The following is a 115343-nucleotide window of genomic DNA, read 5'->3' as shown; positions in this document are numbered from 1 at the left end:
CTTTTTTGTTTCACCCCTAACAATACTGCTGAAGTTTCGTGCCTTCAAGCTACCTAGTATTGGGGATTGGGGATTGGGCATTGGGCATGGGGGATTGGGCATGGGGCACTCAAACACTCACACCCTCAGCACTCAGCACTCAGGACTCAGGACTCCCCCTCAGCACTCCCCCGGCTGTGAGCGCTATGCTGAGGATAAATACCGGCAGGAGGAATTGAATAATGACAAATGAACAAGATAACAACTTTGAGCAAAACGAACCTGTAAATTCATCGGCACCGGCATCTGAGAAAGCACACGCACCGGACACCGGCAGCCACACCCCAACCAGTCAAACACAAATCAATCGATCTGAGAATCACTCGCTTTTTGACTCAATCGCTCAAGTAACCGCCGGCGTAGGCGAGGCACTTAACGCTGCAGCGCAAACCGGCCAAAACGTCATGCAGACTGCAGCGGGTGTGGGTGGGGCAATCGGCACAGTTGCCACTCAAGCCGGTCAAGCCGCCTTGACAACAGCCGCAGAGACGGCACAAACCGCAGCTAAACAAAGCCAGGAGATATTTGAGAAAGCGACACATGAAGCCGGTCGCGCCGCTAGCTTCATTGGGGATAATCCGGTGTTGCGACAAGTTTTGAAAGTGTTTCGGGCAGAATGGCTGCTGGGAATGGTGGGCCAAGTTGATACAGTGAAAGCTCAAGAAGCAGTCAGGAAGCTACAGCAAGAGCATCCCAACGAAACTCCCAACGAAATCGCTCATCGGATTATGTCAGAGAAAGCGATTCAAGCCGGCGGCGTTGGTTTAGTCAGCAGTCTTCTCCCAGGAGTCGCATTGGCGCTGCTAGCAATCGATTTGGCAGCGACGACACAACTGCAAGCGGAAATGATTTATCAGATCGCCGCCGCCTATGGCATGGATTTACAAGCACCGGCACGTCGCGGTGAAGTGATGGCGATTTTTGGGCTGTCCCTCGGTGGTAGTCAAGCGATGAAACTCGGCTTGGGTGTGCTGCGAAATGTGCCCCTAGCCGGTATGGCGATTGGTGCCGGCACGAATACGGTGATGCTTTACACCTTGGGATTCGCAGCGTGCCGGTTCTATGAAGCTAAAGTCGATCCCATGAGTTCGTCAGCAATCGCGCAAGCCATTCAGAAAGATAGCGAAGAATATCTAACAGTGGCACTGGCGCAGCAAAGCATTATGGATCAAATTTTGGCACAGACAATTTTGGCAAGTAACCCAAACAAATCCTGGGAAAATATTTTGCCAGAGTTAAAAGCATTGAATGTTAGCCCAACTTCGTTAGAAGTGATGACGGCTGAACTGAAATCGCCCCAACCTTTAGACCGGCTGGTTGAAAAGCTCAACCGAGACTTTGCTTTGCCTTTGCTGGTGAAATGTTACACCCTTTCGCAGCATGATGGCACAATAAACCCCGAAGAAGCGCGGTTGCTGGAAACCATTGCTGCCAAATTTGAGATTGATTTAAAAGCCGTTGAAGCGACTGTTAAATCCAATAACTCTAAGGCCGATTGAAGCTTAAACTTCTCGCAATTAGGCTATAAATTTGCAATGCAATCGATTAGGCTGTGCCTCACACCTTGCTGAATTCATATCAAGAGGTACAGCCTTGTTCAAAATGGAATTATAGCAATCTTAAGCTGCAACTAAAGCTTCTTGTCCATGCCGGCGTAACAGATCCATGAGTTCATCCCGGTAGTCGTGGAATATAGAATGGCGTTTAACGTTATAGCTGCGTTCAGGTAATTTGATCGTCATTTCTTTTCTGACTGTCCCAGGACGAGTTCCCAAAGCATAGATACGATTTGCAAGGAAAACCGCTTCTTCCACATCGTGGGTAATCATAAAGATTGTGATATTTGTGCGCTGCCAAAGGTCTAACATAAATTCGTGCATCGACTCTTTCGTATGAATATCCAAGGAACCAAAAGGTTCATCCATTAACAACACTTTGGGTTCCGCAACCAACGCCCGCGCAATTGCCACGCGTTGCTTCATCCCACCTGATAATTCTTTCGGTAATGTCTTGGCAAAATTAGTCAATCCTACGACATTTAAGTAATAGCTTGCTTGCTCACGCCGCATCTTCTTCGGCACACCTTGCAGCTTGAGTCCAAACTCAGCATTTTCCTGCACAGTCATCCAAGGATAAAGTGTGTAATGCTGAAATATCATACCCCGGTCAGGCCCAGGCCCAGTCACCGACTCTCCATCAATTGTGACTTCGCCAGATGTGGGCATATCAAGGCCGGCAATTTGTCGCAGCAAAGTAGACTTACCCGATCCCGACGCGCCCACAGCGCAGATAAATTCACCCCGCTTAATCGTCATGTTAATGTCCTTAAGGACAACTAACGAGCCATTTTTAGTATCAAAATGCTTGTGCAGATTTTTGATTTGCAAATACATGAGTGAAATCTCCTTAATTAGAACAAACTTTGCAATTGCTCAACAGAAAATCAAACAACCAACCACATCTCTGTAAGGCGTTAACCTTATCTGCGTTTTATCTGCGTTTATCTGCGTGCATCTGCGGTTTCTAATAAAATTCTCCCGGCAACAGAAACTATCGTTGTTGACTTGCCCACTTACAAGAAACTCTCAAAAAGTATTGAAACAACAGATCAAATGTCAACCCAATTACTCCAATTACAATCAATCCCACAAAAATTTCATCAGTTTTAAGAAATCGACCGGCCACGCTGATTCGCCGACCTAACCCTTCTGATGCGGCAATAAGTTCTGAGACAATGACTAACTGCCAAGCGGCTGCTAAGTTAATGCGACAGGCATCAAGAATTCCCGGCAATACATGGGGAAAAATCACCTGAAGCAGGGCTTGTAAACGGCTTCCTCCTAACATATAAGTAGCTTCAATTAAATCTTTGGATACGAATTTTACAGTATCCATCACCATCAGGGTGTTAAAGAAAAACACACCAATAAAAATTAGAGTAATTTTCGGTTCTTCTCCAATGCCTTGGTAGAGAATTAACAGCGGAATAAAGGCAGGTGCCGGCATATAACGCATTAACCCGAACAGCGGTTCTAGTAAGGCGCGAATACTGGCAAAGCTGCCCATCAATACCCCAATGGGGATGGAAAAAACTGCCGCAAAAATAAACCCGACACCAACGCGCCACAGACTTGCGACGGTATCCTTAAGCAGTTCGCGAGTCTTCCACAGCCGGCCAAATGCTTCAAGAACTTGAGCTGGCGAGGGTAAAAATTTAGGATCGATATTCCCAAAGGTAGTCACCAACCACCACAGCAGTAGGGGAACTCCAATCGAGGTAATCAGTAATGCCGTATTGAGCGGTTTGGGAATGTCTTCAGCGAGTTGCCAGAAAACAGTGGGATTGAGTTTTTTAGATCGGAGAAAGTCTCGAATCGATTCAGGATTTTGATTCATGACTAATTTTTACGAGGACAAGGAGAGGGATATATCGGTTTTTTTGCAAAGGTTCATTTTTTTTAACTGCAGATAAACGCAGATGTATGCAGATAATATATGTGTGGGAGGTTAAGGGTGTGATTGGATATTTTTAGGATTTTTTAAATTTCTCTGCGTAGGCTTTGACAAAGCGATCATCAAACAGCCGGCTGATATCTGGATTATTGCTTGCGAGTCCTACTTCCCTAAGAAATTTGCTCATTTCCTGGGCGGCAAATTGTAAGGAAGTCAAATCGTTACCCGGTTGAAAAGCTGTTAAATTTTCCTCAATTGTGAAAATCCGAGTGCCATCCGCATACTGTTTATATTCGTCAACAGATACTCCTGCTCGTTGCGCCATAATTTCATAAGATTTCTCTGGATTTGCCTCCATATATTCCAAGGTGGCAAACCAAGAATCAACTAATGCTTGAACGCGATCAGGATGTTCATCGACAAATTTACGGGTGAAGACGAGATGATCGGAAATTGCGCCGGTAAAATCTTTGGAACTAAATAGTTCTTTGCTACCCGAACGCTTCAATGCTTGAGTGGTAAAAGGAGCAAACACCGCTGTTGCATCGACTTGTCCTGCTACAAAGGCTGCGGCTGCTTTACCTGTTTCTAGGGGAATAAACTGAATGTCTTGAGGTGATAAACCGGCTTTCTTTAGCCCTAACAACAGCAGAAAGTGATCAACTGTGCCTTCTTCTGCGGCGACTTTTTTTCCTTTTAAGTCAGCAATTGAGTTAATGGCCTCGCTGACAATCACTTTATCATTGCCGGTGGAGTTATCGTTAACCAGCACAATCACTTGGTCTGCGCCACCGGATACAGAGTTAACCGTATCTCCCAGGGTTTGGCTATTTGCATCAATTTGGCCGGCTGTCAGCGTACTGATCGATTCCAAATACCCATCAAACCATTTCAAATCGACTGGAACGGTGTTTGCCTGAAAAATTCCTTGCTGTTGGGCGACTTGCCAAGGAAACCAACCGGGCCATGCGCTGAATCCTAAACGGACGCTGCCGGCACTTACTGAGGATGCCGTTTCGGTTTCGGTAGTTGTTTTGATGTAGATTGCCGGGTTAACGCAACCGACAACGAACGTCAGCGTGACAAGAAAAAGGATACAGAAAGATAGAGGTGATCGCACTCTCATAGCATCTCCTAGCGCAGAGATTGGTTGGGAGTTTTCAGCAGTTTGTTATTCGCTGTTAGCAAAGATAATTTTTAACAGAGCGGTTGACTATGTGTAGCAGGTAAAGCAGTCACCGCTTTGTTTCTTGTGATACAAAACATACAGATAGTTTGAAAAAGTAGAAACTTGATATCGTTCAAGCTTTTACATTTCTAGATCTTTAAGTTTTGTAAGAAATGCTGTTAGTGAGGGACTGGGTGAGCATCTTGCCCACCCCAACAACACTGGGGTTGATATTTTCTTCAGCAAACCCCTGAAAGTTCCTGTTGAGCAGTTGATGATTGAGCAAGCTGAGAGCGCACCCAATCAAACCAAGCTTCTAACCCTTCTCCAGTTTTTGCAGAAACGGGAATAATGGTGACATGAGGATTCATTTGTCGCACATTTGCCACAATCAGATCCACATCAACATCTAAATGGGGTGCTATATCCATCTTGGTGATTAATAGACAATCTGCTTCTTGAAACATTACTGGGTATTTTAGCGGTTTATCTTCCCCTTCTGTCACACTCAAAAGCGCAACTTTCAGGTGTTCGCCTACTTCAAATTCCGCAGGACAAACGAGATTCCCGACGTTTTCTACTAATACTAAATCGAATTCTGAGGGATTATATTCATGGGAGAGCCGGTGAATTCCGCCGGCAACCATTTTAGAATCTAAATGGCAAGACCGGCCCGTATTAATTGCAATCACCGGCACATTGTATTTCCGCAGGCGATCCGCATCCAATTCTGTGGTCATATCACCTTCAATGACTGCAATTTTGCACTCATTTGTCAGAACCGCAAGTGTTTTTTCCAGCAATGCAGTTTTGCCGGCACCGGGACTGCTCATAATATTTAAACAAGTAATCCCCCACTCATCGAAATGGGCGCGATTATGATCAGCCCCTTCCTGATTGGCGTGGAGCAAGTTAATTCCTAAAGCAGCGTCAAAAGTTTGGTGCATAATTCAGCTTTTGGAGTTTAGATGAATAGCGATAAATGGCAACGATATTACTCTTCGCTTTTACTGGAAGTAACAACATCAGGTTGCGAATATTCAATGCGCTCAATTTTCAGTTCTCGCCCTGAGCGAATATCATCCATTGGAGACTGACAAGTTGGGCAAGCATATTGAATACCAATTTCAGGACGATATTCCTGCCGGCATTGATGGCAGAAAGCAATCAGCGGCGTTTCTTCAATAACTAATTCTGCGCCATCTAGAAACGTATTGCGGGTTTGAACTTCAAAGGCAAATTGCAAACTCACAGGTTCAACACAAGTAAATTGACCGACTGTTAGATGAACCTGAGAAATTTTGGGGCGATCTGGTTGTTCTTTCCACCATTTTCGCACCGTTACAATCAGCGCTTTGGTCATATCAGTTTCGTGCATGGATCTACCCAAATCTAATGCAAATATTCGAGTTATAGAGACGCAATTTCTCGCGCCTCTAAACTTTTATGACCACGCAACCATTTCCGGTTGTGACTCTGGAAAAATATAGGCCGGCTTCTGCTTCCGTGGCAGTTGTCCCGACAGCACTAAATGAGCCATTGTGTCACAAATTACGCGAGTTGCCATGAGTGAAGTAATATCGCTGATGTCATAAGGTGGAGAAACTTCCACAACTTCCAACCCGCAAACCGGGGCACGCTGCACAATTTTTGCTAATAAAGCTAAGGCTTCACGAGGCAGTAATCCACCGGGTTCTGGCCAACCTGTACCGGGGACAAATCCGGCATCAATGCAATCAATATCAAAGCTGATATAAACGCAGTCAGTGCCATCTAAGGCGCGTTCTAAGGCGAAATCGACGGCGGCATCAATTCCTTTTTCTACAATGTCAGTAACGGTGAGAATATTAGTCGCGCGTTCCCGGCAAACTTTTACACCCTGACGAGGCACTTGCCAACCGCCAATTCCCAGTTGTACCAAGTTTTTCGCTGGGGCGTTTTTCATGTTGGTGGCATGAAACCAAGGACAGGTGTGCATCCGTTCGTCGAGGTCAGTTTCTTGGGTGTCGGCGTGGCGATCAAAGTGAATAATGCCAACTTTTTTATCCCCTAAATGCCGGCAAATCCCCCGTACTGTGGGGAAACCAATGGAATGATCGCCGCCTAAAATAATCGGAAATGCACCCGAACTAAAGATGTGAGCGATACCTTTAGAAATCTGATCAAATGACTTTTCATTATTAGCGGGAATCGTGAAAATATCCCCGACATCGCAAAGCGTAATTTGTTCGCGCAGATCAACACCTAACTCGAAGTTGTAGGGGGTATAGAGTGCAGAAATCCGCCGAATTCCTTGAGGGCCAAATCTTGTACCGGGACGATAAGTGGTTCCGGAGTCATGAGGAACACCGACAATTGCAACATCATATTCTCCAACCTTACGCACATCTTCTACATAAGGCGCTTTGAGAAAGGTGTTAATACCGGCATAATGAGGCAGTTCACCGCGAGAAAATGTGGGAATGCTGCGATCTTGAATACTTGATGCTGCTTCCAAGCCGTATTCCAGCCCTTTTGATACCTCTTGCTGCCAGCCGGTTAGGGGCAATCTCGCTTCCAATTCTAAAGCGCGTTGCGCTTCCGATGCAATGTGCCCGTTATTTGTCGATGGGCTTTGGAACATGGGGTTTTCTGAAGGATTTTCAGTCATGTAAATACCCTAAAAATTTTCAACACAACAAAATGAGGAATTTGCGCTCGTCAACGCCGAAAGCCCAGGAGAACAAGCTCAGTCTCAGCGACTGGTACGTTCCTCCCGGGCTTTTATCCCGCCGTGTAACTAGCGAATTCCTCACAAAAAACTATAAGTTTTGGAGAAGCCAGCTTACCTCTCTCGGACCAGCATTTGAGCAACGGCAATTTGAAATTAGATTTATATTGCGCGGCTCAAACCGGAACCCTAGAGGCCATTAAATTTTTTACTTCGTATCTATGAGTTCTCTCAAAATCGTTGAAGTTTCAACTGTATTAACTACCGTCTTGGATAACTTCTGAACGCTTTTAAGAGTCTCTCCTGTACTTTCTAGTACATAAATTAGCAATGAGTTTATTTAAAAAAAGTATCGTAATTTACCAAATATCTGTAAATACTTGATTTTGTCTTCACTCTAAAAATTTTCTGAGACATGATGCAGCATCCGCTCGTCAATTCTTTGTCAGTTTCAGATTTTTTAGGTTGAATAATTGCCGGCAACCCCAAAACCTTGCTGAAGTCAAGATAATTAACCTGAGTTCGGGTTAAGCAGAAGGGAGAAAAAAGGCATCGATATTGAAAGAAAGCTTCTTAGAATGAAGGCAATAGAGCGCACTTTCGCCTGCCTGGGTCGCAACCGGCGTCTGAGCAAAGATTATGAGGCGCTGCCGCCTAGCCCAGAAGCCTTCGTATACGTGTCCATGCTCTGCCTCATGCTCAAGCGGCTCACCAAGCCAAAGCCGGCGAAACGCCAATTTCACGCCATATGAAACACGCGCTTACAAGGATCACCGTAGAAAACCCAGAAAAAAGTGACTTATAGGTATTGCACCATTATGTAGTGCGCTATATAATAGTTGTTGACTGGATTTAAAAATGGATAACAACTCGAACATCAACCAACGGCGACAGGTGGGGAGGCAGCTTTCGTTTGCCCTCTATAGTGCGTCGAACCGCGTCATTCGGCTTCATCGGCCCTTTCTTGAGCCTTTGGGCCTGACCTATCCTCAGTTTCTGGTCATGCTCGCTCTCTACGAGGGCACCCCGCGCACTGTTGGGGAAGTAGGGCTTGAACTGGGTATGGATAACGGAACCTTGACGCCCCTCTTAAAGCGCCTTGAGAGCGCGGGGTTGGTGACGCGCACCCGTGACCAGCAGGACGAACGCCGCGTTCTTATCGATCTGACAGAAGCGGGCGAGGCACTCCGCGAGGCAGCGTGCTCGATCCCTGAAAAGATCGAGACGGCCTGCCGTCTCTCCGATGAAGACCTTGCCGAGCTTCGCGACACGTTGAACGGGCTGGCAATACCCCGTTTAGCCAAGGCTCTCGACCACGAACCACCTTCCAACTGACACCATCTTTTGAGGTTTCACGATGTCAAACGCAACACACCTTTCAAACGGTCTCATTGAATTAGAAAATGAACCATCACAAACACTCTCTTTTGAAGAGACAGTTCGAGCGCGCCGCTCATTCCGCTCATTTTTACCAACACCCGTCCCTAACGCTCAAATTTTGCAAGTCTTGGAAGATGCACAATATTCTCCATCGAATTGCAACACGCAGCCGTGGAACACACACATCGTTTCGGGCGAAAAGATCAAAGAATTGGGCCGCATTCTAACCGAGCAAAACGAAGCGGAGAATTTCACGCCGGATTTTAGCTTCGATATGGAGTGCTTTTATGGCACCTATAGTGAACGCCGAATTGAACACGGCAAAACCTTTTATGAGGCGATGGGTGTGGCGCGGGGCGACAAGATCGCGCGTCATAAAGCCGCTGCAAAAAATTACACCTTCTACGGTGCACCTCATGTCGCTCTGCTGTTCATGCCTTCCTTTGGAGATAATGTGCGCGTTGGCGGTGACATTGGAATGTATGGCCAGACGTTTTTGTTGTCTCTGACGGCGCGCGGTTTAGGAGGTATTCCGCAGACCGCCATTGGCTTTTTTGCACAGACCATCCGCGAATATTTGGGTATCTCCGATGAACTCAAGCTGATGTTTGCCATTGCGTTTGGCTATCCAGACTTCACAGCACCAGTCAACAGTGTTCGGATGGGGCGCGTTCCCGTCTCAGAGAGCGTGACCTTTCACCATTAAAAAATGTTCGGATGAGGATGATTGGTCATTTAACAACAGATGTAACCCACAGACCAGAAGTAAAAGCCGCGCTGGCGCAGGCTGACGCCTGACAGATTGCTGGCTACCGCGCCGAGGCGGACGAGGCCGGGCGCCCCTACTTCGAGAATCACTCGGGGTAAGACCGGCCCAAATGATGTACAGCAGTGGAATGAGACTCTTACCCAGTAAAAGGAAATCGTTTTATGAAGATAGGCATTCTTGGCACTGGCCATATCGGAAAGACTTTGGCACGCAAACTCAGTGCGGCTGGACATGACGTGAAGGTGGCCAACTCTCGCGGCCCCGAGACCATCGAGGCCGATGTGCTGGCTTTCGGCGCACGCGCGGTATCGACGGCTGAAGCTGTCGAGGACGTTGAAGTGGTGATCCTCTCGATCCCTCTCAACCGCATTCCCACAATCGCGCCACTGATCGCCAACCTACCAGCCGAGACAGTCGTCATCGACACGTCCAATTACTATCCCCACCGCGACGACAAGATCGATGCTATCGAGGCCGGGCAGGTTGAGAGCCTTTGGGTGGCCGAACAGCTAGGCCGGCCGATCGCCAAGGCGTGGAACGCGATCGGGTCTGGCTCCTTCGCCACTAAGGGCAAGCCTGCTGGAAGCCCTGACCGTATCGCCCTCCCTGTCGCTGCTGACCGCGAGAAGGATCGCTCCGTGGCGATGGCCCTCGTCGAAGACACCGGGCTTGATGCTTTCGACGCCGGCACGCTTGCCGATTCGTGGCGCCAGCAGCCCGGATCGCCCTGTTACTGCACAGACCTCAGCCGCGAGGAGATGCCTGCCGCGCTCGCCTCGGCGGAACGTGAGCGCTTGCCCAGGCGCCGCGAGCTTGCGATCGAGGCGATCGTGGAGCGGGTGGGTGATAGCACTACCAACCCTGATTCTGACTATGCCGTGCGCCTGACCCGCGCGCTGTTCATGTGAAGGCGGTCATGGGCTGGAGAACAACTTCCCCGCCCGTCACGCCTCTTCCCGTTCGACATCCACACAAACAACCGCAGAGCAATCATGGCGACCGACAACAGCCCACTCATCTTCCTTATGGGCGTCACCGGCCAGACCGGCCGCTTCATTTTGGAGGATTTCGACCGAAACTCGAGCGACGCACGCATCCGTATCGGGGTACGCAAGCAGGAGGATCTGGAGCGGTTGCACAATGAAGGTCGCGACGCGGTGCTGTTCGACCTCGACGATCCGCGCACATTCGGGCCCGCGCTCTGCGGTGTCGAGCGGCTCAATATCCTGACCGGCTACACGATCGCCATGACGCACCAGACCAAGACGCTGGTCGATGCCGCCAAGAAGGCAGGGGTGAAACACATCGTCAATCAGGGCGTCTTTGCCAACGACGACTGCACCGACTCGAAATTCTCCTGGTTCGCGCTGGTCGAGTGCTACATCGAGGCCAGTGGCATACCCTGGACACATCTGCACCCCAATATGTTCATGGATGGAATGTTGAACGTGTCGCCGCCGACGGGCGGTTCGTTCCCGGTGTTCTGGGGAGAGCAGCGGGTCGGCTACATCGCCGTTACAGATATTGCGGCGGTCACGGCTAAGGTCTTGCGCGACGGACCCGAGAACCACGCCTCGAAGAACTATTATCTCAGCACCGAGACGATGACGGGGCCCGAACTCGCCATCATGTTGAGCGAGGTCATGGGCCGCACGATCACCTGCGACGTGCGCCATCCAGCGGACATGGAAGCCTTGTTCAAGGCGGGCGGGTTGAAGGTCGAGGACTGGTACGCCAAGAGCTCGATAGAATTCTGCACACAACTCGCCGACGGGCGGCTGGGCTATTTCGGCACGGTGCGCGACGACATCCCATATCTGCTGGGTCGGCCCGGAACCAGTTTCCGTGCTTGGGCGACAGCACACCGGGCCGAACTGCTCGATCTGGTCGATCGGCGCGCCGACGAAACTCCCACGGAATAAGCCGGCGATTTTCGCAGGTGGGAGTGGTCGCAGAAGCGCCTTACCGTCGAAGACACCGGGCTTGATGCTTTTGACGCCGGCACGCTCGCCGATTCGTGGCGTCAGCAACCAGGCACGCCCTGCTATTGCACTGATCTCACGCGTGAACAGATGGCGGCAGCGCTGGCAATTGCCGACGCATCACGATCGCCAAAGCGCCGGGACTTGGCAGTTGCAGTGATGCAAGAGCGGCTTGGTGACGCCACGACAAATCCGGATGCCGATTTCGGGGTTCGTCTGAGCCGTGCGATTTATATGTAACCTGAGTTCGGGATAAGAAAGGGACAAGCAAGTAAGCTAAAAGTCATCACACCAAAGCTTTACAGGCTCGTCCCATGATTAATTTAGAAGAACTATTTTGCGCTGTCGATGATTTCTGCCAAGTTTTTGAACTCTTGTGGGACAAACAAGTGATGGGAAATGGACTGAAACACCGCCAACGTCATCGTCAACTGTGCCCCAGTGAAATTATGACCATCACGATTGCATTTCACCAATCCCATTACCGGAATTTTAAAAGGTTTTATCTCAATCAAGTCATGGGACACTGGCTTCAAGCCTTTCCCGGCGTTGGTAAGTTATCAACGTTTTGTCGAATGGATGCCTTCCACCTTAATACCCTTGAGCATTTATCTGCACAGTTGTTTTGGTCAGTGTACGGGGGTGTCAGTAATTGACTCCACCAAGATTGGGGTGTGTCATAACCGCCGCATCAAAATGCACAAGGTTTTCCAGAATATCGGCAAGCGAGGTAAGACTTCTGTAAACTGGTTTTTCGGCTTTAAGCTACATCTGATTTGTAATGACCTGGGACAACTGCTGAATATCGCTGTTACTTGCGGTAATTGCATTTGACCGCAAGCCTGTTCTCAATCTGCTCAAAGGTTTGTCTGGCTCTTGTGGTAACTGACCGAGGCTACATATCCCAAAAGTTATTTGAGCAACTGTTAACCCAGATGGGGATTCAACTGATTACAAAGCCAAAGCGCAATATGAAAAATAAGCTGATGCCACTGATGGATAAGCTGCTAACGCGTAAACGCTCCATCATTGAGACGATTATCGACCAACTAACAAACATCTCTGGGATTGAGCATTCTCACCCGTCGCAGTCCGGTCAATTTTTTAGTCAACTTGGTCTGTGGATTGATTGCCTATTGCCTTCATCCTAAGAAGCCTTCTGTCAATATCGATGCCTTTTTTCTCCCTTCTGCTTAACCCGAACTCAGGTTAATTAATGAATATAGTAAATAATTTTAAAATTTCAATCATTTGAGTTGAAATCATAACGAGCAAAAAAGTTAAAAACACGGTTAACCTTATCTGCAAAATCTGCGGTTAAAAAAACAACTTTAGCAATTTGTCAATAGACTTGTTGCAAAAGTTGTTAAAAGAAATTTACGACAGATGTAGCGCCGGCTTAAACTTGTTGCAGATAAGATTCAAACCGCTGCTGCAATTGTTCCACCGGCAGATTTTGAGTCCAGTATTCCACCAAAGCATGACCGAAAGCCCAAGCGTTGCGTTCTGGTGCAGCCGTGTTTTCTAGCAACACCGGCCAAAGCGATCGCAAGTCAAAATTGAGCGGGTGCGCGTCACCGGCATTCAACAGTGAGAACAGATCATAAGCCATTTGCAGCTTACCAATCACCACCGGCAATTGCTCCACAGGAATTTGCTCAGCCAGGAGATACGCTAAATTTGGAGAGCCGGTTGACATGGTGGAAATGAACTGCAGAACCGGACTTTTCAACAGTGCTGTAAGTCCCTGAGTTGTTGCCATTTGGAACGTGTAGCGGTCGATAATTTTGCCGGCAGCAACCGTGCGGGCTTCCAAATTACGCAGAAAGCGGGCAAGACGAAGTTGTTTAGCCGGCGAGATTTCTTGCACCAGCGCCTGCGATATCGCCTCTGCATTCCAAGCAGTTCGACCTGTTTTCAGATCGCCGGCAACAATGGGCAGAATTAAATTACAGAAATCACCCAAAAGTTGAGCACGATATTCCGTCGCTTCCCGAATCGCTTTTTCTTTAGGCCGGTTGCCCCATTGCCAATCGTATGGCGGTTCCCATTCGCGCACCGGGCGCAGGCGATCCACTTGGGTAACGAGTACAATGGCCGGCAAATCTTTAACTGCCGTTTTCAGGTCTTTGAGAAAGTCCACATCCATTTGCAGGGCGGGATCTAAAGCCGGTGTGACGAGTAGTAGCAGATCCGCGCCGGTGGCAAACTCCAGCACTTCATCCCGTAGATCTCCACGGTTGACTTGTTCGTAACCCGGTGTATCCCAAAGAATAAGCGTTTCACCGGCATCACTTTGCCAGCGATAATTCTGTATTTTGTCTGTACTTGGTAATACATCAACCGCTGCTTTATCTGCCCGAAACAGGGTGTTAATCAAACTGCTTTTTCCTGCGCCGGTGCGCCCTGCCAGCAGAATACTGATGGGTTTTTGCTCAACTTTCTCGACAGGTTCGGCTTGTGAGAGAATTTCTCGCAGAGTTTGGGTTTGGGCTTTCGGGAGTGCCGGTGTAGAAGTGGCAAATTCCCCAGGAAGCACCGTACCGCCGCCGTAGAGGGTGATTGCTTGCCGGCAGAGGTTCCGCAAGGCAGCTTCCCGCAGCGACTGACCCAAATTTACCAGCAATTGCTGAGTTGCCTGGTTACCGGAACGCTGACTCGCGACTTTTGCCACTGCCACCGCCGGGTTTAAAAACCACTGCGCCCAATTCCAAACTTTCATCAGTTTGCGAGCGGATGGCTCTAGTTTGCGATAGACTTCGTAAGCTTCATAAGCCTGCCCAACCGTAACTTGATTGAGGGCGGGAGATAATTTTTGCATCCATCGATCCAAGTCATCCACGGTTCCCCGAATTAAGGCATAAGCCTGGGGAACGTAAATAGAAAGTAAGGGATACTTAACTTCAGGATGATAAACATGGGCGACGGCAGCAACAAGTTCCTGACATCGCTGCCAAAATATTGACCAATCTTCCCAAATTGGCGGATCATTTTGTGCTGTTGTTACGATTTCTTGAAGTGCAGTTTCTGCTTGATTTATTGTGTCATTGCCGGCTAACTGTGCGGTTGAATCTCCTATTGGAGATGCCAATTCTTTGTTAACTTCCGCCATGACGGCTTCCATCTGATCGAATGCCGGTTTCGTCCATTTAACCAGCAGCCACCGCCAGCCAACTAATAGAAGGGTAAATACAGCCCAGATCCAGTTAATTCCCCATTCGTGGATTTGTCTGCCGGCTGCTACCAGCAAGAAACCCACGATCATTACGATTGGGGTTGCCAATACAATCCATTGCCACAGCTTTAATCGCACCATTGCACTCTGCCTACTTAGCGTTGTTATATTGCTATTGTCGCGCTAACGCTCCTAGGATGGGTGGTGAGCCGGTTAATGCAGACTAATATGATAATAACCGTGTTAGAGCGCTAGGTGTCGGTTAAATAAACTATTAAGCGTCGTTTTCATTGTGAGGGTAAGTGGTATGGATCTGGTAGTAGTTCGGATCGCAAAAAACCTTTTATTCTAGGATATTCACCAGGGTAAAGTCGATTTTTTGGGTGAATTGGAGCATACTTTGTTAAAATAGTGTTTAAAGAATGCCAGAGAAAGTAAATTTATGGAGATTGTCGTTACTCTTAGCCCAGAAGTAGAAGCGAGACTCCGTGAGAAAGCGGCGCGACAGGGGCAAGCTCTTAACCTTGTGGCGGCTGAACTGCTAGCCAATATCTTAGAGTGGGAAATGCAAGACTCCCAAGAAGCTGTTGAGGGCATTCAGCGTGGATTGAATGATTTTGAAACAGGACAGTTCCGTTCTTTTGACGAGTTTTCATCAGAACAACATCGCAAGTATAACCTGCCAATTGATCGATGAAATATCGCCTTGAAATTTCAATTGTGGCAGAGGCAGAAGCAGACAATGCGTTCTTATGGATGTCTCAACTTACCTCTCCCGAAAGGGCAAGTCTGTGGTATAAGGGTTTGCTCAAAACAATAGAGTCTCTATCGGAAATGCCAAAGCGCTGTCCTTTGGCAAGAGAAAACGAATACTTCAGCCAAGAAATTCGCCAACTTCTCTACGGTCAAGGACGCAATTTATATCGTATCCTTTTCACAATCGTGGAGGGCAAAGAGGCAGCTACCGTTCGCATTCTTCATATCCGACACGCCGCACAGCAGACACTCGGTAGAAACGAGGAGGAATCTGGCGAAACTTAACTGAGGTGCAGTAACGAATTGAATTTTTTTGAATTTAGTTTCTTACTGCTCATAAATCACTAAAATAAACACCGGCTTCTTCACCCAATATCTAGGTATAAGCACCCCTGGAGGCAACCTTAAATGATACAGGCACCCTCTAAACCCATCACACTAGACGAGTTTCTGAAAATACCGGCAACTAAACCGGCTGGTGAGTATATAAACGGTCAAATTGTTCAGAAACCGATGCCACAGGGGAAACACAGCACAATTCAGACTGAACTTTCTAGTGCTATCAATGCAATCCTTAAGCCTAAACGGATTGCTAGAGCATTCTCAGAATTGCGCTGCACCTTTGGTGGACGATCAACCGTACCCGATATTTCGGTCTTTGTCTGGAATAGAATTCCTCGTGATGAGAATGGGGAAATTGCTAATACTTTCTCGATAGCTCCAGATTGGACAATAGAAATATTATCACCCGATCAAAGCCAAACAAAAGTTACAAAGAATATTCTGCATTGCCTGAAATATGAGACTCAAATGGGTTGGCTGATTGATCCAGATGAGCAAACAGTATTTGTTTATTGTCCGACGCAGCAAATAGAGGTATTTGATGAATTAGAGGTTCAGTTGCCGATGCCGGCTTTCGCAAGTGAGTTACAACTTACAGTAGGAGAATTGTTTGGCTGGCTATTGGAATGAGATAACAAGCGGTAATTTAAATGCCGGCTCTGAAATTTAAGTGCCGGCTCACTCAGCAACCGAAATGATTCCAGGTAAGCTTGGTATGATTAGAGTGGTAATGTATAGCTAACAATCAGTTACAACAGCCATGCTGACACTTGAGAAAATAGAAGCCGCCATCCTTAAGCTACCGCCTGATGAATTCCAACACCTTCGACAATGGTTTTTAGATGTGGATAATCGGTGCTGGAACGAGCAATTAGAAGAAGATATTGCTGAGGGTAAGTTAGAAGATTTAGCCCAAGAAGCGCTCGCTGATTTCGAGGCGGGGCATTAATTCAAATGCCGGCATTTTCTCACTGTTTGATTCCCTTAAACCGTTCTTGCGCTGACTTAAACGACTCTCGCATGACAGACTGAATTTTCTTAGGATCGGGCTTCTTGCCTCCCATTAAATCACCAAAATAAACACACGCACCCTCACCCAACGAGAAAGTATAAGCAGCAGCCCAAGAAGCCGCAATTACACTGCCAAACCCCGGTAAAAATTTGACGACTTCCCGCCCAATTGCCTGCGCTAGAAAGCCGCCGGCAATCGTACTGACAACACCCCCTGCCTGCGATGGGGTTAGCGTCTGCCCGTACAATTTCCCCAGTAGCCCCACCATAGACACTTGCAAGGCAGTCAACACCGGCATACTCGCAAATGGCAACGGCACCGCCTCGACCGCAGCTGCCATGATTGAAAATGGCAAAATGTAGCGGCGTGCAGTATCCCGATAAAGGTTGCCAATTTGCTCACCGGCTTCCTGATCCAGTAACTGATAAATCGCACTTGCTTCTGCTTCTGGTAGCAACTCTGCCAGAGAATCCCGCAGCGCCTCTAAGCCATAAAATACCGGCGTGTAGCCGTCTTCTTCCAGGGTGAAGTCAATGAGAACAGCGCCGTTGTACAGTCCGGTAAAGGCTTGCTTTATTGCCGCAAACGCTCGGTTAACTTCCGTATAGTCGGGTGGGTAAGCAGGATGATCCGCTGTGCCGGCAGGGTAAAGCTCATGCAAGCACGTCACCACCAGCAAACAGGGAATATCGGGATACTGCCGGCGCAACCCAGTCGCAATTTGCCGTAAAGTATCCGTTGCAAAATCATTAATTTTAACTGTCAAAATCAAAACACTGGCGCGGCGACTCTTGTGTTGCAGATCGCCAACCAATTCTCGAACCAGCACTTGAGTGTCCTGATTGACATCTCCCAGCCCCACCGTATCGGTAAAAATCAATAACGGCAGGTCATTAGACGGATAAGCATAGCGTTGCGTGTTCTGCGTGTGAGGGCGAAATCCCTGCCCCACAATCTCAGCAGACACGCCGGTTAGCCCCCGCACAATCGAGCTTTTCCCCGCTTGAGGCTTCCCGATCAAAAGCGCTTCCGTTGTGGGCAATTCGGCGCGAACCGCCGCCAAAATCTCTGCCACCCGCTCATCACTGACACTAAACCATTTCGTCGCCGTCTGTGCGGCTTCATCTATGGGTAAAAGTCGCATTACTCGGTCGGTTGCGTTGTTCCAGACACCGGCAACGCGGTTTTTCCAGGGATTGTTCACCGGCTCAGTTTTTACACCCTCAGTCGGTTCACTTTTTTGCTGAGAATCAGCCGGCGATGAATCGGAATGTCGCATTACGCGATCTGTTGCCTTGTTCCAGGCACCGGCAATGCGGTTTTTCCAGGGATTGCTCACCGGCTCAGTTTTTACACCCTCAGTCGGTTCACTTTTTTGCTGAGAATCAGCCGGCGATGAATTGGGATTATGTTGCTCAGTCATGCACACCAAAATAGCAGAGAGTTTAAACTAATTCTATCTATCAGAGAGCCGAGTAAAATTCCAACTCTAGGGGCTTGAAATATCGCTTCAGGTATATTAACTAGAGAGGCAGTTTCAAGGTAAAGAGCGAGAATTCCTTCATCGAATAAATTTCAAAAGTCCAGAATATTAATTTTAGTACGCGGCGATGCTACCGCTAACCCAACAGGTTAGACTGATACCTGATGCCAGTCACAAAATCTTTTGACTGCCACTAACTTTCGTAATCACTCATTGCCACCGGCAGACGCACCGTAAACACAGAACCCTTACCCAGCTCGCTTTCCATTGCAATTTCCCCGCCCATCATCTCACAGAAATGCCGGCTAATTGCTAAGCCCAATCCCGTGCCGCCATACTTGCGCGTTGTCGAGGCGTCCCCTTGTATAAAGGCTTCAAATAATCGCTGCTGTTCCTCTAAAGACATCCCAATCCCTGTGTCTTTTACGCAGAAGTGAATCCACTCAGGAATGCTTTCAACCTCACGAGTCACTGTCAGCGTTACCCGGCCATTTGTTGTAAACTTGGCAGCATTGCTCAGTAAGTTAAAAAGCACCTGCCGCACCTTAGTTTGATCGGCGTACATCATCCCCAGTTGGTGATCACTATTCACCTCTAAAACATTGCCATTTTTTTCCACGATAGGCTTGACTGTAGCAATGACGTTAGCAATCAGTGGCGAAATTTCAAATTTCTCTGGATAAAGCTGCATTTTTCCCGCTTCAATTTTTGAGAAGTCGAGAATATCATTAATTAATGTTAGTAAATGCTTGCCGGCACCATTAATTGACTGCAGATCCTCAACAAACTCTAGATCACCAACTTCTAAATCCTGAACATCCTCTTGAAGCAGTTCGCTGTAACCGATGATCGCATTCAGCGGCGTGCGTAATTCATGGCTCATATTTGCTAAAAACTGGCTTTTCGCTTTGCTAGCCGCTTCAGCTGCTTCTTTCGCCTGTTGCAGTTGTTGGGTGCGCTCGGACACTCGCTCGATGAGATGATTGAGAGAAATCGCTAATGAGCCAATTTCATCTTGGGTTGTCACCGGCACTCGCAAGTCAAAGTTAGACTCTCTCGCCACCCGCTCAGCAAGTTGAGTGAGGGTGACAACCGGCTCAGCGATGGCTCGACTGGTACGCAGCGCCAAAACCGCAGCGATCGTTACCGACAGCAACATACTCACGACAATAATTAGTTTCTCAAGTCCTTGTGCCTCCTCCATCGCAATTTCCCCGAACTGCTCTTGCTGTTGAGAAATATTCAACAGCTCTGTCAGAGGTTCTGAAAGACGATCCAGTTGCGTGGCTTCCGTGCCGGTGACAAGCAGCCGCAGTTGTTGCCGCGCTAAGTCTACTTCCTCTGACGGCAATTGCGATGGGTTGATTTGCTGCAAGCTTGAGTCTATTTGTTGTGCGTAAGCTTTTAAGCTCGTTGTGTAAGCCTGTATCAAAGTCAGCATCGTGGGGGGATCTGCGGCTAACCGGTGGGGATGACTTTGGATAAAGCTTTCAATGTCAAGCTGCAACTTCTGCGCTTTGGCAACACTTTCAAAAAGGCGGGTTTTTTCTAATTGCAGCCGATCTTCATCCTCCACAATTGCAGCTAGCCGCGAGCCATGCAACTGCGCCAAGATCGCCGCATCTTTAAAATTTCCCAACAGTTGTGCTTGCACATGGGCATCGGCAAGTTCCTCTACGCCTTGTCCCTGGAAATAATCCGCAACGATCAGCCCAGCAAGTGAGCCACACAAACCAATGCCAAGTGCTAGGAAATACCCGTAACCAATTTTTTGGTGGATGCGCCAAGAACGGGCTTTGGTTTCCCAGTGTTGGAGGAATTTTAGGGGCTGGCTTTCTGGAGGGGGCTGAGCAGTTACAACTTGTTGGCTCTCTGTGTTTCCGTCAGAAGGGGTTGACTGTTGAGGTTGCATCCGCAGAAATTCCTTACCTCCAGCGAAAAACGATCCCATCAGTTTACTCTGTTAACTTTTACATGGCTCGAACAATTGTGAGGTGAAATTTCCCCAATCGCAGCGGACACTGACGATCCTAGCTTATGGGGCCGAACTGCGCGAGAATGGATCGCCCTGAAAAAGCTCAGACTCACGACTGTTTTATGCTAGTTTACGGGATAATCTCGCTCTTATCAGGGTTGGCTTGGCAATTTTGGCTTAAAGTTTCAACGAATAAATATGTAAGTGATGCACTTTTTTTTCGGCTTTTTGCCATTGCCTATAAAATTATAATTCTTTTCCTGTGTTTCGCCTAGATTTTTGTAATAAAACCACAAGCCATTTCAAGGCTGGAAGCTTAAATATTTTTTTAAATAAAGATTTAGTAATTTAATTAAATATTTGACGAATCCCAGAGAATCATCAGGCAGGAAATTGAGAATTATTAAAATTTTGCCTGAAAAATTGGGTTTTTTATAAAAAAAGGCGGCTAGGTAGAGCGACTTTAGGGAGTCAGTGCCGGCACACATCAGTCTTGAAACTCTTTTTAGCACCGGCATGGCAGTAAATTAGCACATTTGCCTGATTTGGAGAAAGCCAAGGTGCAAACTTAATGACTTTCTAAGGCAGAAGCAGCCTGCCAGGAAACTTCAGCGTGTTTATGGTTGAGCGCCCTCAGCTTTGAGCGGCTTGGGAATCTGTAGTTTCCAAAAGTGTAACCAATCGAAGATGCCGGCTGAAACAGTGGCAAAGTGGAAACAAGCCACCAAATGTGCTTTTACCCATTTCTGTCTCAGGAAACAATCTTTTATGAATTTATCTCTACAGTCTGGCTTTAAATCCACTGCCTGGAATCGTTTGAAAAGTTTGTCGTTAGTGTTAGGTTTGCTCAGCTTAACAGCGTGCCAATCTGTGCCGGCTCAAATGCAAACTGGACATTTCGCCCCCCTACCGAGAACTCTTAGTGTGTCAGGGAAAGGAGAGGTTAGCATCCCTGCAACAATTGCGAAAGTAAATTTGGGGGTTGAGGTTCAGGGTAAAACCGCCGCACAGGTGCAACCGGAGGTAGCGAAACGCTCGGAAGCCGTGGTAAAACTGTTGAAGGAGCGGAAGGTGGAAAAATTGAAAACCGCCGGCATTAATCTCAGCCCAACTTATAGCTTTCAAAACAACGAGCAACGCTTGAATGGATATGCCGGCAGCAACATTGTCAGTTTTGAAATTGCTACAGATAAGGTAGGAACGCTGTTGGATGATGCGATTAAAGCTGGGGCAACGCGAATTGACGGCATTAGCTTTACTGCAACAGAAGAAGCGATTGCAGCTGCTCAAAAGCTAGCGCTGGGTGAAGCAACGGAAGATGCTAAAAAACAAGCCGATGCTGTTTTTACAACCTTAAGTTTTAAGTCACAGGAAATTGTCGGCATTCAAATTAATGCTGCAAATACGCCGATGCCACCGATGCCAATGCCGGTTGGTGTTCCGTTAGCGCAAGAGGCGAAAAATTCTGTCACTCAAGTGGTGGGGGGAGAGCAGCAAGTACAATCTTTTGTAACGCTGCAAATTCGTTATTAAACAGCCGGCAAGTCTGTTAAATTTAACGTTTCAGAATGCCGCCTAACCAAATAACAGTTAAAACCCCCAGTAAAACCCAAATGGCTACAATGATGCCGGCGGCTATCCAATTTGTGGGTTTTTCCTGTGCCATTTCGGTGGCTGCTTTCTCGCGGCATTCGGCTAAAACTTCTGGGGGAATCATTTTCAGCACCAGCCAAATTCCTGCCGGCACAATGATCAAATCGTCGAGAAATCCAATGATCGGAATAAAATCTGGAATTAAATCAATGGGGCTGAAGGCATAGGCAACGACGGCAGCAGCTAGGAACCGGGCGTACCAAGGCACTCTGGAATCTTTACTCACTAAATAAATCGCCCAGGTTTCTTTTTTGAGCTTTCTTACCAGTTGTTTGAGTGAGTGCATGGGATGCGTTTTTATGCGAATCCCGGCATTCTATCAAACAAAGATGCTGCCGGGATTAGGAAAATTCTTACTGATTACTGAAGAATTTTTTAGCAATCCCTTAAGGAGATTTTTCCCCTGGTATACTAGCCCCTCGATATTTGAGTTCTAAAGCTTGATTTTGTTGAACCATTAGAGCCGTTTCTTCGGTGTCGGTTTTACAAATTTGACCCCGATATTTTACGATAGTTTCACCTTCTTTCGCTTTTTCTACGGGAACGGTTGGTTCGTATTCTACTCCGCGATAACTGAGTTTTATTTTTTCATCGGGTTCAGGTTCAATGATGATCTGCCGGCTTGGCTGCAAAAGTCGGTTACTGCTAACTAAGGCAAGCACGAGCAGTAACACCTGAATCTGCCAAGGTGCGATTACCAAACTCACCACTAAGCTCACCAGTAAAATTGATGCGGCGAGATAGGCAATTTCGTCAGCAGAGTTTTTCAAGATATAGGTAACTGCCAAAGCAATTCCCAGTGTAATCATGAAAGACCAAGGCATAATTATCACCTCTGCGCTAGGGATTCAAGGGTATGGGAAAGGGGCGAAAACGGCTGATTTTAAAAAAAGGCTGATTTTAAAACGTGCGGTGAAAGGGTAGTCTTTGCCCTGAGAAGAGACGCTTAGTTGCCAATTCTATAGATGCTCCTACCAAAATGCCCCACAAAGGTTGAACGTTATTTTTACGTCCCCAAGGGTTATCATTTTACCACACAAATTAATACTAAACGTTAAGATATCTTGACAGCGGTTAGGTTGCTAGTTATCAAAACTGAAGCGAGCGCATTGAGCTATTTTGTTTGAGAAAATGATTTTTTTTTGCTGAGTCAGATTCTATTCAATAAGTATTTTTACTTATTGAATAGAATCTCGCAAACTGCTCGAAATCAGTGAGACAAAGATGCGCTTTTTACAGGAGAAGAATTCCTATTTAATGCCGGCACAATATAAATAAGTGTTGGATTTATTCGTCTGAATATTTTTTCTCGTTGTAATCCCACAGCCACCAACTCAATACGAAGCCACAGGTTGGAAATAAAGTGAGTGAAATAAAAAGTTTGGCAAAAAACAGTCTTCTCAAAAGTGCAGATTGGAGAACCTGTTGAATGGAAAAGTTATTATCGAGAAAAGTGGTGATGAACACATACAAAACAGCGACGGGAAGCCCCCATAAGAAAATTCCGTAGATAATCATATAGCGCGACTTTCCCAATCTTCTGATTCTCGCCCACTTTTCTCTCTGCTTCGGATTCATCTCGGTGACTCCTCTAGGATCAGACCCTGATTGATTAACACAAGCAGTTCGTCAAAAGCTTTTAATCATCAAAGGTTACGCGTTCATTTAGCTGTAGTTACAATAATGCTGGATAGAGAGTTTCCGTAAACGTGTAAGCCGGCTCAAAACGGTCTTGACAACTGCGCTGCTTGCTGGTTTCGGTTCAGGCCGGCAATCCAACTGCCTCGTATCTTATCAGTTAAACCAGGCGAATCAATACTAGATTTACCGCCTAGATTTAACAGGGATTAATCGCTATTACCAAAGGAATACCTATTTTATCCAACCGCTTCTAACTTAACAAATAAAAAAACCCGTTTGTTTAAATAAACGGGTATTGGAAAATTTATTTAAATCTGGGGTAAATAACTAGCCCACAGAAGCGGAAAGCGGTTGAGTCAGTGCGTCTTTGAGCAACTGCGCTTTATCGGTTTGTTCCCAAGGTAAGTCGATATCAGTGCGTCCCAAATGACCGTAAGCAGCAACTTCTTGGTAAAAACGACCGCCGCGTTCAGCCGGCAGGCGTTGTAAATTAAAGGTTTTGATAATTCCAGCCGGACGCAGTTCAAAATGCTGTTTCACGACTTCCAGCAGCCGGTCTTCATCAACGTTGCCGGTGCCAAAGGTTTCAATCATCATGCTCACGGGCCGCGCTACGCCGATCGCATAACTGAGTTGAACTTCACACTTTTGTGCCAAGCCGGCGGCAACGATATTTTTAGCGACATAGCGAGCGGCATAAGCGGCGCTGCGGTCTACTTTTGTGGGGTCTTTGCCGGAAAAAGCGCCGCCGCCATGCCGGGAATAGCCACCATAAGTATCTACAATAATTTTGCGACCTGTGAGACCGGAATCTCCTTGAGGCCCGCCGATCACAAATTTGCCGGTGGGGTTGACAAGAAAGCGAGTTTCTGCATCGGGTTTCACGTCAATGTCTGCAAACACCGGCTCAACCACTGCAGCCCACAAATCTTCCTTGATCTTGGCCTGAACCTCTGCCGTATCCGTAATTTCCCCAATTGAAGCCGTGTGCTGGGTAGAAATCAGAATCGTGTCGATGCCGACGGGGCGTCCATCTTCGTAAACAACGGTGACTTGCGTTTTGCCATCGGGACGCAGGTAGGGCAGATCGCCGGTTTTGCGGACTGCTGCCAGCCGGCGGGAAATCCGGTGGGCGAGACAGATGGGCAAAGGCATCAGTTCCGGGGTTTCGTTGCAGGCAAAGCCAAACATGATCCCTTGATCGCCGGCACCCACTGCGTCTAAAGCGTCATCGCTGGATTCCTCGCGGGTTTCTTGGGCGGTGTTGACGCCTTGGGCGATGTCAGGAGATTGTTCATCAAGGGCAACGATCACTGCACAGCTATTTGCAGAAAAGCCGTTATCGGCATCTGTATAGCCGATGTCGGCAATTTTTTTCCGGGCTAGATCAACGAAGTTTACCTGAGCTTTGGTGGTGACTTCGCCGGTGATCAGCACTAAGCCGGTGTTGACCACAACTTCTGCCGCAACGCGGCTGGAGGGGTCTTGAGCGAGCAGGGCGTCTAAAATAGTATCTGAGATTTGGTCACAGATTTTATCAGGATGCCCTTCGGTAACGGATTCGGAGGTAAATAGGTAGCGACGTGTCAAGGATCAGTCCTCCTCAGATAGTGGCTAGGCAGACAACGTGTGTTTAAACTGATAAAACTTCACTCAGCGCGAGCGAGGTTCAGGAGATGATTTTTATTTCATCAAGTTGCGCGATCGTAACATTAGCGGCTTCTAAATGGCTAGCTTTTGGTGTCTTCCAGCAGATGCCGATGCTGCCGGCGGCCCCGGCCCGTTTGGCCATTTCAATATCCGCCAGGGAATCACCAACCATCAGGGTTGACGCCGGTTCAACGCCTAAGGTTCGACAGACATTTAAAAAGAGAGACGGGTCTGGTTTGCTTGGCCCTTCATCAACACCCATTTGCACCTGAATGTAGGGTTCTAGTTGATGATCTTTGACAAACTTCTGCACCCTTTGTGTGCTGGCTGCTGAGAGAATCGCTAGTTTCAAACCGGCATCTGAAAGGAACTTTAGCACCTCTAGAGAGCCGGCAAATAAAGGAGACGGGGCAAATGTTTTGAACATTTGGTCGGCTTCGTCAAATGATCGACGCGTAATCTCAAGAGATTCCAACCACCCTCGTCCTGTCTCTGCGATATAAGCGGCAGAGGCAATTTCATTTTCCCGCCGGCTGCCAACGGCTAGTAAGCCGGTGGGATCGAGACGATCTCCATTAATGCCGAACGCCATCAACAAAGGATCTCCAATTCCGGGAATTTGGGCATCTAGCATCCGCGCTCGTTTCTGGCCCAAGTTTCTTAAAAAATCTTCTGAATCTTCCAGCGTCCCGTCTTTATCAAAAATAACAGCCTGGATATTTTTGAATGTGACATCCCCACACTGAATTGTCGTCAAACGCTCAACTCCCATCAATCACCAATATGACCCCCATATAAAAAAAGAGGGATTATTCCCTCAATCGCGCAGCGCGGCTTGTCATCAAGCCTGCTGCACGGTTCTTCAGGCTCAAGAATCTACACCTCTTCAGCGGTGATTAATTCCTCCTCTGGGGCTGCCTCTACTTCTGGCGCTGCCTCTTCTACCTCTGGGGCTGCCTGTGCCTCTACCTCTGGCGCTGCTTCTACCTCTGGTGCTTCTTCTGCCGCTATCTCTGGCAGATCCTCTTCAGATTCAGAGGTGTCGCTGGCTGTTGAGGCCGACTGCTGTTGAGATTGCTGTTGGGCTTGCTGTCTGTTCCGCATCTGTTCGCGGAACTTGGCAGCCATCTCCTCAGCTTTCTCATAAACCATATCGGGATTTTTCACCATGTCACCCGGTTCTGGTTCCAGTTGTTTGGTAGAAAGGGAAATACGGCCTCGTTCTGCATCCAAGTCAATGATCATCACCTTCACTTCATCATTGACATTGAAGACGCTGTGGGGTGTATCGATGTGATCGTGAGAGATTTCCGAGATGTGCAGTAAGCCGCTGACGCCTCCAATATCGATGAAGGCACCGTAAGGTTTAATTCCGCGAACATTGCCGATGACGACTTCGCCAACTTCAAGCCGGTTCATCTTGCGCTCAACCAGTGCGCGGCGGTGGCTCAAAACTAGCCGGTTCCGATCTTCGTCTACTTCCAAGAATTTGAGGGGGAGTTCTTCTCCAACCAAATCTTCCTTCGGCTTGCGGGTGCTAATGTGAGAACCGGGAATAAATCCGCGCAATCCTTCAATGCGTACCAGCGCACCGCCTCGGTTCGTCGCAAAGACGCTAGAACGAACTGTGGCATCTTCTGCTTGCAACTGGCGCACTCGCTCCCACGCCCGCATATACTCAATCCGCCGGATTGACAGAGTTAGCTGTCCATCCTCATTTTCATCGGTGAGGATGAAGAATTCACGGGTTTCGTTAGACTGCAGGACTTCTTCCGGGGCGTCAACCCGGTTGATTGACATTTCTTGGATGGGGATGTAAGCCGCTGTTTTTGCACCGATGTCAATCAGAGCGCCCCTTGGTTCTAAACTGAATACTGTACCTGCTACCACATCACCGGGGCTAAAGTGATAGTCGTATTTGTCGAGTAGGGCTGCAAAATCTTCGTGGGTAAAGCCAACATCTTTGACGGGTGTTTTCTGATTGACCATGCGATTGGTTTCCTAGGACTTAATCTCCGTAGTTTAATTTGCCTCCTGCGGATGTAGATACACCTTTGGACGGTGCAGTTTACATCTACATCGCTCCAGCCTCTTTTATGGCAGAGCCAATTGCGATGCTTGAAGCTTAGACTTGATATTATAACTTGACTATATGCTCCTGAACAGCTTTCCTGCCTTCTCTGTTGCGAAATGAGGCAGATAAATTTTAAATTTTAAAATAAATATTCAAATTTGGGGAACAGGACTCAAGTTTCTTAGTTAAGGGGAGTGAAACCAGAAGCTGAGGTTTCCCAGCCGCTAGGATCTCCTGATGGCGGGCAAACACCAGTCAGGGCTTTATCTATTTTTTCGGGTTCCCCATCTGAAATTTGTTGGTTCTGTAGATGATTTAAGGTATCAACAAAATCTCGAATGCCTTGGAATTGGCGATAAACTGAGGCAAATCGAATGTAGGCAACTTCGCTAATAGATTGCAGTTGGCGCAACACCAGTTCGCCAATTTCGCTACTGCTAACTTCTCTGGCTGTTTGCTGCTGCAATTCAGCTTCGAGTTCATCGACGAGTTCTTCGAGCCGCATGGCAGGAATGCCGGTTTTTTCGCAAGCGCGTACAATCCCTCGCAGTAATTTAGAACGATCAAACGACTCGCGTTTGCCATCGCGTTTGATGACTGTAATCGGTACAAATTCTATGCGTTCGTAGGTTGTGAAGCGATGCTTGCAATCCAAGCATTCCCGGCGTCGCCGCACACTTTGGCCAGATTCGGCTGAACGCGACTCTAAAACGCGACTGTCTGTATGTTGGCAGAAGGGACACCGCATGATTAGCTTTCTCGGCAGTCTGCACTGGGCGTAAATGGCAAAACCTGAGCCGGCGACAAAAGCTGTTAGCTAGATAATAATGCTCTAACAACAGCTTTTAACGGCTCAGGTGAGTTCAAAAAACTTTCAGGCTTACTTCTTGCCAGTGGTGTCGATCCGGGGGGGTTCACGAAACGCAATCGCAAAGAAGAGCAACCCGATCGTCAAAGTAAGAATCAAAATGTAAGCAACGCTTTCCATATCAGAAGTTCCTGCTCATCTCGTTAATGAATATTTTAGCAAGGGAATGGGTCTGTTAATTTCTGAATTTTGAGTTTTCAGTAGTGGGTTAACCAAAACTGAAAACTCAAAACCGGAAATGTTTCTAAACCACTTCTTTTCTGCGGGTTGATCTGTCTCCCAGTTTTTGGAAGAGACCGAATTCCACTTGTTCTTCATCAAGGTCTGGGTCAATACCGGCAAACACATCGCGGAACAAAGTCCGAGATCCGTGCCAGAGGTGACCGAAGAAGAACAGCAGGGCAAAACAAGCGTGTCCATAGGTGAACCAACCGCGAGGGCTAGTCCGGAACACACCATCAGCGTCAACGCTTTCGCGATCAAAGTCGAAGGGTTCGCCTAGCTGAGCCTTACGGGCGTACTTCTTCACTGTGGCGGGGTCATCAAAGCTTTGACCGTCCAGTGAGCCACCGTAGAAGCTGACAGTTACACCGGCTTGCTCAAAGCTGTACTTAGATTCAGCGCGGCGGAACGGAATATCAGCACGAAGAATGCCATCTTTATCGGTCAAAATGACCGGGAAGGTTTCAAAGAAGTTGGGGATGCGGCGAACGTTTAATTCCCGACCTTCGCTATCTTTGAATACTGGATGGCCTAACCAAGTGGTTGCCAGACCGTCTCCACTATTCATCGCTCCAACGCGGAACAGACCACCTTTAGCTGGGTTGTTGCCGACATAGTCATAGAATGCCAGTTTCTCAGGAATTTCTGAGTAGGCAGCTTCTATGGTGTTGCCGTTAGCTAAGCTGGTTTGAACGCGTCGGTCAATTTCTTGGTGGAAGTAACCGCTATCCCACTGATAGCGGGTAGGGCCAAACAGTTCAATGGGGGTGGCGGCGTTGCCGTACCACATTGTGCCGGCCACCACAAAGGCTGCGAAAAATACGGCGGCAATACTGCTAGAGAGCACGGTTTCGATGTTCCCCATCCGCAAGGCGCGATAAAGCCGCTCTGGTGGGCGAACACTCAAGTGGAACAAACCGGCAATAATTCCAACAATGCCAGCCGCAATGTGGTGAGCGACGATGCCCCCCGGATTGAAGGGGTTAAAGCCTTCAGGTCCCCACGACGGGGCCACGGGTTGCACGCTGCCAGTTAACCCATAAGGGTCAGACACCCACATACCAGGGCCAAATAAGCCCGTCAGGTGGAAGGCACCGAAACCAAAGCAAAGAAGACCAGATAAGAACAGGTGGATGCCAAACATTTTTGGCAGATCCAGCGCCGGTTCGCCTGTGCGTGGGTCTCTAAACAGTTCTAGATCCCAGTAAACCCAGTGCCAGCAGGCAGCTAGGAACAGCAAACCAGACAGGATGATGTGAGCGGCAGCGACGCCTTCAACGCTCCATACACCCGGATCAACTGCGGTTGCGCCAGTTACGCTCCAACCCCGCCAAGAGTCGGTTACGCCCAGACGAGCCATGAAGGGCATGACGTACATACCCTGACGCCACATCGGGTTCAGGACTGGATCACTGGGGTCAAAGATGGCCAGTTCATACAAAGCCATAGAACCAGCCCACCCGGCCACCAGGGCAGTGTGCATGAGGTGGACAGAAATCAGGCGGCCTGGGTCGTTCAGAACGACTGTGTGTACTCGATACCAGGGTAGTCCCATTGACTACGCTTCCTCCTCCATGAGAGATGTCTACTTGAACGCTATCTTTCAGTCTTGTGTTTAAGTGCTAAAGTCTTAATCTGCTTGAGGCTAGCCGGCTGAACAAGAAACTTGTTTGCCAGACCGCATGGGCAGGCATGACAGTGCGTTCTCGAAATATGAGTAGTATTTAAAGAAGTGTAACCATTGAGTGACCCTATTGCAAGCAAATTGATAGGGATAGTGCCGGCACCGCCAGCCTACTGAATAGGGTTAACACGGTTATATTTGCTCATTGGTGCCGGTTGGTTCTACAATGGCCCCTCCCAGTTGGCACGTCGCACCGGCAGCACAAAGTCGCTCAACGACTTGATCACCGCTGATCAGGCGTTTTAATACGACTTGTCCGATGTTCTTTGCCGCCGGCTCGCCCGGTTCTGGAGCGAGCGGTTTCACTTCCACCATCAAAACCGCATCTTCCACGCGATAGAGCCACATTCTTTCCTCTGGCTCAATCAGACAAAGATCCATTTGCTCAATTTTGGGTTGACGCCGCCAAGCCATTTCGTTCCACAGCCCCTCGGCTCCCCAGACTCGCCCTATCGTCCATCCATCTGATAGAAAAAAGTATTTCACAGACTTTCGTTGCCACCGTGTTTTTTGGAATTATGCCCTTTTAAGGGACACCGTTGTGCAAGATACCTGTTCTTTGGGTGTTTTTACTCATTTTAAGGTTAAGTCTCCTGATCCTGTGAAGGTGGGTGCCGGCTTCCTGTTTCACCGGCAACGACAACTCATCGTAGTATCTGTGCCGGCAGTAGCCTTCCTAGCCCCAAAACCCCTAAACTTTCCCCTAGACATTCTTTGCGGCATTCCCCTCTCTATTGGGATGCGTTGGGCCATTCGCTCAAGTCCACTTCCTAAGTGTCAAGCTGATGATCTCAAGGATCTTTGCCTCATTGACGACGGGTTGAGGACAACTTGTTGACGAATTTAGCGCGTTGAACTGTCATTGAGCAGGGACGAAACTATTTGCATTCTATTTAAAATCGGCTAAATTCTTAATTTAAGAATATCTATCGAGGAAATATTTATGAAAATTAAAGCGTTTAATATTTTAGGTCTACTAACAGCAGCCACCTGGGCAGCTAGTGGCTTCGCTTTCTCACTTCCTGTCAGTGCACAGCCGGCAATTCTAGGAAACTGTGGGGAGCAAAGCTGTGAGAATCTTCTAGAGCAATTACGCAAACAGTGGCCAGAACAAATCAGCAAATACGAAGCGAACTGTCAAGACAACAATACATTAGGCTTGCAAGTATTTGCCAATGAGGGCGAAGCGAGAAAAGTGATGGTTGCTTGCTGGGGAGAAAAGCAGCCAGATGGTTCTAGGTCTGGAGATTCCTTAGCCGTTTTGCCGTTTCCGGGTGAAGAAGCGACTTTTGGGAGTTCGTGGTCTTGTAGCGAAGGCGAATGCGAAGATATTTTAGGAAAGTTACGGGATCAATCTCCAGATAAAATTAAAGAATATGAAACGAAATGTGCAATGGAATCTGGAACTTTAAATTTATTAATTTCTCAAGAAGCAGGTAATAAAAAAGTTGAAGTTCAATGCTATTTCTTTAGTGCTTATTTAATCGATGACAATGGAGATGGAGTGGCTGACGGTGATCAGCAAACAGGTGTTGACATCATTTTAGATACCTTTTCTTGGCCAAAGTAGCCCCTAAAAAATATTCATTGTGACACCGGCATCTGATTTGGAACGCCGGCAGCTCCGAATTCTAGATTCATTGCTGGTAGAGTGAAACTCAATAGTTTCGCTCTTTCTCCTCCTTTCCCACTGGGCACTCAGCACTCCCCCTCTACTAGACCTTTGCTTAAGCTTGGATCAAGCGGTACTTTACTGCCCTTGTATGATTAGATACGGGTGAATCAGGCAAGTACCGATTACGGAGGGATGGATGACAATCAAGCGGTTGCTTTTAGGTGCTCTGACAATACTGGCGCTCTTCCTAGTCAGCGCTTCTCTCGTACAAAGCTGGAACCAACCCCAGATTCAAAGCCGGCTGGAACTGTACCAAACCAATCTCATCCTCCATGCCGCAGAGTGGCGGGGGAATGGCGATCAAGCAGCCGGCGTGGAAAATGCCCGCAAGACGCTGATTGGGGATGATGCCTTTGAAACAGCGCTCAAGCAGTATCAGGAAACACGCGAGTCAGCGCAGAAATCTCTGGAAACCACCCAACAGCAACTCGAACTTGCCCAAACAGCGGCAATCCCACCGGCACCCAAGCCGCCGGCACCAGAGAATCCGCCGGTTAAAACCGCTGTGCAGTCTCCACAGCAGTTGCAGGCATCGATTGATCGGCTAGATAAATTAATTGATGAACTTGATTTGCGGATCGGTGTTTTGCAAGCTCACAAAGCTCAAACAGAAGCCGCACTCACAACTTGGACAGGAATAGTCGAGCGATCCAGCAACCGCCCTAACGCTCAACCATTCGTGACAACAGCCGGCGTGTTGCGCGAACTCTGGAATTCCCGCATCTTACCCGACGCTGAGCCGCAGCTCCAAGAGAATCTCGATGGGTGGTTTCGCTATCAAGCGTTATCCCGCCTCTATGAAGTGCAGGAACGCTCGAATGTACTGGCAACGCTGCAAGCAGAAGAACAAGAAGTTGCCCAACAAGCAGCCGTAAAATTAGCAATTATTGGCGGAATTCCGACGATAGGCTTCTTCGTGGGAGTTGGCTTACTGATCTTTTTGCTGGCACAGCGGGTTGTAAAGGGAAAAGAATCTCTGCTGGCTCAGCATGGGGATCTTTCTTGGGAAACGCCTTGGGATGCTGAAACGATTTGGCAAGTTCTGATCGTTGGTTTTTTCTTTGTCGGACAAATTGTGGTGCCACTGAGTTTAGGGCTGTTAAATTCGGCACTTGATATTAACCCTGCAACTCTTGATGTGCGCTCTAAAGCTTTCTACATTCTCGCCAGTTATATACTGTTGGCGTCGGGAGGGCTTTTGGTAATTTATTTATCTGTAAAGCCTTATTTGCCGCTGCCAGAAAGTTGGTTTCGCTTTGATTGGCGCGGAAACTGGTTTTTGTGGGGTGCCGGCGGTTACTTAGTGGCGTTGCCCCTGGTAGTTGCGGTGTCGCTGATTAACCAACGGCTTTGGCAAGGACAAGGGGGTAGTAATCCCATTCTTCCCATTGCCTTGGAAGGAAAGGACAATGTAGCCTTGGCGGTGTTTTTCTTAACGGCATCCATTGGTGCGCCGGTGTTTGAGGAACTCATGTTCCGGGGGTTTTTGCTGCCCTCTCTCACGCGTTACGTGCCGGTGTGGGGCGCGATCGCAGCGAGCAGCTTGCTATTTGCAATCGCTCACTTAAATGTATCTGAAGTGCTGCCGCTGGCAACACTAGGCGCAGTCTTGGGATTTATTTACACTCGCTCGCGCAATTTATTGGCTCCAATGCTGCTTCATAGCCTCTGGAACACCGGCACCTTACTCAGCTTGTTTATTTTGGGCAGCGGTTCTAAATAAGCGCCATTTTTATCTACGATCCCACGGGGGAAATAAGATAAAAGTGTCTTGTGTTTCTGTGGCAAAGGCTACAGATTCACCCAAAAAATCTGCTAATCTATCGGTGCTGCTTAACTGATTTGTAGCTGAGAAACAGGAAACTCGTCTAACTAGCCCTAGTTGATTTTAAGCGGCTACAGATTCACCCCAATCTCTACAAAAATCTGGTAGATTGCGCGTTTTTTTGCTTTAAAATCAAAAGTTTTTTAAGTAGATTTGCTGTTGGTTAAATAGGAGAAATTGTAGGGTTCTCGCCATTTTTAGAGGAAGCGAGCAGGAGCCAGCCCCAAGAGCGCTTTCTACCTAGAAAATTAACTAGACACAGGGAGAGCAGCAGAAAAAAACAAAATTGAGAAATAAGGAGGGACAAGGATGGCAAAATCAGGATGAATCCTGATGAGGTAAAGCTGGCTTTTAACTGGATTGTGAGAACCCAGCCATTGAGGCAACGGGATCACAAAGCAGGATGGGAGTTTTATTATAAGTAATAGAACTTTATTTTTTGTTAAACTTAAAATATTGATTTACATTTTACAGTAATTTCAGGCTATCTTTCAATTAAAGCGTGGGCTACGTCCGTGAGTCGGCGCTATTTCGTATCCTGAAAAAATAAACAGCAGTTAAATAAAAGCTTTTCAAGGCAGGGCATCTGTTGAAGAGACCTTTCATAAAGCTTTTACAAAGATGCTACGTGATTTATAAATTGTTGGCAGGGAAAAGGCATTGCCGGCCCTGTGCAACGCTTTACACAACCTGAATTAAATATGCAGCGAAACAACCATCCTATCTATCTGCCGCAACTAGACGAGGTGATTGACCGATACCCTCTAATTGTTGCCCCTCAAACGCCCCTCATAGAGGTGATAGCGTTGATGGGACAAATACGCAGCAGTTGCCCGCTTGAAAGCCTCAACCCATCCCTCGACCTTGAAACCATGCAAGCGAGTTTAGTGGGCGAAGCGAGAGCTAGCTGTGTCCTCATTAAAGAACCCAGACAGGTGGGATCACCGGCAGGCGAGGTATTGCAAGGGATATTTACTGAACGGGATCTGGTGCAGTTAATCGCTTCTGGAAAATTGAACGCGTCAGAGAGTTCTCCCTTAAACGAGATTCCCATCGCTGAGGTTATGACTCAACCGGCGATCACCCTCAAGGAATCTGAGGCTCAAGATATCTTCACATTGCTACTGTTGCTGCGTCAGTACCGAATTCGCCACTTGCCCGTTACAGACAAGCTAGGTCACTTAATCGGAGTCGTCACGCCGGAAAGTATCAGGCAAGCGATGCTGCAACCGGCTAACCTGCTAAAAATGCGGCGAGTGGACGAAGTGATGAATGCTGAGGTAATTCAAGCGCCGATCAGTGCATCCGTCCTGAGTCTCGCCCAACTGATGAGCAAACACCGCGTCAGCTGTGTCGTAATTACCGAGGAACGGGAAATGCAAAACAGCGACAATTCTCGATTTGCCCTCCCCTTGGGAATTGTTACAGAGCGAGATATCGTGCAGTTTCAGGCATTAGAACTAGATTTGTCACTCTTGCCGGCTCAAGACGTGATGAGTTCCCCGCTATTTTGTCTGCAACCCCAAGATTCCCTGTGGGTGGCCCATCAAGAGATGCATCAGCGGTATGTGCGGCGCTTGGTTGTCGCCGGCAGCCACGGAGAACTGCTGGGAATCGTCACGCAAACAAATGTCCTGCGGATGCTCGATCCAATGGAAATGTCTGGCGTCATTGATGGGTTGCAAGTCGCCGTTGAACAGCGAACGGGCGAACTCAAAGACGCACTCGCTGAACTGAACACAACGATCGCTCGATTAGAAAATGAGATGGCCACCCGCGAGCGAGCTGAGCAGCGCTTACGCTTGCTGGAATCGGTCGTTGTCAACGCAAACGACGCCATCGTGATTATGGACGCAGGGTGCGATGATGCCTCAGATCCCAAAATCGTTTATGTCAACGAAGCGTTTACGCAGCTAACCGGATACCAACCCGAAGAAATTATTGGCCAAACGCCGAATATTTTGCGCGGGCCAAATAGCGATCTCCGGCAAATCGTCAAAATCCGCACCGCCTTGTCACACCGGCAGCCGGTGCGCGTGGAATTAATTAACTATCGCAAAGACGGTTCTGAATATTGGGTCGAACTCAACAGCGTCCCCGTCACGGATCAACAAGACAACTTAACCCACTGGGTGTCTGTGCAGCGCAACGTCACTGAACGCAAACGCATGGAACAAGCACTCTTTGAAGAAAAAGAACTGGCGCAAGTCACGTTGCAATCAATCGGCGATGGCGTCATTACCACAGATGCATCGGGCCGAATTCAGTCACTCAACCCAGTGGCTGAACATCTAACGGGTTGGTTAAGCGCTGAGGCAAAAGGCTTACCCTTAACCGATGTCTTTCAGATTGTTAACGAAATCACACGCTTGCCGGTGGATAATACCGCCGAGATTGCCTTGCGTGAAGACAAAGTGGTAGAAATTATGAACCACAGCGTCTTAATTGCCCGCAATGGCCACGAGTGCGCGATTGATCATTCCGCTGCCCCCATCCATGCCAGTGATGGTTGCATTATCGGTGCAGTTCTCGTTTTCCGAGATAGTACCCTAACACGGGATATGGCACGCCAATTATCTTGGCAGGCGAATCACGATGCGCTTACGGGTTTGGTGAATCGGCGCGAATTTGAATATCAATTAGAACAAACTATTTTTAAGGTTAAAACCGGCAGTCAACCGCACATTCTGTTATATCTGGATCTCGACCGATTTAAAATTGTCAATGATACCTGTGGTCACATTGCCGGTGACGAATTGCTGCGTCAAGTCAGCCAGCAGTTTAAAAGTAGAATTCGCAAAACTGATACCTTAGCGCGTCTTGGCGGTGATGAATTTGCCGTGCTGCTTTATCAATGTTCAGAGTCACAGGCTGTACAGGTTGCTGAGTCCCTCTTGCAGAGCATTCAGACATTGCGCTTTGTCTGGCAAGATAAAACCTTTTCCATTGGGGTCAGTATTGGTTTAGTTGCGATTACTTCTGACACGCAAAGCGCTTCGAGTGTTTTATGTGATGCGGATACAGCCTGCTACACCGCCAAAGATCAAGGTCGCAATCGCGTCCACGTCTACCAAGCCAATGACCACGAATTAGCCCAGCATCGTGGTGAAATTCAGTGGGTTGTAAAAATTAACCAAGCGTTGCAGAACAATCAGTTCTGCCTTTACTATCAGCCAATTATTCCGATTGCTAATTCTAGTGCCGGTGTAGAACATTATGAAGTATTTGTGCGCCTGCAAGATAAGACGGGACAGATGTTTTCACCAATGGCATTTATCCCAGCAGCGGAGCGCTACCATTTAATGCAAACGATTGACCGCTGGGTGATCCGCACACTTTTTGCTCATTTATCGCCGCTGATAAATCACGGTTCAGGAACGGGCCGGCAGGAGGGATACCCACCGGAAAAAGCACAACAACCTGACAGATCAAAACACAGTTTGTATGCCATTAATCTATCAGGATCTACCCTTCATGATGAGCAGTTCATTGAGTTTCTTCAAGAACAGTTTCTTCTCCATCAAATCCCGCCGCAAAGAATTTGTTTTGAAATTACAGAAACAGTTGCAATTGCCAACTGGACGAAAACAGGAGATCTGATTCAGTCGCTGAAGGAAATCGGCTGTCGGTTCGCTTTAGATGATTTTGGCAGTGGGATGTCCTCGTTTGCCTATCTCAGACATTTACCGCTTGATTTTCTAAAAATAGATGGCAATTTTGTGAAAAAAATAGTAGAAAACCCGATAGATTTAGCAATGGTCGAATCGATTCATCGAATTTGCAATGTGATCGGAATTCAAACCATTGCTGAGTGTGTGGAAAATGAAACAATTTTGAAACAAATCACCCAAATAGGAATTGATTATGCTCAGGGTTATGGCATTGCGAAACCGGAGCCGTTTAACCTCACAAATTTTGCCGGCTCAGAAAACGGGCTGGGGGAGTTTCCTCTGAAGAAATTAATTAGTGAGGCAAAACTTCTTTGCTAAAGACGCTTGAATTGACATGAGCGTGGGTTCTATTGCATCAAAACCACCGCATCCCGCCCAGAAGCCTTAGCCTGGTAAAGTGCCTTATCAGCCGCTAAAATCAGTGTCGCGGATAAGGCAGTAGAAGAGGGAATTAGGGTAGCAACGCCTAAACTTAAGGTAATGTACTTGCTAACTGTAGAAGTGGCATGAACAATTGCCAAAGCTTCCACTCGCTTGCGGATAGATTCAGCCACCTGCACCGCACCGGCACTTTCTGTGTTGGGCAAAATCACCGCAAACTCTTCTCCTCCATAACGTGCCACTAAATCAGCGGGACGCCTCACCGACTCAGTAATGGTACGGGCAACCTGCTGCAAACACTCATCACCGGCTTGATGGCCATAAGTATCATTGTAGGCTTTAAAAAAGTCAACGTCACATAAAATCAGCGACAGAGAAGCCTGCTCTCGCGCCAGTCGCAGCCACTCTTTCTCAAACCGCTCATCAAACAAACGCCGGTTGGCGACTTGGGTTAAACCATCGAGAGAGGCAAGCCGGCGCAACTTTTGATTAGCCGCCTCTAATTCCTGATAAAGATGAGATTGTTGAATCAGACGCCGCACCCGCTGACGCAACACTGCCCAGTGAATGGGTTTGGTAACATAATCACTCGCACCCACCTCAAACGCCCGATCCACCGACTCCGGATCGTCGAGACTGGTAATAATTAGCAGCGGCGTCCGATCGCCCCCAGGCAAGCTTTGCAGGTGCCGGCAGCAAGTAAAACCATCCATCACCGGCATCACCGCATCCAGCAGGACAATATCCGGATGCAGGTGATTGTAATCGGCTAAAGCTTGCTCGCCGTCAGTTGCCTCTGCCACCCGGTAGCCTTCTTTTTCCATCGCTCGCCGTAGTAGCATTCGCGTGGTTCGATCATCCTCAACCACGAGGACAAGAGGCGGTTCGTTCTCTAGGGAAATTGTGTTTGGGGCGATTTGCTCGAACATAGCATTGTAGAAGAACTAGGGGCTGGGAAGAATTAGAAATAACTTTTTTCTTTGGCAGCAATCAAAAAGTTGAAAGACTCATGAGCTAAGTTAATCGGCTAGTAATTAAAAGCGGCAGAGAGCAAAAAATCTCAGAGAAATTGCGAATCTTCTCCAGATCAAGAGTATGCCTGAACCCTGATTAGAAATTTAAATTTTCTCGCAACTCTTGCTTTACTCTTTCATACTCTGCTTCTACTTGAGAGACAATAGCCGCTGCCTCTTCCATCATGCCGGTGCGTGCCATTGTTTCTAACTGCTTGCACAACTGAGCCAGAACCGTTGCGCCTAGTGTTGCACTGGTAGACTTTAGCGTGTGTGCCGGCAAGTTCAGCGCGGTGGCATTTCCTTGCTCAGCCGCACGGCGCAGCGCTTGCAACAGATCAACCGCATCTGCCAAATAGCTATCAATCACCATTGTCAACATTTCTGCGCTGTCTTCTCCCAGCATTTGGCGTAACTCGTTTAAAGCTTTAAGCTCAATTGCCGGTAATTTCTCTGAAGATAGAACTGTCAGAGATGCTTCCCCTCTCTCACCCTCTCCCTCTTTTACTCTCTCACCTTCAACTAAACTCCCCCGATCCTGCGCGCGCTTCCTCTGCCGCACGCCAATATTATTCTTAGGCTGACACTTCTCCAGCGCCTCAACCAACACCGGCATCCGGATAGGCTTGCTGATGTAGTCATCCATGCCAGCTTGCAGGCACATTTCCCTGTCACCTTGCATGGCATTGGCAGTCATGGCAATAATTTGGGGTCGCTGTTTCGGATCATCCCACTGTTGGCAGATTTGGCGTGCGGCTTCTAAACCATCCATCTCTGGCATATGGACATCCATCAGCACCACGTCGTAAGGCTGCCGGTGCAGCGCTTCGAGCACTTCTAGCCCGTTGCCGGCCACATCTGCCCGATATCCCAAGCGCTCTAACAGGTGTAGGGCCACCTTTTGGTTTACTACATTGTCCTCAGCTAACAAAATTCGCAAGGGAAGACGGGGTGCCGGTTGGGAGTCTACCGGCGGCAGTTGCCGCTCTGGGCGCACGGAAATCGGCTGCTGGCCTAATATCTGGCTCAAGACATTGTAGAGCTGAGATTGTTTGAGGGGCTTGTTGAGAAACGCTGCAAAATTGATGGGAAACTCAGAATTAACCGAGTCTTGGCCGGCTGCGAGCTCTGGCTTGCCAATCGAAGTAAACATCACCAAAGGCAATTTCTGGCAGTGAGGGTGCTTACGGATTTCTGCTGCCAAAGTCATGCCGTCCATGTATGGCATTTGCATATCCAGCAAGGCAATGTCAAACGATTCACCTCGCGCCAGCCACTCCAAAGCCTCCGCACCGGAGCCGGCACCGCAGGAGGACATTCCCCAAGCTTGGGCTTGCAGCGTTAAAATTTGCCGATTCGTGGCGTTATCATCCACAATCAACAATCGCTTGCCGACTAAAGCATCATGATTGTCCGCCGGCAAGTCATTTTCTAGTGATCGGGCGATGACTGTGAAATAGAAAGTCGAACCTTGACCGACTTGACTTTCAATCCACATTGTCCCCCCCATCATGTGACTCAATCGTTGAGAAATCACCAAACCCAAGCCGGTGCCCCCATACTGGCGAGTGGTGGAAGCATCAACCTGGCTAAAGGGCTTAAACAGGCGCTCCATCCGATCTTCAGGAATGCCGATGCCGGTGTCTGTAATCGCAAATTGAATTTCGTAGGTTAATTCTTCCGCTTCATTGGCATCTGCCAAAGGAGAAGAAATCACAGAGGCTGTCACCGAAACCACCACTTCGCCTCTGTCAGTAAATTTAACGGCGTTGCTGAGCAAATTCACCAAGATTTGGCGTAGCCGAGTCACATCCCCGATACACACAGCCGGCGTCGGTGGCGAAATTAGATAGGCAAGTTCCAGACCTTTTTGGGCCGCTCTAGGAGCCAGCAAATCCAGAGATTCCTCGACACAGGAACGGAGATTAAAGGGATGAGCCTCGATATCCAGCTTGCCCGACTCGATTTTAGAAAAATCGAGAATATCGTTAATAATGCTGAGCAACGCTTCACCACTGGTACGGATGGTTTCCACAAAGTCTTGCTGTTCAAGACTTAGCTGGGTATCGAGCATCAAGCCGGTCATGCCGATCACAGCATTCATGGGGGTTCTGATTTCGTGGCTCATCATGGCCAAAAACTCACTTTTAGCCCGGTTGGCGGCATCCGCTGCTTGTTTGGCTTGCTCTAAAGCTAAATTATGCTCGGCAAGCTGCTGTCGCTGCTGGGTTTCTTGCTCCAGCAATTGAGCTTGCGCTAAGGCAATACCGACTTGAGCGGCGACAGCTTCAAGCAGCTCAATTTCATCTTGTCCCCACCGGCGGAAGCGATCGCATTGGTGCAAGCCGACGATTCCGTTGGGTTCTCCTTTATAGGAGGTGCGAATCGCCAGCATGGATTTCATGCCCATTTGCCGGCAAAGATCGGCACAGGCTTGCAGCAGAGGTTCTGAAAAAATATCAGGGGACGCAATTGCCCGATCCTGAGCGATCGTTTGCTCTGCGTGGGGGTTGCCGGTTACAGGGACTTGTATATTTAAATCTAAAAACGATTGATAACCCGGTTCTAAATACTCAGCTACTAAGGGGATGTGGGGCGTTGGCGTTGCGATATAGCTGTGAATTAAACAGCGATTTACCCCAAATGCGCTTCCTAGCAGCGTAGCGGTGGTTTGGAAAATTTGGTGCGTGTCTAAGCTTTGGCGAATTTCTTGCGTAACCTTTCCCAGCAGGAGGCTGCGTTGCAGCTGCCGGTGCAGGGCAGTTTGGGCGCTGTCACGCTCAATTTCACCGCCAATCCATTGTGCCATCAGTTTGAGCAGTTCTTTTTCAACGGCTTTAACTGGGTTGTGACGGGGTGTGGGACTGCAGAAACTGAGGATGCCGTAAAGGTAGCCGGCAACCATCACCTTTGCTCCCACATAAGCTTCTAGCTGCCGCGCTGCGTAGGCTGGATGATTGCGCCATTCCGTGGCAGAAGCGAACTCAAAACAGATCGGTTCAATTGCCTGTGCGGTTTCCCGAAAGTAGGTTTGCTCTAAGTTAAAGGCATCTCCTTTGAGCATTTTCATCGGGGTATTTTCTGGCAATCGAGCTGCAATCACTTCACAGTATTCTTCTCGGATGCGGCCTAAAATGCCAATCTCCAGATTAAACCGGCTGCAACCCATTTCCAGCAAATGTTGGGCTTTGCCGTCAAAGTTCATATCTGGGGCGGCAGTCACGGTATATAGCGCTCGAATTGCCGCTTCACTTTCCCGTAGTTCTTCTTCTGCTAATTTGCGCTCTGCGAGTTCGATTTTCGCTTGCTCGAAGAGGGTAGACTGCTGGATGGCGATCGCTAGTTGCACGCTGAGCTGCTTGAGCAAGACAATTTCGGTCGCTCTCCACCGGCGCGGTGCATTGCAGTGATGGGCGATCAATAACCCCCATAAGTTTTCGCCTTGCAAGATCGGCACGATTAAATTGGCTCTAACTTGATACTGGGAAAGCAGCTCTATATGGGCTTGGTTGAGTTCTGCTGCATAAATATCTTCAATCGCTGCAATGCGATTGTGCTTGTATAGTTCTACATGAGTTTCCCCAAAATAAGGGTCGTTGATATTAGCTCCTAAGGTTTGGCTCCAACCTTCACCAACCGACTCTACCTCTACAAACCCATTCCAATCTGGCAGAAAGCGGTAAATGACTGTCCGATCGGTTTTTAGAAATTGCCGCACTTCTGCAACTGCAGTATTAAGCACTTCTTCGAGGTCTAAAGATTGGCGGATGCGCTGGGCAATTGTTCCGACTAAGTGTTCTCTCAAAAATTGCTGCCGCAATGATTCTTCTGCCTGCCGGCGCTCTGTGATGTCGTTGAGGGTGCCGCCAGTACCGACGATCTGGCCGGCTGCATCGAGCTTGACGCGGGCACATACTTCTACCCAGCGAAATGTATTAATTCCTTCATTGTCCCCATATCGAGAGCAAGAAATGAGGCAACTTTCTGCGTTCGTCAGGTATCTCACCTCATACCGGCACTCGTCTTTTTTCCCTTCCACCAGCCATTGAAATAACTCGCTATTGTTTTGCCGGTCATCGGGATGAACGTACCTTAAAAAGTCAGTGCCTAAGCTTTCTTCAAGTGAAAACCCTGTAATTTCACTCCAAGCCGGGTTGAGAAATGTCCACAAGCCGGTTGCGTCTGTCTGGAAAATCACTTCTCTGACGCTCTCAACGACAGAGCGGTATTGGGTTTCGCTCTCCCGCAGCGCCGCCTCTGCTTGTTTGCGCTTGGTAATGTCGTGAGCAACCGCGTAGATCAGCCCCTGTTCTACAAATGGAGTGGCGTTCCATGACAGCCATCTGTAGGAGCCATCTTTGCAGCGGTAGCGATTTTCAAAAGCAACCGTGATCGACCTTTGCGCCAGTTTTTCACTTTCAGCTTTTGTGGCTTCCCGGTCGTCGGGATGTACAAATTCCAGATAAGGTTGACTTTTTAGGGTTTCTATGGGGTAACCCAAGGTTTCTTTCCAGGCTGGGTTTAGCTGCTTGAAATAGCCATCAAACCCAGCCACGCCAAGCATATCCACAGAGAGGGTGAAAAACCGATCCCGATCTTCCTCTGCCTGCTTGCGTTCGGTAACGTCCTCAACAACATAAGAGAACCGTTCTTGACCACCGGCTGCTGTGGGGATGGAGCAAACTGTTGCAGACAACCACCTGCTGCTGATACCCGTATTGTGCGTATATTCAAAGCGGACTGGACAGCCATTGTGCTGGCTTTGTCGATAGTAGCTAATCCACAGGCGCACATACTCTTTTGATGCCCCCATTTCGGTTGCTAGCCGGTTACGCATTGTTTCTGAAGTCAGGCCGAAAAACTCAGCCGTTGCTGCATTATCAGAAATATGGAGGATGTCATCATCCCGCAACTCGACAATGCCCATCATCATGGTGGCACTATCAAAGAAACTGCGAAGCGTGGATTCACTTTCTCGAAGTGCTGCCTCCGCTTGTTTACTTTCGGTGATATCTGTGGCGATCCAGATCAATCCCTGGCCGAGATCGCCCACCGGCGTCGCTCGATTTTCATAATGTACAGACGTGCCTTGAGGCGTCTGGACTGCTGAAATCCAAGTGCCTTCTTCGCCCTGCAAAACGCGCTGAAGATGGGCCAAAATTTCCGGCTGATTGCGGTATATCTCAAAGATAGAATGGCCGACGAGTTCGCCAGAGCTAAGTCCCAACGATTCCAGCCCCTTTCCTTCTGAAAGCGCGATCACGCCGTTATTATCTAAGGCATACAGAATAATCGGGGCGTTGGTGACAACCGTGCGAAGCGTGGATTCACTTTCTTGCCGTGCTGCTTCAGCTCGCTGTTTTTCTTGGATTTCTTTGATTAATTGCTCGTTGGCTGTCTCTAACTCGACTGTGCGTTCTGTCACCCGTTCTTCTAATTGAGCGTTAAGGGTGCGAATGCGTTCTTCTGCTTGCCGGCGTTCGCTGACTTCTTTTTGCAGGGTTTTGTTAACTAACTCAAGCTGGATCGGGCTGGAAAGGGCTAAAGCTTTGGGCATTAATGGCACAAGCAATGCTGCTGTCAGCAACGATATGGCTGCGGTGATCGCGTTGATGAAAGCTGCAATCCAGTAATCTGGGTGCCAAAGTACCCAAACTGATATTAGATGGGTGGTGCCACCGGCAAGGATAAAACTGCCGATGAGCAAGAAGATCCATCGAAACGGCGCATCCTGTCGCTTGCGGATAAAATAAACGAGCAACAGCGGAATTGCGTAATAGGACAGGGCGATCAGCAATTGTGAAAGCACGTGCAGCCATACCAGTCCGCTATTCCACAGGTAGCAATCACCTTGAGGAAGAAAGTTGTTTGCAAAAAAGGTCTTTATTAATTCCACAATCGAGTTCCCTGTTACGCAGCCACACTTAAGGCTTACTTTGCCAAAAGAAGTCCTATTCTTTAGTTATCCCAAACAAAAGGGTGTTTTTAAGGATCTGCGCTTTTATTCTCGCTGATGCCTCTGTGGAGAATTGGACAAAGCGCTTAGGTGGGTGTGCGCCGGCTGAGCAATCAGTGTCAGCCGGCACCCCCTTGGGGCCATGTGCTGTAGCTCTGATTTTGAATTGAATATACAATCTAAAGTTTAGTAAGGCTGAGCGCCGAGTGCCGGCATCATCCGTTACGGAATCGTGGTGGCTGCCGGTGCTAGAGTTGTACGTTCACTCGCCATTAACTCATCCTTTCATATACGCACAATCAAGTGGTCAAGATGTCAAATCCTTTACTGTTTCAAGAAGACCATTTTGTGGTTTTAGAAACGAACCAACCCGAAAAGTTTCTGACTCCTGAGGAACTTTTAGATAAGCTTAAAAAAATCTTGTCCCAGCGTCAGCACGAACTGCCACGGGATCTACAGAAGTTTACGTCTGTGGATACGCAAGCCGAGTATTTGCTAGACACCAGCTGTGAGTTAGATGTTGGCCCTGGAGAATTTTTGCAGTGGTATGCAGTTCGTCTAGAAAAGTAATGTAAAAGCGAACCCCAGCCGTTTGTAGTTCCTTGTTGGGGCATAGCATGAGCGCCTAAAAGAGGGGATAAAGCCAATAGTTATCTGCTCATGCTTCTCCCTCTAGGCTGGGGAATTGCTTTAATGCCAGAAGAAAGGACAAGGGTGAAAAATTTAATGGTTTACCTTGCGTTATCACTAAGGTGAATCCATACTTCTCACCTTTGTGAATCTACATCTGTTTTTCCTTGGCAGTGGCAATTAAAGCAAGGTCAATATACTTTTCAGATGGCTGGGTCAATTCCACTCGGATGCCAGGGCCGAAGAATTTCTCAATTTTCTCCTGTTTTTGCTGCCAAGTTTCTAAGGAAACGAACGGCGAGTCAAATTCTAAAATTAAAGCGTAGCTACCGGCAACCTCGGCTTCCCTTAAGCCCTGTAGCAGAGGACGTTCCTCGTCGGTGGCGCTAAGTCCTAAACGCTCAAGCGTATCATCAAGATGGGCTTGTTGACCGTAACGATATCGAGTCACGTCTTTGCGAATCTGATTTTGAATTGGGGTGGCAAAATTCTCCCGCAGTGTCTCGACGTTTGCCGCAGTTGGCTGAGTGAAAGGAACTGGCTTGAGTTCTGAGGCTTTCAGCGCTAAGCCTCCCAACAGGAGGGGAATTCCATAAAAAAAGCCGGCTAAATTTAATGTGGCATTGTCAGAAAAATAGGCACCGAAGCCAACAATGGTGAGGAACCCGCCAATCCATAAACCCAAGCTTCCCAAAGACGTTTGACGTAACATATCTGTCAGATGGTTTAATTTACAATTACTTCAGCCATTATTGTCGCCTTTTGGGGGCATTAAAGATGCGCGAGTAGGTGGAACATTAAATGAGCCTCTGTTATTGGCATCTATTAACGAACGCGAACTTTTTGCCTGAGTGAGGGTTCACCCTAGCCCATCAAATAATGCCGGCTTTACGTGTTTTCACCGGCATTTCTCTGCCACAAAGGGAGCGAACTCGGCAATATCACGGAATTTAATGTCGTATAAAAACCTAACGACAGCCACAGAGACAACCAGTATTATCAAGGTAGATCCGAGATCAACTCGCTCTATCGCCGGCTTCTATAATTGCTGTTTAACTGAGTATTTGACATGATTAAAGACCAAAATGGCGAAGCCTCTGGAAAAAGCGCCTTAATCGATGAACTCAAATCTCTCAAGCGAGAAGACGAAATGCTGTACAACATCTTGGCAGTGGATGTGTGGGCGCTAGCGAAAACGATGGATGAGTTTCAACCGGGGTTCTGGGCAGCTTTTATGAAAAATCGCGAAAAAGCGCTCAAACGCTTTCTAGCTGAAATGATCAAGAATAAACCGGCAGATAGCAAACGCCCTCCTTTCATGCGTTAAGCGCCCACGTAAATTCATTACTACTCAACTGTTGCTAAAATAATTTCTTCTAGTTAAGAACACGAGAGCACGTTTTCTAAATGCCTGTGGGTCAATTTCCCTCAGCCAAGGCGTTTGGAAAGCACTGCCGGTGCGCTCTGACCCTAAAAACGCTCGTTGAAGCGAAAAGCATAACAAGGAAATATATCATGGATCGACAAACATTGCAAGAGCGGATGGCCAAAATCGAGAGCCAACGGGAAGTGCTGCTGCGACTTCTAGAAAAACCAGACTTGGGAACCCTGCGAATCGATGTTAACCAGGCGCTTGAAGAAATGGATGATTTAATTGACGAATTCAAGCGCACTTTCCCTGACGCTCAAATCGGGTAAAAGTGAGAAGCAAAAAGTGAGAGGTAAGGAAGCTTGTCCTCTCATTTTTTGTTAGGCTTTCCTCAGAAATTCATTTGAGATGAACTTACCCTAAATTTAACGGGTCAACATCAATTGTTAAACTAACCGAACCTGGACAAACGGCGCGTAAACTCTCGAAAGCCGGCAGATCAAACGGCAGATCAAGGGGAAACTTTAGCAAAATATGCCACCGATAGCGATTCGCCACCCGCATGATCGGTGCCGGTGCCGGCCCTAAAATTTCAAAAACAGGAACTTCGGATGCCGGCTGCAATACAGAAACCAAACGCTCAGCAGTTGCCTCAACTTCCGCCTCATCCGCACCACTTAATCGCAACAAAATCAAACGCCCGTAGGGTGGGTAATTCAGCGCCGCCCGTTGTTCCAATTCCGCCGCAATAAACTGCTCATAATCATGCCGGCGCACCGCTGTGAGGGCTGGATGTTCGGGCGAGTAGGTTTGAACAATCACGCGCCCTGGATCGTCCCCTCTGCCGGCACGACCGGCTACTTGCATCAGCGTTTGCACCGCCCTTTCCGCTGCCCGAAAATCCGCCAAATTTAGCAACCCATCAGCCGCCACAACCCCCACTAACGTCACCTGTGGCAGATCCAAGCCTTTTGTGAGCATTTGCGTCCCCACTAAAAGATCAGCTTCCCGGTTGGCAAATCGGGTTAATAGGTTGCGGTGTGCGCCCTTCGTGCGCGTGGTATCGCTATCAAACCGAATCACGCGCAATTGGGGAAACTGCTTGCCTAATTCTTCCTCAACCCGCTGAGTGCCACTGCCGAAGTTTTTTAGGTAAGGTGAACTGCATTCTGGACATCGTTCCGGGTGCAGTTGTCCATAGTTGCAGTAGTGACAGCGCAACACTTCTGCCGCACCTTCATGGGTGTAGTGATAAGACAGAGACACGTCACAGTTTGGGCACTCAATCACATACCCGCAGCTGCGGCAAGAAACGAAGGTGCTGTGTCCTCGCCGGTGAATGAATAGGATGCCTTGCTCACCTGTTGCCTGAAGCCGGCTCAAAGCGTCTTGAAGCGACCGGCTAAAAATGGAACGATTGCCGGCACGCAATTCTAGGCGCATATCCACCACTTCCACCGGCGGCATTGGGCGCGAGTGGACACGCTCTGGTAAAGATAAATAGTGGGTGGGGGATGGGGAATGGGGCATGGGGCATGGGGCATTCTCTCCCTCTTTCCCTTTTACCTCTATCCAAGTCTCTAAAGCAGGCGTGGCAGAACCTAATATTAAGGGGCAGTTAGTGAGTTCTGCTCGCCATTGGGCGACGGTTCGAGCGTGGTAGGTAGGTGCCGGCTGATCTTGTTTGAAACTGGAATCGTACTCTTCATCTAAGACGATTAGTCCGATTTGGGGCAACGGCGCAAAAATCGCAGAACGGGTGCCGATGACGACTTGAGGGGTGCCGGTGAGCATTTGTCGCCAGGTGTCGTATCTCTCCCCATCAGAAAGGGCGCTGTGATAAACACAAACTTTCTGGCCAAATCGTGCCCGGAATCGGTCAGTGAGTTGGGGCGTAAGGCCAATTTCGGGGACAAGCACGAGGGCGGATTCACCGCGTTGCAAAACCGGCGCGATTGCTTGTAGGTAAACTTCTGTTTTGCCTGAGCCGGTGACGCCATGCAACAAAACTTGAGCGAATCCATTTATGCCGGCAATTGCTTCGACTGCACATCTTTGATGATCTGTCAATTCTTTGGGTTGGTCTGCTGGTTGCGCCGGCTCGACGGGGATTCGCAACACTTCGCGCAGTTGAATCACAACGCAGCCTTTTTCCTCTAGCTTCTTGATGGTAGATGAACTGGTACTGCACGTTTGCAGCAATTCAGTCACCGATAATTCGCCACCACGACGCCTCAGCACTTCTAAAACTTCCCGCTGCCGCGCAGTGAGATCGGTGGGAAAAGTCTCTGTCACCAGAGTTACGGCTTGCTGTTGCTTGGGTTTAGCCTGGGTGGGAGGTTCTAAGTAGCTTTCCACCCAACCCCGTTTCAATAATTCTCGCAGTCCTCGGTTGGCACCTCTGATTTGGCGCTGGATATACTGCCATGTATAATCGCCGGTTTTTGAGGCTTGCAGTAATTCTAGAATCTGACGGGCAACGGGTGAGAGGAAGGCTTCAGTTGCCGATGGATTGGGTAATTGTGTTCTGCTGAGGCGAATGCGGCGCTGTGCTCGCCCTAGCAAACCTGGAGGCAGGGCGGCGCGAATGACTTGAATCAGGGGAGTGTAGTAGTAATTTGCAACTTGTTCGAGGAGTTGCCAATAAGTGATGGGGAAGAAGCCGGTGCTGACGACATCCTCGACTTCTCGAATTTGATCGGGTGTTAAATCAGCCGGTAGGTGATCAACGAATCGCACAGCGATCGCGCCAAGGCTTTGTGAGCCAAAGGGAACCGTTAAAATATCTCCAGGTTGGATTTCTAAACCTGCCGGCAGCCGGTAAGTAAAAAGTCCTTGGGCACCGGGACAATCTACTAGAACTTCTATCCACTGCTGTTGCGCTGTGCCGGCTCGATAAGATTCCCCTGGTTCCGCGACGATGCCGGTGATGACATCAAAATCACATTTATATTTATACATAGCGCAACAGTGAAGTGTGAAGTGAGCATTGCATGGCGCACAGAAAACTCAACCCTAAGCTAGACCCTCTTTACTTTATCTTGAGTCCTGAGTCCTGAGTCCTGAGTCCCATGCCCATACCTTTAGGTTGGCGCAGCCTTGCCCAATCCCCCATGCCCCATGCCCCATGCCCAATCCCCCAACAAAGCATAAACGATGCGTATGTTATCATTACAAGGGGAATCCCAATTAACTAGACCCAACTGCTTTTGCGGCGCGGTGCCGATGGTGAACTGAAAGAAGTTTTAAAACAATTAAGCTAAAAACAGCGCCGGCAGGAAGCTTCTAAGCTCAATTACCATTAGTAGGAGGAAAGCGAAGTGGCTGAAATGACAGCGACTAAACCTTCATCCGGTTATTACAAAACGGCTACAGATGATTCAATCGGCGCATTTTTTAAGGAAATGGGCCGCTACCCACTCCTGACGCAGGAGGAAGAGGCGACGCTAGCGCGTTCCGTTCAAGAATTAGTTGCCCTAGAAGCGCTACAGGAAAAATTAGCAAATCAATTAGATCGCGCACCAACGCCGGCAGAATTAGCAGCAGAGGTCGGGTTAAGTGAAACCCAGCTACAATACCGGCTCCATCGCTGCCGTAGTGCGAAACAGAAGATGATTCGCTCGAATTTAAGGTTAGTTGTCTCCCTGGCTAAGCGATATCTCAATCGGGGAGTGCCGTTTCAGGATTTGATTCAGGAAGGCGCTTTAGGACTAAATCGGGCGGCGGAAAAGTTCGATCCCGATAAAGGTTATAAGTTTTCTACCTATGCTTATTGGTGGATTCGTCAGGGAATTACCCGAAACCTCGCTAATAATTCTCGAACAATTCGTTTGCCCATTCATATTGTTGAACAGCTTAATAAACTTAAATACGCGATGCGCGAACTTAAGGGAACGCTGCATCGCAATCCGACAGAAGCGGAACTAACAAAAGCTTTAGAAATTTCTCCAGAAAAGTTACAACAACTGCAACAGTTGCGAATGCAATCACTCTCTCTTAACCACCAAATTGGTCAGGAAGAGTCTACAGAATTGATGGATGTGCTGGAAGATGCTCAGACGCCATCACCTGAAGCGCAAGTGAGTGAAAGAATGCGCCGGCAGGATGTGTGGGAGGTTTTAGGCGAGGTGCTGACGCAGCGGGAACAAGAGATTATTGCTTTACGTTATGGATTGATGAATGGTGAACCCCGCACCTTAGATGAGGTGAGCCGGCTGTTCGACTTATCCTGTGAGCGGGTGCGTCAAATTCAAGCTAGAGCCATGCGGAAACTTCGGTTGCCGAATGTTGCAAAACGCTTAAAAAGTTGGCTGCGATAGAATTTTCTCCTGTTCAGGGTTCCTGGTTGATTGTTATACTGCCATGAACCTTAAACCATCAACTGCGAACGATTGCTCATGAATCCTGCTCTCAATTTACGACCGGCAACCCCGGCTGATATGCCGGCAATCTTTCAGCTAATTCAGGCTTTGGCTGAGTATGAGAAGTTATCTCACGCTGTCACCGGCACGCCTGAGTCTCTGGAAGCTCACCTTTTTGGCACGCGTCCTTATGCTGAAGCAATTCTCGCAGAATATGCGGGTCAAGCTGTGGGATTTGCTTTGTTTTTCCACAATTATTCGACTTTTCTTACCAAGCCGGGAATTTATTTAGAAGATCTATTTGTTCTCCCAGAATATCGCAATCAAGGTATTGGCAAAGCGCTGCTGTCTTACCTGGCGCAGTTGGCAATTACGCGGGGTTGTGGCCGGCTGGATTGGAGTGTTTTAGATTGGAATGAGCCGGCAATTGCTTTTTACCGGCGCATGGGTGCTTCAATTCGAGAAAATAGCCGGATTTGCCGAGTCAGTGGCGAATCTCTCACTCAACTGGCAGCAGGAAACTCATCGGCAATTTTGCGTTCATCTGTGCCGGCAGATGTACCTGTCTTATTTCAATTAATTCAAGCAAAAGCTGAGTTTGATCAGCAATCGCACACATTCACAGGAAATGCCGGCAGTCTCTCAGAACACCTGTTCGGTTTGCGGCCCTATGCTGAAGCAATTATTGCAGAACACGCAGATCAAGTGGTTGGCTTTGCTTTATTTTTTTATAACTATTCCACTTTTTTAACAAAACCGGGAATTTATATCGAAGACCTCTTCATTTTCCCAGAATATCGGCAGAAAGGTATCGGGAAAGCGATATTAACTTATTTGGCTCAACAAGCTGTTATTCGCGATTGCGGGAGGTTGGAATGGACAGTTGCGATTTGGAACGAGCCGGCGATTAATTTTTATCAGAATTTGGGCGCTTCTGTATTGCCAGACTGGCGAATTTGTCGCGTTGCCGGTGATTCTATCCTTAACTTAGCGTCCCAAACGTAAATTATTGAAATTTTATCGAAAAATAATCGCCAGACAAAAAAGCAACGTTTAAGCTTTTTTTAAAAAATAATTTTATTTAAAATTTTGAAAAAACATTATTTTTGGATAACTAAGCTTTGTTATTATGTATAACAGTTCAAATGCAGCACAATAATTGCCCTGAATTTTCTTAGCCAGCACAAATAACAATGCTAGACTCAACAAGAACTATAAGTGTTGGAGATCATGCCCCTCTTTTTGCTTTAGAAAATCAAGATGAAAGCATAGTAGTTTTAAGAGATGGGGTGGGGAAACCTTCACTTCTGATATTTTACGCAAATGACGATATTCCAGGCTGCCGGGATATTGCTTGTGCGTTTAGAGATGTCATGCCAACTTTTAAAGAGCTGGATGTACAGATATTTGCAATTAGCTCAAATCCTCCTCCGTCGCGTCAGGTATTTGCGAAACAACACAATATTCCCTATCCGCTTCTTTTTGACTTTAACAACGAAATTAGCCAGCAGTATGGAGTTTGCTATCCAGCCGATGCGAATGATAGCTCAATTCTTACTTACAATCGGATTGCCTTTCTCCTAGATATCAATCTGCGAGTCGTCAAAATTTATCCTCTTGTAGATTTGCAGCCGGCTATGGGAGAAATATTGAAAGACATTAAGACAGTATTTCCGCGAGAAGAACCTCGCCACCTCACGATGCAAGCGCCGGTTTTGTTAATTCCCAATGTGCTGGATCTAAAGCTCTGTCGTGAACTGATGTATATTTGGGAAACAGAAGGTAATGAAGAATCAGGTTCAATGCGCCGGCAAGGTGACAAGACAATAGGAGTGATCAATTACAACCATAAAATTCGACGAGATCACTTTATCCAAAAAACCGAACGGCTAACAGTTTTGGATCGAATTTTAAAACGGCGAATTTTCCCTGAAATTTACAAAGCTTTTAATTTTGAAGTGAGCCGGCGTGAAGATTACCGCATAGCCTGCTACGATGCAAGTCGCGGTGGTTTTTTCAGACCTCACCGCGATAATACGACGGGAGGAACTGCACACCGGCGCTTTGCGATGACGCTAAATTTAAATGCGGATGAGTATGAAGGAGGATATTTAAGATTTCCTGAATATGGCCCTCATCTTTACAAGCCTGAGACAGGAAGCGCTGTGATTTTCTCTTGCACACTCATGCACGAAGCAACAGATGTAACAGCCGGTCGTCGTTTTGTCCTTCTTTCCTTCTTATATGGAGAAAAGGAAGCTCAGCAGCGAGAAGCTTATGAAAAGCAAACTTTAAACGATTACAACAATTTCATCAAATTGAGTTGATGACACTCACGGGCAATTTGCCCATGTATTTTACCTTATCCCATTCTCCTGCTACACTGCCCATGCTTGCGGGTATAGCTGAGGAGAAGTGGAGTAAAATTCTCAAGGTCATTCAGGGGAAGAATTGGCTGAATGGCCGGCTTTCACTGACTCTTTAAACAAATCCGCAAGTAAGTACGTGTTGGAAAATTAGGAGAAAATAAGTTATAAAAATTTTTCTGTTAAATTACTTGATGTTGCTTAAGGTGGGATATAGTTTAAACTGATTACTATCAAAGCTTTTCCACCCTTGAAAGTTAAGGTTTACATGATTAGTTTGAAAGAAAATAAGTAAATTTTATAAAATTGGGAAGTGAAATGTAACGATTTACACAGCATTTAAGTATGAATTGTAAATAATGGTAAGTTTGCCTTGCTATAACTTGTAAGTTTTTGGTAAAAAATAAGTATAACTGCTTAGCATTAAAAGCAAATGATCGAGGAATAGGGGGTTACCATGACTATCTGGGTAAACGAACAAATCGATCCTTCGGGTATGCTATTCGCTTGCATTGCCTGCGCCAATGAGTCTCAAGCCAAGGAATGCCACGAGTCATTCGATCAGAATTTAACTGAAAGCCAAAAAGCAAGCGGTTGGATGGCAAGATTGCGGACGGTCAGTTCTTGGGATGAGGTGCCGGTGAATGCCTTAAAGCTGTCCTGAGATTTGATCAGCGTCAGTGAACGCGAGAATAGGGGGAGATGGGGAGAATATCTGAGGCAGATTCCCACCCAATTTTACCTCCCACTTAACGCGGCCCTCATCACGGTGCCTGTTTAGGCCGGCGAAGCGCCTTCGAGCGAATCGGGCCAAGAATTTGATTGAGTTGGCGCAGTTGCTCAGCTGTCCCCATGCAGATGAGCAAATCTCCCGGTATTAACTGGGTATCAGCAGTTGGGCCGCCTATGAGCGTACCATCAGCGCGGCGAACAGCAAGAACTAATGCCCCAGACTGAGAACGAAGTTTAGCCTCTCTCAAAGATTGGCCCACACAAGGACAAGTTTCCGGGTCGATCAAGAACTCTTCTAGATAAAAAGCCCGATCCGCGCCGGCAATAATTCCATCCACAAAGTCCATAACCTGGGGTCTCAGTGCCGCTGCTGCCATGCGCCTGCCGCCGGTGATATAGGGCGAGACAACTGCATCTGCACCGCCACGTTGCAGCTTTTGAACCGCTTCTTCTGTACTAGCGCGAGCGATCGCCCTAACTTTAGGATTGAGTGTTTTTGCAGACAGAACCGTATAAAGATTTTCCGCATCAGACGGCAGCGCCGCCACTAAGCAGACAGCCTTTTCAACGCCAACCTTAAGCAGGGTGGCATCTAACGTCGCATCGCCTTGAAAGGCCGTGTAACCTAGCTGTTGAGCTTCTAAAATCTGTTCGGAATCGGAATCAATCGTTACAAAATCAATGCCTTCTGCCTTAAATTCATAGGCAATTTGCCGGCCCGTGCGACCGAACCCGCAGAGGATGTAATGCTCAGATAAAGAGTCTATCAAGCGTTTTTTTTGCCTTAATCGAATGCCTTCCTGAAAGTAGCCTTGAATCAAGGCTTCTGTAAATCGGTTAACAATATAGCCGATGTTGATCAGCCCCATCAAAATCAACGCGATGGTAAACAGCCGCCCGCGATCTCCGAGGGGGTAAATTTCTCCAAACCCAACCGTTGCTAAGGTGATCACGGTCATGTAAGCGGCATCTGGCCAAGGCCATTTTTCGACCAGCCAGTACCATAACGTGCCGATGAGCAGAACGCCGGCGAAGGCGATCGTCCCCCCAAGCAGTTCTTTTTGGATGCGTCGATATTTTTGTTCGAGAGTCGTATACACCAGCTTTTAATTATTTAAATTCTAGAGTTTCTGCATCAGGACAACTTTTCAAACACTCACTTGCCTTTGTCTTGATTTCTTGGCATTTCCTAAATCGGCTACAACTCTATCCAAAATACAAAGTCTTTTGCCCTTGATAGTTGTAGCTTATTCCAGTCCCGACCTGATAGCGGCCCAGACAGATTGTTGTGTTTAATACAATTTCAGATTCTATAAAGCCGGCAAAATAGCAGCAGGGCTGACCTACAATCGAGTCTAGTTCAACTCAGCTGTTTGAAAATTCAGGATTAGAGGAACCAGTTGTGAGCGTAGAAACTCTTATTGAGCAGACATCTGGAGTGGCAGAGTCTAGCCCATTTAGCCCAGAGAACTTTGACAGCTATGTGATGACCACATACGCCCGATTTTCCCTAGCCTTAGAGCGAGGGGTCGGTTGTCGGGTTTGGGACACGCAAGGGCGCGAATATCTCGATTTTGTTGCCGGCATTGCCACTTGTACTTTGGGACACGCCCACCCAGCAATGGTGGAAGCCGTAACCCAGCAGATTCAAACGCTGCACCATGTTTCCAATCTTTACTACATTCCCGTGCAAGGTCAACTGGCGCAATGGCTGGTTGATCATTCCTGTGCGGATCGGGCATTTTTCTGTAACTCCGGCGCGGAAGCGAATGAAGGGGCGATTAAACTGGCCCGAAAATACGCGCATACGGTTTTAAATATTAAAGAGCCGGTGATTTTAACCGCTCATGCCAGTTTCCACGGACGGACGCTGGCGACAATTACGGCAACGGGTCAACCCAAGTATCAGAAAAATTTTGATCCCTTGATGCCCGGTTTTCAATATGTGCCTTACAACGATATTGAGGCACTAGAGGCGGTAATTGCAGAACTCGATAGCGGCGAACGGCGGGTTGCGGCGATTCTCCTAGAAGCTTTACAGGGAGAAGGCGGCGTGCGTCCGGGAGAAGTTGCTTATTTCCAGCGAATTCGGGAAATTTGCGATGAAAAGGGCATCCTGCTGATTTTAGATGAAGTGCAAGTCGGAATGGGACGCACCGGCAAGCTGTGGGGTTACGAAAATCTCGGCATTGAGCCAGATATCTTTACCTCTGCCAAGGGATTAGGCGGGGGTATTCCCATTGGTGCAATGTTGTGCAAGTCCTTCTGCGATGTCTTCCAACCCGGAGATCACGCCAGTACCTTTGGCGGCAATCCCTTTGCTTGTGCTGTTGCGCTCGCTGTCTGCCAGACAATAGAACGGGAGAACCTGCTGGCTAACGCTGTGGCGCGGGGTGAGCAACTGCGAGCCGGCTTGCAGGCGCTAGCCGCGAAATACCCTCACCTGGTTACTGAGGTGCGCGGCTGGGGTTTAATTAACGGCATGGAACTGAAAGCAGACATCGAGCTAACGTCTCCTGCGGTTGTTAAAGCGGCGATGGATGAAGGCTTGCTGCTGGTGCCAGCCGGTCCCAAAGTTCTGCGCTTTGTCCCCCCACTGATTCTTAGTTCCCAGGAAGTAGACAGCGCCCTGCAAACCCTTGAACGAGTGTTTTCTCAAGTCCTGAGTCCTCAGTCCTGAGTCGGACACAGACTTAAAGGGTGGCTTTAGTCTCAGGCTGTGGGCAAAGAAAGCCGGTGCTGCACCTAACCTAAAAACGGGCTATCCACACAGAATTGGTATAGCCCCATGCCCCATGCCCCATTCCCCTACCTTTAGGTTGGCGAAGCCTTGACCCATGCCCCATGCCCCATGCCCCATGCCCCTACCTTTAGGTTGGCGAAGCCTTGACCCATGCCCCATGCCCCATTCCCCATGCCCCATTCCCTAAGGCAATCCCGGATGTGGCAATCCTAAAGTTGGCGAATCTGAGCGATATGCCCCAGGCTGGGAAAAAGTAACATAAGCTGGGCTTGACTGGGGCGTGCCTGACCTCTGGGTGTCATGCCGGCGAGTCCCAACTTGAGTGTCCATGTAGAGTCCTATCGCACCCTCTAGTTGCGCGTTCGCCAGATTCGCCCCACTCAGATTCGCCCCACTCAGATTCGCCCCACTTAAATTCGCATTCAACAAATTGGCGCTACTTAAGTTCGCCCCACTCAAATTCGCATCACTCAAGTCAGCACCCACCAACCGAGCATCACTCAAGTTAGCATTCGACAGATTAGCCCCTATCAGCTCAGCATGACCTAAATTGGCACCTCCCAAGTCAGTACCGCTGAGGTTAGCACTATTGAGTTTGGCTCCTATCATATTGGCACCATCCAAGTCTGCACCGCTGAGATTGGCTTCGTGCAAATTGCTGTTAACAAATGTGGAAAACCCCAAATCAGCACCGCTGAAATTAGCACGAGGGAGTTTGGCATCTAACAAATTTAGTCCTTTGCCATCGATCCCCCTGAGATCGGCATTCGTTAGATCGGCTGCTACGAGGTTCGCAAAACAGAGATCGGCACCGCTCAAGTTCGCACTATTAAGATTGGCCCCATGCAGGTTGGCAAACATTAACTTAGCACCGCTGAGGTCAGCACCACTCAAATTCAATTGAGCCAAGTTTGCCTCGCTCAGATCGCCCCCCTGACATTGTTTCGTTTGCAGCAACCGTTTGACGTGTGCGCTATTTCCCGCCATATTTTTTACCTATGTGCTATTTTCTACCTTATTTTTCCCTTGCTACCTCAGCTCTTGGAGTTGCTCAATCCAGAACTGTACGGTCATCGTTTCTGATGACCTTCATGGGGTGAGGGGTCATACCCCTCAGTTAGGTTTCCCCAATCATAAACAAAAATCAATAAAATCACTCTTTAATACGGCTAAATCCACTCTAGATCAGGAATTTTGCTTTCACCGCACGGGCACAGGAGAGTGAGGTTAAGTCCTGATTACCCCTTCCTCAGTTGTGAGGGGAAGAATTCATTAAACAGTGCTTTTGATTTCTCTTTCCAAAAAGTCAAATGAACAGAGCTGGAAAAAGGGGTTACTGAGATGGATTTGGTATAAAAAGTTGCTGTACGGTTAAGTGATCCCATGCCTTGCTAGAGTGTGCGCTCTTTAGCACAGAAGGCAGGTAACTCAAATTCTTATCAGTGTTGAGATTCAGGTTGCTCTCCCCAAATTACCCATCTATCGCCTTCTTTTCTGAAATTGGTATGAGATGCTAATCAGCATAACGTTTGCTGCCGGCAACAGAAATTTAGGGTTTTAAATATCAAAAATTATAGATAATTCTATAATTGATCACTTACAAGCTTTGATATTGGCTCCGGTAAAGTAACTCTAACTTTCCCCCATACTTCTGAATCAAAGCCCGCAGCGTCCGATAGAAACTCCGAAACAGATTGGCAAATAAAAGTGTAAAAATAGCAACAATTAATCCAGCAGCCGTAGAAATCAGAGCCTCACTAATGCCGGCAGTAACGCCAACACTATCGCTACCCCCAACATCACCCACGCGTAAAGCACTGAAAGATTGAATTAATCCTAAAACAGTTCCCAATAAACCCAGCAACGGCGAAACCGCAATAATCGTATCAAATACGGTATTAAACCGGCGCATCACCAGCAACTCTGCCTGAGACGCGCTCTCTAACGCCAAGCGAAAATCCTCTGGAGAGGGGCAATCAAGTTCCAGTGCTGCCAGAAAAATCCGTCCCAGCAGTGGCAACATCACAATCCCGCCGGCAGCGAACAGATTTCTCGCGGATCTAAATTTACCAATTTTGCACCTTATTTTAGATTTTAGATTTTTAATTTTGATTAATTAAAAGTCGTTTGCTAAGGGTCAACAGCAATTTGAACCCTAGCAAACGACTATCTAAAATCTAGATGCAATTATTTAGTCTGCGGGAAGTGGTCGATTTGAGCGTAGCCGCTGAAAATTAGCTGTTTGCCTTGGGTTTCCAGACGATTGAGCCGCATTGTCACGCCATCGAGATCAAAGCGATCAAGATCGACCATATTATCCAAAATCTGTCCCAAAGCAATTGCCAGGGTTTTAGAGGTTTCTTGCAGCGATTCCGGTACAGCATCAAGCTCGATTTCGGGATTTTGAAACAGAATCCGACGCCGGCGCTCAATGCCTAATGTTACCGTCAGGGCGACGGGCACGATCCCGTGATCTCCTAAATCTGCCTTGGCGAAGATGCGAAGGCGGTTTTCAGGCAGCAGCTGCACTTGCACCTCGGAAAAAGAAACGGGTGCGCCACCGCTCAATTCGTTTAATGCCGGCAGATCGAGGTTTTGCAGCCGCTTTTTCACTAGCTCAGCTTTAAAAGCCTGGTTAATGCCGTCTTCGGAGAGAATAACGTCGGCGATGGCTTGGGTGGGTTGTTTGAGGCGAATTTGGCCGCTAAGAATAGAGCTAAAGTCAATGGAAACAGCGTCGGTTTCAAATACCATTTCTTCAACCGGAAAATCCCGGCGAATGACCAGACCCCGACCGCTCATTTTGAAGCTATCTATACTGCCTTGTAAGAGTTTGCTGGAGGGATGGCAGCGCACAACCACCTCCACGGACTCACTCTGACTGAACAGGTGGCGAATGGATTGGCTGGCGACGGTGTTGAGCATACGCTCTCCCCAATCCGTGCCAGGGGGGGTTGTTTGACCAATGAGAGTCCCAAACATGAGGTTTCTCGTTTCCAGTAGTTCTTGCTCTTTTGTAACAAAATATTAAGATATCAGCAAATCCCTTGTTCTACTCGCCAAATTGTCATAAGAACTGGCGTGGCCGGCTTAGCTCAATGTCAGGGTAGAGGGCCTTAGTTGCTGGGATCATTGCTGCATCTAGATTTGGAACCTAATCTGTATGAACAGTATAGGGTTGAGCAAGATGCTCGACTAGCATAAATTTATTAAATAATTCCTAGCAAAATTAATTTATTGATTGTAATAATCAAAATATCATCTTTTAGTAAATTTACGCTAAAACCCTTAATGCATCTATGTTTCAGGGATTTTTAATTGTTCAGAATATCTAATGTAACAGTTTAAATTTCGGAATACTATTTGGCGTAGATTTTAGAGAGCTAAGGAAAAAGGGCGAAGGAGACAGAGCTAATCCCTAGCCCCTAATCCCTAGCCCTTAGTCCCTAGCTGCCGGCTGGGTGGGCTTAACCGCTTTTTCCAAGAAGCGATTGCTGGGTGCTCTGGATAAGTCTGCTCAAACATTCCCAGCCACGAACGTGCTGCCTCTGGAGAGCCTTTAGCCACAGAAAGTTCCATCTGAACCATACAAAAGGCGGCAAATTCGCTGACATGAAAGCGCCGGCGGGACAGCAACGGGTTCAGTAATTCTTCAGCAGCCTCAATGTCTCCCGTGGCTAAATGCTGTGAGGCAATAGAGAGACGAGCGAACAAATAATCTGGATAGCGCTCGTAAATTTGGTGCGTCAGTGCGTACGCTTCTTTTTTGCGCTTCTGCTGTTCGTAGGCAGTCGCCAAATTATTTAACAGCGAGGGATCGTCGGGTTCAATTTCCAGGCATTGTTGGAGCAGGCGCTCGGCCTCATCAGGGTTTTGCTGTTTTAAAGCTTCAATTGCAGCAGCCAGCCACTTCATAACCTGGGGATCGTGCGTTCCCACCGGCTCAGTATCAATTTCAAAGCCAAAAAGTATTAGTTCTTGCCATTTGCCTCGCATCCACATCCGCACCGGCTCAGCCGCAGAAAGAAGACCGGCGCTTGAAACAACGATTGACGCTTCATGCCGGCTTTCATCAGGCCCGCGATTACTCAAGGCAAAATCTTTGAGCGCTTCCAGCATTTCCGGCGTCTTGGCCATTTTCGCAAGGCGCAGGGCAAACTCGCGTCCTGGGGGATCGCCCCGATCCAGCAGCATCGGCACTAGGCTCACCATCTCTGGATGCTGTTGCAGATAGCGTTGGGTTGTCTGTGTGGCGGCTTCTTCATCATCCTCACGAAACCCGAACCTCACTTGTTCAAGGAGTTCGTTAATCGCGTGCTGGCTGACCCAGTTGGCCAAAGGAAACGGCCAGGGACAATGGCGCTGACTCACCGGCTGGTTGAGATCGTTGAGGTTGGCTTGGGCTAATTCAAATCCGGCGTTGATTTTGAGCGCTTGCTGCCAGTATTTACGGGCGCGATCTTGGTTTCCCTGCCGTAGGTGGGCAACGGCTGCCAGATGATAAAGGAAGGGACTAGAGACGGCAGGTTCCAGGCTGCCGGTTTTTTCAGCGCCGACGAAGGCATCAAGAACGCTTTGATCGTCGCCCAGGAAACTGAAGGCTTCTGCTTTTTTTACCCAAATATCTGCGGCATCAGATTCAAGGGATTTAAGTTGCTCAGCTTGCTGTTTGGCTTCCTCAAGCCGGCCACTCAGGCACAGGTAACGGCTGAGGTTGGAGAGGGCGTGATAGTTTTTGGGATCGATTTCAAGGACGCGCTGGCTGGTGGTAATCGCTGGCTCGATTTGGCCTTCCATCACGTAGGCTTGGCTGATGTTGTTGAGCGCAGAAGTGAAATCGGGCCGGCGTTCTAATATTTGTTCTTCGAGCTGCCGGCATTCCAAATATTTCCCCAGTTCTAAGCAGCATTGAGCTTGTTCATGTATAGTTGCCAGTTCTATAGCCTCTTCGCCGGTTAACCCCATTTCTGCAACCATTCCAGTAATTTTGGGTTCCAGTTCCGCAATGGTCTGGTTGACATCGGCAACGCGCTGGTCGTTTGGCCACCGCTCAACAAACCGGCGAAAGGTTCTGATGGCCAACAGGGGGCGAAGATTGGCCAGATAGGAGCCGGCTAACCCTAGGGTGGCATTGGCATTATTTGGGTCAATTTTAAGCAGGCGCTCGCAAGTGTGCTGATAGTGCTTGATGTCACCAATTTCGAGGTAGAGATTCACTTGGCTAATCAGCACGTCTGGCTCGTTGGGATAGCGCTTTTCCAAAGCTTCTAAGATTTCCAACGCTTGGAGCCAATTTTTCTGGCGAATCAAGCTTTCGGCTTTGACTAAGCCGGCCATGAGTTGTTGAGTGCCGGCACCGAAGCCTTTGCCGGTGATTGGCAGTCTTTTCTTTTTTGCCATACATTTTGGCTCCTTGTCTGGGCAAAAGTCCCTTGCGATCACAGTAGTCGCCGGTTGCGATCTCATCAAGCCCTTGACAAAATAGCATATAAATGATATAAGGCAAGCTCAGTGGCTCAGATTGATCTGCGGACAGAACACTGAACTTGCCCTAAGAGTTGTCTGATTGATTTTCAAATTCAAGGCGGCTTTTGTTTTAGCCTCAAGGTTTTAGCTTGTCGGTTAATCAGCCTCAGCCAGAGGTCGAACCGCATAGCCCTGCCATTTTCGTCATCAGACTTAGCTAATCTTGCGCTGATACTCTTCTAAGATATCCATCAGCTGAACTTGAGATTGCATTGGCAGCAAATCCAACAGAGAAACTTCCCGTTTGCCACCCCCTAATTTCACAGGGATATTTTGCAGGATGGGTAGAACCTGGTCTTCGTCGATAGTTCTACCACTCAGCAGCGGGTAAAGACGTTCAGCGAGAACGGTGTGAAGATGAGCTTCACGTAAATGGAGGTGCCACTTGGCGATATCCATGTAAACGTTCTCGCCAATCTCAGCCGCTAGTTCTTCGATTGCTTGTGTGGTACTTAGGTTAGCCATAGTAACTTCTACTTCCTCAAAAGAATATTAGCTGCACTTCAGCTTCCATTCTAGAATTTTGTAGCTTGAGTGACTTTTAAGGCACTGTGGGGGTGGCGATGGTGTTCTTAAAGTTACGCGGGCCGTTGTAACCGGAGAGATCGGCTAATTTCTCTAGGGATTGGACGCCCTGATAAAATTTGCCGTTAATTTCCCAAGTTGGGTAGCCTTGAATTTTTGCGTCTATGCACATTTGAGCGCGAGCATTGCGGCCTTCGGGGTCACATTCAACGTAGTCCGCCAGCGCAAATGCTTCTTTGCCAAACAGTTGCTTTTGATCGTGGCAGTGTGGACACCAATAAGCCCCGTATTCCTTGGCCCCGACTTGGGTAAGATGACGTGCTAAAGCAATTTCTGCTTCACCAGAGGTGGTCGTAACGGGTGGGCCGGCTTGTCCGGAACCTGACGAATTAACAGCAGAGTCCGTTGCCACAGGTGAGTTGGCGTTCGCGTATATCCCCAAGGTTCCAATCAGCGTCACCATCCCAACGATGATGCCGGTGAAAACGATTTGACCAATATCTTCCCATTCCCGCCCTATTAGGGCCAGCACAAATAGTGCGAGTGAAAATAAAGCCGAGGCGAGGCAATAGAAACAGAATTCTTTAATGACAAAAATCAGCAGATACATTAAGTAGCCGCTGAAAATTACCATTGCAATGCCACCGGCAAATAGCAATGGCCAAGTCAGGTTTTCCAGCTTAGATCGCAGTTCCTTCTGATTGGCGGGATTGAAGGCCAAAGGGGCAGCCGCCATCACCGCCATAGCGGTATAGGCCAAAAAACCTAACAGCGTCAAAGGTATGCCAAAAACTTGAGCGTAAGGGCTGTTGAGTACCTGGTTACAGCCGCTTGTAGGGCAGACTGCACTAACATTGCCGGTCAATTTGACGACTGTGAGAAAGGCCGTTTCTAAAGCACCGGCAGCTGCTATCGCCGCGATCAGGACACGCGACCAGCGATGAATCCAGGGGGTAGAACGTCGGCGAATCATGTCAACTTTAGAGTTTAGATTTAGAGTTTAGATTTTAGTGCGTCGTTTGTCGTTTGTGTTTGATTGGTTCCTGGGCGCTAATGAACGGTAAACGAGGAAACGGGTTTGGGGGCTGGCTTTTCCGAGACGCTACGGCGCGTGGCTTCCACAAATTGGCTAACCCGAATCGGATCGATGGGTTGTTCGATGCGTCCATGTCGCTTCAGGGAACTGGAGACAATTACGCCGTCTGCTGCTTGCATCAGGGTGGGGATATTTTCCCAATTGGCCCCACTGCCAATGAACACCGGCGTGCCATTCGCGGCTGCTGTGGCCAATTCTAGGTCTTCTAAATTGGGGGGACTGCCGGTTGCCCAACCAGAGAGTATCACGCCATCGGCTAAACCCCGTTGTATTGTCTCTTGCACGGCTGTGGTGAGATTGGGGGAACCCAAAGGCCGAGCGTGCTTGACCAGTACATCTGCCAGTATTTTGACATCACTGCCCAATTCCCGCCGGTAGCGCAGGAGTTGATGGGCTTGCCCTTCGATTAACCCTTGATCTGTGGCCATGACGCCGGTTAAGACGTTGACGCGGATAAATTTGGCTCCGACATTGGAGGCAATGGCCAAGGCGCTATGGGCGTCGTTGCGTAAGACATTGATCCCCACCGGCAGCGTCACCAAATTCATCAGATGCCCAATGATCAGTGTCATCGCACTAACCACAGCCGGATCGACTCGCCCACTGGTAAACGGCGCGTCGAAAAAATTTTCCACGATCAAGGCGTTAACGCCACCGGAAGCCAAGGCTGTCGCTTCTTGTTCCGCTCGATCAATCACAGCTCTAAGGCTGCCACCCCACCGGGGAGATGTCGGTAGCGGCAATAAATGTACCACCCCAATAATTGGATTTGGTGTTTTGAATATCTGATTTAAGTCCACAATTTTACGATTCGGACTCGGCAGTAAATTGAGTCAACCACATACACTTCTAAATACAGGCAATGAGATTCACGCTTGCCGTTCATCTCTGCTATAGAGCTTAGAGCAAGTCTCCTGTACTGTACTATAACTGAGAGCGGGCACCCTATAACCAGTTTGATACAGAATTTGCCGGCACCAAAGTTGGTAATTTTCCAGCTTGCTCTGTTAAGTATTTAGCCTCTGGTCTGATTTGGTTGTCACCCGATTAATTCGCCGTGAGCAATTTTCCTATAGCCGGCACTTAGAATATTTTTCTTTTTTTAATTAATTGTCTCAGCGGATATGAAATGAAAATTGCGCTGCTCATTTTGGCCATCGGCCTTGGCCTTTTGACGCTATTAGAGGTGAGCCTGCGCCTGCTATTTGGTTTTGGCCAGCCCCTGATTTATATTCCAGATGAGCGAATTGGCTATCTTTTAGCGCCGAACCAGCGCACTCGCCGGTTTGGCAACCGAATTGAAATTAATCAGTATTCCATGCGAAGTGCGCCGGTATCGCCAACTCGACCGGCTTCTACCTTGCGGGTGTTACTGCTGGGAGATTCTGTGGCAAATGGCGGCTGGTGGACGGATCGGGAGGAGACGATTTCCGCGATGATTGCTCGTGAGTTAGAAGGGGGAGAGGGAGCAGTTGAAGTCCTCAATGCTTCTGCCAATTCTTGGGGACCGAGAAATGAATTGGCTTATTTACAACGGTTTGGCACGTTTGACGCTCAGGCTGTCGTGTTGCTGATTAATACCGATGATTTGTTTGCCACCGCACCGACTTCGCTGCCGGTGGGCCAAGATCGCAACTATCCGAGCCGGCAACCTCCTTTAGCCTTGGTGGAAGTATTGAGCCGCTATGTGTTGCCTTCCCCGCCGGTATCCCCGGAATTACAAGCCGTGCAGGCAGAAACCGGCGATCGGGCCGGTCGCAACTTGGAAGCAATACAACAAGTTAAGGAAATTGTCAATAAAAATAAAGGCCAATTTTTACTGGCCATGACTCCTTTATTGCGTGAAATTGGACAGCCCGGTTCGTTGGATTACGAAAAAAAGGCGCGTCTGCGTCTCACGGACTTTACTCAAAACGAGCAAGTCACTTACATTGATTTTCTACCGATTTTCAATGCAGCCCCGCAGCCAGAAACCCTCTACCGAGATCACATTCACCTCAGTCCCACCGGCAACCAAAAAGTCAGTGAACTGATCAGCAAGGAACTGAGCCGGCTATTGCAGCAAAAACAGCTAGAAGCCCAGGATTAATGCCCCAAGCCACTAGCCATTCTTCCCTTCTAGCCGATTTCATCACATAACCGTAACGGTGGAAGGATGCAAGGAACCCCGATCCGAATCTGAGGAGTACCACACCTTACCATCTAGGGCCATTTGCTCAATCACACTAGCTAAACGCAAAGCTTTGAGAGCTTGCTGCCCGCCGACAGAAGGTTGATTTCCCCCCCTGACGCAGTTGACAAAATGCTCTAGCTCTGCATGAAGCGGCTCAATATTGCTGGTATAGACCTTTTCAATCAGACCATCCTGCCGGTAAAGCACTTGGCCATAGTCCGTCATGTAGTTGGCAGTTGTTTGCCGGTGAATCAAGATTTCATTATTGAGAAAATCCGCCTCCGTCAGCGAATTCTTACAATGAGCCACAATTCGCCGCAGTTTTCGGTGAGTCACTTTGCTCGCCGTCAGCGTGGCCACAATCCCATTCGCAAAGCCAAGGGTTGCGGTCACATAATCTAAATATCCAGAGCCAGAAGCGCGACTGCCACTAGCCGTTAGCTTAACCACAGGAGCCTCTGCAAGCTCTAAGAGCAGGTCAATGTCATGAATCATCAGATCCAAGACAACAGACACATCGTTAGCCCGGTGAGAATAAGGACTCATGCGATGAGCTTCTAAAGCCAGCAATTCTTCTGTCTTTAGTACCTTGCTGAGTTCTTGGAAGGCTGGGTTAAAGCGTTCAATATGCCCCACTTGTAGAATGCAACCTGATTCAGCGGCAGCATTGACCAGAGATTCAGCCTCAGTAATGCTGGCAGCAATCGGCTTTTCAATCAAGACATGGACACCGGCATGGAGACAAGTCATGCCTACCGCATGATGTAGTCTTGTTGGAACAGCAATACAAACGGCCTCCACATGGGGGAGGAGGTCACGATAATCTTCAAAAAAGCGAATCCGATATTTACTGGCAGTGTCTAGACCCCGCTCTACACTAATGTCGGCCACACCCACTAGCTCTACGTCTTTCAACAAGCTAAGAACGCGGGTGTGATGCTGTCCCATGTTCCCAACCCCAATCACCCCAATGCGGATGGGTTCGGGTTGATTTCGCGGTACATAAGCGTTTGAACATCCCACTGACATGCGATCTTGCACTCCTGGATTCTCCTCCTCCACCACAAAGCTTTAGCCTTTCGGCAGCCATTAGCCGCCTTAAACCATCCAGATACTATCACAGGGTCTCTATTTGTGAAGAATTTCAAAGTTCACTTCCAGTTCCCGTCCAGTGAGATTAACTTCATGTTAAATGTTGAGCGCTCAGCAAAAAATACTAAGTGCTAGAAGTTTACCGGCTCTGAAACTGCTGAATTTAAAGGGCTGGGCTTAAAGCTGTTGAGACTGTGGCTACCGTTTTGTGCCGTGGCTAGGGTGCTAGCGGGTTCCCGGCATTTGTTTCGGAGGACGCTCTAGAGGTGTCAGCGAAGAACCACGATCCAGTAATCTATCTTCTGGTGCGGGTCTCGAAACTTAGAAATCTGAACGGGCGCTAACCGGAAAAATGTTTTTAGTCTCACTCGCCTTAAACCCAGCCATATCCTCATTCCAAATCCCAAACTCTTGAAGATTCAAAATTCTAACGAAGTCACAGGTTCAAAAGTTTCCTTGGCACCGGCAGTTTATATTGTGGGTGCCGGCCCTGGCGATCCCGATTTACTGACGGTGAAAGCTCAGAAAATATTGGCTGAGGCCGATGTTATTTTGTTTGCCGATTCTTTGGTGCCCAAACAAATTTTGCAGGGCGTCCGTGCTGATGCGGAAATTATCCGAACCGCCAATAAAACCCTAGAAGAAATTCTGCCGGTGATGATTTCGCGGGTGCAAGCGCAGCAGTCTGTCGTGAGACTCCATTCTGGCGATCCTTGCCTTTACGGTGCTGTGCATGAGCAAATGCAAGCCTTAGCAGAAGCCGGTATTCCTTTTGAAGTCATCCCTGGAATTAGCGCTTTTCAAGCAGCAGCAGCCAAGCTAAAAGTTGAGCTAACAGTGCCGGGACTGGTGCAGACGATTATTCTAACTCGCATTGCCGGTCGCACCGGCGTCCCAGAATCTGAGGAATTAGCCTCACTCGCAGCGCATAAAGCTAGCTTATGCCTTTATCTCAGCGCCCGCCATGTCGAAGACGCCCAGCAGAAATTAATGGAGCATTACCCCGCCGAGATGCCGGTGGCCATTTGTTACCGGCTGGGTTGGCCGGATGAGAAAATTTTCCAGGTTCCCCTGCACCAAATGGCAGCGCTCACCCAGCAGGAAGACTTGATTCGCACCACACTTTATGTCATCAGTCCGGCATTAGCAACGGCAGAAACAGCAGAAACAGCGCGTTCTCGTCTTTACAATCCAGAACACGCCCACCTATTTCGACCGGCTAGCATCCGAACTGATAAACTATCGCCATCTGCATGAAATCCAGATAATTGTAATTTAAAGGACAAAAAAATGAACGAGTTAAACTGCCCCAAATGTCAAGGAGACTTAGAACAAGTTGTTTATGCAAATATTGAAGTGGAGCGGTGTGTCGAGTGTAAAGGAATTTGGTTTGATTCTCTTGAAGCCCAAACGCTAAAAGAAATAGAAGGCTCGGAAACGTTGGATGTTGGCCAGCCAGAAACTGGCAGTAAGTTTAATGAAGTCGGCGATATCAATTGCCCAAAATGTCGCACAAAAATGACGAAGATGGTGGAACTTAACCAGCCTCACATTTGGTATGAAAAATGCCCGGTGTGCTATGGCATCTGGTTTGATGCGGGTGAGTTTAAGGATTATAAGGAAGAAAATTTTATGGATGCAGTCAAAGGGCTGTTTGGCAGGGAAAGACGCTAAGTTGGAACCGGCAGCCCGTGTTTGGGCGGTTTGAGGGGAACATACCTGCCGGTGTCACTCAGGTGAGGGCAAGCGGATCGTTCCCATCAGGCTTGAAGTGGACTTGAGTTTGCCGGCACCAGATTGATACACTGAGCGGTGTAGTATCGGCGTGTAGACCTTTGCTGGACGAACAAGCGAAAAAAACAATTCTACGCAAGATTCCCCACGGACTCTATGTGTGCGGCGTTAAGGATGGCGAAGATGTTAACGGCTTCACCGCCAGTTGGGTGATGCAAGCTTCTTTTCAACCCCCGCTGGTTGTGAATTGTGTGAAGCAGGATTCTAAATCTCACGCCATGATTAAGGCGAGTGGAGTCTTTGCGCTCAGCTTTTTGGAGGCGGGACAAAAAGAAGTCGCTCAAAAATTCTTTAAGCCACAGCGCCGGGTAGGCAACAAGTTTGAGGATGTGGAATTTTATCCGGGAGAAGAAACCGGCTGCCCCATCATCTCAGACTCCCTCGGTTATGTAGAGTGCAGAGTTGTGGGATCGGTGGAACATGGCGATCACACCGTTTATGTCGGTGAAGTAGTTGGTGCCGGCATCCACCGGGAGGGCGAACCGCTCTTACTCGAAAGCACCGGCTGGCAATATGGTGGCTAATTGCGAAGTCTCAACTGCTATCTGCCAGATGCGCGTTTGCAATTAGTCTTTGGTTAGCTGTCTGTTGTGTGGGCGGGTTAATTACACTCGCCCTTACTAATCCCTGAGTGCGAAAATATTATGCCTTTAATCAAAGTTCAAACTTCCATTTCCGCCCCAGAAAAGTCTGCGGTGCAGGGATTGCTCAAAAGCCTTTCTGCTAAGTTGGCTAAGCATACCGGCAAACCAGAATCTTATGTAATGACTGCTTTTGAACCGGATGTGGCGATGACATTTGCCGGCACTGTTGAGCCTGTTTGTTATATCGAAATTAAAAGTGTTGGCAGCATGAACCCAGCTCAAACCAAGTCTATGAGCCAGGATTTTTGCCAAGAGATCAACCAAACCCTCGGTGTGCCGTCTAATCGCATCTACATTGAATTTGCGGATGCCAAGGGTTCGATGTGGGGCTGGAATAGCTCAACCTTCGGCTAGAAGTGAATGGGAATTCCACTGGCACCAAGCGAAACGCTTCATAGCCAAAAGCTCACCGGCATTTACTTTTAAAAGCAATCTGTGCGATGCCGGTGTCAAGACACACTCTTTTGTTGATGCTGAGTTAAAAATAAGCAAACTCATCTTTTAAACTTAACCTTTTTCCTTGGTAGCCGGTTGCAAATACAATTCCATTAATCTCCTCATCTATTTATCTCTTTATATCTTTATATTATGTAGTTGCATGAGAAACAATGCTATAGTATTTTGCGAAAAGTTTGCAGATTTAACAAACAGCGAAAGTCTTTATTTATAGAGGGAACTTTTTAATTTAAAATCCCAAATCAAAATCAAACATAGTATAAAGCTTCAGGCACAACGCAATTTTATTGATGAACTTGGTTATTTATTTAAATCTCTCTAAGGTTAGACAACCTTAATAATAACTGGTAGTCAAAATGTGACTTGGGCTAGAGGAAATGGTTGCCCTCTTATCTATAAACTTGTTGACAATTGTTGAAAGCAAATGGGAAGTAATTCGTGAAAAAGTTAACTGCTTTTTTAAAAAAACTGCGGGTCGTTCAAATTTTGACCGCATTTTTAGCAGGGGTGCTACTGCTGACTAGCACCGCTTGTAATGCCGGGGACGCGACAGGCGCACGTCCAATCAATCCGCCGGTTCAAGCTGGAGGCCAAAACAACCCACACGTGGGTGGTGGAGATAATTCCAGCAACTACAAGATGTCCACTGACCCGAAAGTGAATACTCCAGTCAAATCTGAGCGTGATCGGGCCGATCTGCCGCAACCTTCGGATCGACTGATCGCTGTCAGCAACGGTGAGAGTAATGCCTCAAGGTTACTCTACCCTGGCTCTGGACCCCTTGAAACCGATAAATTCGACAAGGAACTGGGCGGAGATCAATCGCTCCTAGAAGCCCCTCAGATTCCTGCAAAGCCTCAACCAGTATTTAACCGCACTGATCCAGATGCCAAAATTTTAGAAAGAGTCGGTGCAACGTTTAAAGATGCCTCTCAATTCATCACAGAAGGTGTTGAAGAATCGGCAAGCGGCGCGGAAATGCAACCCAAATCGCCGGTAATGAGCGCTATCGAGAATTTGACTGGTAATTCCAGCACGCCAGCCAAAGCAGCACCCAAGGAATATAAATCACCGGCAAGATAAGCAATCATCTTGTCTCTTCATCTCAGTAATCGGAAATGAATGTGAGGAACCCGTTTTTTTACAGAACGGGTTTCTTTACTTTTGGTTGTTTCTAGTCCTATTTTTGGTAGGCGCGTAATCTGGCATGAGAAAACGAACGTGCCGATGTTAGAGGTTTAGTCTGCTTTATGGGTTGATCCCCAAGCTGAATTTGGGCGAAAACTGCCCTGTGCATCTTAAGTGTTTTTTAGCGTCACACCAAAGCTAAATCGAGTCGCCGGCAAGAATGTGACTTTCGATAGAGGCAGCAAACACACTTATAACATTATGCTTGAGAGGTGTAAGAGACCGAAAGCGCTTTTACCACAAAATTAGTACAAAGTTACTACATAATACCGCGAAAGAAAAGATTCTAAGGCGGTTTGATTCGATCAACCTCAACCACGGAGTATGTCTATGAAGAAAGTGATTGCATTCGTGAAAAGCCTGCGACTGAGCCACATTTTAAGTGTTTTTCTAGCCGGCTTGATGGTATTTGTTACGATGCCTGCGGCTAATGCTGGGATCTTCGGCTTTGGCGACAGTGGCAACACTGCCGACAAAATCAGGGAAGAAGTTCCTGATCAGGTGATGGGGAACGAATACAAAGGCGGTATGAATGATTACCGCGATACCGATCCCAGAAGAGATCCCACCGCAGCCGACGCCAAAGCCAAAGGTTTGGTGGACAATGCTCAGCAGAACATAAAGAACAGAACCGGCAATCCCGCAGAAGCAATCAAACGTGCCGTTAATGATGCGCCAGAAGCAGCCGAGAATGTGAAAGAAGGCGCTGATAAGGTGGTCAATAGGGTTCAGCGTAATGCCGAAAGTTTCGCCGACAGAACTCAAAAGGGTACGGAGAATTTAAAAGAAAATACTCAAGATGCCCTTGATGGAAGCAAAGATGCAGCCAGCGAGACTGCCGGTAAGGTTAAGTCCAAAGTCAGTGAAGACGTTTCTAATACAAAGCAAGCTGTAGATAAGGCTGCTAGTGGTGTTAAATCTAAAGTCAGCGAAGACGTTTCTAATACCAAGCAAGCCGTAGACAAAGCTGTTGACAATCTCGATTAATTAACTCGATTAATTAACGAGTGCAATAAAAAATCTCTTTCCGGAACAGGCAAGTTTGCCTAGTGACTATCCAAACTTGCCTGAGATTTTTTCAAAGTGTTTTGTCTAGGTTGAAAAACTCAAAGTGCCTGATTCTATTCAGCAAATATCAGGTAAAAAGAGGATGCCGGCATAACCCAGCAACTAAAGAAACTTTAAAAAAAGTTTTATCAATAAAAATTTTCTAAATAATAAACGGCGAATTCCTAGATTATTAACGATTAACTTAAAGATAAGTAAGACCACGAAAACCCTTCAAAAAAAGTTATAGTGGGAAGAGATTAAATTATAAATTACTTAGATAAAAGATAAAATTTTATTCCTATAAAACTTCAAATTAAATTAAAATTAAATATACAAATTTTTTAAATTATGCTTAAATGAAAGTAGAAAAGAAGAGGAGAGTTGAGTCAAAGAGCCTTCTCTCTACATCCAACAAACCTTATTAGGAGAAACCCCATGAATCGATTAATTTCTTGGATACAAAGCATTCGCTTGCGTCAAATCGTTACAGTTGTTTTGGCAGCCGTTACAATTTTTGTGAGTTCTGCTTTTGGTACCAGCAACGATCTTCAAGCCCAAGCTATTCCCTTACTCAATCGTACCGATGCTTCGGCTGAGCAAGTAGACAGCGGCACTGTCAAGAGAATTCAAGACAAGGCCGAAGATATCAATAGCGACAAAATCGGTGACACCGGCCTGAAAAACCTTAAGAATTTGGGCAAGAATATCCCTAAAGTCATCAAACAGAATGCTGAAGAAACGCTGAATCCTGATAACCCCAGCGCTCCTGGCACAAGAACTCCTACCAAGTACGACCGGCAGTAAGTCCGGAAGCGATAAAAATTTAGTTTCTTGAGCACTGGTTGTCGGGACATTCACTAACAACTGAAGCTTGACAGAAAGACAGGGAGACGAAAAACTCCGCTCTTGCTAAGAAGGGCGGAGTTGTTTCTATCAAGATAACTTTTGCGTTTTACTTGGGTTTTACTGCTGACTTTGGCTATACCAAGTTTGTAAAACAATGCGATGTACTTCACGCCAACTGAGATTGTGCTGTTTTGCCAACTGAGCGCAATCTTCGTATTCAGGTTGCACGTTGGTAATCGTATCCCCAGACTTGGCAACCTTGACGCGTACCTCTCCTAAAGGTGTCTGCACCGGCTTTATTTCTCGCTGCAAAATTGCTCGTTCTTGAGTCTGCCGGCGAATACCCAAGGTTGTTGTTTCTCGAAAAATTGTCGCCTCACAAGCAGCCTGATTTTCTGGCAAACAAATCACTGTTAGCAAAATCCCAGGTCGGCATTTTTTCATTCCGATTGATTGCGTGAACACATCCAACGCGCCGGCATCAAATAACGCATCAAAGACATAACCAATCGCTTGCGGACTTAGATCGTCAATTTGTGTTTCCAGCACCGAAACATTTTGGCTCTCATTTGCCCTTTCTTTGTAGCCATTTGCCAAAGGCAAAGGACGCGGAACCATTGAGTTTCCGATAGGTAAAGGAGAAGCAATGACCTGTTCAGCTTTGCCTTTTTTCCCTTTTATTTTGACTTTTAACTTTTTCCCTTTGACTTTTTTTCCAATCCACAAACGCAGGATATTTGGAATGGCCAACTGGCGAGTACCGGCACCCGATCCTAGGCGATAAATCGCCATAGCCGGCACTGAACCAAAACCTTTTGCTAAACTAACCGCAATCGCCGCACCCGTCGGCGTTACCAACTCCCGCTCAACACCATTGCTGTAAACCGGCACCTGCCTCATTTCCCACAACTTCAACACTGCCGGTGTTGGCACCGGCAACTCGCCATGTGCTGCCCTCACTGTACCGCCGCCGGTGGGTAAAGCAGAGCAATAAAGCTCATCAATTCCCAGCCAATCTAATCCCAAACAGGTGCCCACAATATCCACAATCGCATCCGTGGCACCCACCTCATGGAAATGCACCCGTTCAGGAGGAATGCCATGCACCGCCCCTTCCGCCTCTGCCAGCTTGCGAAATACCGCTAAACTCCATGCTTGCGCCCGCGCCGGCAATCGAGCTGAGGCAATCATCCGCTCAATCTCTGGCAGATGACGCGTGTGCGTATGGTTAGCATTAGCCTCGTGCCGGCGATCCGGGTTGTGGTTTTCGCCGTGGGGGTGGTGATGATTGCTAAACGTTGGGGGTTCAGCCGGTTCGTCACTTGCCAGGGGCGCGACTACCGCAGAATCCGCTGATACAGAATGCAAAAGTGTCTGTTTTAAGTCAACATAAACTTTAGTGGCTTGCTGACCATTGCGATGGACAAGTTCAGCGCGTAACTGGTACTCTTCAGAAATGCCCAAATTGTTCAACTTTTCGATTAGGTAATCTAAAGGAACGCCCGCACTAACGAGAGCACCCAGGCACATATCACCAGCAATGCCGGTGGGACATTCGAGGTAAGCGATTTTCTTCATTGTTCATTGAGAATGGGGAGAACTGCACTCAACACTCAACACTCAACTCTATTGTTATGGCTACTCTTTACGAAATTCATCCCGACACACCCCAAGCACGCAAAATCGAGGAAATTAAGGATGCGCTTCGGAATGGAGCAGTCATGCTATATCCCACCGATACAGTGTATGCCATCGGTTGCGACCTCAACGTTAAAGCAGCAGTAGAGCGCGTGCGGCGCATCAAGCAGCTATCCAACGACAAGCCCCTCACCTTCCTGTGTCCTTCGCTCTCTAATGTGGCTCACTATGCGGTGGTGACAGATGAAGCCTATCGCCTCATGAAGCATTTGATACCCGGAACCTACACATTCTTGTTGCCGGGAACCAAGTTAGTGCCCAAGCTCGTGATGAACCCCAAGCGTAAAACCACCGGCATTCGGGTTCCCGATCATGCAGTGTGTCAGTCGCTGTTACAGTCGCTGGGCAATCCCATCATTTCCACCTCAGCTCACTTGCTGAATGATGATGAAACAAAGCCGGCGCTCGATAACCCCCCTGGGCGGGCAGAACTGTTCGACCAGCTAGACAAATTAGTGGATGTGATCGTGGACAATGGCCAAGAGCCAGGATATCAGGTTTCCACCATTTTAGATTTAACCGGCCCAGAAGCCGTGGTTGTGCGACAAGGTTTAGGATGGCAAGCCGTAGCTAATTGGGTATCAGGCGTCAGCGAGTAGGAACTAAGAATGGGGCTTTTCTCTCCTCATCCTACCCTCTCCCCTTCTCTCCCTCAACACTCAGCACTCATCACTCCCCTTGTGCCTTTCTTTCACTCAGCACTCAGCACTCAGCACTCAGCACTCAAAAGCTCAGCACTCACTTCTTTGCTAGATATCCTGATGGGTGGGTCAACAGAAGGAAGAGAAGCTTTGTATTCAGCGATACTAAGGGTCAAGCTAGACACGGTTGGAGAGCACCGGCAACACACAAAGGCGAGCAACCTCTAACTCACAGAGGATTGAATCAACAGGCTTTTTTCGTTGAAGCTGACCGGCCACATTCAATCACTACAATTACCTTTTTGAATTCCTTTCGTAAATGTGACAGTTGTTGTGCCGGATTAGGGAACGTAGACCAGTTGGGGAATCGTCCACTACACTGAGGGGTGAAACCCCCCACCTAGCTAACTGGTTGGCAAGCGGTCTTTATGGCAGAGAGTGATTATCCAGCAAGGGTTTGCGCCCCTGGAACCGACAGGGATTTCGGATATCCGTATAAGACCGGCAAACAGTTACTTTCGAGGGTGGCAACTCGATATCGCATAGGTTGGGTTAGTGCCACAGCGGCGTCACCGCAGACAATGGCAGTTTCATACAGTCGAAGAGTAGAAAGTTAAGACGGCGGGGCGGGTGAAACTCACTCCTCACACGCTTCCCCCCTAACTGCCTACGACTTTATTACTGCTCGTCGCTACGGTGCGTCCCCAGAGGCAAAATCATGAACTCCCCACTTGCAAATTCCTTCTACCAAACTTCCAACAACTTCAGCATCAACCCCGCACCATCCGGTGCTCCCAATAATGCTCCTCGGCAGGGCAACGAGTCAGAACCCCTAGAAATGAATTCCCTAGGAGGAATCGACACCCAAACCCTAGCCAACCAGCTTGTCCGGGAACTGCACGAAAAAATCCAATCATCTTCCAGAAGCGTGCCGGCAGTCGCCATGCGAATTGCCAAGGAAATCGAGCGGATTTGTCAGAAAAGCGCCCGCATCCAAAACTCCGGTCAAGTTCACTCTTGGCAGCAAGTCTTGGCACGGCACCGGATGCAAAAATGCCTAGATTACTATCAACTCGGTTCCAAACAAGGCCGCGTGGAACTGCACAGCACCCTCAGTTCAATGGTTTATCGCCATGTTGCTCCATTGCGCTCACGCTTGGGCTTTCAAGGCCGCTACAACCTGATCGAAGACTTCCTGCAAGGCTTTTATATGGAATCTTTGCGAGCTTTCCGTCGGGAAAACCAACTCACTGAAGATTACACGCCGCGCACTCAGCTGGAACTGGCCGAGTATATGGCCTTTACCGAACACTTTGCCAAGCGCCGGATCAACTTGCCCGGTCGGGGTGCCCAACAGTTGGTAGTGCTGCGTGCTCAAGGGTTCGCCAACAACCAGCCGGCTGAGACAGTCCTTGATATCGAACAAGCGATCGAATTCCCCAAAGGCGAAGATGCAGAAGTACAAAATCGCTCTCACGCCGCCCAACAAGTGCGGGAACAGATGATCTCCGAAACCATTGACCCGGCTGAGGCCGTTTTGCGGGATCGGGTTGTCGCCGAACTCGTACAATATCTGGAATCTCAAGGTCAATCGGACTGTGTAGATTACCTGGTGTTAAAACTTCAAGACATGGCTGCTCAAGAGATTGATGAAGTCCTCAATCTTAGTGCTCGTCAGCGGGACTACCTGCAACAGCGCTTTAAGTACCACGTTGAAAAGTTTGCTCGCTCTCACAATTGGAAATTGGTGCATCAGTGGTTGGGTGCGGATCTGGATCAAAATTTGGGAATGCCTCCCCAACAGTGGGAAACGTTTGTGAACAAACTCACGCCCCAAGACCGGCAGCTATTAGACCTTAAGTGCGCCCAAAAGAGTGAACAAGAAATTGCCCAAGTCTTAAAGTGCACACCGAAACAGTTGCAAAAGCGTTGGACTCAGCTGTTAAACCTGGCCTGGGAAGCCCGCAACTCAGGACTGGTGGCCGAATGATGAACAGGAAGCTAGGTTTGGATTTTGGATAATTTTAAAATCCAAAATCCAAAATCTAACCTCGTCTAACCCCAACGGAAATTAGAGTGAATTTGATCTGAACGAGAATCGAGCAATTGCTTTGCTAAACCGACTTCGATAACTTTACCAGCCCCTAAAGTAACGACATGATCAGCAAGTTCCATCGCCTCTGAACGTGAATGTGTGACCAGTACAATGGGTAAATTTAATCGATGCTGAATAATTTTCAACTCCGCTCTCAGAGTCGCTCTCAACTCATCATCAAGGGCACTGAACGGTTCATCTAATAAAAGGATTTTTGGGTAGGGTGCAACAGCACGGGCAATGGCAACTCGTTGAGCCTGTCCCCCAGAGATTTGCCCCACCGGCAGATGCACTAAGTCTTGAAGTTCTAACAGCTCAACTAATTCTACAATTCGCTGTTGGCGGTGGTGCCGGTGCCAGTGATTTAACCCAAAACTGATATTTTCAGCAACATTTAGATGTGGAAATAATGCATAATTTTGAAAAACATATCCGACTTGTCGCCGATACGCTGGTAAATTGATGCGCCGGTCTGTATCTAAAAATGTTGTCTCTGCTACTTTTATATAGCCCCAGTCTGGATGCATTAAGCCGGCGATCGCCATGAGGGTGGAACTTTTTCCACAGCCAGACTGTCCAAACAGCACAATCAAGCCATTAGGAACCTCAAATTCAATATCCAACCGGAATGGAGGGGCTGTTGGGCCGGACGCATTAGACAACTTTTTGGTAAAGGCGACTTTCAGCATCCTGTGGTCGCTCCCGTTTTAGAAATATTTAGATATATTAGACAAGAACCCACTCCTTTTGAGGCAGTCATGGCAGTCAATCTTGCTCAGGCTTATGCTTCGCCCAAGCCGGCAGCACAGAATATGCCGGCACTAAAGCAAGTCTTTAAAACGATTCATGCAGAAAGTTGTCCGCGTTCCTATAACTTTCATATGCATACAGTCCACTCTGACGGCCAACTGCAGCCAGAGGTGTTGATTGAACAAGCCATCGCAATTGGTCTTAAAGGGCTGGCAATTACAGATCACCACAGTGTTAATGGCTATAAGCTGGCTCAGCACTGGTTAGACCAATGGCAACAAAATCAGGAAGAATTGAAAGTGAATTATGAGAAAAATCATTCTCATTCCTCAATTCTTAATTCTGAATACCCACAAGCGCCCCACCTGTGGGTTGGCGTTGAAGTGAATGCTGATTTACTAGGATGTGAGGTACACATTTTAGGCTATGCTTTTGACCCCGAACACCCGCGTATGCAGCCTTATTTACAAGGAAAGGGAGTACAGGGAAGTGATTATGAAGCCGGCTCTGTAATTTCTGCAATTCAGGAAGCTGGGGGGTTAGCAGTTTTAGCGCATCCCGCACGGTATCGCATCTCAGAAACCAAGCTAATTCCAGCGGCGGCTGAATTAGGGATGGATGGTGTGGAAACTTACTACGCTTACAATAATCCAAATCCTTGGCGTGCTAGCCCCAAACAAACTCAGGTGGTGGAACAATTTAGCGCCACTTACGGGTTATTAAAAACCTGCGGCACCGATACTCACGGGAAAAATTTGCTCCAACGACTTTAAAGGCACAATTAAAAATACACAAGGCAAAAGAAGGAATTTTTTCTTTTGCTTTTTTTGTATTATTTGAGGAGATAAAATAAAGTTTTTGGATTAAAACCACAGACGATAGCGCAGCGTGCCGTAGGCATAAGCATACGCAGATATAGCAATCTAAATCATTCGTGATCTTTTTTGGGAGTGCGTGCGCGTTGGGTCTATCTCAAGATGCCATTACTACTAACCGGCCTAAGGAAAAATATGTTTTAAACTTTGTATGAGCAGCGCTTACAAGCCTTATTCTGTCAGAAGTCGGAAGTTTAAAACATTAAAAATTTTAACTATTTTGAAAAACGGTTTATTTATAAAATAATAGAATTAAAAGCCAGTTTTTTAGAGCTTTAAAAACCATTTATTTCTGTACATGAGGTAAAGAATTAACCACCACAAAAAGACGGTGGTGAGGGCAAAAGCGAGGGAACCGTTCAGTGCGCCGGCCCACGGTCGAAATAAGTTCTCGTAGAGCCAAGTGTAAGTTGTGGGAGCGTCTTTACCGGCACCAATATGAGTCTTAATTAGAAAGCGGGCAACAGTACCAGAGGCAACGAAAAGGAAAATAGCATTCAACCCCATTACTTCAAATGGCCATGCCCACTTACGCCAGTTACGGACTTCTAGGATATAGTACAAGCCGGCAAGCAACAGTAACGCCCAACCACTGGTAAAAACGACGTAGGAACTTGTCCAAAGCTGCTTATTGATAGGAAAGAGAAACCCCCACAAATGCCCGACAATTAGACAACAAAGGCCGGCAATCGCCAATTGCACACTAATTTCTGTTTGTACTTTGTGCCGGCGCAGCCACTCCCCTGTAAAGTAACCAATAAGGACACTAACAACGGCAGGAAAGGTGCTGAATAGTCCTTCGGGATCGAATCCGATGTCACGCTTTAGCAAGTGTGCAGGGGTGAAGATCAGCCGATCAATGTAAGCAGCTAAGCTGCCTTCGCCGTGGGGGGAGAAGTTGCCGGCACCATATCCGGGTACGGGAATGAGTTGCATTAGCGCCCAATATCCCAGCAAAATCACGGCTGCAAGCACCCATTGAGTTTTGCGCGGCAGGTGAAGGATGATCGCGCTAGAGATCAAGTAACACAGACTGATGCGCTGCAAGACACCCATAATCCGAAGGGTGCTCAAATCAAGGGTTTTTGCGTTAAATAGCCAGTCAAAAATTAAAGAAATAACGGCTAGTAATAAACCAAGGGCGAATAAAAAGACGCATCTGCGGACAATCCGCGTGTAAACGGCGGCAGTTGGGCGATTTTCTGGGGTGTATTTGGAGAGGGAGAAAGCCATTGCCACACCGACAATGAAGAGGAAGAAGGGAAAAACTAAGTCTGTCGGGGTGCAGCCGTGCCATTCTGCGTGCTTTAGGGGAGCATAAACATAATCCCAGCTACCGGGATTGTTGACTAAAATCATGCCGGTGATTGCAATGCCTCGAAACACATCCAGAGACATTAGGCGCGGGGGTTGTTTCGCCGTGGGTAAAAATTGCTCGTCTGTTGTCATTCGCTGATGCCGGTTTCAAGTCTTTTCCAGAATACGAGGCAAAATACCACGCCGCCAGATAATATTCGCAGACTGAGTTGATATCTGGGCAGAATGAATTGCCCTAACTGCCGGCATAAAGCTAAAGCAACTGATTAAGTCGGTCAAGTTAATTAAATGAAATCGCTGGCGTAGAGCAATTGAAGGAATAGTTAGGACATATAATCAAGAGAATTCACAGAGCGATGGCTCCTGACAATGCCTACCCTTGACAGCAAGCGCCTCTTTGAGAATTTCTGGGATAGCGTGGATAATACCTTCAAGTCTTTGTCGTAACTAACCCTTCAACTGCAATAGCACTCTCCCTAGTAGCTTCTCGCAACCGCTCCACATCGCGCATCGGTGGTGCACCAAAGAGCCGCTTGTACTCCCGGTTGAAGTGCGAGGCATCGTCATAACCCACACGGTAGGCAGCACTGCTAGCGTCAAGCTTTTCCCCCAGCATCAGACGACGAGCCTCCTGGAGCCGCAGCTGCTTCTGGAACTGCAAGGGACTCATGGCAGTGACAGACTTGAAGTGATGGTGGAAGCCTGAGACGCTCATGCCAAGCTCTCGTGCAATGCTTTCAATCCGAAGCGGCTGGTTAAAGTCTTTACGAAGTCGATCAACGGCTCTAGCAATTTGGTGGGTAGAGCCACCCAGAACTGCAATATGACGGAGCCGGTTACCTTGTTCTCCCATGAGGAGCCGGTAGATGATTTCCCGCTTAATCAGTGGTGCGAGAACATGAGCTTCAGCAGGGGAATCTAGAAGCCTGACGAGCCGCACCACAGCGTCCAAAAGATTTGCATCCAACGGACTTACGTCAATCGCTTTCACATCAGCACGGCTGCGCGATGAGGGATCGCCCGCCTCGACCATCACTGAGCCAACGAGGGTGGGGTCGAGATCGAGGCGAAGGCCCAGGTACGGTTGCGCCTTGGACGCTTCCAGAATTTGGCTGGCAACGGGCAGTTCGATCGTAGCCAGCAAATAATGCAAAGGGTCGTACTGATAGCGATCATTGCCCAGAAGCACTTCTTTGCTGCCCTGAGCAATCGCACAAAAGGCAGGGATAGAGACATTATGAAAGCATTCCGAAGGGGAAGAGGAACGGTTGAAGTGCAATCCTTTGAGCGGCTCAATCGTCCCATCCTGACGAATCGCCTGGGCAATCCGCTGGGTCAGTTCGTCTCTGTGGGCTTGCCCTCTGTCTGCCTCGCGCTTTGCCGGCTGGTCGTTCATTAACTCCATAGCGGACGTTTCACTCGTTTTGGCAGCGTTCATTTCTAAGTTTGCAGGATTGTACAACAATCTTAGACGATCGTCCTATTGCTTGCCGTTAAGAATCCTTAGAATGAGGCTAAAGCAATGAAAAGTGATTCCGGCGAATTACAAACGTCTAGACTTTTATACAAAAGAAAACTCAGGTTTGATTGGGCAAAAGACTCGCCAACTGACAACCAAAATGCCATCAAAGCTAACCTTGCTTGTTAAAAAATTCTCATCCCTTTTGATAGAGCAGGCGCTAAGTGCTCCATCTCTACAATTGGGGTAGCCAAAGGAATTCAGACAATGAACATCAAACGAAGTGGCGCACAGCCTTCTGCCAAGGGATCAGCCGAGTATTTTACCGGCACTGTCCAGGGCGTTCGGTCGCAAAAGGGTCTGTTTGCTGCTCACACTGAATCGACAGGACGAAAATGAAACTGCTCACCGCAACGGTCATATCGCTTTCTCTGCTCGCTTCGGCCTCGGCCCAAGCAAATCAGGCAGGAGCCGCCGAGGGGTCCGGCGCTCCCCAGACCGCGCCAATGCAAGATTCGCAGACAATCAACATCATGCGAAGCGGCTCTGTGCCCTCGCGGAAGGGACCAGCCGAAAACTTCACGGGTTCCGTGCGCGTCGATCCTCTGTTCCAGGCGAACGATCCAGCACGCGCATCCGGTGCCTACGTCACGTTTGAGTCCGGTGCTCGCTCGGCATGGCACACCCATCCGCTTGGTCAGATCCTGATCGTGACAGCGGGCGTCGGGCGGGTGCAGGGCTGGGGGGGGCCGGTCGAGGAGATCCGGCCAGGAGATGTCGTCCGGATTCCGCCAGGTGTAAAACACTGGCACGGAGCCTCGCCAAACTCTGCGATGACGCATATCGCCATCGTGGAACAGCTCGACGGCAAGAGCACCGACTGGATGGAACAGGTCAGCGACGAGCAGTACGGCACGCCAGTCCAGGCGCAACGGTCGGCATCCGCTGTGCCTGCACGCTCCGTCCCCGCTGTCAGTGTGCAACAGACGCCGGCCCAAAGAGCGATCGGCGATATCGCTCCCAAGTTAGTCGAGCTTACCGACAACGTGCTGTTTGGTGATGTCTGGGAACGTCCTGAGCTATCGAAGCGCGATCGCAGCCTGGTGACGGTGGCCGCGCTCATTGCCATGAACAGACCGGACCAGCTTCGTTCTCACCTCGTCAGGGCGCGCGAAAACGGCGTGACGCAGGAGGAGTTGATAGAGACCATCACCCACTTGGCGTTTTACGCGGGCTGGCCTAACGCAGTTACCGCGATTGCCGTGGCTAAGGAAGTCTTCGAGAACAAAGGACGCCCGAGCGAAGGCGCTTCTGCGCCTTCGGTGGATGCAGATCGTTAGAAGAGCCGGCGCGAAAAACAAACACTTGTCCAGGGGTTGTTTGAGAATTTTGCAAGGAGAATCATGGACGATAATCAAGAACAGAACGATTTGAGTAGGGACGAAGAAACACTGCTCGACCAACTCGGTATTGTCGGCGCTGCTCGCCGCAAATTCTTGGGGCAAAGCATGGCTGCCCTACTCGGCACCTTCGCCTTCCATCTGCTGGCTAAAGAGGAGGCCTTTGCCACGCTCGCCGCTGCGCCCGAGGCCGTGTTCGCCCCGGCCCCTGGGGTTGAAAACGCCGTTAAGGTTCTTTTGAAAATCAACGGCTCGACCCAACGCCTGGAAGTGGATTCGCGCATGGCGCTGCTCGACACCCTGCGCGAAACACTGGGATTGACCGGCACTAAAAAAGGATGCGATCAAGGACAGTGCGGCGCTTGTACGGTGATCGTTGACGGGCGCCGCGTGCTTTCTTGTCTGACACTTGCCGCTAGCTGCGAGGGGAAAGAGGTGACGACGATCGAAGGACTCGCTGACGGCGACAATCTTCATCCGATGCAGGCGGCGTTCATCAAACACGACGGCTTCCAGTGCGGCTACTGCACGCCGGGGCAGATATGTTCGGCGGTGGCGCTGCTGCAGGAAGCCAAAAACGGCGACGCGAGTCACGTCACTAACAATTTGCGGACGAGCACGCAGAATTTAAGTCTCTCTGATGAAGAAATCAGAGAACGCATGAGCGGCAATATTTGCCGTTGCGGCGCGTATCCGGGAATCGTTGCGGCAGTCAGAGAAGTTCAGTCCGGGCGCGAAACAGCCCATACCTGGCATTTCGCGAGCGATGAAGAAATTGCCGTTGCATTGAATGAGGAGGGCAAAGCCGATGCAATCGTTTAAATATTCAAGTGCAACCGACGCGGCAAGTGCCGTTGGCACCGTTTCCGCTAATCAAACGGCAAAGTTTCTCGCAGGCGGGACAAATCTGATTGATTTGATGAAAGAATACGTCGAGCGTCCCAGCGAACTTGTTGACATCTCAGGTTTGAATCTGGCGGAAATTCGATCGACCTCGAACGGAATTTCGATCGGCGCGTTAGCCAAAAATACCGACACGGCTAACCATCCGCTCATCCGGCAAAATTACCCGCTTCTGTCAATGGCGATTTTAGCCGGTGCCTCCGCGCAGCTTCGCAATATGGCGACCAACGGGGGAAATTTAATGCAGCGCACCCGATGCCAGTATTTTTACGACATCGCTATGCCGTGCAACAAACGCGAACCCGGCAGCGGATGCGGAGCGCTTGAGGGCCTTAATCGCATTCATGCCATTTTTGGCTACAGCGACAAATGCGTGGCGACTTACCCGGGCGATATGGCGAATGCGCTTTATGCGCTGGACGCGGTAGTGAGGATTCGCGGCACGAACGGGCAAGAACGCACAATCCCCCTCCAGGATTTTCATCGCTTGCCGGGCAACACGCCTGAAAAAGATAACAATCTTCAGCATGGGGAATTGATCGTCGCGATCGAAATGCCGAAGAATAACTTCGCCAATAAGTCTTATTACCTAAAAGTTCGCGATCGCGCTTCCTATGCTTTCGCACTGCTTGCCGTGGCTGCTGCTTTAGAAACAAGCGGCAACACCATCAAACAGGCACGCGTTGTTTTGGGCAGCGTCGCGCATAAACCTTGGCGTTCACCCGAAGCCGAAAGAGTTCTGATCGGCAAACCTGCGACGGAAACAACTTTTCAGGCTGCTGCCGAAGCGGCTCTGAAAGATGCGAAACCGCTTGAACATAACGGTTATAAAGTCGAACTCGGAAAACGCGCCATTGTTCTGGCTTTGCAGCAAGCGATGACGAGCGGTGCGGCCTAATTATATCAATTCCGGTTGCATTGGAATGATTAAACCGCAGAGTACGCAGAGAACGCAGAGGAAGAGAACAGAGAGATGAATAATTCCGATGAAGGGCGGATTTGATATTAGGGAGGATAAACGAAATGGCAAGATACATCGGAAAAGAAATGAGCCGCGTGGACGGCGCAGCCAAAGTGACGGGCAAGGCTAAATACGCGGCGGAATTCCAGGTTCCCAATCTCGCTTACGGTTTTATCGTGCTGGGAACCGTAGCAAAAGGCACGATTAAATCGATCAACACGCGTGAGGCTGAAGGCGCCGCAGGCGTAATTCGCGTCTTCACCCACCTGAACGCACCGAAGCTTGGTCCGAAGTCTTCCACGGAGCAGGCCCCGCCCCGCGCCACCGAGGAGGAAGACAAGTCGTTTCGGGCGCTCCAGTCCGACAAAATCTTCTTCAATATGCAGCCCGTGGCACTCGTCGTCGCCGAGACCTACGAGCAGGCACGTTATGCGGCACGTCTCGTTAAAGTCTCCTACAACTCACAGCAGCACATGACCGACACTGAGGCGGTGCGCGCGAGCGCGCGCGTCCCCACTAAAGAGCCGCCTCCGAAGCGGCGCGGTAATCCCGAAGAGGCGATGCGCGCAGCGGCCGTGAAGGTAGAGGTCGAGTACCGCATCCCGATCGAACACCACAACCCCATGGAGCCGCACGCGGCGATCGCGGTCTGGCAAGGCGACAAGCTAACGGTCTTCGACAAGACGCAGGGGGTCTATAGCGTACGCACACATTTGGCTTCGAGCTTCGGCGTGCCCGAGGAAAACGTGAGTGTGGTCTCGCCCTTCGTCGGCGGGGCCTTTGGATCGTCGCTGCGCCCGAACTATTATCCGGCGCTGACAGCGATGGCAGCCCGCGAACTCAGGCGCCCAGTCAAGGTTGTCTATACGCGCACGCAAATGTTCACTGGCCACGGTTATCGTCCGCACACGATTCAGAAGATCGCGCTCGGCGCGGAGCGATCGGGAAAGCTCTCCGCGATGATTCATGAAGCCGTGCACAACACCTCCACCCTCGAGGAGTTCTCAGACGACACCACGCGTTTCACGCGTCAGGTCTACGCGTGCCCGAATCTCTACGCGCCGCTGAAGATTACCAACACGGACCTCCCCACCCCGACCTGGATGCGCGCACCGGGGGCCGTTAGCGGTATGTTCGCGCTCGAATGCGCGATGGACGAGCTGGCCTACGCGCTGCGGATCGACCCGCTCGAACTTCGGCTGATCAACTATGCCGAAGTAGACCCCGAGAGCGGCAAGCCATTTTCGAGTAAGGCGTTGCGGGAGTGCTACCGGCTCGGCGCGGAAAAATTCGGTTGGAAGAATCGCAAGTTCGAGCCGCGATCAATGCGTGACGGACGCCTACTCGTCGGTTGGGGAATGGCGACCGGCGTCTGGGGCGCTTTCCAGAGGCCTGCTGCCGCCCTCGTCACGCTGCAGGTGGACGGCACGGCCAAAGTCGCAAGTGCGACCAGCGACATCGGCCCCGGCACCTACACGGTGATGACGATGATCGCTGCCGAGTATCTGGGGCTGAAGTTGGAGCAGGTGAAATTTGAACTCGGCGACACGAAGTTCCCTCGGGCACCGTCGCAGGGGGGCTCTTGGACGACGGCGAGCGTCGGCTCGGCGGTGCGCGGGGCGGCTCTGGCGATCGGCACGAAGTTGCTCGCCCTCGCGAACCAGGAACCGAATTCTCCGCTCAAGGGGGCTGCCTCTTCCGATGTCGAGATGCTCGACGGGCAACTGCGACTAAAAAGCGACCCGGATCGTTTCGTCAACATCTCCGCAGTGATGAAGCGTAATGGTCTCACCGCAATCACGGAAACATTCGAGTCGCGTCCCTCAGAGGAGCGCGAGAAGTATGCGACGTTGGCGCACGGCGCGCAGTTCATTGAAGTGAAGGTCGATCCGGATGTGGGGACTGTCCACGTTACGCGCGCCATTGAAGTGACTGCCTGCGGCAAGATTATGAATCCGAAGGCCTCGCACAGTCAGGAAATCGGCGGCGTTGTCTGGGGCATTGGTATGGCGCTGCAAGAGGCGACTGAAATCGACCACCGTTACGGGCGGATTATGAATCCGAATTTGCAGCACTATCACGTGCCGGTTAATGCCGATGTCTTGGAGATCGATACGATATTCGTTGAGGAGGAGGATAAAGTCGTCAATCCGCTCGGTGTCAAGGGCATGGGCGAACTCGGCATGGTGGGCATCCCGGCGGCGATCGCCAATGCTGTCTTTCATGCCACGGGCAAACGCATCAGGGATCTGCCGATTACGCCGGACAAGCTGCTTTGAGTCAGGTCATTTATTGAATGAAGTGCCAGCAGTAGTCAGGGGGAACGGTGGGCGCTGGCAACGGTGGGGAGTTCTGACGTACACGGAAACGCATGGGAATGGGTGCAAGACTGGTATGGCGATACTTGCACAAAGCCCATCTACCGACCCTAAAGGACCAGCCAGCGGCAGCCAGCGCGTCGTGGGTGGTGGTAGTTGGCATCAAACCCCCAACAGTTGGCGCAGCTCTTTCCGCAAATCCTATGAACCGGATTATCGGGGTATCAACATCGGTTTTCGCCTAGTTATGGCAGCGGAGTAAATAGCTTGTTATCGGCATTCTGCAAGAAGGATTTTGCAGGATTGTCCAATAAATTGCACTTATCGTTATATCGTCCTTTATGCTGAAGTCCTTATAATCAAACTTAAACACAGTGAGATACAAAAATTTTTAGGCTGAGCAATGAAAGAACTACACGATATTAAGGCTGCTTTAGAGCAAGTAAAAGACCCCACGAAAAAGCTAGCCTTGGCAACTTTAGTTAAAGTGGAAGGTTCAACTTATCGCCGGCCTGGTGCGCGAATGTTGATGAGTGCAGATGGCTTGATAGTAGGTGCAATTAGCGGTGGCTGTTTGGAAAGTGATGTATTTGAGAAAGCACAGCAGGTAATGAACACTGGTAGTCCTTGTGTGGTTAAGTATGACTCCACCTCCGAGGAAGATTTAATTTGGGGACTGGGGCTTGGCTGTCAAGGCATTGCTTATGTTTTGATTGAATCGTTGCCAGTAAACGAGCCGAACCAATTTAGTTTTCTCCACAAATGCCTTGATGCTCGGTTTGAGAGTGCTATTGCAACTGTATTTAATATAGAGGGTGAAAGCAAATCTCAAATAGGCGATCGCTTGCTACTAAATTCAGATATCATCAATCACATCAGCGATGAGGAATTAGCAGCAGCGGTTTTAAAGGATACACAAGCAGCACTTCAACACAAAACCTCGGTAGGGAAACAATATCAGTTAATAGGCGGGAAAGTTGAAGTTTTTATTCAAGTCATTCAGCCGCCACTGTCGCTGGTAATTTTGGGTGCTGGGTATGACGTTCTTCCCGTTGTTCGCTTTGGCAAACAGTTAGGATGGCATATTACTGTAGTTGATAACCGCCAACGGGAAGCAAGCCGAAAGCGTTTTCAAGAAGCCGATCGAGTTAAATTTTGTTCTCCTCAGGATGTATTAAAAAACATCGAGATAGATGAGCGTACTGTTGCTGTAGTTATGACTCATAATTATTTAGACGACCTGGAATTGCTGAGAGTGTTATTGCCTTCTGGCTTAAAATACTTAGGTGTACTTGGCCCTAAGAAAAGAACAGCCCGATTATTGCAAGAACTACAACAAGAAGGAGTTATCCCCACTCCACAACAGCAACAAAATTTATATAGTCCGGTGGGACTCGACATTGGGGCAGATAATTCCGAAGAGATTGCTCTGGCGATTATCGCCGAAATTCAAGCAGTAGCAGCAAAGCATCAAGGTGGTTTTTTAAGAAACCGCACTGTACCAATTCATGCTTCAATCAATAGTCAATAATCAAAAAATTAATGGCTAATACGAGTATGTTCTTAATAATCAAAAATTCAAAACTTGGGTATGGTATTTAAAATTGGTCTAATTATTCTCGCTGCTGGCTCTGCAACCCGCATGGGAAGACCAAAACAATTGCTTTCTTATCAAGGACGCAGCCTGATACTCCATGCGGTTGAAGTTGCCTTAGCTTCTATGAGCCAACCTATCATAGTAGTCCTGGGAGCTTATGCAGAACAAATTAAACCGCAACTAATGCCAAAGGCAGTGCAAGTTGTAGAGAACTCCCAATGGCAAGAGGGAATGTCTTCTTCTATTCGCGCTGGTATTAGTATGCTACTGAAAACTAACTCTAAACTTGATGCAGTTATCATCTCACTTGCAGATCAACCGCTAGTTTCTCCCCAGATTTTCAATCAATTGATTCAGTCTTATCAAGAAACGCAAAAAGTAATTATTTCCTCAAAGTATAACGAAACTACAGGCGTACCTGCCCTGTTTAGCAATGCCTTATTTCCAGAACTGCTGCAGCTTGAAGGAGATAAAGGTGCAAAAGCGTTAATACAAAAATATATAGATACAGGAGTGATTCTGCTAATACCCGAAGCAGCGATTGATATTGATACCCCGGACGATTACAAGCAGTTGCTATTAAAGAATTTTCAAGAGTGAAGAGATTCTGAAAACTAACGATTGCCAAATTTATCAACAAGTAATTTTAACACACGCCAGAAAACCGCAAAACAAAGGAAAAACTAACCCAGTACATTGTCAACACCGAGAAGAAAATCCCTATTGCGGTGATGTGGTTGATTTAACGCTGGTACTAGATGAAGCAGAAAGTAAAATTGCAGACATTAAATTTGAAGGTGCAGGTTGTGCTTTGTGCCTTGCTTCTGCTGACTTGATGGCGATCGCTATCAAAGGTAAAACTATTTCACAGGTGCTTTTAATGGTAGAAGAGTTCCGCGAGATGGTAGCGGGAAATACTCAGTTTTAGCCGCAGATAATGCATCGGGTCGTACTGATAGCGATCGCTGCCTAGAAGGACTTCTTTGCTGCCTTGAGCAATCACACAAAAGGCAGGGATAGAGACACTATGAACGCATTCCGAAGGTGAGGAGGAGCGGTAGAAGTGCAATCCTTTGAGCGGCTCAATCGTCCCATCCTGACGAATCGCCTGGGCAATCCGCTGAGTCAGTTCGTCTCTGTGGGCTTGCGCTCTGTCTGCCTCGCGCTTTGCCGGCTGGTCGTTCATTAACTCCATAGCGGACGTTTCACTCGTTTTGGCAGCGTTAATTTCTAAGTTTGCAGGATTGTACAACAATCTTAGACGATCGTCCTATTGCTTGCCGTTAAGAATCCTTAGAATGAGGCTAAAGCAATGAAAAGTGATTCCGGCGAATTACAAACGTCTAGACTTTTATACAAAAGAAAACTCAGGTTTGATTGGGCAAAAGACTCGCCAACTGACAACCAAAATGCCATCAAAGCTAACCTTGCTTGTTAAAAAATCCATCCCTATTCATAAGGAAAAAATAATGACGATGAAAAAGAATGAAAACTACACAGGAAAAGTTGCGTTTGTGACCGGAGCAGCAAACGGCATTGGTCGAGCTACAGCGCTAGCGTTTGCACGCGACGACGCTCATGTGGTGGTCGCTGACATCTCAGAACAGGGCAATCAGGAAACGGCCCGCATGATCGAGGAACTCGGCGGGCGGGCGCTCGCCGTCAGGTGTGACGTGACGCGGGACGAGGACGTGAAGGCAGCCCTGGATAAGACCATTGAGAGCTTCGGGCGACTGGACTTTGCCTTCAACAACGCCGGCGTGGAACAGAAGATAGCGGCGACAGCCGACCTTACAGAGGAGGAGTGGGACCGCATCGTCAACATCAACCTGCGGGGCGTGTTCCTGTGCCTGAAGCACGAAATCCCGCTGATGCTCAAGCAAGGCAGCGGCGCGATCGTGAATACCTCTTCAGGTGCTGGAGTCAAAGGCTTCAAAGGTCAAGCTGCTTACGTGGCTGCAAAGCACGGCGTGGTCGGACTGACCAAGGCGGCGGCACTCGACTACGCCGCGCAGAACATTCGCATCAACGCTGTGTGTCCCGGAATCATCGACACCCCGATGATGGATCGCTTCAGCGGCGGCACTTCCGAAGGACGAGAGCGAGTGATCTCGCAGGAACCAATTGGCAGGATGGGTCAGCCCGAAGAGATCGCCAATGCCGTCGTCTGGCTGTGTTCGGATGCGTCCTCCTTCGCTGTTGGGCACGCCCTGGTCGTCGATGGCGGTCAAACGGTGTAGTGATGTTCGTCGCCAACCCGATCGAACCCTAAACGCACGACAACAAAGCATAGTCGCCATCGTCACCTTCACCGCCAACGGCGATGACTCATATCGCTACTCAGGAGGTACTCGACGGCAAACCCGTGGACTGGCTGGAAAAAGTCAGCGACGAACAATACCAGGACAGATTCAAGACCGAGTAGAAGTAAACCAGCTTATCTTCCAGATTGGAGCATCAATATTATGTACAACGCCAAAGCTTATTCCGCAGCCAGTGCAACATCACCGCTCGCTTCCGACACGATCGCACGGCGCGATCCAACCGAACACGACGTTCAAATCGAAATCCTCTTCTGTGGCATCTGTCACTCCGATGTCCATTCGGTGCGTAATGAGTGGAGCGACTTCATGTCTACTACCTACCCGATCGTTCCCGGTCATGAGATCGTGGGCCGTGTCACCAAGGTCGGCTCGGCAGTTACCAAGTATAAGCCCGGCGACCTAGCCGGGGTCGGCTGCCTTGTAGATTCGGACGGTACTTGCCCGCATTGCAAAACTGGTCTTGAGCAGTTCTGCCCAAACCCGACCCTCACCTACAACTCCCCAGACAAGCACAAGACTGCTCCAGTCACCTATGGTGGCTACTCTGATAGCGTCGTCGTCGATGAACGCTTCGTTCTGCGCGTTCCAGATAACCTTGACCTTGCCGGGGTTGCGCCGCTCCTCTGCGCCGGCATCACCACCTACTCACCCCTGCGCCACTGGGGTGTTACTAAGGGTAAAAAAGTTGGCGTTGTCGGTCTCGGCGGGCTGGGGCACATGGGCGTGAAGTTCGCTCGTGCGTTCGGGGCACACGTCGTCGTCTTCACCACTTCGCCCGATAAGAAGGAAGATGCACTCCGCCTCGGTGCCGATGAAGTGGTCGTCTCCCGCAATGCCGACGAGATGCAGCAGCACGCTGGCAGTTTCGATTTCATCCTCGATACCGTCTCCGCCAAGCACGACATCAACGCTTATCTCAACCTGCTCCGCCGCGACGGCAACATCACCCTTGTCGGAGCACCTGAGAAGCCCCTGGAGGTCGCGGCATTCAGCCTGATTATGGGTCGCCGCAGTCTCTCCGGCTCTAGCATTGGCGGCATCGCGGAAACCCAGGAAATGCTCGACTTCTGCGGCGAACATAACATCACTGCCGATGTAGAAGTTATCCCCATCCAGAAGGTCAACGAAGCCTACGAGCGACTGCTCAAGTCCGATGTGAAGTACCGCTTCTGTATCGATATGGCATCTCTTAAATCTGAATAACCGAGGTGGAACCTCGAAGGAGTAATACCCAATCCGGTTAACTGTAACTCTTTTTTTGGGAGTGAAACACAGTCGGCAATTCGGGCAGGTGTGTCTGTCGCACCCGATTTTTGGGTCGCTAACCCTAACCGGATTTGGTATCACACCCTTTAACAACATTCCAAAGCAAAAACCGCAGATAAACGTACTATCCGTTTATCTGCGGTTTAATAATGAGTGCCGTCGGCTTGGTTCACGCACGGCACCGATAGCCAGCAAAAATACTTAATTTATCAGCAGGTTTTGCTGATCACCCGCACACGCCCTTGCACATCTAAATACCGAACCTTGCAACCTCCTGGTAGCTGCACCGAACCGACGCTTACAGGAGAATGACGAACTAATCTTAATTCTTCAGGATATCTGGGCTGAGGGTCATTTTCTAACCAGATGGGCGGCACCATCATCGGATCATACTCAGCAATTGTATGGACAACACCAGGACGCTGCTTTAGCTCAACCTTTTGGCCAGAGCGATATTTAATCGCTTCTTCCTGGTCTAAATCTTCATCCATCCTGATTTGTACCGCAACCATAACTTCTTCCTCACCAAGCTGACTATCTATTATTAAGTTAACGGTTAAATATGAAAAAGTCATGAAGACTTATAAATTTGTTACGAACGTTACTGTTTTTTTTTGAGACTATCTAAATATAAGAAATTCTTAACATTTTCATAAAAAACAGGAAACCCTTACCATATAAAGGTTTCCTGAAAGTTAATGAACCAGAGAATGAGGCTTAGCGAGAGCGAGAGATTAAAGATTACTCCCTCAGAAACTTGACAAAAGTCTTTTAATTTGGATTAAGAGATTGATCCTCATCTTCACCGGCAGCAGAACGATAAAAACTCCAAACTTCTAAGCTGAGAATACAAGTCAGCAGCCACACCAAGCCGGCTGAATATCCCGCAATCACGTCAGTTGGCCAGTGAACGCCTAGATAAAGCCGGCTTAACCCAATCGCCGTAATTAACCCAATGGTTAACGTCACAATCAACCAACGCCACCTGGGAAAGCGATTCGCCAACAAAAACCCAATCAAACCGTAAATCACCATTGAAACCATTGCATGACCGCTAGGAAAACTATATTGACCCACATCAATCACGCGATCCCACAAAGCCGGCCTATCACGGGAAAATAGAACCTTAAGCAAATAATTTAAGCCAACTGCGCCGGCAGCCCCAATCGCTAAAGTTGTGGCTTCTGTCTGGCGCTTGACGAATAGCAACAAAACTCCTAAGCAAAGACAGATTACCAGCAAAAAAGTCGGTTCCCCCAAAAACGTCACACCCAGCATCAACTGGTCGAGCAGCGGAGTGTGGGAGCGCTTCAGAGCGAGTAAAATTGCCGTGTCAATGGCTTGGGTTTCTTTATCGAGCACTTCATCGGCGATCTGGACAAAACCCCACATCGCAAAGGCGGCAACTAGCAGTCCCACAATCCGAATTGTCGAGAGCAATGATAAAAGCTTATAGCGCATGATCTGTAGTAGCTAGGGTGAGCACAGGGGTGGATCGTCTACAGCGAATTAGCCCAAACTTCGATAACACCGGCGCTTAGCCAGCCTTCTGTATCCGCATTGCGGCAGTGGGCGTTTAGCTGACCGAAAGTGGTAATCTCTTTTATTTATCCTGCCGAAAACCTTAGCAGATTGACCACACCGGCAGACGCTTCAATCTTGGCTTAAACGAAACCTGCTTCAACAACCTTCGTCAAAGCTTCCTACCCAAACGGTCATAGCGACAATGATTTCAGTATCCAAAAAACATTTTTTTATCTTCCTTCTCACCGTTGCGCTGGCTAGTCTGCCCAGCTGCCTCGGTCAACAGTCAACTACAATTGCCAAACCGGCAGCTACCTCAACACCCACTATCGCGCAATCAAATGCCAAACCGGCAGCCACCTCAGCACCCACGATTGCCCAATCGAATAGCGATTTCCAATTAGGTATCCCTATTGACTGCAAGCTGGGCAAAGATTGCTTTATCATGCACCATCTAGACCGCGATCCAGGCCCAGAAGCCGTTGATTTTAATTGCGGTCGCTTAACCTATGACGAACACAATGGCACAGACTTTGCCATTCCCGACGAAAAGACGATGGCTGCCGGTGTTGCCGTCAAAGCCTCAGCAGCCGGTAAAGTGCTGCGGGTACGCGATGGAGAAGCCGACCGGCGAGTTGAAGATCAGACGACCAAAGACGCCGTAGAAGGCAAAGAGTGTGGCAATGGTGTGGTAATTGAACACGCTAACGGTTGGCAAACTCAATACTGCCACCTCCGCAATGGTAGCGTGGTTGCCCAGCCGGGAAGTGAGGTTGAAAAAGGCGCTGTATTGGGCATGATCGGCTCATCAGGCTTAGCTTCCTTCCCCCACGTACACCTCAGTGTTCGTTACCAAGGTAAAGTTGTAGACCCATTTGTTGGGCCAACCGATGAAACCGGCTGCAAAATCAAGCCTCGCCCAATCTGGGATCAACCCATTACTTACACACCCACCGGCCTGATTCGTGCCGGCTTTTCCACTCAACCGCCCAAAATGAATGAGCTGTGGGAAGGACGCTTTACTGAGACAACCTTCCCACAAGATAGTCCTGCCTTATTATTTTGGGTGCAAGCCTATGGCGTCCTCAAAGGAGATACTCAGCAAGTCCGGATATTTGCTCCTGATGGTAAAACCATTGTGGACGACAAACGAGAGGTTAATGAATCAAATCGGGTGTGGATGAACTATGCCGGCAAACGCAATAATAAAGAGCGCCCGCTAATTCCAGGCGTTTGGCGTGGCGAATATCAGTTGATGCGGGGTGATCGCGTATTAATTGATGTGAAGCGAGAAGTCGAACTCCAATAATTTTAAGCGCTCAATGGTTTACCATTTCAGACGATTTACAGCAATTGCACCAACAATTGCCATAAACTCAACCGATGCCGCTATCAGTTCTTCTTCACAGGTTTAGTTTGCACCGTGCTAGCCCCTAATGACTGGATCGGTATAATTTTCCGGCTCGGCCTTGCGATGCTTTTCGGTGCCGGCATTGGTTGGGAACGTCAACTCAAGGGAAAACCGGCGGGTTTAAGAACACATACGCTGGTTAGCCTTGGGGCTGCAATTTTTGTGATCGTACCTCTCCAACTCGGAACCGCAGAGGATGTTTCCGACACTATCAGCCGGGTGATGCAGGGAGTTTCAACCGGCATAGGTTTTCTTGGGGCTGGGGAAATTGTGAGCCAGTCTCAGCAGGAAACTGGAAAGTTTAAAATTCGTGGCTTAACCTCAGCGGCTGCAATTTGGGTTTCAGCGGCTTTGGGTGTTACTGCCGGCTGTGGCTTATGGCAGCTGGGATTAATTGGCTTCATCCTGTGTTTGTTGATTCTCAGGATATTTAAGCTACTGGAAAAGTGATAGGGGCATGGGGCATGGGGCATGGGTCAAGGCTTCGCCAACCTAAAGGTAGGGGCATGGGGCACTCAAAACTCTCTTCCCCACTCATTCCTCATTCGTCAGAACTCAGCACTTAAGTCAGACAGTCCCAAGCTTGAGCCACCACATCACTAAGCCAGCGTCTTTGTACCTTGTCGAGGAGATTGTCGTCAGCTAGCACTTCAGCCATTAATTGGTCTAAGGAACGACCCTCAGATCGAGTAATTTTAATCACGCCGGCGATGGCAGCCGCGACCAACTCTTCATCGACCGGCTCGGTTTGCATCGCCACAATTTCTTGTTGATTGCTGGGAATGGGATAATTCATGGCAAGTTAAAGCAATTTATTTTCGGTTAAGAAACTATGAGAACTGTGTAAACTTTTTTTAAGCTGTTTTAATTCAGTATCCGGAAGTGTAGCGCACTTTGTACCCTTGTCTACTCTGTCTTTAGGTTATTTATCGGAGTTAATACACCCTAGATGAAAGAAATCCTCTACTTGGAAATTCCAACCCCGGATAGAGATGCCGTAAGACGCTGGTTGCAAGAAGATTTTCAGCCAGGAACTGGGGAGAAACTGCTCACCCCTGATGGCATCCGAGTGCAGTTTTCCCAGAAGCAAGGCGGAGAGAGGGGGCGAGTTGCAGAGGGGGAGAGTCAAATTTCTCAAACCCCTTCAACTATGCCCTCACCAACTGAGGAACTGTCCGTCTTTGTTTGGTCGGTGCAGCGAACAACGTATTTGAAGGTGTTTCGCTGGGCGGAAAAGCCGGTAGTTCGAGAAAGCCAACTGTTGGAACATCTGACTGCCGGCCTAAGACAGCAGTTCCCCCATCAATATCCCGAACCGCCGGCGGTCGATCTGTCGCAGCAGTCTATCTTTGAAGCACTTGCACCGGCTTACCCACAAACCGTTAAATTCTTTCAGAAATTCCCCAACGGAGAATATGACCTCAAGCGCGTCTATTGGTGGGAACAACGCTGGCGAGAGGGGGTGCGGAATCCGCAAGAACCCCGGCAGGTTGTGTTCTCTGGGCAACAGAGGGAGAGAGGACGAGGCGGAGAAGGAGAGCGATCTTCTCCGAACTCTACTTATGACCTAATCTATGTGGGGGGCGCTTTGGGCATTATCCACGCGGCAGTCATGGCGAAGCTAGGCTACCGGGTGTTGCTACTGGAACGGCTGCCGTTTGGGCGCATGAATCGGGAGTGGAATATTTCCCGCAATGAGATTCAAAGCTTAATCGACTTGGGTTTGTTTACCCCGGTTGAGGTGGAAAGTATAATCGCACGGGAATACAAAGATGGGTTCCACAAGTTTTTTGATGCGAATAACCCACCCATCGCAAAATCGCCAGTTCTGCACACCCCCAAGGTGCTGAATGTAGCGCTGGATGCTGAACATCTGCTGCGCTTGTGTGGGGAAAAACTTAAGTCTGCCGGCGGTGAGATTTGGGATGAAACCGAGTTTATCCGGGCGGATGTGGAACCGGCTCAAGTTACAGTTCAAACCAAGCATTTGCCCACCGGCAGCGAACGGCAGGCGACGGGTCGTTTGCTGGTGGATGCGATGGGAACGGCTTCTCCCATTGCTTGGCAGCTCAATGGCGGGCGCACCTTTGACAGTGTTTGCCCAACCGTAGGTGCAGTGATTGATAGCGGATTTGAGCCGGGAGTGTGGGATTCCCAGTATGGGGATGTGCTGAACACTCACGGGGATATCTCACGAGGCCGGCAGCTGATTTGGGAGTTATTTCCGGCTGCCGGTGAGGAACTGACGGTTTACTTGTTTCACTACCATCAAGTAAACGCCACAAATCCCGGTTCCTTGCTGGAGATGTACGAGGACTTTTTCACAATTCTGCCAGAGTATCGCCGGTGCGATATGGACAAGCTGGTTTGGAAAAAAGCGACGTTTGGTTATATTCCCGGTCATTTTAGTATGGGCAGCAATGATCGCAAAGTGGCCGTTGACCGGCTGATTGCGATTGGCGATGCCGCCTCTCTCCAATCTCCCCTTGTCTTCACCGGCTTTGGTTCTTTGGTTCGCAATTTGCCGCGCTTAACTGAGCTGCTGGATACTGCACTCAAGCACGATCTCCTTACTGCCGGTCACTTGAACCAAATTCGTGCCTATCAAAGCAACGTCTCCGTAACCTGGCTGTTTTCTAAAGGCATGATGGTGCCGACGGGTAAATTCATCCAACCCCAGCAGATTAACGCCATCTTAAATACCTTTTTCGGAATTCTGGCCCAGCAAAAAGAAGTTGTAGCCGAGAGGTTTATTAAAGACCGAGTAGATTGGCTGACATTTAACCGGCTCGCCCTAGAAGCCGCTTGGAAAAATCCATTTCTTTTACTATGGATTCTTAATTTTGTCAACCTAAAAGATGTGCTGCGCTGGGGAGGTGCATACCTAAGCTTTACCCTTGAGTCCCTCAATAGCTGGCTGTGGTGGTGGGTGCCACAGTTCAGCCGGCGGATTCAGCCTTGGCTAGAACCGCGTTATCCTGCGCTTTGGCTGTGGCTCCTAGCTACCAGCTACGCGCTTACTGATGGCTTAGGGCGTCCTCAAAAGAGTGCTCCGCTGTCAGCGCTGGGCAGGGAGAGGCGAGTCGCAAAGTGTGAAGGAGAGTTTTTGTAGGGGCAAAACCGCAGAGGGGGAGAGTGGGAGAGTGGGAGAAATGCACCATCACCTTTATTCCTTTCCCTTCTCCCTGACAAGCATAGGTTTTGTATATAGCCTATCGGCAGTGTTGAAGTCACAGACAAAACAGTGAAATTTTCTGACTGTCTTATCCTTCACCCCATCTCCCTCTCATCTTCCACTCGCCAATTTTTACTGGATTCTGGGAAAGGTTGGCAGGTCAATTGCCGCGAGTGATTGCCGCTTTTTGGGGGGCTGCTGGGGATAAACGATTGGCGATGGCCAATTTGGGAGTGCGGGGTCTGAAGCCTTGCTGGTGGCTGCCGGCTGGGGTTCGACAGCGTCGGATTTTGGATTGGGGGGGTTGAAGATTAAATTTTGGCCCCGTTCCCCTGCTGGGTTTTCTACTTGTGTGTTTGCAGGTTCTCCAACTTCACTGTTTTGATTGGCAGCAGGTGCGAATGCCGGCTCTGCTGGGGTAAAGGCAGCCGGTGCGTGGAGATTCGCCAGGGAGGCGGCTGAGTCAATCAGTTGGGCTAACTCTTGCCACAGACGAATTTCGGTGTTATTGGCTGCTGGGCTTGAGTCGCCAGAGTCTGCCGGCTCGGTTGGGGTGGTTAGATAATAATTCTCCGGCAGATCGGGGGTTGCGGGTGCGCTTGGGGAATCTACAGGTTGAGAGGCTGCCGGCTCACTGATCTCTGCCGGTGGTGCCGCCCAAGGTTTGATGGGATCTGCTTTGCTGGCAATAGGCACCGGCGCATCAACGGTGGGAGGTTGGATGTTGAGTTGTTGAGTAAGCGCTTCTAGTGTTCTTTCTTGCTCTTGTAGTTCCTTGAGTTCCTCTTCCCCTGCTGTAATGATTTCGCTATTCCTGTGTTCCCTAAGCGCAGCTTCTTTCGCTGCATTGGAGGACTCAGGCATCTCTAAACATTTTTCCAGGGCGGCTTTTAATTGCAAGGTGTGGCGTTGCTGCCGGTGTAGACGTGCTCGTAAATCCCGGCAGGTGGTTTCTGTTTGCAGAAGCCGGTGAGATTGTTCGCTGTAGCGCTGCTGTGTGACGGTGCATTCCCGCTCGATTTGAGCCAGTCGTTGCTGACTGATTTCTAACTGCTCTGACAAGCTATAAATTAATTGTTTCTGGCACTGGGATTCTTGATAGGCGGTTTCGAGTTTGTGAGTAAGCTGGATGATGTGGGCTTGAGCGGCTTCTAAATCTTGGGTTCTTTGGGTTAATAAAGTTTCTTGGGATTGGGAGAGCGTTTGCTGCAACTGCACTGCATTCTGACAGTTATGAAGTGCATTTTCGACAGAAATCACGCGCTGGCTTAGTTCATAGTTGCGCTGGCGAAGTTGCTGAACCAGTGCGATTAAATCGCCAAGATTCGTTATGCCGGCATCACTTTCTGATAAAAACGGTGCAGAAGTTGACCAAGGTGCAATGGCTGTTGTCTGGGGCTGTTCCGACACGGGGGGCGAGGCCGGTTCCTCAACTATTTTGCCCTCAATTTCATCGATGCTGATGGCGTTCGGGAAATTAACGGTTAGCCAATCTTCTGCATCCTGTTCTGACAGGTTAGCCGGTTCATCCGTCTGTTGGGATGTGAGTAAACGCTCTGAGTCGTTTGCCTCTGGGAAATGTTGGTTGTTAGACATATCAGTTTCACTCATCGATCCGATCCGGAGATTTTAAAATTCTATGTACAGACTTGTGTGATTTTGTCAATTGTTTTCCAGCTAAACCCGCTACTACTTTTTTTGCGCCAACAGCTTCTTACTCAGCAAGACATAAAATCAGCTTTGTGTGAATTTTCCGCCGGCAGTGCGCCGGTTAAGACTATTGGAAAGACCAAATTCCACTGTTAGCAGTAAAAATTGTTACAGGAATATCTTCCCTAGCCTAACGTTCCTAGCCCTATCCTTGCTGGAGAGCGGGAAATTTACAGCATCTCATTTTGTTAACTTTTGATTATGAATCTAAATTTTCGCTTTGCGGTCGTGAGCGATCCCCACATTGGGCTTCCTCACACGATCTGGGATCATCCTAGCCGCTTTCATCTGGTAGAAGTCAGTATTCCGGCGTTGGAAATTGTCTTCAACCATCTAGCTAAGCTGGATCTTGATTTTCTGTTGCTACCGGGGGACTTGACACAACATGGTGAACCGGAGAATCATGCTTGGCTGTCTGATCGGCTTGCTCAACTGCCTTTTCCAGTTTACGTGGTGCCGGGAAATCATGATGTCCCGCAACTGCTGCCAAATGAGCGATCCATTGGTTTGGCAGATTTTCCAAGTTACTATCTGCGCCAAGGTTATGACAACCCCCAGCAGCTTTATTACACCCGCGAAATTTTGCCGGGAGTGCGGCTGATCAGTTTGAATTCTAACCAGTTTGATGGGGAGGGTAAACAACTGCCTTTTGGGCGCTTGGATGATGAGCAAATAGCGTGGCTGAAGGAAGTTTTAAGTGCTGCTGATGAGCCAGTGGTGATGGTGATGGTGCATCACAATGTTGTGGAGCATCTACCAGGGCAATCGCGCCATTCTTTAGGCCGGCGCTATATGCTGGAAAATGCACCGGCACTGTTAGAATTGCTGCGGCAGGCGGGGGCGCAGTTGGTATTTACCGGCCATTTGCACGTTCAGGATGTTGCGGAAAATCACGGAATTTACGATATCACAACCGGCTCTTTAGTTAGCTATCCGCATCCCTATCGAGTTTTGCAATTTAAAATGGACGGGGAAGGTAAAAAGCAGTTGCAAATTGAAACTCATCGGGTGGATGCTGTGCCTGATATGCCGGCGTTGCCACAGCAATCACGCGAGTGGATGGGTGAGCGCAGTTATCCTTTTATGATGCGACTTTTAACAGAAGCGCCTTTAAATTTACCGCCGGCACAGGCAGAACCGCTGGTTGCCAGTCTGCGCTATTTTTGGGCAGATATCGCGATGGGCGATGCAATTTTTGATTTCTCTGATTTTCCCTCACCCGTGCGCCGATATTTTGAAGCGTTTAGTGCGACTGACAGCATCGACAACCACGCAACTCTTATGCTTTAAATCTCCACGCAGCGAAGATTTTTTTGATGGCACGGGCGAGTTTTGAGCTAAGGTTATTTGTCTAATGGAAAATTTTACTAGCTCAATTCGCCCTTATTCGCATTTTTTTAGGTAGAGCGAGGAAATTTAAGTGCCGGCAAAAAGTATCGATTGCTGCAACAAATTTATCAAAACAGATTGTTTGCAAAATTCTTTAAAAACTCTAACTTTAACCTTACTAATTTTCTCGCAGGAAGCTGGATGCTATTTAACATGAGTGATGTCTTCTAGTAAATTCTCAAACGGATAAATTTTAAAAAATAAAATAATATCTCCTTTCACTTGAATTTGTTCAATTTTAAATTGAATTCTTCCTAATATTGCAGTTGCGTTGACATTTGAATCGCTTGATGCCAACAAGTGTTTGACTGTATTTTCTTTGTAGGTGGGAGCCATATAAGTAATGCCGCCATTAATCACATTACTCAGAGAACCCATTACCCCATTGAAGAAGATATTCCCGACTTCGCTGAGGGTTTTCATTTTGAGGGCGTCTTGGTCAAGGTTTCGTCGGTCGGGATCGGCGAGCACTTCTACAAGGGTGGCGGCACTATCTGCGGGAAAAATTAGCTGAGCGACTGCCTCAAATTCTCCTCTGACGGCAAGTTCCATTGCGGCGACGTATTCCGTGTTAACTCGCTGCTCTAGTTTTGCTTGCAACTGCTGAGACGACAATATTTCAATCGCAGACATCTGCAAGTGAAGCGGCCATTCTGTCAGATAATTCAACATTGTATTGGCTCGCTCAACGCCGGTGTTGAACAGCTTTTGCAAAGTATTTATCTGCTCAGATGTTGGTTTAATGGTCATTGTCGGGGGTCAGTTGTGTGTAGTTAGGGGAGGGAATTGGAGCGCTTGGACAGGGAAAGGGAAATGGGAAATTCCTCCTTAGATGGTTGACTATTTACTTTTTATCCTTTCTCACGCTTGCCGGCAAATCCCAAAGACTGAGGTATAGCCGTGCAAGAAGGTGCTGCCGCAGACGGGTCCTATTTCACCGTTGCAGAAAAAGCCGCTGAGTGGGATGTTGTTGAGATACTGGCTAAACAGTTGGGAGTCAAAATTGGCTTTGCCGTAAAGCCCTTCTCCACGCCCTACACAGGAGAACATTAAAGCGCCGACGCCGGCAGGAAGACCTGTTGAGGAAGCCTGTCTCTGATAGCGTTCTAGGAGCATTTCCAGGTCTTCGGCTGAGGTACGGGCGTCGCGCAGGTGGAATTGAATGCGCTGTCCGGGTCTGACGCGATCGCCAATGGCGATGGCACCGGCTTTGGGTTCAACTCCTAGCAAAGTCCGGATTAAGAAGTCGCCGCGATCCAGTTCTTGTTTGAATTCATCCCGCGCTACGCCAACAAATAGGGAGTTTTGAGCGAGTTGTCGGTCTTCTTCGCTAAGGCTTTGAATCAATTCTCGCAGCACTTCTAAGGGGGTTCGAGATTTGCCGCACCCAATGGCTTGCTCTTCAAGTCCTAGCACAACATTCCGTTCACCGGCACTGACGCGGTAAGTTTGGCCAATGGGCCGGCATCCTTGGGCCACGATGGTTTCCATGATGATATTGCCGCTGAGGGCGAGGCCAACGGTGCCATCTCGGTGCAGCTGGTAGTCAGAGAACAATCCGATGCCGGCACCCATGCCACTGCCGCTAGCCAAACCCCCAATTTTGGAGGCACCGGGGTAGGCATAATCGAGTCCTTCGATCAGGTCGTTAATGCCAGATGTGAAGGGATCTGACAGGAGGATGAATTGAGGCTGATCTGCCGGCTCAACGCCGATAAGATTGACCCAGGTGTTTGGGGCGCTATCTAAGTCGGGCAAGTCTTCGCTAGCGATATGAAAGGCCCTGACGGTCACTCCAGGTAAATGCGCTAGAGTCAGACTCAGGGCGGGTTCTCCTTCGATTTCTTGGGTCGTGTTTTGCCGGTTCATGCCGATGATGCCGCCGCCACCACAGCCAATTAAGGCCGGCACTGATAAATACTCTTGCAATAAGGGCATTAGCCGGGAATACTCACTGGCAAAGGCCGATGAAATAAATACCAGCCCTAAATCTGCCGGTGCGTCCAACGACTGTTGCGCTTGTTCTACAACTTCTTTGACTGCCGCTTCCAACGAAGAACGGGTTGATAAGGCGTTTGTCCACTTCATCTGGTCTGCCATCGGTTCTACCCTCGGAGAAATTCTCACAGCGTAGGGTTATACCATTTTAAAGTTTAGAATTTAGAGTTGGGACTGGAGTTCAATGGTCTGTTACCTAGGCTAGTTAATAGCTGTAGGATTTGCATTCACTTTTCATCCTTTGTAAATCTAACGCAAAATGGTAAGGTTGAATTCGGGGGCTTCCAAGGATTAAATGGGTTGAACCACACCGAAGAGGAGCGCCAGTGTGAGAAGGATGGCTGCTATACCTCTGCTTTAGTTTAGCCTGCAAGTATTTGCGACTCACAGACTATGGTAGGCTACAGCGGCTCAGGAAGATAGAGTGCCAGACAAGCGTGCCTGGGTAAAGAAGTGGGAAAATCCGTTCTTAACATGAGTTAACATATTTAATAGAGACAGCACTCAGGTGTAAACTTACTTCGAGGCTCGGTTGACGGCAAAACCTTAAAAAATACAGAACGATACAGTCTGGCTGCTGTATTCATGTGTCAATAATGAGTGAGCGCCTATCTAGAAGAGCGTTTGAACGTTTGAAAGTTGTAGCCGCAAGGCGAGCGGCCAGCGTAGGTTAGAACGATTGTAAAATCAGCTTTCTAGCTTGCTAGCATTTCAGCGTTTCAACGTCTGCTGGAGCAACACCTGAGTGATATTTCAAGAGCAGTAAATCTTGAAATTCTGCCGGTACTAACAGAACGTTGTTGAAACCACAAAATCTATGAGCAACATCGAGAAACAAATTGAACAAGAGCGCGAACAGGCTCGCGCCGCCTGTGATACTAATGGCGCAACCTCCGGTGAGTGTGCGGCTGCATGGGATGCCGTTGAAGAACTGCAAGCTGAAGCCTCCCATCAACGTCAAAGTAAGCCAAAGAATTCCCTTGAGAAATACTGCGATGACAACCCGGATGCGGCTGAATGCCGGATCTATGACGAATAAAGCCGGTTAATGCTTTAGGCGAATACTCCGGAAAAGCCGATAACTGGCAAGCAACTGGAATACTGCATAAAAGATTCCAGTTGCTTGTTTTTTGTGCTAGGAGATATTGTGAAAATAAAATGCTAGCCTGGGAATCGGCAAGAGATTCCTCTGTGATTGTTTTTTGAATAACTATGCCTGCTGAACCTTGGTTTAAATCGTTAGTTTGGATAGATTACCGGCTGGCGGTTGTATTTACAATTGCTATTCCCTTGATTTTGCTACTTTGGGCATTTGTCCAAAAATCTGAGGCGATTGTGCGGTTGCTAATTATTTACTGGCGGGTGGCTAGCTTGCTAGCGATTACGCTTTACTTAATGATTGCGTCGATCCCTCTTAGCTTTGTCGCCACGGTGATTGCTCGCGTCTTGATCCCCATATCTTTGTGGTTTTGGGTGGATATTAATGAAGAAATTGACGATCAATCCCCGTCACCTTTGAAGTTGGCTTTTACATCTTGGCGATGGGCGATTACGGTTTATAGTGCTTTGGGTGCGCTATTCCAAATTCCTTTCCTACGTTGTGCGGTAGACAAAACTGCACTGAGTAGCCGGTTTTGTCAAGTTTGGATCGATCCACCGTTGCTGTTTAAACAGTATTTCCACGCGAATACGACAGTCCAGTTTTTAGGCTTTCTGGGTGTTGTGGGTTTGTTGATTTACGTGGTGTCTCTGAGCTACTTTGTGCTGGTCAAGCTAAAATTGCAGGGGCGATCTGCGACGGGTCACTGATTTATCCCTTGTCCTTGGTTGCTTGATAATTGCCAATAGTTATTGAACAGTTAGCAATTAACAGTGGAAATGAACAATTCTATTGAGCAGCGTTTGGAAAAATATACAGCCAAGCGACCGCAGGAAGTTCTGATCGTGACGGCTGAAATAGAGGGGGAAGCGGATCAAATTGCGATTTTTAAGGGCTTTTCTAGTTCACTGATGCGCCCTACAGCTTTTGATCCAGAGGTGCCGGTGTTGCCAGATCAAGCAACAATTCTCACGATTGACCGGCTAGCAAGTCCCTACAACCCAAATAACCCCCAATACATCCAGCAGGGGCTATCTTGGGAAACGATGGAGCCTTTGCTATCAGAAGCGGGAGTTTAGGAAATAGGGACTAGGGCTAAGAGCCTAATAACAGAGAGAAGAGGGGTGATTATGCCTCTATCCTCTGTTTTTAGTTTCGTTAGGCTTGCACCATGCCGCCGGCAGCCTGAAAGCGGGCGCGAGCGCGTTTGAGTGCTTGCGTGGCTTGAATTTGCTCTTGCCGGTTGCCACTCTGGGATTGATTGGCGCGGGTTTGGGCTTGGTTATAAGCTGTACGCGCTTCTTCAAGATCGATAGATTCGCCCCGCTGTGCGCCATTAACCAGAATGGTGACTTCGTCGTTTTCAACTTCTGCAAAGCCACCCATCAAGGCAATTGCCACCCACTCTTTATCGGGACGGACTCGCATCACGCCGGTATCGAGAGCCGTCAATAGGGGAGCGTGTCCCGATAAAATACCGAGTTGGCCGGTGGTGCTTGGCAGAATGACTTCTTGAGCGGTGGCATCCCAAACCGTTGTACCGGGCGCAATTACGCGAACTGTTAATGTCATAGGTTAGTTGTCAGTTGTCAGTTGTCAGTTGCGAATGGAACACAGGGGATGGGGCATGGGAATATTTACCAATGCCCGTACCTTCAGTTGGTGCAGCCATCCCACCGCTTCGCGTCAGCAAGCTATGGACGTGGAGAATTCCCACATCCTCGCCTTGTGATTACTTGCCTTCGGCTTTCATTTTTTCGGCCTTGGCCATCGCTTCGTTGATGTCGCCGACCAAGTAAAACGCTTGTTCGGGTAGTGCATCGAGTTCGCCAGACAGAATCATCTTGAATCCTTTGATGGTGTCTGCGAGCTTGACATATTTGCCAGGAGCGCCAGTGAAGATTTCTGCCACGAAGAAGGGTTGAGACAAGAACCGCTCAATCTTCCGAGCGCGAGCAACCGTGAGCCGGTCGTCTTCAGACAATTCATCTAAGCCCAAGATGGCGATGATATCTTGAAGTTCCTTATAACGTTGCAGGGTTGATTGCACCGCACGCGCTGTGTTGTAGTGATCGTCACCCACAACGCTGGGTTGCAACATGGTGGAGGTGGAATCTAAGGGGTCAACGGCTGGGTAGATTCCTTTGGATGCTAGCGCACGAGACAACACGGTGGTGGCGTCTAAGTGAGCGAAGGTGGTTGCCGGCGCGGGGTCGGTCAAGTCATCTGCCGGCACGTAAACGGCTTGAATGGAGGTAATGGAACCTTCGGTGGTGGAGGTGATGCGCTCTTGCAATTGGCCCATTTCCGTCCCCAGAGTGGGCTGATATCCCACGGCGGAAGGCATCCGGCCTAAGAGTGCGGACACTTCAGAACCGGCTTGCACGAAGCGGAAGATGTTGTCGATGAACAGCAGCACGTCTTGCTTGTTAACATCGCGGAAGTATTCGGCCATTGTCAAAGCAGACAGACCAACGCGCATCCGTGCTCCGGGTGGCTCGTTCATCTGGCCATAGACGAGGGCAACCTTGGATTCACCGAGGTTTTTTTCGTTAATAACGCCAGATTCTTTAAATTCGTTGTAAAGGTCGTTGCCTTCGCGAGTGCGTTCGCCCACGCCGCCAAATACGGATACACCGCCGTGTGCTTTGGCGATGTTGTTAATCAGTTCTTGGATAATTACGGTTTTGCCAACACCGGCACCGCCAAACAGACCGATTTTGCCGCCGCGTCGGTAGGGAGCCAACAAGTCTACAACCTTGATGCCGGTTTCAAAAACGGAGGGCTTGGTTTCTAACTCGGTGAATGCTGGGGCGTCACGGTGAATGGGAGAGGTCGCTTCGGTGTTGACCGGCCCTTGATTGTCGATGGGTTCGCCGATGACGTTAAAAATTCGACCTAGGGTGCCGGCACCTACGGGTACGCTGATGGGTGCGCCGGTGTCCATTGCTTCCATGCCCCGCACCAAGCCGTCGGTGGTTTTCATGGAAACGGCACGCACCTGGTTGTCGCCCAGCAATTGTTGCACTTCACAGGTGACGGAAACTTCATTGCCGGCTGCGTTTTTGCCGGTGACGATCAGCGCGTTGTAGATTTGGGGCATCTTGCCGTTGGGGAATTTAACGTCTACAACGGGTCCGATGATTTGAGTAATGTAGCCTATGTTTGTCTTTTCTGCGGTGGTGACCATGCTCGCGCCTTTTTGTGTTTAGCTATTTCAGATACGGTCGGAAATTTTTACGGAGCGTTACAATTGCCATTTTTCAGATTACCACTGATGGGGATCGGGGTGATCTTTCCTCACAACATCCTTTTGGGCGATTTTTTGGATGTGTGTTGGGGTTGGCATTCTCGCTATGCGTGATTAATTATATATGAATATAGCTATTTAACTTTTGAATAATTATTTTTTATTTGACTACAGATGAGAGCGCAGCGTGCCGTTAAGCGCAGCCTGCCGCCGGCATCGGCATACACAGATGAGTTAAGGGAATTGATAGTTCTGGGCTTTTGCAAGAGGGGCAATAACTGCTCTGACTACTGGGTCTAAAGGGTTGAGCTGCTACAGTTACTTGTTGCTAGAGCTGTTAATGGCTGCTTCCAGGCGAGTTGCTAAGGCAACGATATCATCTTTTCTAGCTATTTGAGCGACCCATTCTTTTGGGATATTTTCTAAGCCGTAGTAGATGCCGGCAAGACCGCCGGTGACGGCTGCGGTGGTATCAGTATCTTCGCCCAAATTCACGGCTTTTAAAACAGATTCCGCATAAGAAGAAGTATTTAAAAAGCACCACAAAGCCGCTTCCAATGTATGAACAACATATCCTGACGATTGAATTTTATCAACAGATAAGTTGTCTATAGTGCCACCAAAAATTCGTTGAAAATGAGAATTGATTTGTCGGACATCCGAAGGTTTGGTATAAAAATTTTTCATATTTTCGATGCCTTGGAGATAAGCTGTTTTGGGTTCTAATCCTTGCAACAGACCCATCGCGATGCTGGTATAAATTCCGCAGGCAATTTGCGAGCGGCGATGCCCGTGCGTAATTCGAGAAACTTGATGGACTCGCTCAATTAATTCTGAAAAGTTGAGATATCCAGAATAGAATGATAGAGGAAGAATTCGCATCAGCGAGCCATTCCCATTACTCGATTCGCTCGTGCCACCGGCATCGAGAGGTGGGACACCCCGTTGTAAGTTTGTAATTGCTTGTCTGGTGGTGTTGCCAACGTCAAAAACTTCTCCGTAAGGCGTCCAGTACGCTTCGTTGTACCATCGGCAGAAAGACTTGGCAATTGCTTCTAAAGAAAAGCCGGCACACAGAGACTCTGCTAAGCAAAATGTCAGGGAACTATCATCTGACCAAGTGCCGGCTGGTTGGTTATAAGTACCATAGCCGGTCATTTCTGTCACCGGCATCTTAACCCTTTCGGCACGGCTGGTAAATTCCACCGGCACCCCCAAGGCATCGCCCACACATACACCCATCAAACCCGACAAGATTTTTGATGTGGGCTGCATTTTTACACCTGCCATGAACTGGTATTGGGTAATCGAGCCTCGTGATGACTCTTTGTTATCACCTTAACCGATAATTAGAAAATTTTAATCGCAACTTCATTCTCATGCAAAGCCCCCCAGCGAGAGTCTGGAGGGCTTATCAATTACTAAGGTTTAAACCATCATTCGAGCAACTGAGCATCAATGCCGATGCTAGCTATTGATGGAAAAGAGTCAATCAAGAATCGATAAGATGCACCCTGAGACGAACCCCTCTAACCTCAAAGAGGTTTTGCAGGTAAACAATACACAGATAGCCTTTTTTATTAGCGCATGAACTGTGAGGTTCGCGGAAGAGGGCAACATCCCCCAAGGACTGTCACCCTTTATTGAGGGGTGAGTCACCTAGGGAGATAAAAAATTTAGAACTGCTTCATTCTTGAGCTTTAGACTTACAAAGTCTAAAAGTGGGTATGAGCGTGAGAGACTGAGTAACATGGACTGGGGTGGAAGAACCGGCGATATGCTTCCCACACAGCAGCGTCATCTTAGCCCATTCCTCTTGAAAAGTCTTATTCAAGATTTCCTTAAACTATTGTTCGGAAAACTCGATTTTTGTGTCGGACTCTTCTGTTTGTCTGAGGAATCAAATCCTGAAAAAGCCTCAGAAAAACTCATCTTTTTTGCACTTGTTGCAAGCTGCTGTAAAACTGACCCCACTCGTTTGCGCCCACCGAAGTGAATAAGGCAAAATTTGAGGGCTGTTGCCAGAAATATAGCAAGCACAGCAGTCCGAATAAAGAGGCAAAATCACGAAATTCTTTTAACATAACTTTCCCCTGGCAGACTCATCAGGAAACGAGTCATTTGTCCAGTGCTGTAGACAGTGTGACAGAATTTATTGCCGGTTACCATCTTCCCTAAGTATTGCCTTGGAGGGTCTCTAGAACGTCTGAAGTCATATCCCTAGAAGCATAGGCAATCAATTTTGGAAAATGAGCCAGTTTTTTCGAGTTCGTTAGAAGTATTTTGGTGAGGCGACTGAAAGCGAGTTTATGCTCAAGTCCTAGGGCATACGAATTATAAAAAATAGCTAATTCAGTTTTTATAGCTAATTCAGTTTTTATCGAGGTTCACTAATCTAGGATTTAACATTATAAATTATTTAAAAATTTGTAAATTCTCGAACTAATGATAAAAGTTAGGTTTTAGAAATTAAAATTGCAGATACACGAAAATTAGCGCAGATGTAATTTCAGGTTCGCCAAAAGAAGATAGCTTAAATAATTTTTATCGCTTTAACTCTGCTTATAGCTGAACGTCAACAGTGGTTTCTATCCAGGAATATCGCAATTTGCCGTTAAACAGTGATGTACTTAAATGGGAGTTCTTATTTTGTCTCAAGGTTTGAGCTTTTACACCGGCTTCACGACACCTCCTTTTCATTCTTTTTTCTATCAAAACGCTGAAGGTATCCCCTTAGGTAGATGTAAACTTGGAAGAGATGCCGATAAAAGCAAGGATGTGATTTCATCTAAATTTTATGAGACAAAAAGCTTCTTTATGGATTGAGCGCTTAGCGCGGCTTGGTTATGCGGCTAAAGGAATTGTGTATGGAATTGTTGGAGTGCTAGCGCTACAGGCAGCGCTAGGGACAGGTGGCAAAACAACAGATACGCAAGGGGCTTTAACGACAATTGTGACGCAACCGTTTGGAAAATTTTTGCTAAGTTTAGTGGCTATTGGACTGCTCAGCTATGCGTTGTGGCGTTTTGTGGAAGCACTAAAAGATCCTGAGAACAAAGGTACAGACGTGAAGGGACTTGCATCGCGTGCAGGATCTGCGGTTAGCGGCCTGATTTATGCCGGCTTAGCCTTAAGCGCTGTTAAAATCGTCCTTGGTTCAAGAAGTGCCGGTAGTGGCAATTCCACAGCAGACTCGACGGCACGTTTAATGGCACAGCCGTTTGGTCAGTGGCTAGTGGGAACCGTGGGAGCCTTTATACTTGGTATGGGTCTCTATCATTTCTATAAAGCTTATAGCGCCAAATTCCGTAAGGATCTCAAATTAAGCCAGATGAGCAACACACAGGAAACTTGGGCAGTACGCTTGGGGAGATTCGGTTTGGCTGCACGAGGCGTTGTTTTAGGCATCACCGGCATCTTTTTGATCCAAGCAGCACGTCAATCTAACCCCCAAGAAGCACGAGGATTGAGCGGCGCACTAGATGCACTAGCTCAACAGCCTTATGGGCCTTTGCTTTTGGGGATCGTGGCGCTTGGTCTGATAGCCTATGGAACTTATATGGGAGTACAAGCTCGTTTTCGTCGAATTGTTACAGGTTAAAAATTAAAATTAACCCATCAAGAACCTCCCTGCCGGCTGATTAAAATCCCATCCCGATTAACGCTTTATAAAATATCTTCACTGAGGCGGGAATGAAAGTAGCAGCCGGCATAAAACCTGACCCTATCAGGACTCACGCAACCCGTTAAACAAGTCAAAGAAGTTTCTCCCCCTCTTCCCATCTTTCCCTCAATCCTTTTCAGAATTGAAATGCGTAAGTCCTAAGTCAGTTTAACTGGGTTGGTATTTAGCGTCTTCTACGCTTGCGGGCTTCTGCACTGTTACCAATTTCTCGACGAATTTGGGTCAGAGACGCACCCTCGCCTAACTCGCGTTTCCAAGTTTTCATTCCCTTACGATCAGCATCTCGACCCAGCACTTCTCGATAGAGGCGATTGATCGCATCCTCCGCTTCTCGGCTGTCAGCAACTCTTTCGCGAACATCACGCAGACTCGCACCACCGGCAAGCGCATTAACCCAAGTTCTGGTGCCGCGAGAATCAGCATTTCGTCCCAACACTTCTCGATAAATATCTTCGATCCTGTTCTCAGCTTCATCACTGCGGGCGATCTCCTCGCGGATGTCTTGAAGCGTCGCACCATTTTCTAACTCTCTCGCCCAAGTTCTCAGTCCCCGGTAATCAGCGTCTCGACCCAGTACATCTTTATAAATCCTGTTAATCGCGTCATAAACTCGGCTGTCATCGCTGCTTTGAGCGATCAAACCCGGACTGCTCACGCTGCACATTTGACAGTCCTGACTCGCCAGCATTCCATTAAAGTTTACGGCATTTGCTGCTTTCACCGGCCCTGCTAAGCTTATGGTGAAAAGTAGCGCCGCACTTGCCAGAATTTCGCCTTTCATCTTGCTTGCCTCCAACCCCTTCATAAGACTTTCAATCGTCTCTAACATATTCAATCCTGTTTCACAAGTCTCTGACATCCCGCGCCTGGTTAATCCTAACGGGTGAGACTAAGGCTTCGTGTTTAGAGACCCCGATAAAGTAGACGGAGCATTAGATGGGAAGTGGCCGAAAATACAATGATTTTTTTATAATTTCTCTATCTGCCCCTAAACAGACTTAAGTGAAACGCCCCAAAGCTGAGAGTCGTCAAGCAGAAGCAGCTTAATAAGCCTGATTACACCCTGCATTTACCGCTCGTGATTCCCGCCGACTACTTCCTTTGCTTTAAAAGAATTTGATTGCGTAAACTATGCTGCTACAAATAGCCAAAAAAATCATCACTCATGCTTATTTTTGGCATATTCTGTTAAAATAAAATTTGTTTTACTTGCTTATTTTTGTTTTGTTTACAGCTTATAATAGTTTAAAATCTATAGTTATAATATTAGCCAAGTTTTTGGAAAAACCTTCTTTAATTTGCGTTATAAAATAGCAGCTATAATTTTCTGGCAGTGTGTCTGCGTCTGTCCTAATCTCCAAGGAGCGCAGCTCTCTTTTTTTATAAATAATTTCTCGGATGTAACGAACTTTTCTGCTGCCATCAGCAAAAATCCGCTCTCACGATGATTAGATTTGACTGTGAGCCGCAACACCCTGCTGCGAATGGGGCGTAGAATGCCCTTACCATTAGTCGATTTTCTCGAAACTCTTAAAGCTGGCGAATTGCGAGGTGAGCAGTTCGCTGGTAAGGGCCATTTACCTGTTCTAGAAGTTCTGTAAAATTCTTGGGGTTGAAGCTTATTTTTGCGGAGGAATAAGCGATTTAAAATCTTGACTGTTGTTATCAATTAATTCATTAAATTTGAAGGGAAGGTAAATTGAATATCCATTAGGAAACTGGTTATCAAGCATTTTAATTTCATTGGGAGATTGCTGCTGCTTAAGCACCGGCACCACACTTGCCCTAATTTCATCGAGCGACTGCTGTTGCTGTTTAACAATTTGAGTCAGTTCTTTAAGCTGTTGAGCTTGCAAGGAGTCAATTTTTTCATGCAGCAGCTCAACGTTTTCTGCAGCTTGACGATTCACTTTGTGGTCATATTCATTTTTTTCGCGCTCTATATCAGACTGCCGGTTTTGACTCATCAAGACGATAGGCGCAGTGTAGGCTGAGGCAAAGGAAAAGACCAAGTTGAGCAGGATGAACGGTTGTTCGTCCCAGTGAGGCACTCCAGGCATCATGTTCATCCCAACCCACCCAGCTAGGATGCTAGTTTGTACGGTCAGAAATCCCCAAGATCCCACTTTAGCTGCAAGCGCATCGGCAAGGCGCTGTCCTGGGGTCGCTTTGTCATTTTCTAGCGGTAACTGTTCTATCTTTGATGGCTTTTTTTGTGAAGGAGTAGATCTTTTCATTTGTTTGACTTCAACACGGTTTGACACTGATTTTTCTGAATTCATGTTGCACCTCTTGACTCTGCGTTGCCTGCAATAAATCTGGATTAATTTCTTGCTCTCAATCCCGACTGATTTCAGAATAATGCCTTCCAACCAATAAAATCAAATATTCTTATTTTTAATAACGATAAATAAAAATGATTGAACGACTGACCCAGAAGCAACAAGACTCGCAGCGCTGCAAGAAGCGTCAATTAACGCCTGAAATCTATATATGCTCAACTTTCTATATAGACGCTATTGCTTTTAACCCTTGAGATCAGACGAACAATAAAATAAAGTGATTAATTATAAAAGAAAGAATATTTGATTTTATGGAACCGGAGTCATAGAGTGAAATTATCGTTACGAACTAAATGCTTGCGAGGGCCAGTCCAGTTTGGCAAGTACAACCAACGTGAGCGATTCCCCGCTAACAAGCGCGGTTGTTGACTCACCAGTTACAGATAGAACCCGATGCTAGCTAATAACCCCCTAGCGTCCTGATTAAGGAGAGATAGAAATGAGCGGATTTATCACTGCAATCCCCACCGGCATCACAGCTTTCACAGCCACCAATCTTGACGATCTAGCGATCCTGACACTGTTGTTCTCCCAGGTGAATGCAACCTTTCGCCGGCGACACATTGTAATGGGTCAGTATCTAGGTTTCAGCGCCCTAGTCGTTGCTAGCTTAGCCGGCTTCTTGGGAGGCTTGGTCTTGCCATCCCATTGGATTGGACTTCTGGGTTTCGCACCGATTGCTGTTGGGCTGAACAGTTTGTTAAATCCAGACAGTGATTCGCCAGAGGAGATGCAGGAGGAAACAGATTTAGATAAATCTTTTCCCTTCGCTCGTTTTCTATCTCCCCACACCTTTAGCGTGGCATCTATTACCATCGCCAATGGTAGCGACAATATCAGTATCTATATGCCATTGTTTGCCAACAGTGCCCTAGAAAGTTTGCTGGTGATCATTGGAGTCTTTCTGTCACTGGTTGGGGTTTGGTGCTACGCAACTTATAAGTTGGCTTCTCAACCAGCAGTCGCCGATGTGCTAACCCGCTACGGCAACCATCTCGTTCCCTTCGT

105 protein-coding genes and 2 pseudogenes (1 of these 107 cut by a window edge) are annotated in these 115343 nt (G+C 48.3%); 57 read left to right on the top strand and 50 right to left on the bottom strand.

Annotated elements, in window-relative coordinates:
* Positions 1 to 100 precede the first annotated feature (100 nt).
* Both H6F73_RS27135 and H6F73_RS23370 read left to right on the top strand, forming a co-directional pair.
* Complete coding sequence (locus H6F73_RS27135; RefSeq protein WP_277882645.1) at positions 101 to 232, top strand: hypothetical protein; 132 nt, start codon at positions 101 to 103, stop codon at positions 230 to 232.
* Complete coding sequence (locus tag H6F73_RS23370; RefSeq protein WP_190761155.1) at positions 222 to 1538, top strand: hypothetical protein; 1317 nt, start codon at positions 222 to 224, stop codon at positions 1536 to 1538. Before H6F73_RS27135 ends, H6F73_RS23370 begins: the two co-directional genes overlap by 11 nt.
* Before the next feature lie 120 nt (positions 1539 to 1658).
* Here the strand turns inward: H6F73_RS23370 and H6F73_RS23365 are convergent, their stop codons facing one another.
* The 6 genes from H6F73_RS23365 to speB form a co-directional block, all read right to left on the bottom strand.
* Positions 1659 to 2432, bottom strand: a complete 774-nt coding sequence (locus tag H6F73_RS23365) for an ABC transporter ATP-binding protein (protein ID WP_190761154.1) — start codon at positions 2430 to 2432, stop codon at positions 1659 to 1661.
* Positions 2433 to 2589: 157 nt separating this feature from the next.
* On the bottom strand, positions 2590 to 3435 hold the full coding sequence (locus H6F73_RS23360; RefSeq protein ID WP_190761153.1) for an ABC transporter permease: 846 nt from the start codon (positions 3433 to 3435) through the stop codon (positions 2590 to 2592).
* Between the two features lie 133 nt (positions 3436 to 3568).
* Positions 3569 to 4618 carry an ABC transporter substrate-binding protein gene (locus H6F73_RS23355; protein ID WP_190761152.1) on the bottom strand — a complete coding sequence of 350 codons (1050 nt, stop codon included), beginning with the start codon at positions 4616 to 4618 and terminating at the stop codon, positions 3569 to 3571.
* Between the two features lie 281 nt (positions 4619 to 4899).
* Positions 4900 to 5607 carry a hydrogenase nickel incorporation protein HypB gene (gene hypB / locus H6F73_RS23350; RefSeq protein ID WP_190761151.1) on the bottom strand — a complete coding sequence of 236 codons (708 nt, stop codon included), beginning with the start codon at positions 5605 to 5607 and terminating at the stop codon, positions 4900 to 4902.
* A 47-nt stretch (positions 5608 to 5654) separates the two neighbouring features.
* On the bottom strand, positions 5655 to 6038 hold the full coding sequence (hypA, locus tag H6F73_RS23345; protein ID WP_190761150.1) for a hydrogenase maturation nickel metallochaperone HypA: 384 nt from the start codon (positions 6036 to 6038) through the stop codon (positions 5655 to 5657).
* A 66-nt stretch (positions 6039 to 6104) separates the two neighbouring features.
* On the bottom strand, positions 6105 to 7310 hold the full coding sequence (gene speB, locus H6F73_RS23340; RefSeq protein ID WP_190761149.1) for an agmatinase: 1206 nt from the start codon (positions 7308 to 7310) through the stop codon (positions 6105 to 6107).
* Positions 7311 to 8228: 918 nt separating this feature from the next.
* On the opposite strand from speB, the gene H6F73_RS23330 reads away from it, so the two are divergent.
* From H6F73_RS23330 to H6F73_RS27130, 5 genes and pseudogenes are all read left to right on the top strand, one after another.
* Entirely contained in the window at positions 8229 to 8705 is a 477-nt protein-coding gene (locus tag H6F73_RS23330) for a MarR family transcriptional regulator (RefSeq protein ID WP_190761147.1), read from the top strand.
* Between the two features lie 22 nt (positions 8706 to 8727).
* Positions 8728 to 9456, top strand: coding sequence for a nitroreductase (locus H6F73_RS23325; RefSeq protein ID WP_190761146.1), 729 nt, complete (start codon positions 8728 to 8730; stop codon positions 9454 to 9456).
* 224 nt (positions 9457 to 9680) lie between these two features.
* Positions 9681 to 10427, top strand: a complete 747-nt coding sequence (locus tag H6F73_RS23320; RefSeq protein WP_190761145.1) for an NAD(P)-binding domain-containing protein — start codon at positions 9681 to 9683, stop codon at positions 10425 to 10427.
* Between the two features lie 84 nt (positions 10428 to 10511).
* Positions 10512 to 11441 carry an NmrA family NAD(P)-binding protein gene (locus tag H6F73_RS23315; RefSeq protein ID WP_190761144.1) on the top strand — a complete coding sequence of 310 codons (930 nt, stop codon included), beginning with the start codon at positions 10512 to 10514 and terminating at the stop codon, positions 11439 to 11441.
* A gap of 374 nt (positions 11442 to 11815) precedes the next feature.
* A pseudogene (locus tag H6F73_RS27130) lies at positions 11816 to 12698 on the top strand (IS982 family transposase).
* A 202-nt stretch (positions 12699 to 12900) separates the two neighbouring features.
* On the opposite strand, the gene H6F73_RS23305 reads toward H6F73_RS27130, so the two are convergent.
* Positions 12901 to 14817 (bottom strand): GTPase family protein, encoded by a 1917-nt coding sequence (locus H6F73_RS23305; RefSeq protein ID WP_190761143.1) that lies wholly within the window; start codon positions 14815 to 14817, stop codon positions 12901 to 12903.
* Between the two features lie 301 nt (positions 14818 to 15118).
* Here H6F73_RS23305 and H6F73_RS23300 point away from each other — a divergent pair, with 301 nt between their 5' ends.
* The 4 genes from H6F73_RS23300 (at position 15119) to H6F73_RS23285 (ending at position 16723) form a co-directional block, all read left to right on the top strand.
* Positions 15119 to 15373, top strand: coding sequence for a hypothetical protein (locus H6F73_RS23300; RefSeq protein WP_190761142.1), 255 nt, complete (start codon positions 15119 to 15121; stop codon positions 15371 to 15373).
* Positions 15370 to 15717: a type II toxin-antitoxin system RelE/ParE family toxin gene (locus H6F73_RS23295; RefSeq protein ID WP_190761141.1), complete on the top strand. Its 348-nt coding sequence runs from the start codon at positions 15370 to 15372 to the stop codon at positions 15715 to 15717. The genes H6F73_RS23300 and H6F73_RS23295 overlap by 4 nt, the downstream gene beginning before the upstream one ends.
* 123 nt (positions 15718 to 15840) lie before the next feature.
* Positions 15841 to 16404: a Uma2 family endonuclease gene (locus H6F73_RS23290; RefSeq protein WP_190761140.1), complete on the top strand. Its 564-nt coding sequence runs from the start codon at positions 15841 to 15843 to the stop codon at positions 16402 to 16404.
* A gap of 130 nt (positions 16405 to 16534) precedes the next feature.
* Positions 16535 to 16723, top strand: a complete 189-nt coding sequence (locus H6F73_RS23285; protein WP_190761139.1) for a hypothetical protein — start codon at positions 16535 to 16537, stop codon at positions 16721 to 16723.
* Positions 16724 to 16742: 19 nt separating this feature from the next.
* Here the strand turns inward: H6F73_RS23285 and H6F73_RS23280 are convergent, their stop codons facing one another.
* Together H6F73_RS23280 and H6F73_RS23275 are read right to left on the bottom strand one after the other, a co-directional pair.
* Positions 16743 to 17930: a 50S ribosome-binding GTPase gene (locus tag H6F73_RS23280; protein WP_242072632.1), complete on the bottom strand. Its 1188-nt coding sequence runs from the start codon at positions 17928 to 17930 to the stop codon at positions 16743 to 16745.
* 532 nt (positions 17931 to 18462) lie between these two features.
* Positions 18463 to 20220, bottom strand: coding sequence for a HAMP domain-containing sensor histidine kinase (locus H6F73_RS23275; protein ID WP_199330745.1), 1758 nt, complete (start codon positions 20218 to 20220; stop codon positions 18463 to 18465).
* 792 nt (positions 20221 to 21012) lie between these two features.
* Between H6F73_RS23275 and H6F73_RS23270 the strand changes: the two genes are divergently transcribed.
* Positions 21013 to 21777, top strand: coding sequence for an SIMPL domain-containing protein (locus H6F73_RS23270; RefSeq protein ID WP_190761138.1), 765 nt, complete (start codon positions 21013 to 21015; stop codon positions 21775 to 21777).
* A gap of 22 nt (positions 21778 to 21799) precedes the next feature.
* Here the strand turns inward: H6F73_RS23270 and H6F73_RS23265 are convergent, their stop codons facing one another.
* From H6F73_RS23265 to H6F73_RS23220, 10 genes are all read right to left on the bottom strand, one after another.
* Positions 21800 to 22183, bottom strand: coding sequence for a YkvA family protein (locus H6F73_RS23265; RefSeq protein WP_190761137.1), 384 nt, complete (start codon positions 22181 to 22183; stop codon positions 21800 to 21802).
* A 100-nt stretch (positions 22184 to 22283) separates the two neighbouring features.
* Positions 22284 to 22721 (bottom strand): DUF4278 domain-containing protein, encoded by a 438-nt coding sequence (locus H6F73_RS23260; RefSeq protein WP_190761136.1) that lies wholly within the window; start codon positions 22719 to 22721, stop codon positions 22284 to 22286.
* 463 nt (positions 22722 to 23184) lie between these two features.
* Positions 23185 to 23475 (bottom strand): hypothetical protein, encoded by a 291-nt coding sequence (locus H6F73_RS23255; RefSeq protein ID WP_190761135.1) that lies wholly within the window; start codon positions 23473 to 23475, stop codon positions 23185 to 23187.
* Positions 23476 to 23865: 390 nt separating this feature from the next.
* On the bottom strand, positions 23866 to 25128 hold the full coding sequence (gene metK / locus H6F73_RS23250; RefSeq protein ID WP_190761134.1) for a methionine adenosyltransferase: 1263 nt from the start codon (positions 25126 to 25128) through the stop codon (positions 23866 to 23868).
* A 79-nt stretch (positions 25129 to 25207) separates the two neighbouring features.
* Complete coding sequence (locus tag H6F73_RS23245) at positions 25208 to 25945, bottom strand: HAD family hydrolase (RefSeq protein ID WP_190761133.1); 738 nt, start codon at positions 25943 to 25945, stop codon at positions 25208 to 25210.
* Between the two features lie 119 nt (positions 25946 to 26064).
* Positions 26065 to 27177 (bottom strand): 30S ribosomal protein S1, encoded by a 1113-nt coding sequence (locus H6F73_RS23240; protein WP_190761132.1) that lies wholly within the window; start codon positions 27175 to 27177, stop codon positions 26065 to 26067.
* Positions 27178 to 27443: 266 nt separating this feature from the next.
* A complete protein-coding gene (gene nrdR, locus H6F73_RS23235; protein WP_190761131.1) occupies positions 27444 to 28010 on the bottom strand; it encodes a transcriptional regulator NrdR in 567 nt (188 codons plus the stop codon).
* A gap of 132 nt (positions 28011 to 28142) precedes the next feature.
* On the bottom strand, positions 28143 to 28250 hold the full coding sequence (locus tag H6F73_RS23230; RefSeq protein ID WP_190761130.1) for a photosystem II reaction center protein T: 108 nt from the start codon (positions 28248 to 28250) through the stop codon (positions 28143 to 28145).
* A gap of 124 nt (positions 28251 to 28374) precedes the next feature.
* Positions 28375 to 29907 (bottom strand): photosystem II chlorophyll-binding protein CP47, encoded by a 1533-nt coding sequence (gene psbB, locus H6F73_RS23225; RefSeq protein WP_190761129.1) that lies wholly within the window; start codon positions 29905 to 29907, stop codon positions 28375 to 28377.
* Between the two features lie 261 nt (positions 29908 to 30168).
* Positions 30169 to 30522, bottom strand: a complete 354-nt coding sequence (locus tag H6F73_RS23220; protein ID WP_190761128.1) for a hypothetical protein — start codon at positions 30520 to 30522, stop codon at positions 30169 to 30171.
* A 55-nt stretch (positions 30523 to 30577) separates the two neighbouring features.
* On the opposite strand from H6F73_RS23220, the gene H6F73_RS23215 reads away from it, so the two are divergent.
* The 4 genes from H6F73_RS23215 (at position 30578) to H6F73_RS23200 (ending at position 37525) form a co-directional block, all read left to right on the top strand.
* A complete protein-coding gene (locus tag H6F73_RS23215) occupies positions 30578 to 30874 on the top strand; it encodes a hypothetical protein (protein WP_190761127.1) in 297 nt (98 codons plus the stop codon).
* A 105-nt stretch (positions 30875 to 30979) separates the two neighbouring features.
* Positions 30980 to 31606, top strand: a complete 627-nt coding sequence (locus tag H6F73_RS23210; protein WP_190761126.1) for a hypothetical protein — start codon at positions 30980 to 30982, stop codon at positions 31604 to 31606.
* Between the two features lie 241 nt (positions 31607 to 31847).
* Complete coding sequence (locus H6F73_RS23205; protein ID WP_190761125.1) at positions 31848 to 33434, top strand: type II CAAX endopeptidase family protein; 1587 nt, start codon at positions 31848 to 31850, stop codon at positions 33432 to 33434.
* 773 nt (positions 33435 to 34207) lie between these two features.
* Positions 34208 to 37525, top strand: a complete 3318-nt coding sequence (locus H6F73_RS23200; RefSeq protein ID WP_347239606.1) for an EAL domain-containing protein — start codon at positions 34208 to 34210, stop codon at positions 37523 to 37525.
* A gap of 29 nt (positions 37526 to 37554) precedes the next feature.
* Here the strand turns inward: H6F73_RS23200 and H6F73_RS23195 are convergent, their stop codons facing one another.
* A complete protein-coding gene (locus H6F73_RS23195) occupies positions 37555 to 38517 on the bottom strand; it encodes a PleD family two-component system response regulator (protein WP_190761123.1) in 963 nt (320 codons plus the stop codon).
* A gap of 181 nt (positions 38518 to 38698) precedes the next feature.
* A complete protein-coding gene (locus tag H6F73_RS23190) occupies positions 38699 to 44497 on the bottom strand; it encodes a PAS domain S-box protein (protein WP_190761122.1) in 5799 nt (1932 codons plus the stop codon).
* A gap of 372 nt (positions 44498 to 44869) precedes the next feature.
* Here H6F73_RS23190 and H6F73_RS23185 point away from each other — a divergent pair, with 372 nt between their 5' ends.
* A complete protein-coding gene (locus tag H6F73_RS23185) occupies positions 44870 to 45127 on the top strand; it encodes a chlororespiratory reduction protein 7 (RefSeq protein WP_190761121.1) in 258 nt (85 codons plus the stop codon).
* A 211-nt stretch (positions 45128 to 45338) separates the two neighbouring features.
* On the opposite strand, the gene H6F73_RS23180 is transcribed toward H6F73_RS23185, so the two are convergent.
* Complete coding sequence (locus H6F73_RS23180) at positions 45339 to 45899, bottom strand: DUF2854 domain-containing protein (protein ID WP_190761120.1); 561 nt, start codon at positions 45897 to 45899, stop codon at positions 45339 to 45341.
* A 357-nt stretch (positions 45900 to 46256) separates the two neighbouring features.
* Between H6F73_RS23180 and H6F73_RS23175 the strand changes: the two genes are divergently transcribed.
* Positions 46257 to 46514: a hypothetical protein gene (locus tag H6F73_RS23175; RefSeq protein ID WP_190665652.1), complete on the top strand. Its 258-nt coding sequence runs from the start codon at positions 46257 to 46259 to the stop codon at positions 46512 to 46514.
* 188 nt (positions 46515 to 46702) lie between these two features.
* On the top strand, positions 46703 to 46885 hold the full coding sequence (locus tag H6F73_RS23170) for a hypothetical protein (protein WP_190665653.1): 183 nt from the start codon (positions 46703 to 46705) through the stop codon (positions 46883 to 46885).
* An 85-nt stretch (positions 46886 to 46970) separates the two neighbouring features.
* On the opposite strand, the gene priA is transcribed toward H6F73_RS23170, so the two are convergent.
* Both priA and H6F73_RS23160 read right to left on the bottom strand, forming a co-directional pair.
* Complete coding sequence (gene priA / locus H6F73_RS23165; protein ID WP_190761119.1) at positions 46971 to 49517, bottom strand: primosomal protein N'; 2547 nt, start codon at positions 49515 to 49517, stop codon at positions 46971 to 46973.
* Between the two features lie 70 nt (positions 49518 to 49587).
* A complete protein-coding gene (locus H6F73_RS23160) occupies positions 49588 to 49728 on the bottom strand; it encodes a hypothetical protein (RefSeq protein WP_190761118.1) in 141 nt (46 codons plus the stop codon).
* A gap of 157 nt (positions 49729 to 49885) precedes the next feature.
* Here H6F73_RS23160 and H6F73_RS23155 point away from each other — a divergent pair, with 157 nt between their 5' ends.
* From H6F73_RS23155 to H6F73_RS23140, 5 genes and pseudogenes are all read left to right on the top strand, one after another.
* A complete protein-coding gene (locus tag H6F73_RS23155; RefSeq protein ID WP_190761117.1) occupies positions 49886 to 50875 on the top strand; it encodes an RNA polymerase sigma factor, RpoD/SigA family in 990 nt (329 codons plus the stop codon).
* A gap of 78 nt (positions 50876 to 50953) precedes the next feature.
* A pseudogene (locus tag H6F73_RS26745) lies at positions 50954 to 51433 on the top strand (GNAT family N-acetyltransferase); the annotation flags it as partial.
* A complete protein-coding gene (locus tag H6F73_RS26740; protein WP_242072630.1) occupies positions 51425 to 51922 on the top strand; it encodes a GNAT family N-acetyltransferase in 498 nt (165 codons plus the stop codon). The pseudogene H6F73_RS26745 and the gene H6F73_RS26740, both read left to right, overlap by 9 nt.
* Positions 51923 to 52110: 188 nt before the next feature.
* Positions 52111 to 53244, top strand: coding sequence for a redoxin domain-containing protein (locus H6F73_RS23145; RefSeq protein ID WP_190761115.1), 1134 nt, complete (start codon positions 52111 to 52113; stop codon positions 53242 to 53244).
* A gap of 496 nt (positions 53245 to 53740) precedes the next feature.
* Complete coding sequence (locus tag H6F73_RS23140; RefSeq protein WP_190665657.1) at positions 53741 to 53947, top strand: glycogen debranching protein; 207 nt, start codon at positions 53741 to 53743, stop codon at positions 53945 to 53947.
* Between the two features lie 100 nt (positions 53948 to 54047).
* Here H6F73_RS23140 and H6F73_RS23135 read toward each other — a convergent pair whose 3' ends face one another.
* Positions 54048 to 55115: an NAD-binding protein gene (locus H6F73_RS23135; RefSeq protein ID WP_190761114.1), complete on the bottom strand. Its 1068-nt coding sequence runs from the start codon at positions 55113 to 55115 to the stop codon at positions 54048 to 54050.
* Positions 55116 to 55417: 302 nt separating this feature from the next.
* Between H6F73_RS23135 and H6F73_RS23130 the strand changes: the two genes are divergently transcribed.
* Entirely contained in the window at positions 55418 to 56695 is a 1278-nt protein-coding gene (locus H6F73_RS23130; RefSeq protein ID WP_190761113.1) for an acetylornithine/succinylornithine family transaminase, read from the top strand.
* An 81-nt stretch (positions 56696 to 56776) separates the two neighbouring features.
* Here the strand turns inward: H6F73_RS23130 and H6F73_RS23125 are convergent, their stop codons facing one another.
* The 8 genes from H6F73_RS23125 to btpA form a co-directional block, all read right to left on the bottom strand.
* Entirely contained in the window at positions 56777 to 56938 is a 162-nt protein-coding gene (locus H6F73_RS23125) for a hypothetical protein (RefSeq protein ID WP_190761112.1), read from the bottom strand.
* A gap of 3 nt (positions 56939 to 56941) precedes the next feature.
* Positions 56942 to 57745: a pentapeptide repeat-containing protein gene (locus H6F73_RS23120; protein ID WP_190761111.1), complete on the bottom strand. Its 804-nt coding sequence runs from the start codon at positions 57743 to 57745 to the stop codon at positions 56942 to 56944.
* A gap of 610 nt (positions 57746 to 58355) precedes the next feature.
* On the bottom strand, positions 58356 to 58781 hold the full coding sequence (locus H6F73_RS23115) for a MotA/TolQ/ExbB proton channel family protein (protein WP_190761110.1): 426 nt from the start codon (positions 58779 to 58781) through the stop codon (positions 58356 to 58358).
* A gap of 164 nt (positions 58782 to 58945) precedes the next feature.
* Positions 58946 to 59740 (bottom strand): DUF2993 domain-containing protein, encoded by a 795-nt coding sequence (locus H6F73_RS23110; protein ID WP_190761109.1) that lies wholly within the window; start codon positions 59738 to 59740, stop codon positions 58946 to 58948.
* A 450-nt stretch (positions 59741 to 60190) separates the two neighbouring features.
* Positions 60191 to 62158, bottom strand: a complete 1968-nt coding sequence (locus H6F73_RS23105; protein WP_190761108.1) for a tetratricopeptide repeat protein — start codon at positions 62156 to 62158, stop codon at positions 60191 to 60193.
* A 279-nt stretch (positions 62159 to 62437) separates the two neighbouring features.
* A complete protein-coding gene (locus tag H6F73_RS23100) occupies positions 62438 to 62749 on the bottom strand; it encodes a DUF3181 family protein (protein WP_190665663.1) in 312 nt (103 codons plus the stop codon).
* Positions 62750 to 62825: 76 nt separating this feature from the next.
* On the bottom strand, positions 62826 to 63782 hold the full coding sequence (locus tag H6F73_RS23095; RefSeq protein WP_190761107.1) for a vitamin K epoxide reductase family protein: 957 nt from the start codon (positions 63780 to 63782) through the stop codon (positions 62826 to 62828).
* A gap of 77 nt (positions 63783 to 63859) precedes the next feature.
* Positions 63860 to 64705 carry a photosystem I biogenesis protein BtpA gene (btpA, locus tag H6F73_RS23090; RefSeq protein WP_190761106.1) on the bottom strand — a complete coding sequence of 282 codons (846 nt, stop codon included), beginning with the start codon at positions 64703 to 64705 and terminating at the stop codon, positions 63860 to 63862.
* 329 nt (positions 64706 to 65034) lie between these two features.
* Here btpA and H6F73_RS23085 point away from each other — a divergent pair, with 329 nt between their 5' ends.
* Entirely contained in the window at positions 65035 to 65994 is a 960-nt protein-coding gene (locus H6F73_RS23085) for an SGNH/GDSL hydrolase family protein (RefSeq protein WP_190761105.1), read from the top strand.
* Positions 65995 to 66036: 42 nt separating this feature from the next.
* On the opposite strand, the gene H6F73_RS23080 is transcribed toward H6F73_RS23085, so the two are convergent.
* Positions 66037 to 67107, bottom strand: a complete 1071-nt coding sequence (locus tag H6F73_RS23080; RefSeq protein ID WP_190761246.1) for a Gfo/Idh/MocA family oxidoreductase — start codon at positions 67105 to 67107, stop codon at positions 66037 to 66039.
* A gap of 474 nt (positions 67108 to 67581) precedes the next feature.
* On the opposite strand from H6F73_RS23080, the gene cobM reads away from it, so the two are divergent.
* From cobM to H6F73_RS23045, 7 genes are all read left to right on the top strand, one after another.
* The gene (gene cobM / locus H6F73_RS23075) at positions 67582 to 68427 is read left to right on the top strand and encodes a precorrin-4 C(11)-methyltransferase (RefSeq protein ID WP_199330744.1); all 846 of its coding nucleotides are present in this window, start codon (positions 67582 to 67584) and stop codon (positions 68425 to 68427) included.
* Positions 68428 to 68460: 33 nt separating this feature from the next.
* The gene (locus H6F73_RS23070) at positions 68461 to 68844 is read left to right on the top strand and encodes a zf-TFIIB domain-containing protein (protein WP_190761104.1); all 384 of its coding nucleotides are present in this window, start codon (positions 68461 to 68463) and stop codon (positions 68842 to 68844) included.
* A 161-nt stretch (positions 68845 to 69005) separates the two neighbouring features.
* Positions 69006 to 69488, top strand: a complete 483-nt coding sequence (locus H6F73_RS23065; RefSeq protein ID WP_190761103.1) for a flavin reductase family protein — start codon at positions 69006 to 69008, stop codon at positions 69486 to 69488.
* 120 nt (positions 69489 to 69608) lie between these two features.
* Positions 69609 to 69962 (top strand): phenylpyruvate tautomerase MIF-related protein, encoded by a 354-nt coding sequence (locus tag H6F73_RS23060; RefSeq protein ID WP_190665669.1) that lies wholly within the window; start codon positions 69609 to 69611, stop codon positions 69960 to 69962.
* 540 nt (positions 69963 to 70502) lie between these two features.
* On the top strand, positions 70503 to 71147 hold the full coding sequence (locus tag H6F73_RS23055; RefSeq protein ID WP_190761102.1) for a DUF6658 family protein: 645 nt from the start codon (positions 70503 to 70505) through the stop codon (positions 71145 to 71147).
* Positions 71148 to 71582: 435 nt separating this feature from the next.
* Entirely contained in the window at positions 71583 to 72239 is a 657-nt protein-coding gene (locus tag H6F73_RS23050; protein ID WP_190761101.1) for a DUF6658 family protein, read from the top strand.
* 498 nt (positions 72240 to 72737) lie between these two features.
* Positions 72738 to 73106 carry a hypothetical protein gene (locus tag H6F73_RS23045; protein ID WP_190761100.1) on the top strand — a complete coding sequence of 123 codons (369 nt, stop codon included), beginning with the start codon at positions 72738 to 72740 and terminating at the stop codon, positions 73104 to 73106.
* A gap of 159 nt (positions 73107 to 73265) precedes the next feature.
* On the opposite strand, the gene larC is transcribed toward H6F73_RS23045, so the two are convergent.
* On the bottom strand, positions 73266 to 74726 hold the full coding sequence (gene larC / locus H6F73_RS23040) for a nickel pincer cofactor biosynthesis protein LarC (protein ID WP_190761099.1): 1461 nt from the start codon (positions 74724 to 74726) through the stop codon (positions 73266 to 73268).
* 56 nt (positions 74727 to 74782) lie between these two features.
* On the opposite strand from larC, the gene H6F73_RS23035 reads away from it, so the two are divergent.
* The 3 genes from H6F73_RS23035 (at position 74783) to H6F73_RS23025 (ending at position 77477) form a co-directional block, all read left to right on the top strand.
* Positions 74783 to 75445, top strand: a complete 663-nt coding sequence (locus H6F73_RS23035; protein ID WP_190761098.1) for an L-threonylcarbamoyladenylate synthase — start codon at positions 74783 to 74785, stop codon at positions 75443 to 75445.
* A gap of 9 nt (positions 75446 to 75454) precedes the next feature.
* Positions 75455 to 75715, top strand: a complete 261-nt coding sequence (locus H6F73_RS23030; protein ID WP_190761097.1) for a hypothetical protein — start codon at positions 75455 to 75457, stop codon at positions 75713 to 75715.
* Positions 75716 to 76205: 490 nt separating this feature from the next.
* On the top strand, positions 76206 to 77477 hold the full coding sequence (locus H6F73_RS23025) for a HetZ-related protein (protein ID WP_190761096.1): 1272 nt from the start codon (positions 76206 to 76208) through the stop codon (positions 77475 to 77477).
* A gap of 65 nt (positions 77478 to 77542) precedes the next feature.
* Here the strand turns inward: H6F73_RS23025 and H6F73_RS23020 are convergent, their stop codons facing one another.
* Positions 77543 to 78271 (bottom strand): ATP-binding cassette domain-containing protein, encoded by a 729-nt coding sequence (locus H6F73_RS23020; protein WP_190761095.1) that lies wholly within the window; start codon positions 78269 to 78271, stop codon positions 77543 to 77545.
* 69 nt (positions 78272 to 78340) lie between these two features.
* Here H6F73_RS23020 and H6F73_RS23015 point away from each other — a divergent pair, with 69 nt between their 5' ends.
* Positions 78341 to 79105, top strand: a complete 765-nt coding sequence (locus H6F73_RS23015; protein ID WP_190761244.1) for a PHP domain-containing protein — start codon at positions 78341 to 78343, stop codon at positions 79103 to 79105.
* Positions 79106 to 79474: 369 nt separating this feature from the next.
* On the opposite strand, the gene H6F73_RS23010 is transcribed toward H6F73_RS23015, so the two are convergent.
* Entirely contained in the window at positions 79475 to 80656 is a 1182-nt protein-coding gene (locus tag H6F73_RS23010) for a DUF5009 domain-containing protein (protein WP_190761094.1), read from the bottom strand.
* 298 nt (positions 80657 to 80954) lie between these two features.
* Positions 80955 to 81962, bottom strand: a complete 1008-nt coding sequence (locus tag H6F73_RS23005) for an AraC family transcriptional regulator (RefSeq protein WP_190761093.1) — start codon at positions 81960 to 81962, stop codon at positions 80955 to 80957.
* A gap of 288 nt (positions 81963 to 82250) precedes the next feature.
* Between H6F73_RS23005 and H6F73_RS27125 the strand changes: the two genes are divergently transcribed.
* The 8 genes from H6F73_RS27125 (at position 82251) to H6F73_RS22965 (ending at position 89762) form a co-directional block, all read left to right on the top strand.
* Positions 82251 to 82382: a hypothetical protein gene (locus H6F73_RS27125; protein ID WP_277882644.1), complete on the top strand. Its 132-nt coding sequence runs from the start codon at positions 82251 to 82253 to the stop codon at positions 82380 to 82382.
* Positions 82379 to 83323, top strand: coding sequence for a carboxymuconolactone decarboxylase family protein (locus tag H6F73_RS22995; RefSeq protein ID WP_147682871.1), 945 nt, complete (start codon positions 82379 to 82381; stop codon positions 83321 to 83323). Before H6F73_RS27125 ends, H6F73_RS22995 begins: the two co-directional genes overlap by 4 nt.
* A gap of 63 nt (positions 83324 to 83386) precedes the next feature.
* On the top strand, positions 83387 to 84205 hold the full coding sequence (locus H6F73_RS22990) for a 2Fe-2S iron-sulfur cluster-binding protein (RefSeq protein ID WP_190761092.1): 819 nt from the start codon (positions 83387 to 83389) through the stop codon (positions 84203 to 84205).
* The gene (locus tag H6F73_RS22985; protein WP_190761091.1) at positions 84192 to 85184 is read left to right on the top strand and encodes a xanthine dehydrogenase family protein subunit M; all 993 of its coding nucleotides are present in this window, start codon (positions 84192 to 84194) and stop codon (positions 85182 to 85184) included. Before H6F73_RS22990 ends, H6F73_RS22985 begins: the two co-directional genes overlap by 14 nt.
* A gap of 125 nt (positions 85185 to 85309) precedes the next feature.
* The gene (locus H6F73_RS22980; protein WP_190761090.1) at positions 85310 to 87526 is read left to right on the top strand and encodes a xanthine dehydrogenase family protein molybdopterin-binding subunit; all 2217 of its coding nucleotides are present in this window, start codon (positions 85310 to 85312) and stop codon (positions 87524 to 87526) included.
* A gap of 115 nt (positions 87527 to 87641) precedes the next feature.
* Positions 87642 to 87827, top strand: a complete 186-nt coding sequence (locus tag H6F73_RS22975) for an SUMF1/EgtB/PvdO family nonheme iron enzyme (protein WP_199330743.1) — start codon at positions 87642 to 87644, stop codon at positions 87825 to 87827.
* 141 nt (positions 87828 to 87968) lie between these two features.
* Positions 87969 to 89096 carry an XdhC/CoxI family protein gene (locus H6F73_RS22970; RefSeq protein WP_190761089.1) on the top strand — a complete coding sequence of 376 codons (1128 nt, stop codon included), beginning with the start codon at positions 87969 to 87971 and terminating at the stop codon, positions 89094 to 89096.
* Positions 89097 to 89156: 60 nt separating this feature from the next.
* Positions 89157 to 89762 carry a nucleotidyltransferase family protein gene (locus H6F73_RS22965; RefSeq protein WP_190761088.1) on the top strand — a complete coding sequence of 202 codons (606 nt, stop codon included), beginning with the start codon at positions 89157 to 89159 and terminating at the stop codon, positions 89760 to 89762.
* Between the two features lie 277 nt (positions 89763 to 90039).
* Here the strand turns inward: H6F73_RS22965 and H6F73_RS22955 are convergent, their stop codons facing one another.
* Positions 90040 to 90417: an AraC family transcriptional regulator gene (locus tag H6F73_RS22955; RefSeq protein ID WP_242072616.1), complete on the bottom strand. Its 378-nt coding sequence runs from the start codon at positions 90415 to 90417 to the stop codon at positions 90040 to 90042.
* Positions 90418 to 90481: 64 nt separating this feature from the next.
* Here H6F73_RS22955 and H6F73_RS22950 point away from each other — a divergent pair, with 64 nt between their 5' ends.
* Together H6F73_RS22950 and H6F73_RS22945 are read left to right on the top strand one after the other, a co-directional pair.
* Entirely contained in the window at positions 90482 to 91402 is a 921-nt protein-coding gene (locus H6F73_RS22950; RefSeq protein WP_347239605.1) for an SDR family oxidoreductase, read from the top strand.
* 225 nt (positions 91403 to 91627) lie between these two features.
* The gene (locus H6F73_RS22945) at positions 91628 to 92689 is read left to right on the top strand and encodes an NAD(P)-dependent alcohol dehydrogenase (protein ID WP_190761087.1); all 1062 of its coding nucleotides are present in this window, start codon (positions 91628 to 91630) and stop codon (positions 92687 to 92689) included.
* 272 nt (positions 92690 to 92961) lie between these two features.
* On the opposite strand, the gene H6F73_RS26735 is transcribed toward H6F73_RS22945, so the two are convergent.
* Positions 92962 to 93327: a hypothetical protein gene (locus tag H6F73_RS26735; RefSeq protein WP_190761260.1), complete on the bottom strand. Its 366-nt coding sequence runs from the start codon at positions 93325 to 93327 to the stop codon at positions 92962 to 92964.
* Between the two features lie 196 nt (positions 93328 to 93523).
* Positions 93524 to 94213: a phosphatase PAP2 family protein gene (locus tag H6F73_RS22935; protein WP_190761086.1), complete on the bottom strand. Its 690-nt coding sequence runs from the start codon at positions 94211 to 94213 to the stop codon at positions 93524 to 93526.
* Positions 94214 to 94478: 265 nt separating this feature from the next.
* Here H6F73_RS22935 and H6F73_RS22930 point away from each other — a divergent pair, with 265 nt between their 5' ends.
* Both H6F73_RS22930 and H6F73_RS22925 read left to right on the top strand, forming a co-directional pair.
* The gene (locus H6F73_RS22930; RefSeq protein WP_190761085.1) at positions 94479 to 95585 is read left to right on the top strand and encodes a M23 family metallopeptidase; all 1107 of its coding nucleotides are present in this window, start codon (positions 94479 to 94481) and stop codon (positions 95583 to 95585) included.
* 114 nt (positions 95586 to 95699) lie between these two features.
* Complete coding sequence (locus tag H6F73_RS22925) at positions 95700 to 96137, top strand: MgtC/SapB family protein (protein ID WP_347239604.1); 438 nt, start codon at positions 95700 to 95702, stop codon at positions 96135 to 96137.
* 112 nt (positions 96138 to 96249) lie between these two features.
* On the opposite strand, the gene H6F73_RS22920 is transcribed toward H6F73_RS22925, so the two are convergent.
* Positions 96250 to 96483 (bottom strand): hypothetical protein, encoded by a 234-nt coding sequence (locus tag H6F73_RS22920; protein ID WP_190761084.1) that lies wholly within the window; start codon positions 96481 to 96483, stop codon positions 96250 to 96252.
* Between the two features lie 153 nt (positions 96484 to 96636).
* Here H6F73_RS22920 and H6F73_RS22915 point away from each other — a divergent pair, with 153 nt between their 5' ends.
* Positions 96637 to 98799: a flavin-dependent dehydrogenase gene (locus tag H6F73_RS22915; protein ID WP_190761083.1), complete on the top strand. Its 2163-nt coding sequence runs from the start codon at positions 96637 to 96639 to the stop codon at positions 98797 to 98799.
* 195 nt (positions 98800 to 98994) lie between these two features.
* Here the strand turns inward: H6F73_RS22915 and H6F73_RS22910 are convergent, their stop codons facing one another.
* Positions 98995 to 100458 carry a hypothetical protein gene (locus tag H6F73_RS22910; RefSeq protein WP_190761082.1) on the bottom strand — a complete coding sequence of 488 codons (1464 nt, stop codon included), beginning with the start codon at positions 100456 to 100458 and terminating at the stop codon, positions 98995 to 98997.
* A gap of 315 nt (positions 100459 to 100773) precedes the next feature.
* Here H6F73_RS22910 and H6F73_RS22905 point away from each other — a divergent pair, with 315 nt between their 5' ends.
* Positions 100774 to 101862, top strand: a complete 1089-nt coding sequence (locus H6F73_RS22905; RefSeq protein ID WP_190761081.1) for a metallophosphoesterase — start codon at positions 100774 to 100776, stop codon at positions 101860 to 101862.
* Positions 101863 to 102105: 243 nt separating this feature from the next.
* Here H6F73_RS22905 and H6F73_RS22900 read toward each other — a convergent pair whose 3' ends face one another.
* Complete coding sequence (locus H6F73_RS22900) at positions 102106 to 102711, bottom strand: hypothetical protein (protein ID WP_199330742.1); 606 nt, start codon at positions 102709 to 102711, stop codon at positions 102106 to 102108.
* Between the two features lie 111 nt (positions 102712 to 102822).
* Positions 102823 to 104049, bottom strand: coding sequence for an FIST C-terminal domain-containing protein (locus H6F73_RS22895; protein ID WP_347239609.1), 1227 nt, complete (start codon positions 104047 to 104049; stop codon positions 102823 to 102825).
* Positions 104050 to 104776: 727 nt separating this feature from the next.
* Here H6F73_RS22895 and H6F73_RS22890 point away from each other — a divergent pair.
* The 3 genes from H6F73_RS22890 (at position 104777) to H6F73_RS22880 (ending at position 106137) form a co-directional block, all read left to right on the top strand.
* A complete protein-coding gene (locus tag H6F73_RS22890) occupies positions 104777 to 104998 on the top strand; it encodes a Calvin cycle protein CP12 (RefSeq protein ID WP_190761079.1) in 222 nt (73 codons plus the stop codon).
* Between the two features lie 173 nt (positions 104999 to 105171).
* Complete coding sequence (locus H6F73_RS22885; RefSeq protein WP_190761078.1) at positions 105172 to 105768, top strand: DUF3177 family protein; 597 nt, start codon at positions 105172 to 105174, stop codon at positions 105766 to 105768.
* 69 nt (positions 105769 to 105837) lie between these two features.
* Positions 105838 to 106137 carry a hypothetical protein gene (locus H6F73_RS22880; protein ID WP_190761077.1) on the top strand — a complete coding sequence of 100 codons (300 nt, stop codon included), beginning with the start codon at positions 105838 to 105840 and terminating at the stop codon, positions 106135 to 106137.
* Positions 106138 to 106216: 79 nt separating this feature from the next.
* Here H6F73_RS22880 and atpC read toward each other — a convergent pair whose 3' ends face one another.
* A complete protein-coding gene (gene atpC / locus H6F73_RS22875; RefSeq protein ID WP_190761076.1) occupies positions 106217 to 106630 on the bottom strand; it encodes an ATP synthase F1 subunit epsilon in 414 nt (137 codons plus the stop codon).
* Between the two features lie 34 nt (positions 106631 to 106664).
* On the opposite strand from atpC, the gene H6F73_RS27120 reads away from it, so the two are divergent.
* Complete coding sequence (locus H6F73_RS27120) at positions 106665 to 106790, top strand: hypothetical protein (protein WP_277882643.1); 126 nt, start codon at positions 106665 to 106667, stop codon at positions 106788 to 106790.
* On the opposite strand, the gene atpD is transcribed toward H6F73_RS27120, so the two are convergent.
* Positions 106791 to 108248 carry a F0F1 ATP synthase subunit beta gene (atpD, locus tag H6F73_RS22870; protein ID WP_190761075.1) on the bottom strand — a complete coding sequence of 486 codons (1458 nt, stop codon included), beginning with the start codon at positions 108246 to 108248 and terminating at the stop codon, positions 106791 to 106793. It lies immediately after the preceding gene.
* A 378-nt stretch (positions 108249 to 108626) separates the two neighbouring features.
* The gene (locus tag H6F73_RS22865) at positions 108627 to 109583 is read right to left on the bottom strand and encodes an ADP-ribosylglycohydrolase family protein (RefSeq protein ID WP_190761074.1); all 957 of its coding nucleotides are present in this window, start codon (positions 109581 to 109583) and stop codon (positions 108627 to 108629) included.
* 1522 nt (positions 109584 to 111105) lie between these two features.
* Here H6F73_RS22865 and H6F73_RS22860 point away from each other — a divergent pair.
* Positions 111106 to 111909 carry a DUF1206 domain-containing protein gene (locus H6F73_RS22860; protein WP_190761073.1) on the top strand — a complete coding sequence of 268 codons (804 nt, stop codon included), beginning with the start codon at positions 111106 to 111108 and terminating at the stop codon, positions 111907 to 111909.
* A gap of 247 nt (positions 111910 to 112156) precedes the next feature.
* Here the strand turns inward: H6F73_RS22860 and H6F73_RS22855 are convergent, their stop codons facing one another.
* Together H6F73_RS22855 and H6F73_RS22850 are read right to left on the bottom strand one after the other, a co-directional pair.
* Positions 112157 to 112822 carry a DUF4214 domain-containing protein gene (locus H6F73_RS22855; protein ID WP_206754761.1) on the bottom strand — a complete coding sequence of 222 codons (666 nt, stop codon included), beginning with the start codon at positions 112820 to 112822 and terminating at the stop codon, positions 112157 to 112159.
* Positions 112823 to 113612: 790 nt separating this feature from the next.
* The gene (locus H6F73_RS22850) at positions 113613 to 114230 is read right to left on the bottom strand and encodes a DUF1003 domain-containing protein (RefSeq protein ID WP_242072615.1); all 618 of its coding nucleotides are present in this window, start codon (positions 114228 to 114230) and stop codon (positions 113613 to 113615) included.
* Positions 114231 to 114774: 544 nt separating this feature from the next.
* On the opposite strand from H6F73_RS22850, the gene H6F73_RS22845 reads away from it, so the two are divergent.
* Positions 114775 to 115343 carry the 5' portion of a cadmium resistance transporter gene (locus H6F73_RS22845; RefSeq protein WP_190761070.1) on the top strand. 142 nt of this gene lie beyond the right edge of the window, so the window shows 569 of its 711 coding nt (coding positions 1-569); it begins with the start codon at positions 114775 to 114777; its stop codon lies beyond the right edge, outside the window.

The organism is Microcoleus sp. FACHB-68 (genome assembly GCF_014695715.1).
Lineage (GTDB): Bacteria > Cyanobacteriota > Cyanobacteriia > Cyanobacteriales > Oscillatoriaceae > FACHB-68.
This window is presented reverse-complemented; position numbering and strand designations above follow the sequence as displayed.

Bases quoted from the DNA above. Each gene is read 5' to 3' on its own strand.
- H6F73_RS27120 (WP_277882643.1), top strand. From the start codon at position 106,665: ATGGAACACAGGGGATGGGGCATGGGAATATTTACCAATGCCCGTACC.
- H6F73_RS23360 (WP_190761153.1), bottom strand. From the start codon at position 3,435: ATGAATCAAAATCCTGAATCGATTCGAGACTTTCTCCGATCTAAAAAA.
- H6F73_RS22905 (WP_190761081.1), top strand. From the start codon at position 100,774: ATGAATCTAAATTTTCGCTTTGCGGTCGTGAGCGATCCCCACATTGGG.
- H6F73_RS23105 (WP_190761108.1), bottom strand. From the start codon at position 62,158: ATGGCAAAAAAGAAAAGACTGCCAATCACCGGCAAAGGCTTCGGTGCC.
- H6F73_RS23110 (WP_190761109.1), bottom strand. From the start codon at position 59,740: ATGTTTGGGACTCTCATTGGTCAAACAACCCCCCCTGGCACGGATTGG.
- H6F73_RS23115 (WP_190761110.1), bottom strand. From the start codon at position 58,781: ATGTTGCCACTGCTGGGACGGATTTTTCTGGCAGCACTGGAACTTGAT.
- H6F73_RS23125 (WP_190761112.1), bottom strand. From the start codon at position 56,938: ATGGGGCATGGGGAATGGGGCATGGGGCATGGGTCAAGGCTTCGCCAA.
- H6F73_RS23210 (WP_190761126.1), top strand. From the start codon at position 30,980: ATGAAAATTAAAGCGTTTAATATTTTAGGTCTACTAACAGCAGCCACC.
- H6F73_RS23300 (WP_190761142.1), top strand. From the start codon at position 15,119: ATGGAGATTGTCGTTACTCTTAGCCCAGAAGTAGAAGCGAGACTCCGT.
- H6F73_RS23070 (WP_190761104.1), top strand. From the start codon at position 68,461: ATGAACGAGTTAAACTGCCCCAAATGTCAAGGAGACTTAGAACAAGTT.
- H6F73_RS23050 (WP_190761101.1), top strand. From the start codon at position 71,583: ATGAAGAAAGTGATTGCATTCGTGAAAAGCCTGCGACTGAGCCACATT.
- H6F73_RS23145 (WP_190761115.1), top strand. From the start codon at position 52,111: ATGCTAGACTCAACAAGAACTATAAGTGTTGGAGATCATGCCCCTCTT.
- H6F73_RS23320 (WP_190761145.1), top strand. From the start codon at position 9,681: ATGAAGATAGGCATTCTTGGCACTGGCCATATCGGAAAGACTTTGGCA.
- H6F73_RS23100 (WP_190665663.1), bottom strand. From the start codon at position 62,749: ATGGCTAACCTAAGTACCACACAAGCAATCGAAGAACTAGCGGCTGAG.
- speB (WP_190761149.1), bottom strand. From the start codon at position 7,310: ATGACTGAAAATCCTTCAGAAAACCCCATGTTCCAAAGCCCATCGACA.
- H6F73_RS22900 (WP_199330742.1), bottom strand. From the start codon at position 102,711: ATGACCATTAAACCAACATCTGAGCAGATAAATACTTTGCAAAAGCTG.
- H6F73_RS23160 (WP_190761118.1), bottom strand. From the start codon at position 49,728: ATGATAACATACGCATCGTTTATGCTTTGTTGGGGGATTGGGCATGGG.
- H6F73_RS22880 (WP_190761077.1), top strand. From the start codon at position 105,838: ATGAACAATTCTATTGAGCAGCGTTTGGAAAAATATACAGCCAAGCGA.
- atpC (WP_190761076.1), bottom strand. From the start codon at position 106,630: ATGACATTAACAGTTCGCGTAATTGCGCCCGGTACAACGGTTTGGGAT.
- H6F73_RS23025 (WP_190761096.1), top strand. From the start codon at position 76,206: ATGAACTCCCCACTTGCAAATTCCTTCTACCAAACTTCCAACAACTTC.
- H6F73_RS23060 (WP_190665669.1), top strand. From the start codon at position 69,609: ATGCCTTTAATCAAAGTTCAAACTTCCATTTCCGCCCCAGAAAAGTCT.
- H6F73_RS22920 (WP_190761084.1), bottom strand. From the start codon at position 96,483: ATGAATTATCCCATTCCCAGCAATCAACAAGAAATTGTGGCGATGCAA.
- H6F73_RS22850 (WP_242072615.1), bottom strand. From the start codon at position 114,230: ATGAAAAGATCTACTCCTTCACAAAAAAAGCCATCAAAGATAGAACAG.
- H6F73_RS22945 (WP_190761087.1), top strand. From the start codon at position 91,628: ATGTACAACGCCAAAGCTTATTCCGCAGCCAGTGCAACATCACCGCTC.
- H6F73_RS23170 (WP_190665653.1), top strand. From the start codon at position 46,703: ATGGATCGACAAACATTGCAAGAGCGGATGGCCAAAATCGAGAGCCAA.
- hypA (WP_190761150.1), bottom strand. From the start codon at position 6,038: ATGCACGAAACTGATATGACCAAAGCGCTGATTGTAACGGTGCGAAAA.
- H6F73_RS22890 (WP_190761079.1), top strand. From the start codon at position 104,777: ATGAGCAACATCGAGAAACAAATTGAACAAGAGCGCGAACAGGCTCGC.
- H6F73_RS22965 (WP_190761088.1), top strand. From the start codon at position 89,157: ATGGTATTTAAAATTGGTCTAATTATTCTCGCTGCTGGCTCTGCAACC.
- H6F73_RS23080 (WP_190761246.1), bottom strand. From the start codon at position 67,107: ATGTCAGTGGGATGTTCAAACGCTTATGTACCGCGAAATCAACCCGAA.
- H6F73_RS23095 (WP_190761107.1), bottom strand. From the start codon at position 63,782: ATGATTCGCCGACGTTCTACCCCCTGGATTCATCGCTGGTCGCGTGTC.
- H6F73_RS23295 (WP_190761141.1), top strand. From the start codon at position 15,370: ATGAAATATCGCCTTGAAATTTCAATTGTGGCAGAGGCAGAAGCAGAC.
- atpD (WP_190761075.1), bottom strand. From the start codon at position 108,248: ATGGTCACCACCGCAGAAAAGACAAACATAGGCTACATTACTCAAATC.
- H6F73_RS22995 (WP_147682871.1), top strand. From the start codon at position 82,379: ATGAAACTGCTCACCGCAACGGTCATATCGCTTTCTCTGCTCGCTTCG.
- H6F73_RS23230 (WP_190761130.1), bottom strand. From the start codon at position 28,250: ATGGAAAGCGTTGCTTACATTTTGATTCTTACTTTGACGATCGGGTTG.
- H6F73_RS22970 (WP_190761089.1), top strand. From the start codon at position 87,969: ATGAAAGAACTACACGATATTAAGGCTGCTTTAGAGCAAGTAAAAGAC.
- H6F73_RS22915 (WP_190761083.1), top strand. From the start codon at position 96,637: ATGAAAGAAATCCTCTACTTGGAAATTCCAACCCCGGATAGAGATGCC.
- H6F73_RS23315 (WP_190761144.1), top strand. From the start codon at position 10,512: ATGGCGACCGACAACAGCCCACTCATCTTCCTTATGGGCGTCACCGGC.
- H6F73_RS23260 (WP_190761136.1), bottom strand. From the start codon at position 22,721: ATGCCTTGGTCTTTCATGATTACACTGGGAATTGCTTTGGCAGTTACC.
- H6F73_RS22865 (WP_190761074.1), bottom strand. From the start codon at position 109,583: ATGCAGCCCACATCAAAAATCTTGTCGGGTTTGATGGGTGTATGTGTG.
- H6F73_RS22990 (WP_190761092.1), top strand. From the start codon at position 83,387: ATGGACGATAATCAAGAACAGAACGATTTGAGTAGGGACGAAGAAACA.
- H6F73_RS23020 (WP_190761095.1), bottom strand. From the start codon at position 78,271: ATGCTGAAAGTCGCCTTTACCAAAAAGTTGTCTAATGCGTCCGGCCCA.
- H6F73_RS22860 (WP_190761073.1), top strand. From the start codon at position 111,106: ATGAGACAAAAAGCTTCTTTATGGATTGAGCGCTTAGCGCGGCTTGGT.
- H6F73_RS23085 (WP_190761105.1), top strand. From the start codon at position 65,035: ATGAAAATTGCGCTGCTCATTTTGGCCATCGGCCTTGGCCTTTTGACG.
- H6F73_RS23280 (WP_242072632.1), bottom strand. From the start codon at position 17,930: ATGCGACTTTTACCCATAGATGAAGCCGCACAGACGGCGACGAAATGG.
- H6F73_RS23265 (WP_190761137.1), bottom strand. From the start codon at position 22,183: ATGCACTCACTCAAACAACTGGTAAGAAAGCTCAAAAAAGAAACCTGG.
- H6F73_RS23155 (WP_190761117.1), top strand. From the start codon at position 49,886: ATGACAGCGACTAAACCTTCATCCGGTTATTACAAAACGGCTACAGAT.
- H6F73_RS22855 (WP_206754761.1), bottom strand. From the start codon at position 112,822: ATGTTAGAGACGATTGAAAGTCTTATGAAGGGGTTGGAGGCAAGCAAG.
- H6F73_RS23015 (WP_190761244.1), top strand. From the start codon at position 78,341: ATGGCAGTCAATCTTGCTCAGGCTTATGCTTCGCCCAAGCCGGCAGCA.
- H6F73_RS27125 (WP_277882644.1), top strand. From the start codon at position 82,251: ATGAACATCAAACGAAGTGGCGCACAGCCTTCTGCCAAGGGATCAGCC.
- H6F73_RS23255 (WP_190761135.1), bottom strand. From the start codon at position 23,475: ATGAATCCGAAGCAGAGAGAAAAGTGGGCGAGAATCAGAAGATTGGGA.
- H6F73_RS23030 (WP_190761097.1), top strand. From the start codon at position 75,455: ATGGGGCTTTTCTCTCCTCATCCTACCCTCTCCCCTTCTCTCCCTCAA.
- H6F73_RS23195 (WP_190761123.1), bottom strand. From the start codon at position 38,517: ATGTTCGAGCAAATCGCCCCAAACACAATTTCCCTAGAGAACGAACCG.
- H6F73_RS23240 (WP_190761132.1), bottom strand. From the start codon at position 27,177: ATGGTCAATCAGAAAACACCCGTCAAAGATGTTGGCTTTACCCACGAA.
- H6F73_RS27135 (WP_277882645.1), top strand. From the start codon at position 101: ATGGGGCACTCAAACACTCACACCCTCAGCACTCAGCACTCAGGACTC.
- nrdR (WP_190761131.1), bottom strand. From the start codon at position 28,010: ATGCGGTGTCCCTTCTGCCAACATACAGACAGTCGCGTTTTAGAGTCG.
- H6F73_RS26735 (WP_190761260.1), bottom strand. From the start codon at position 93,327: ATGACTTTTTCATATTTAACCGTTAACTTAATAATAGATAGTCAGCTT.
- H6F73_RS23365 (WP_190761154.1), bottom strand. From the start codon at position 2,432: ATGTATTTGCAAATCAAAAATCTGCACAAGCATTTTGATACTAAAAAT.
- H6F73_RS23175 (WP_190665652.1), top strand. From the start codon at position 46,257: ATGATTAAAGACCAAAATGGCGAAGCCTCTGGAAAAAGCGCCTTAATC.
- H6F73_RS22885 (WP_190761078.1), top strand. From the start codon at position 105,172: ATGCCTGCTGAACCTTGGTTTAAATCGTTAGTTTGGATAGATTACCGG.
- H6F73_RS23270 (WP_190761138.1), top strand. From the start codon at position 21,013: ATGAATTTATCTCTACAGTCTGGCTTTAAATCCACTGCCTGGAATCGT.
- H6F73_RS22895 (WP_347239609.1), bottom strand. From the start codon at position 104,049: ATGAAGTGGACAAACGCCTTATCAACCCGTTCTTCGTTGGAAGCGGCA.
- H6F73_RS22975 (WP_199330743.1), top strand. From the start codon at position 87,642: ATGGCGATACTTGCACAAAGCCCATCTACCGACCCTAAAGGACCAGCC.
- H6F73_RS23035 (WP_190761098.1), top strand. From the start codon at position 74,783: ATGGCTACTCTTTACGAAATTCATCCCGACACACCCCAAGCACGCAAA.
- H6F73_RS23305 (WP_190761143.1), bottom strand. From the start codon at position 14,817: ATGGTGCGATTAAAGCTGTGGCAATGGATTGTATTGGCAACCCCAATC.
- H6F73_RS23140 (WP_190665657.1), top strand. From the start codon at position 53,741: ATGACTATCTGGGTAAACGAACAAATCGATCCTTCGGGTATGCTATTC.
- psbB (WP_190761129.1), bottom strand. From the start codon at position 29,907: ATGGGACTACCCTGGTATCGAGTACACACAGTCGTTCTGAACGACCCA.
- priA (WP_190761119.1), bottom strand. From the start codon at position 49,517: ATGTATAAATATAAATGTGATTTTGATGTCATCACCGGCATCGTCGCG.
- H6F73_RS23275 (WP_199330745.1), bottom strand. From the start codon at position 20,220: ATGGGATCGTTTTTCGCTGGAGGTAAGGAATTTCTGCGGATGCAACCT.
- H6F73_RS23180 (WP_190761120.1), bottom strand. From the start codon at position 45,899: ATGTTACGTCAAACGTCTTTGGGAAGCTTGGGTTTATGGATTGGCGGG.
- H6F73_RS22910 (WP_190761082.1), bottom strand. From the start codon at position 100,458: ATGTCTAACAACCAACATTTCCCAGAGGCAAACGACTCAGAGCGTTTA.
- H6F73_RS22985 (WP_190761091.1), top strand. From the start codon at position 84,192: ATGCAATCGTTTAAATATTCAAGTGCAACCGACGCGGCAAGTGCCGTT.
- H6F73_RS23005 (WP_190761093.1), bottom strand. From the start codon at position 81,962: ATGAACGCTGCCAAAACGAGTGAAACGTCCGCTATGGAGTTAATGAAC.
- larC (WP_190761099.1), bottom strand. From the start codon at position 74,726: ATGAAGAAAATCGCTTACCTCGAATGTCCCACCGGCATTGCTGGTGAT.
- H6F73_RS23330 (WP_190761147.1), top strand. From the start codon at position 8,229: ATGGATAACAACTCGAACATCAACCAACGGCGACAGGTGGGGAGGCAG.
- H6F73_RS23205 (WP_190761125.1), top strand. From the start codon at position 31,848: ATGACAATCAAGCGGTTGCTTTTAGGTGCTCTGACAATACTGGCGCTC.
- H6F73_RS23010 (WP_190761094.1), bottom strand. From the start codon at position 80,656: ATGACAACAGACGAGCAATTTTTACCCACGGCGAAACAACCCCCGCGC.
- H6F73_RS22935 (WP_190761086.1), bottom strand. From the start codon at position 94,213: ATGCGCTATAAGCTTTTATCATTGCTCTCGACAATTCGGATTGTGGGA.
- H6F73_RS23185 (WP_190761121.1), top strand. From the start codon at position 44,870: ATGTCAAATCCTTTACTGTTTCAAGAAGACCATTTTGTGGTTTTAGAA.
- H6F73_RS23120 (WP_190761111.1), bottom strand. From the start codon at position 57,745: ATGGCGGGAAATAGCGCACACGTCAAACGGTTGCTGCAAACGAAACAA.
- H6F73_RS23355 (WP_190761152.1), bottom strand. From the start codon at position 4,618: ATGAGAGTGCGATCACCTCTATCTTTCTGTATCCTTTTTCTTGTCACG.
- H6F73_RS22930 (WP_190761085.1), top strand. From the start codon at position 94,479: ATGATTTCAGTATCCAAAAAACATTTTTTTATCTTCCTTCTCACCGTT.
- H6F73_RS23325 (WP_190761146.1), top strand. From the start codon at position 8,728: ATGTCAAACGCAACACACCTTTCAAACGGTCTCATTGAATTAGAAAAT.
- H6F73_RS23290 (WP_190761140.1), top strand. From the start codon at position 15,841: ATGATACAGGCACCCTCTAAACCCATCACACTAGACGAGTTTCTGAAA.
- H6F73_RS23045 (WP_190761100.1), top strand. From the start codon at position 72,738: ATGAATCGATTAATTTCTTGGATACAAAGCATTCGCTTGCGTCAAATC.
- H6F73_RS23370 (WP_190761155.1), top strand. From the start codon at position 222: ATGACAAATGAACAAGATAACAACTTTGAGCAAAACGAACCTGTAAAT.
- H6F73_RS22980 (WP_190761090.1), top strand. From the start codon at position 85,310: ATGGCAAGATACATCGGAAAAGAAATGAGCCGCGTGGACGGCGCAGCC.
- hypB (WP_190761151.1), bottom strand. From the start codon at position 5,607: ATGCACCAAACTTTTGACGCTGCTTTAGGAATTAACTTGCTCCACGCC.
- H6F73_RS23285 (WP_190761139.1), top strand. From the start codon at position 16,535: ATGCTGACACTTGAGAAAATAGAAGCCGCCATCCTTAAGCTACCGCCT.